At 65.3% G+C, this 91,264-nt stretch carries 66 protein-coding genes, 3 tRNA genes and 1 pseudogene (1 of these 70 only partly in view); 27 read left to right on the forward strand and 43 right to left on the reverse strand.

Annotated elements, in window-relative coordinates:
- Positions 1-320 carry the end of a bifunctional 2-polyprenyl-6-hydroxyphenol methylase/3-demethylubiquinol 3-O-methyltransferase UbiG gene (ubiG, locus tag OPU66_RS01895; protein WP_498551891.1) on the forward strand. Its footprint begins 451 nt before the window's first position, so the window shows 320 of its 771 coding nt (coding positions 452-771); its start codon lies off the left edge, out of view; its stop codon occupies positions 318-320.
- On the opposite strand, the gene OPU66_RS01900 is transcribed toward ubiG, so the two are convergent.
- The 12 genes from OPU66_RS01900 to OPU66_RS01955 all read right to left on the reverse strand — a co-directional run bounded on the left by OPU66_RS01900 (position 289) and on the right by OPU66_RS01955 (position 14,545).
- On the reverse strand, positions 289-708 hold the full coding sequence (locus tag OPU66_RS01900; RefSeq protein ID WP_498551892.1) for a potassium channel family protein: 420 nt from the start codon (positions 706-708) through the stop codon (positions 289-291). The genes ubiG and OPU66_RS01900 overlap by 32 nt on opposite strands.
- A gap of 98 nt (positions 709-806) precedes the next feature.
- A complete protein-coding gene (locus OPU66_RS01905) occupies positions 807-1,949 on the reverse strand; it encodes a glutathionylspermidine synthase family protein (protein ID WP_498551893.1) in 1,143 nt (380 codons plus the stop codon).
- A gap of 4 nt (positions 1,950-1,953) precedes the next feature.
- Positions 1,954-2,376, reverse strand: a complete 423-nt coding sequence (locus tag OPU66_RS01910) for a hypothetical protein (RefSeq protein ID WP_498551895.1) — start codon at positions 2,374-2,376, stop codon at positions 1,954-1,956.
- Between the two features lie 10 nt (positions 2,377-2,386).
- Entirely contained in the window at positions 2,387-2,794 is a 408-nt protein-coding gene (locus OPU66_RS01915; protein ID WP_498551896.1) for a DUF350 domain-containing protein, read from the reverse strand.
- A gap of 88 nt (positions 2,795-2,882) precedes the next feature.
- Positions 2,883-4,376: a M20/M25/M40 family metallo-hydrolase gene (locus OPU66_RS01920; protein WP_498551897.1), complete on the reverse strand. Its 1,494-nt coding sequence runs from the start codon at positions 4,374-4,376 to the stop codon at positions 2,883-2,885.
- An 86-nt stretch (positions 4,377-4,462) separates the two neighbouring features.
- Positions 4,463-5,134: a glutathione S-transferase family protein gene (locus OPU66_RS01925; protein WP_498551898.1), complete on the reverse strand. Its 672-nt coding sequence runs from the start codon at positions 5,132-5,134 to the stop codon at positions 4,463-4,465.
- A gap of 78 nt (positions 5,135-5,212) precedes the next feature.
- Positions 5,213-5,611 carry a GFA family protein gene (locus OPU66_RS01930; protein ID WP_498551899.1) on the reverse strand — a complete coding sequence of 133 codons (399 nt, stop codon included), beginning with the start codon at positions 5,609-5,611 and terminating at the stop codon, positions 5,213-5,215.
- A gap of 106 nt (positions 5,612-5,717) precedes the next feature.
- Positions 5,718-10,262, reverse strand: coding sequence for a glutamate synthase large subunit (gene gltB, locus OPU66_RS01935; RefSeq protein WP_498551976.1), 4,545 nt, complete (start codon positions 10,260-10,262; stop codon positions 5,718-5,720).
- 2 nt (positions 10,263-10,264) lie between these two features.
- A complete protein-coding gene (locus OPU66_RS01940) occupies positions 10,265-11,035 on the reverse strand; it encodes a DUF2059 domain-containing protein (protein ID WP_498551900.1) in 771 nt (256 codons plus the stop codon).
- Complete coding sequence (locus tag OPU66_RS01945) at positions 11,032-12,495, reverse strand: NAD(P)-dependent oxidoreductase (protein WP_498551901.1); 1,464 nt, start codon at positions 12,493-12,495, stop codon at positions 11,032-11,034. The genes OPU66_RS01940 and OPU66_RS01945 overlap by 4 nt, the downstream gene beginning before the upstream one ends.
- Positions 12,496-12,651: 156 nt before the next feature.
- Entirely contained in the window at positions 12,652-13,461 is an 810-nt protein-coding gene (locus tag OPU66_RS01950; RefSeq protein WP_498551902.1) for an undecaprenyl-diphosphate phosphatase, read from the reverse strand.
- Between the two features lie 139 nt (positions 13,462-13,600).
- Positions 13,601-14,545: a complex I NDUFA9 subunit family protein gene (locus tag OPU66_RS01955; RefSeq protein WP_498551904.1), complete on the reverse strand. Its 945-nt coding sequence runs from the start codon at positions 14,543-14,545 to the stop codon at positions 13,601-13,603.
- A gap of 95 nt (positions 14,546-14,640) precedes the next feature.
- Here OPU66_RS01955 and OPU66_RS01960 point away from each other — a divergent pair.
- Together OPU66_RS01960 and OPU66_RS01965 are read left to right on the forward strand one after the other, a co-directional pair.
- Positions 14,641-14,727: transfer RNA gene (locus tag OPU66_RS01960), tRNA-Leu, on the forward strand.
- Positions 14,728-14,903: 176 nt separating this feature from the next.
- The gene (locus tag OPU66_RS01965) at positions 14,904-16,106 is read left to right on the forward strand and encodes a tyrosine-type recombinase/integrase (protein ID WP_498551905.1); all 1,203 of its coding nucleotides are present in this window, start codon (positions 14,904-14,906) and stop codon (positions 16,104-16,106) included.
- Between the two features lie 398 nt (positions 16,107-16,504).
- Here OPU66_RS01965 and OPU66_RS01970 read toward each other — a convergent pair whose 3' ends face one another.
- The 3 genes from OPU66_RS01970 to OPU66_RS01980 form a co-directional block, all read right to left on the reverse strand.
- Complete coding sequence (locus tag OPU66_RS01970; RefSeq protein WP_498551906.1) at positions 16,505-17,338, reverse strand: hypothetical protein; 834 nt, start codon at positions 17,336-17,338, stop codon at positions 16,505-16,507.
- Between the two features lie 67 nt (positions 17,339-17,405).
- On the reverse strand, positions 17,406-18,959 hold the full coding sequence (locus OPU66_RS01975; protein WP_498551908.1) for a DNA polymerase: 1,554 nt from the start codon (positions 18,957-18,959) through the stop codon (positions 17,406-17,408).
- A gap of 25 nt (positions 18,960-18,984) precedes the next feature.
- Complete coding sequence (locus tag OPU66_RS01980) at positions 18,985-20,685, reverse strand: RNA-directed DNA polymerase (RefSeq protein ID WP_498551909.1); 1,701 nt, start codon at positions 20,683-20,685, stop codon at positions 18,985-18,987.
- A 1,409-nt stretch (positions 20,686-22,094) separates the two neighbouring features.
- On the opposite strand from OPU66_RS01980, the gene OPU66_RS01985 reads away from it, so the two are divergent.
- The 5 genes from OPU66_RS01985 (at position 22,095) to OPU66_RS02005 (ending at position 28,791) form a co-directional block, all read left to right on the forward strand.
- A complete protein-coding gene (locus OPU66_RS01985; protein ID WP_498551910.1) occupies positions 22,095-24,398 on the forward strand; it encodes an ATP-binding protein in 2,304 nt (767 codons plus the stop codon).
- 44 nt (positions 24,399-24,442) lie between these two features.
- Complete coding sequence (locus tag OPU66_RS01990) at positions 24,443-25,324, forward strand: hypothetical protein (protein ID WP_498551911.1); 882 nt, start codon at positions 24,443-24,445, stop codon at positions 25,322-25,324.
- 168 nt (positions 25,325-25,492) lie between these two features.
- A complete protein-coding gene (locus OPU66_RS01995) occupies positions 25,493-26,938 on the forward strand; it encodes a DNA cytosine methyltransferase (protein WP_498551912.1) in 1,446 nt (481 codons plus the stop codon).
- Positions 26,931-28,124, forward strand: coding sequence for an MvaI/BcnI family restriction endonuclease (locus OPU66_RS02000; RefSeq protein ID WP_498551913.1), 1,194 nt, complete (start codon positions 26,931-26,933; stop codon positions 28,122-28,124). Before OPU66_RS01995 ends, OPU66_RS02000 begins: the two co-directional genes overlap by 8 nt.
- Positions 28,111-28,791: a hypothetical protein gene (locus OPU66_RS02005; RefSeq protein WP_498551915.1), complete on the forward strand. Its 681-nt coding sequence runs from the start codon at positions 28,111-28,113 to the stop codon at positions 28,789-28,791. The genes OPU66_RS02000 and OPU66_RS02005 overlap by 14 nt, the downstream gene beginning before the upstream one ends.
- Before the next feature lie 221 nt (positions 28,792-29,012).
- Here OPU66_RS02005 and OPU66_RS02010 read toward each other — a convergent pair whose 3' ends face one another.
- The 6 genes from OPU66_RS02010 to OPU66_RS02035 form a co-directional block, all read right to left on the reverse strand.
- A complete protein-coding gene (locus tag OPU66_RS02010; RefSeq protein WP_498551916.1) occupies positions 29,013-29,900 on the reverse strand; it encodes an ArdC family protein in 888 nt (295 codons plus the stop codon).
- A 222-nt stretch (positions 29,901-30,122) separates the two neighbouring features.
- Positions 30,123-32,870: a MobF family relaxase gene (gene mobF, locus OPU66_RS02015; protein WP_498551917.1), complete on the reverse strand. Its 2,748-nt coding sequence runs from the start codon at positions 32,868-32,870 to the stop codon at positions 30,123-30,125.
- The gene (locus tag OPU66_RS02020; protein WP_498551918.1) at positions 32,870-34,714 is read right to left on the reverse strand and encodes a type IV secretion system DNA-binding domain-containing protein; all 1,845 of its coding nucleotides are present in this window, start codon (positions 34,712-34,714) and stop codon (positions 32,870-32,872) included. Before OPU66_RS02020 ends, mobF begins: the two co-directional genes overlap by 1 nt.
- A complete protein-coding gene (locus tag OPU66_RS02025; RefSeq protein ID WP_498551919.1) occupies positions 34,711-35,082 on the reverse strand; it encodes a hypothetical protein in 372 nt (123 codons plus the stop codon). Before OPU66_RS02025 ends, OPU66_RS02020 begins: the two co-directional genes overlap by 4 nt.
- A 204-nt stretch (positions 35,083-35,286) precedes the next feature.
- The gene (locus OPU66_RS02030; RefSeq protein WP_498551920.1) at positions 35,287-35,799 is read right to left on the reverse strand and encodes a hypothetical protein; all 513 of its coding nucleotides are present in this window, start codon (positions 35,797-35,799) and stop codon (positions 35,287-35,289) included.
- A gap of 44 nt (positions 35,800-35,843) precedes the next feature.
- Positions 35,844-36,035, reverse strand: a complete 192-nt coding sequence (locus tag OPU66_RS02035) for a helix-turn-helix transcriptional regulator (protein ID WP_498551921.1) — start codon at positions 36,033-36,035, stop codon at positions 35,844-35,846.
- Between the two features lie 524 nt (positions 36,036-36,559).
- Here OPU66_RS02035 and OPU66_RS02040 point away from each other — a divergent pair.
- On the forward strand, positions 36,560-36,757 hold the full coding sequence (locus tag OPU66_RS02040) for an excalibur calcium-binding domain-containing protein (RefSeq protein WP_498551922.1): 198 nt from the start codon (positions 36,560-36,562) through the stop codon (positions 36,755-36,757).
- A 216-nt stretch (positions 36,758-36,973) separates the two neighbouring features.
- On the opposite strand, the gene OPU66_RS02045 is transcribed toward OPU66_RS02040, so the two are convergent.
- Positions 36,974-38,812 (reverse strand): hypothetical protein, encoded by a 1,839-nt coding sequence (locus tag OPU66_RS02045; protein WP_498551923.1) that lies wholly within the window; start codon positions 38,810-38,812, stop codon positions 36,974-36,976.
- A 134-nt stretch (positions 38,813-38,946) separates the two neighbouring features.
- Positions 38,947-39,192, reverse strand: a complete 246-nt coding sequence (locus OPU66_RS02050) for a helix-turn-helix domain-containing protein (RefSeq protein ID WP_498551924.1) — start codon at positions 39,190-39,192, stop codon at positions 38,947-38,949.
- A 568-nt stretch (positions 39,193-39,760) separates the two neighbouring features.
- Here OPU66_RS02050 and OPU66_RS02055 point away from each other — a divergent pair.
- Both OPU66_RS02055 and OPU66_RS02060 read left to right on the forward strand, forming a co-directional pair.
- A complete protein-coding gene (locus tag OPU66_RS02055) occupies positions 39,761-40,420 on the forward strand; it encodes a GNAT family N-acetyltransferase (RefSeq protein ID WP_498551925.1) in 660 nt (219 codons plus the stop codon).
- Positions 40,421-40,518: 98 nt separating this feature from the next.
- Positions 40,519-42,642 carry a S46 family peptidase gene (locus OPU66_RS02060; RefSeq protein WP_498551926.1) on the forward strand — a complete coding sequence of 708 codons (2,124 nt, stop codon included), beginning with the start codon at positions 40,519-40,521 and terminating at the stop codon, positions 42,640-42,642.
- A 73-nt stretch (positions 42,643-42,715) separates the two neighbouring features.
- Here OPU66_RS02060 and OPU66_RS02065 read toward each other — a convergent pair whose 3' ends face one another.
- The 4 genes from OPU66_RS02065 to OPU66_RS02080 are packed head-to-tail and all read right to left on the reverse strand — an operon-like array spanning position 42,716 to position 46,481.
- On the reverse strand, positions 42,716-42,868 hold the full coding sequence (locus OPU66_RS02065; protein ID WP_498551928.1) for a hypothetical protein: 153 nt from the start codon (positions 42,866-42,868) through the stop codon (positions 42,716-42,718).
- Positions 42,869-42,879: 11 nt separating this feature from the next.
- Positions 42,880-43,266 (reverse strand): thiol-disulfide oxidoreductase DCC family protein, encoded by a 387-nt coding sequence (locus OPU66_RS02070; protein WP_498551929.1) that lies wholly within the window; start codon positions 43,264-43,266, stop codon positions 42,880-42,882.
- 3 nt (positions 43,267-43,269) lie between these two features.
- Positions 43,270-45,792, reverse strand: coding sequence for an ABC transporter permease (locus OPU66_RS02075; protein WP_498551931.1), 2,523 nt, complete (start codon positions 45,790-45,792; stop codon positions 43,270-43,272).
- Positions 45,789-46,481, reverse strand: a complete 693-nt coding sequence (locus OPU66_RS02080; RefSeq protein WP_498551932.1) for an ABC transporter ATP-binding protein — start codon at positions 46,479-46,481, stop codon at positions 45,789-45,791. The genes OPU66_RS02075 and OPU66_RS02080 overlap by 4 nt, the downstream gene beginning before the upstream one ends.
- Here OPU66_RS02080 and OPU66_RS02085 point away from each other — a divergent pair.
- Positions 46,480-47,229, forward strand: coding sequence for an arylesterase (locus tag OPU66_RS02085; protein WP_498551933.1), 750 nt, complete (start codon positions 46,480-46,482; stop codon positions 47,227-47,229). The genes OPU66_RS02080 and OPU66_RS02085 overlap by 2 nt on opposite strands.
- A gap of 16 nt (positions 47,230-47,245) precedes the next feature.
- Here the strand turns inward: OPU66_RS02085 and OPU66_RS02090 are convergent, their stop codons facing one another.
- From OPU66_RS02090 to OPU66_RS02100, 3 genes are all read right to left on the reverse strand, one after another.
- Positions 47,246-48,649 carry a hypothetical protein gene (locus OPU66_RS02090; protein WP_498551935.1) on the reverse strand — a complete coding sequence of 468 codons (1,404 nt, stop codon included), beginning with the start codon at positions 48,647-48,649 and terminating at the stop codon, positions 47,246-47,248.
- A complete protein-coding gene (locus OPU66_RS02095) occupies positions 48,646-49,362 on the reverse strand; it encodes an ATP-binding cassette domain-containing protein (protein ID WP_498551936.1) in 717 nt (238 codons plus the stop codon). Before OPU66_RS02095 ends, OPU66_RS02090 begins: the two co-directional genes overlap by 4 nt.
- Positions 49,363-49,862: 500 nt before the next feature.
- Complete coding sequence (locus tag OPU66_RS02100) at positions 49,863-51,221, reverse strand: metal-dependent hydrolase family protein (protein ID WP_498551937.1); 1,359 nt, start codon at positions 51,219-51,221, stop codon at positions 49,863-49,865.
- 129 nt (positions 51,222-51,350) lie between these two features.
- On the opposite strand from OPU66_RS02100, the gene OPU66_RS02105 reads away from it, so the two are divergent.
- Together OPU66_RS02105 and rplQ are read left to right on the forward strand one after the other, a co-directional pair.
- Entirely contained in the window at positions 51,351-52,019 is a 669-nt protein-coding gene (locus OPU66_RS02105) for a PilZ domain-containing protein (protein WP_498551939.1), read from the forward strand.
- A 128-nt stretch (positions 52,020-52,147) separates the two neighbouring features.
- Positions 52,148-52,570, forward strand: coding sequence for a 50S ribosomal protein L17 (gene rplQ / locus OPU66_RS02110; protein WP_498551940.1), 423 nt, complete (start codon positions 52,148-52,150; stop codon positions 52,568-52,570).
- Between the two features lie 95 nt (positions 52,571-52,665).
- Here rplQ and OPU66_RS02115 read toward each other — a convergent pair whose 3' ends face one another.
- From OPU66_RS02115 to OPU66_RS02125, 3 genes are all read right to left on the reverse strand, one after another.
- Positions 52,666-53,883 carry a YfiM family lipoprotein gene (locus OPU66_RS02115; RefSeq protein WP_498551941.1) on the reverse strand — a complete coding sequence of 406 codons (1,218 nt, stop codon included), beginning with the start codon at positions 53,881-53,883 and terminating at the stop codon, positions 52,666-52,668.
- 181 nt (positions 53,884-54,064) lie between these two features.
- Entirely contained in the window at positions 54,065-58,723 is a 4,659-nt protein-coding gene (locus OPU66_RS02120) for an NAD-glutamate dehydrogenase (RefSeq protein WP_498551942.1), read from the reverse strand.
- 109 nt (positions 58,724-58,832) lie between these two features.
- Positions 58,833-60,113: a PAS domain-containing protein gene (locus tag OPU66_RS02125; protein WP_498551943.1), complete on the reverse strand. Its 1,281-nt coding sequence runs from the start codon at positions 60,111-60,113 to the stop codon at positions 58,833-58,835.
- A 270-nt stretch (positions 60,114-60,383) separates the two neighbouring features.
- On the opposite strand from OPU66_RS02125, the gene OPU66_RS02130 reads away from it, so the two are divergent.
- The 3 genes from OPU66_RS02130 (at position 60,384) to OPU66_RS02140 (ending at position 64,517) form a co-directional block, all read left to right on the forward strand.
- Positions 60,384-60,459, forward strand: a tRNA-Thr gene (locus OPU66_RS02130).
- Positions 60,460-60,669: 210 nt separating this feature from the next.
- Positions 60,670-63,480 carry a TonB-dependent receptor gene (locus OPU66_RS02135; RefSeq protein WP_498551945.1) on the forward strand — a complete coding sequence of 937 codons (2,811 nt, stop codon included), beginning with the start codon at positions 60,670-60,672 and terminating at the stop codon, positions 63,478-63,480.
- Positions 63,480-64,517, forward strand: coding sequence for a phytase (locus OPU66_RS02140; RefSeq protein ID WP_498551946.1), 1,038 nt, complete (start codon positions 63,480-63,482; stop codon positions 64,515-64,517). The genes OPU66_RS02135 and OPU66_RS02140 overlap by 1 nt, the downstream gene beginning before the upstream one ends.
- A 57-nt stretch (positions 64,518-64,574) precedes the next feature.
- On the opposite strand, the gene OPU66_RS02145 is transcribed toward OPU66_RS02140, so the two are convergent.
- From OPU66_RS02145 to OPU66_RS02155, 3 genes are read right to left on the reverse strand one after another with little or no spacing between them, the layout of a single operon-like run.
- A complete protein-coding gene (locus OPU66_RS02145) occupies positions 64,575-65,738 on the reverse strand; it encodes an EAL domain-containing protein (RefSeq protein ID WP_498551947.1) in 1,164 nt (387 codons plus the stop codon).
- A complete protein-coding gene (locus OPU66_RS02150; protein WP_498551949.1) occupies positions 65,735-68,059 on the reverse strand; it encodes a sensor histidine kinase in 2,325 nt (774 codons plus the stop codon). The genes OPU66_RS02145 and OPU66_RS02150 overlap by 4 nt, the downstream gene beginning before the upstream one ends.
- Complete coding sequence (locus OPU66_RS02155) at positions 68,056-68,433, reverse strand: response regulator (protein WP_498551950.1); 378 nt, start codon at positions 68,431-68,433, stop codon at positions 68,056-68,058. The genes OPU66_RS02150 and OPU66_RS02155 overlap by 4 nt, the downstream gene beginning before the upstream one ends.
- A gap of 323 nt (positions 68,434-68,756) precedes the next feature.
- Here OPU66_RS02155 and OPU66_RS02160 point away from each other — a divergent pair, with 323 nt between their 5' ends.
- The 4 genes from OPU66_RS02160 to OPU66_RS02175 are packed head-to-tail and all read left to right on the forward strand — an operon-like array spanning position 68,757 to position 73,473.
- The gene (locus OPU66_RS02160; protein ID WP_498551951.1) at positions 68,757-70,094 is read left to right on the forward strand and encodes an ABC1 kinase family protein; all 1,338 of its coding nucleotides are present in this window, start codon (positions 68,757-68,759) and stop codon (positions 70,092-70,094) included.
- An 18-nt stretch (positions 70,095-70,112) separates the two neighbouring features.
- Positions 70,113-70,466 (forward strand): YbaN family protein, encoded by a 354-nt coding sequence (locus tag OPU66_RS02165; protein WP_498551952.1) that lies wholly within the window; start codon positions 70,113-70,115, stop codon positions 70,464-70,466.
- A 50-nt stretch (positions 70,467-70,516) separates the two neighbouring features.
- Entirely contained in the window at positions 70,517-71,731 is a 1,215-nt protein-coding gene (locus OPU66_RS02170; RefSeq protein ID WP_498551954.1) for a BaiN/RdsA family NAD(P)/FAD-dependent oxidoreductase, read from the forward strand.
- Positions 71,732-71,778: 47 nt separating this feature from the next.
- Positions 71,779-73,473, forward strand: coding sequence for a DEAD/DEAH box helicase (locus tag OPU66_RS02175; RefSeq protein WP_498551955.1), 1,695 nt, complete (start codon positions 71,779-71,781; stop codon positions 73,471-73,473).
- Between the two features lie 132 nt (positions 73,474-73,605).
- On the opposite strand, the gene OPU66_RS02180 is transcribed toward OPU66_RS02175, so the two are convergent.
- Entirely contained in the window at positions 73,606-74,646 is a 1,041-nt protein-coding gene (locus OPU66_RS02180) for a peptidylprolyl isomerase (protein WP_498551957.1), read from the reverse strand.
- Positions 74,647-74,730: 84 nt separating this feature from the next.
- Between OPU66_RS02180 and OPU66_RS02185 the strand changes: the two genes are divergently transcribed.
- Together OPU66_RS02185 and OPU66_RS02190 are read left to right on the forward strand one after the other, a co-directional pair.
- Positions 74,731-74,821, forward strand: a tRNA-Ser gene (locus tag OPU66_RS02185).
- 2 nt (positions 74,822-74,823) lie between these two features.
- Positions 74,824-76,278: a tyrosine-type recombinase/integrase gene (locus tag OPU66_RS02190; protein ID WP_498551958.1), complete on the forward strand. Its 1,455-nt coding sequence runs from the start codon at positions 74,824-74,826 to the stop codon at positions 76,276-76,278.
- Positions 76,279-76,704: 426 nt separating this feature from the next.
- Here OPU66_RS02190 and OPU66_RS02195 read toward each other — a convergent pair whose 3' ends face one another.
- The 4 genes from OPU66_RS02195 to OPU66_RS02210 all read right to left on the reverse strand — a co-directional run bounded on the left by OPU66_RS02195 (position 76,705) and on the right by OPU66_RS02210 (position 84,066).
- Entirely contained in the window at positions 76,705-78,468 is a 1,764-nt protein-coding gene (locus OPU66_RS02195) for a UvrD-helicase domain-containing protein (RefSeq protein WP_498551959.1), read from the reverse strand.
- On the reverse strand, positions 78,465-80,273 hold the full coding sequence (locus OPU66_RS02200) for an ATP-dependent nuclease (RefSeq protein WP_498551960.1): 1,809 nt from the start codon (positions 80,271-80,273) through the stop codon (positions 78,465-78,467). The genes OPU66_RS02195 and OPU66_RS02200 overlap by 4 nt, the downstream gene beginning before the upstream one ends.
- A gap of 235 nt (positions 80,274-80,508) precedes the next feature.
- A complete protein-coding gene (locus OPU66_RS02205; protein ID WP_498551962.1) occupies positions 80,509-83,097 on the reverse strand; it encodes a DEAD/DEAH box helicase in 2,589 nt (862 codons plus the stop codon).
- Positions 83,098-84,066, reverse strand: a complete 969-nt coding sequence (locus tag OPU66_RS02210) for a HamA C-terminal domain-containing protein (protein WP_498551963.1) — start codon at positions 84,064-84,066, stop codon at positions 83,098-83,100.
- 314 nt (positions 84,067-84,380) lie between these two features.
- On the opposite strand from OPU66_RS02210, the gene OPU66_RS02215 reads away from it, so the two are divergent.
- Positions 84,381-86,078 (forward strand): RNA-directed DNA polymerase, encoded by a 1,698-nt coding sequence (locus OPU66_RS02215; RefSeq protein WP_498551965.1) that lies wholly within the window; start codon positions 84,381-84,383, stop codon positions 86,076-86,078.
- 592 nt (positions 86,079-86,670) lie between these two features.
- Here the strand turns inward: OPU66_RS02215 and OPU66_RS02220 are convergent.
- The gene (locus OPU66_RS02220) at positions 86,671-87,330 is read right to left on the reverse strand and encodes an NUDIX hydrolase (protein ID WP_498551977.1); all 660 of its coding nucleotides are present in this window, start codon (positions 87,328-87,330) and stop codon (positions 86,671-86,673) included.
- A 144-nt stretch (positions 87,331-87,474) separates the two neighbouring features.
- Here OPU66_RS02220 and OPU66_RS02225 point away from each other — a divergent pair, with 144 nt between their 5' ends.
- The 3 genes from OPU66_RS02225 to OPU66_RS02235 all read left to right on the forward strand — a co-directional run bounded on the left by OPU66_RS02225 (position 87,475) and on the right by OPU66_RS02235 (position 90,631).
- The gene (locus OPU66_RS02225; protein ID WP_498551967.1) at positions 87,475-88,539 is read left to right on the forward strand and encodes a bifunctional nicotinamide-nucleotide adenylyltransferase/Nudix hydroxylase; all 1,065 of its coding nucleotides are present in this window, start codon (positions 87,475-87,477) and stop codon (positions 88,537-88,539) included.
- A gap of 59 nt (positions 88,540-88,598) precedes the next feature.
- A complete protein-coding gene (locus tag OPU66_RS02230; RefSeq protein ID WP_498551968.1) occupies positions 88,599-89,978 on the forward strand; it encodes a nicotinate phosphoribosyltransferase in 1,380 nt (459 codons plus the stop codon).
- A gap of 398 nt (positions 89,979-90,376) precedes the next feature.
- Positions 90,377-90,631 (forward strand): hypothetical protein, encoded by a 255-nt coding sequence (locus OPU66_RS02235; RefSeq protein ID WP_498551970.1) that lies wholly within the window; start codon positions 90,377-90,379, stop codon positions 90,629-90,631.
- 300 nt (positions 90,632-90,931) lie between these two features.
- Here OPU66_RS02235 and OPU66_RS02240 read toward each other — a convergent pair.
- Positions 90,932-91,189: pseudogene (locus OPU66_RS02240) on the reverse strand (integrase core domain-containing protein); the annotation flags it as partial.
- Between the last annotated feature and the right edge of the window lie 75 nt (positions 91,190-91,264).

Genomic DNA, 91,264 nt, shown 5'->3' on the forward strand with positions numbered 1-91,264 from the left:
AGCATGTCGCTGATCCGGCGGCGTTTGCCGCTGCGCTCGCCGCGCGGCTTGCACCCGGCGGGCTGATGATCCTGTCCACGCCCAACCGCACTGCCAAGGCGCGGCTGATGATGATCACCCTTGCCGAAGGGCTGGGAAAAATCCCGCGCGGCACCCATGACTGGGACCGGTTCCTGACGCCCGAGGAGTTGACCGCGCATCTGGCCGCCGCCGGGCTGGTCGTCACCGATGTCTGCGGCCTTGCTTTCTCGCCCGCGCGCGGGTTCGTGCTGGGCGACGACCGCTCGCTCAATTATCTGGTCGCCGCCCGCCACGGCTGACGCCGGGGGCGGCGCTGCCGTCCCGCTGTTCCAGCCGGTCGAGCCGCGCCTCGATGCGCGCCAGCGTTTCGATGATCGTCACCTGTTCGGCATGGGTGAAGGCGTCGCTGTCATGGATCAGCCGATCGATCAGCCGCACCACGATCAGCGGCGCGACGATAAACACCGATGCGTGCATCAGCGCCAGCGCGAGCCAGCGTCCGCCGGGCGTGCGCGGCACGATGTCGCCATAGCCGGTCGAGGTTGCGGTGGTGCCGGCCCAATAGAGGCTGGTCGGGAGATCATGCCCTTCGAGGATCATGAAGCCGAGCGCGGCGAGGCCGAGCAGCAGCAGGTAGAGCATGACCAGTTCTTTGAGCGTGTCGGTCATCGCCTGGAAGCGTGTCATCTGCCTTCTCCTGCCCTCGGCTGCGGGTTGCCGCTTTAGACCTTTGATTTGCCGGATTTTCCGAGTCGACGGGTGAGTCTGCCCGGCTTGAAAATGCTCTAGCCGTCGATGATGTGCGGCACGAACCGCGCGGTGTTGCCGGTGATCAGCCCGTCTTCGCGGATGCCCATGCCCGCCGCCTCGCCGCCCACGACCCAGCAGCCGAGCACCGGATAGCCGCGCCCGAAATCGCGCAGCCGGTAAAGCTGCTGATAGACGCACGGCCCGTCATAGCTGCCACCCGCCCGGGCACGCAGGCGGCCGCCCTCGACGAGCGCGATGTTCGCCCCCTCGCGCGCGAGGCACGGCTTGACGACATGATCCGGCCCGACCCCTGTGGCGTCGAAACTGGCCGGCAGCAGATTGGGATGGCCGGGAAACATCTCCCACAGCAGCGGCAGCACCGCCTTGTTGCTCCAGATCATCTTCCAGATCGGCTCGATCCAGAAAGTGTCGGGCAGATGGCGGACAATGTCGCGCCCGAACGGTTCGGCGACGATCCATTCCCAGGGATAAAGCTTGAAGATCGCGCTGATCAGCCGGTCATCGCCGTCGACGATCCGCCCGGCGGCATCAAGGCCGATATCGTCGATGATCACGCCCAGCGTCTCGATCCCCGCCAGCTCGGCCAGTTCGCGCAGATAAATGGTGGTGATCGTGTCTTCATGCGCCGGATCGGCGACATGGCCGAACCACAGTCTTTTGTCCGGCAGCGCGCCGGCCATGCGCTGCCATGCGGCGATCAGCTTTTCATGCAGGCTGTTGAACTGGTCATGGCCGGGAAACACGTCCTCTTTCCAGTTCCACTGGATGACCGCGGTTTCCAGCAGCGCGGTCGGCGTGTCGCAGTTGAACTCGAACAAAGCGGGCGCGCCGCTGCCGTCATAGCCGAAATCGAACCGGCCATGGTCGAGCGCGGGCGGCCGGCCCGCCCATGACGCGGCGACCGCATCCCGGCACCAGTCGGGAATGCCGAAGCGCGCCATCAGCGCATCGTCGCCCGCAATCCGTTCCCCGGCGGCGACGAACAGCCGGTAGATCTCCTCGACCGCGGCCTCGATCATCAGGATTTCGGCAAGCGTGAAGCGATAACAGCCGCTTTCGTCCCAATAGGGGCGCTCGGCTTCGCTGTGCCAGACCAGCCCCTGCGCCGCGACGATCCCGGCCCAGCCGGGGCGCGGGGCGATGGCGATCCGGTCCACCGGGTCAGCCGCGTCCGCTGCCGAAGCGGCGGCTGCTCAGCCCCAGCCCGCCGCGCTTGACCGCCTGGCTGCGCGTGATCCGGCTGCCGACCGGCGCTTCGGCATAGCTGGTCCCCGCGACCGGCACGAAACTGCCCGCGACCGCATGGCGGCGGTCATGGATGCTGTCGCCATAATAGGGAATGGCCGAGCGGCGGCCGAGATAATACCAGAGAAAGCCGGGCCGCGAATTGCCGTAAAAGCGCGCGCCGCCGCTGCGGCCATCGGCGCACAGATCGTCGTCCACGCGCTCGCCCGCTTCGTTGACGCAGATCGCGGTGTCGCGGTCGGCGACCATCGGCTCACCCCAGTCGTCGCGCGGCGAACAGGCGGGCAGGGCGGCGATGGCGGCGGCCATCGCGGCGGTCATTGGCAGCTGCTTCTTCATCGCCGCGCGCTCAGGGGATCATGCAGGCGGCCTGGAGGATGCCGATCCCCAGCCCGATCCCGCCGACGAAAATGCCCGAGGCGGTGCAGCCTTCGGCGATGCGCGCCGAAATGCCGGCAAACACCAGCCGCGCGATGACCAGAAAGACGAGCAATTGCACCACTGCCGCCACCGCGCCCCATAGCAGCATGTCGGGGATGCTGACCGAATGGCCGATGACGGTCGCAACCGGGATCGCAAAGCCCAGAAAGGTGCCGGTCAGCTGCGTCGCCGCCGCGCTGTTGCCGTCGCGGATCAGCGCCAGTTCGCGGTGCGGGGTCAGCCGCACATAAACGAACAGGAACAGCGCGGCGAGCGCGATGGCCGCCCCGAAATAGGCGAGAAAATCCGGCACCGCGCCGATGAAATAGCCGAACATGATCCCCCTTCGGCCCGGCATCGCCGCGCCGGCCCCGTTTTTCAGTCAGCCGACGATCTAACAAAGCTTCCGGCCTGCCGGAAGCCTGTCACCCGGCAAGCAGCGCCTGATAGAATGCGATGGCGCGCATATATTGGTCGACTGCCAGCCGCTCGTCATTGCCGTGAAACCGGGCAAGATCGGCGCGCGTCATCACGATCGGCATGAAGCGCAGCACGCTGCGCGCCAGCCCTTCATAAGCGCGGCCATCGGTCGCCCCCAGCACCAGCCCCGGGGCGATCACGGCGTTGGGGAAATGGCTGCGCACCACCGCCTTCAGCCGCTGGAAATCGGGTCCGGCGGGATCGGCGGGCTGGCTGGGTTCATGCCCGCCGGGCAAAGCGCGCAGCATCACCCCCGGGTCGTCGGCGGCCGCGCGGTCATGGGCAAGCACGCCGGCGCGGCTGTCGCCGGGCAGGATGCGGTGGTTGATCACCGCCCGCGCGGTCTGCGGCAGCACATTGTCCTTGCTGCCGGCGGCAAGGATGGTCGGGGCCGTCGTCGTGCGCAGCAGCGCCGCCGTATCGGGGCGCGCCAGGAAGGCGCGGCGGATCAGCGGCGCGGTCAGCCAGCGATTGGCGAGCACCGCGCGCATCGGCCAGTCGGCATGGGGCGCGACATGATCGATCAGCGCGCCCGCCGGGCCGTCGAGCCGGGCCGGCAGCTGATCGTCGAAGATGCGGTCCACCGCGCGCGACAGCCGGGCGGCGGCATTGTCGTCGCCGGGCATCGAGCTGTGGCCGCCGGTGCCGCGCGCGATCAGCTCGACCGAGACATAGCCTTTTTCCGCCGTGCCGATGACCGCGACCGGCGCGCGCACGAATGACAGCACGCCGTCGAGCACCGCATAGCCTTCGTCGAGCGCCAGGCCGATCCGCGCGCCCCGCTGGCGGAGCAACTGCGCGACCGCGCGTGCGCCGCTGCCGCCGCGTTCCTCGTCATGGCCGAAAGCGAGATAGACGGTCTGGCGCGGGCGGATGCCGCGCGCCGCCAGCCGCTCCGCCGCCTCGAGGATCGCCATCAGCGAGGCCTTGTCGTCAATCGCCCCCCGGCCCCAGACATGGCCGTCCGCGACCGTCCCCGCAAAGGGCGGATGCGTCCAGCGCGCGGCGCTGCCCGGATCGATCGGCACCACATCCTGATGCGCGGCAAGCAGCAGCGCCGGGGCGGCCGGATCGCGCCCCGGCCAGGTGTAGAGCAGGGTGCCGCCGGCCAGCACCTCACGGCTGAGCGTCTGGTGGACGCGCGGAAAGCTGGCCGCCAGATGGGCGTGAAAGGCGGCGAGCGCCGGCGCGGGCGGCGGCGCATCGGCGGTCGAGATGGTCGGGATGCGCAGCGCCACCGCCAGCCGCGCGATCGCGGCCGGATCGACCGGCGGGGGCGGGGGCAGGGTGGTGGCAAGCGGTTCGGCGCGCATCCGCCAGGCATTGACCGCCATCACCGCCGCAAGCCCCGCGATCAGCAGGACAGCGAGCGCCAGCGCCGTGCGCCATTTGCGGCCGCGTCGCGGCTGTTCCCATCCCGGCCGTGCGCGCCGCGCCATTCCGCCATCCCCCTTATTCTGCCCCCGGCACTGGACCGGAAGCGGGGCGGGCGGTCAAGCAGCGACGCGATGGGCGGTTCGCGCGATCAGAAATCGACCTTGTCGTAATGCGGCGGCGGGGTGATCACCTCCATGCGTTCCGACAGAAGCGGGCGGAAGCTCGGCCGGCTTTTGAGCGCCGCATACCAGCGCTGGGTCTGGGCATGGCCGCGCCAGTCGATGCCGCCCAGATAATCGGCGACCGAGATATGGGCCGCCGCCGCCAGATCGGCCAGGCTCATCGTCGCGCCGCCCAGCCAGTTGCGATGGTCGAGCAGATAATCGACATAATCGAGATGGTTGACCGCCAGCTTCATCGCATCGCGCAGCACGCGGGCATCAGGGCTGGTGCGGTCGATCAGCCGCTTCTTCATGCGTTCGTGCATCAATGGCGCGACGACATCGGCATGGAATTGCTCGTCGAACCACGCGACCAGCCGGCGGATCTCGGCGCGGTTGACCGAGGTGCCGTTGATCATCGGCGCCTGTTCGACCGTTTCCTCGAAATATTCGCAGATCGCCCAGCTGTCGATCAGCGTCAGGCCCTTGGCCGCCTCGACCATCACCGGGGTGCGCCCGGCCGGGTTCATGTCCAGAAACTCGTCGCGCCGCTCCCACGGGGATTCGCGCACCAGATCGTAGCCGATGCCCTTTTCACCCAGCAGCAGGCGGACCTTGCGCGAAAAGGGGCAGAGCGGAAACTGATAAAGCTGCCACATGGTGATGGCTGTTAGGCCGTTCGGCGCGGCGGCGAAAGATGCCATGACGGCAAAATGCCGCCCCGGTCAGCACCTGCATCACCCCATGCCGGGATAACGGGCGTGAACGGGCAGGGCGTCGATCCCGGTCATCCAGCCCAGCCGCTCGGCGATCTGGATCTGGTCGGTCGGCGGCACCGCCTCGGGATCGTCAAGCGTCGCCGACTGCACGTCGATCAGCCCGGGCAGCATCGTGTCGTTGGTGTAGAACAGCCCGGTCCCGCAGGCGGCGCAGAAATGGCGGCGGGCATGTTCGGACGAGGCATAGATTTGCGGGCTGCCTTGCAGCAGCTCGACACCCGCGCGCGCCATCATGATCCAGCCGACCATCGGCGCGCCGGCCGCGCGGCGGCAGTCGCTGCAATGGCACAAAGTGTGGTTGGCGACATCGCCCGCCAGCCGGTAGCGGATCGCGCCGCAGTGACAGCCGCCGTCCATGATCCTTCTCCCACACCCTTGTTCCGCCTTTGTTCTATAGCCGAACGCGAGGCGGCGCAAGAGGGCGCTGGCGGCCGCGAAAGCGGGGAGGGGGGGCTAGCCGCCCTTATTCGGCGGCCACCGCCTCGGGCGCGTCGTCGAGCGGCTGGGGCAGGCGGCCGAGCATTTCGCGCGGCACCACCTGCCAGATCAACTCTCGCGTCCGGTCCCAGTCCTCGATCAGCCCGCGCGCCCATTTGCTGTCGGTGGCGAGCGCATGTTCGGCGATCAGGCCGCGCACATGCTCTTCCCAATGCGCCGCGCCCAGCCGCCGCCAGATGATCGATTCGGGGTTGGCGCGGTCGGCAAAGCGGCCGTCGAGATCGAGCACGAACGCCATGCCGCCGGTCATGCCCGCCCCGAAATTCGCCCCCACCGCGCCCAGGATTACCGCGGTGCCGCCGGTCATATATTCGCAGCCATTGGCCCCGCAGCCCTCGACCACCACGGTCGCGCCTGAGTTGCGGACGGCAAACCGCTCGCCCGCGCGCCCGGCGGCGAACAGCCGGCCCGAGGTCGCGCCATAAAGCACGGTGTTGCCGATGATCACATTGTCCTGGCTCATGAGCGGCGAGCTGACCATCGGCCTGACGACGATGATGCCGCCCGACAGCCCCTTGCCGACATAGTCATTGGCGTCGCCGAACACTTCCAGCGTGATGCCCTTGCACAGGAACGCGCCCAGCGACTGGCCCGCCGAGCCGCGCAGCCGCACCTGCACATGATGATCGGCCAGCGCCGACATGCCGAAACGCTGCGTGACCTCCGCCGACAGCCGGGTGCCGACCGCGCGGTGGGTGTTGCGGACATTATAGGTCAGCTGCATCCGCTCGCCGCGCTCGAACACCGCGCGGGCATCGGCGATCATCTGCGCGTCGAGGCTTGGCGGCACTTCGTTGCGGAAGGTCGGCAGGCTGAAGCGGCGCTCATGATCGGCGGCATCGACCTTGGCGAGGATGGGATTGAGGTCGAGATCGTCGAGATGCTCGGCCCCGCGGCTCACCTGACGCAGCAGCTCGGTACGGCCGATCACCTCGTCGAGCGACCGGCAGCCGAGCCGGCTCAGAATCTCGCGCACCTCTTCGGCGATGAAGGTCATCAGGTTGATGACCTTTTCCGGGCTGCCGGTGAAGCGGGCGCGCAGCTTTTCATCCTGCGTGCACACGCCGACCGGGCAGGTGTTGGAATGGCATTGCCGCACCATGATGCAGCCCATGGCAACCAGGCTGAGCGTGCCGATGCCGAACTCCTCCGCGCCCAGGATCGCGGCGATGACGATGTCGCGTCCGGTCTTCAGCCCGCCATCGGTCCTCAGCTTCACCCGGCCGCGCAGCCCGTTGAGCGTCAGCGTCTGGTTGACTTCGGACAGGCCCATTTCCCACGGCGTGCCGGCATATTTGATGCTGGTGTGCGGGCTGGCGCCGGTGCCGCCATTATGGCCCGACACCAGAATGACGTCGGCATGCGCCTTGGCCACGCCCGCCGCGACCGTGCCGATGCCCGCCGAGGACACGAGCTTCACGCACACCCGCGCGCGCGGGTTGATCATCTTCAGATCATAGATCAGCTGCGCCAGATCCTCGATCGAATAGATGTCATGATGCGGCGGCGGGCTGATCAGCGTGACGCCCGGCGTCGAATGGCGCAGCCGGGCGATCATGTCGGTGACCTTGAAGCCCGGCAGCTGGCCGCCCTCGCCGGGCTTGGCCCCTTGCGCCACCTTGATCTCGATCTCCTCGCACGCGCCCAGATATTCGGCGGTGACGCCGAACCGGCCCGAGGCGATCTGCTTGATGACCGAGTTGGCATTGTCGCCATTGGCATAGGGCACGAAGCGCGCCGGATCCTCGCCGCCTTCGCCCGACACCGCCTTGGCGCCGATGCGGTTCATCGCAATGGCCAGCGTCTCATGCGCCTCGGGCGACAGCGCACCCAGGCTCATCCCCGGCGTCACGAAGCGCTTGCGGATCTCGGTGATCGCCTCGACCTGGTCGAGCGGCACCGCCTCGCGCGCAGGATTGAACTCCAGCAGGTCGCGCAGATAGACGGGCGGCAGATCACGCACCCCGCGCGAAAAGGCGAGATAGGTCGAATAGCTGTCGGTGGCGACTGCCGTCTGCAACAGGTGCATCAGCTGCGCCGAATAGGCATGAACCTCGCCGTCATGGCGCTGGCGGTAGAAGCCGCCGACCGGCAGCCGCGCCACCCCCGCATCCCAGGCCGCTTCGTGGCGCAGCCGGGCATTGAGATGGATCGAGGCATAGCCTTCGCCCGAAATCCTGGCCGGCATGCCGGGGAACAGGTCGTTGACCAGCGCGCGGCTCAGCCCGACCGCCTCGAAGTTATAGCCGCCGCGATAGCTGGAGATCACCGCGATCCCCATTTTCGACATGATCTTGAGCAGCCCGTCGCCTATGGCGCGGCGGTAATTGTCGATCGCCTGATCAAGGCTGAGCGCCCCGAACAGCCCGCGCGCATGGCGGTCGGCAATCGAGGCTTCGGCCAGCCAGGCATTGACGGTGGTCGCGCCAACCCCGATCAGCACCGCGAAATAATGGGTGTCGAGACATTCCGACGCGCGGACATTGATCGAGGCATAGCTGCGCAGCCCCTGGCGGACCAGATGGGTGTGCACGGCCGCCGCCGCCAGCACCATCTGCACGGCCATGCGCGCTTCGCCCACGCCCTCGTCGGTCAGGAACAGCTCGGTCCGGCCCTCGCGCACCGCGCGTTCGGCCTCGATGCGGATGCGGGCGATGGCGGCGCGCAGCCGGTCCGGCCCGCCATCGGCCTCATAGGTGCAGTCGATATCGGCCGCCTGATCGCCGAATGACGCCTTGAGCCGCGCCCAGTCGGCACAGCTGAGCACCGGCGTGTCGAGCACCAGGACGTTCGAGCTTTGCGCCTCGACATCGAGGATGTTGGCCAGATTGCCGAACCGCGTCTTGAGCGACATCACATGCCGTTCGCGCAATGAATCGATCGGCGGGTTGGTGACCTGGCTGAAATTCTGGCGGAAAAACTGCGCGATGTTGCGCGGCTTGTCGGAAATCACCGCAAGCGGCGTGTCGTCGCCCATCGAGCCGACGGCTTCCTTGCCGTCCTCGACCATCGGCGACAGGATCAGCTCCATATCCTCGAGCGTCAGCCCGGCCGCCACCTGCCGCCGCGTCAGCGCCGCGCGGTCGAGCGCGGGCAGGGGATCGCCCTCGGCCGGCGGCAGATCGGCGAGCGTGCGGAAGCCGCCGACCATCGCCTCATAGGGATGCTCGCCCGCCAGCCGCGCCTTGATCTCGGCATCGAACAGCAATGCGCCTTCGTCCAGATCGATGGCGATCATCTCGCCGGGGCCAAGCCGCCCCTTGGCGGTCACCATCGTCTCGGGCACCACCACCATGCCGGTTTCGGAGCCGACGATCAGCAGCCCGTCACCGGTCAGCGTGTAGCGCAGCGGACGCAGCGCGTTGCGGTCCATGCCCGCGACGGCCCAGCGCCCGTCGGTCATCGCCAGCGCCGCCGGGCCGTCCCATGGCTCCATCACGCTGGCCAAATATTCGTACATCGCGCGCTTGGCCGGATCCATGCCCGGCTCGTTCTGCCAGGCTTCGGGGACCAGCATCAGCTTGGCGGTCGGCGCGTCGCGGCCCGAGCGGCAGATCGCCTCGAACACCGCATCGAGCGCGGCCGTGTCCGACGCCCCGGCCGGGATCAGCGGCTTGATGTCCTCGCTATGCTCGCCAAAGGCGAGGCTCGCCATCTTGATCTCATGGCTTTTCATCCAGTTCTTGTTGCCGCGGATCGTGTTGATCTCGCCATTGTGCGCCAGGCACCGGAAGGGCTGGGCCAGCCACCATTGCGGGAAGGTGTTGGTCGAATAACGCTGGTGGAAGATCGCCAGCCGGCTTTCGAACCGTTCATCCTGAAGATCGGGATAGAACAGGCTGAGCGATTCCGCGAGGAACAGCCCCTTGTAGATGATCGACTGGCAGCTGAGCGAACAGATGTAGAAGCCAGCAATCTGCGCGGCGATCACCTTTTTCTCGATCCGGCGGCGGACGAGATAGAGATTCTTCTCGAACTCGGCGGCCGACTGGTCGCCGGGCAGCGGGCCGGCGATCATGATCTGTTCGATCTCGGGCCGGGTTTCCTGCGCCTTGCGCCCGATCACCGACACATCGACCGGCACCTGCCGCCAGCCATAGATGGTGTAGCCGGCATCGATCACCTCGGATTCGACGATCGTCCGGCACGTCTCCTGCGCCGCCAGATCGGTGCGCGGCAAAAAGATCATGCCGACCGCCAGCCGGTTGGGCAGCGGCCGGTGGCCGCTGTCGGCAATCGCATCGTCGAAGAAGCGCGCCGGCAGATCGACATGCAGCCCCGCACCATCGCCGGTCATGCCATCGGCATCGACCGCGCCCCGGTGCCACACTGCCTTCAGCGCATCGATCGCCGCCGCCACCACGCGGCGCGACGCCCGCCCGTCGGTCGCCGCGACCAGCCCGACGCCACAGGCATCGCTTTCGAACTCGGGGCGATACATGCCCTCGCGCGCAAGGCGTTCGCGTTCGGCGGTGCGGTCTGTCGAGACCGGCAGCGGGGCGTCCGGCATCATCATTTCACGCCCAGATGCTGGCGCGTGGCGGCCTGCAACCGCTCCATCAGGCGCGGCAGGCTGGCTTCGAGCGCCTTGTTGGTGTCGGCCATGATGACGGGGCCAAGCTCGTTCTGCAGCGCGGCGAGCTTCGGTCCGATGCTGCCCCGGGCAAAGGCCGTCAGCACCGGGATGTCTTCCGGCCTGATCGCCTGCATCGCGGCGGCAACGGCGGCATTGTTCATCGCGTTGACGTCGCTGGCATCTACCCGGGTCTGCTTTTCCGCCGCTGCCTGCGCGGCCAACTCGCCCCCCTTGGCCAACATGGCCTGCCGTCCCTGCGCGAGCAGGCGCTGGCCGGCTGGCGACCGGTAGAAGCCGAGCAGATCGTCCATCTCCTTCTGCGTCAGCCGGGACTCCAACGCCCGCACATAGCGGTCGCGCGTCTTCACCAGCACGTCGGCCATGACGGTCTGCAACTCCGCATCGACTGCCTTGGCCACCGCGTCGAACAGCCCCGGACGCTGTTTGTCCAGGCTGACCGCATTGGGGTCGTTGCGCAGCATGGACATCAGCTGGTCGAGTGACTGTTTGCGGGTCGCCGCCAGTGTTTTCTCGGGCTCTATGACGATCTCGACCAGCTGCGCGGCGACCGACGGCGTCGCCGCCGTCGCCAGCGGTGCCGGGGATGCAGGCTGCGCGACCGCCATCGCCGATGGGGCGATGGCCGCCGCGATCACCATCGCTGCCGCCAGCCGGGATGCCATGAAATGTCCGTCGAAAATGCTCACGCTGCCACCCTTTCCTTGTGTTCCGTTCCGGCTTTCGCCTTGGCCTTCAGCCAGGCGTGCATCCGGTCGGCCACGTCGCGGCCGTCGCGGATCGCCCACACCACCAGGCTTGCGCCGCGGACGATGTCGCCGGCGGCAAACACACCGTCAAGGCTGGTCATCATCGTCTTGTGATCGATGCGGATCGTGCCCCAGCGGGTGACGCCCAGTTCGGGGGTGGCGAACAGGCGCGGCAGATCTTCGGCTTCGAATCCCAGCGCCTTGATCACCAGATCGGCCTCCAGCCGGAACTGCGCATCAGGATCGGGCTCGGGGGCGCGGCGGCCGCTGGCGTCGGGCGCGCCCAGCCGCATGCCGGTCGCGCGCACCGCCGCCACCCGGCCATTGCCGTCCGCCTCGAACGCCTCGGGCGCGGACAGCCAGACAAACTCGACGCCTTCCTCCTCGGCATTGGCGACTTCGCGCTGCGATCCGGGCATGTTCGCGCGGTCGCGGCGATACAGGCATTTGACCGATGCCGCGCCCTGGCGGACGGCGGTGCGGACACAGTCCATCGCCGTGTCGCCGCCGCCGATCACCACGACATGCCGGCCTTTCGCATCGAGCGCGCCGCTGTCGAACGCCGGCACCGCATCGCCAAAGCCCTTGCGGTTGGACGCGATCAGATAGTCGAGCGCATCGACGATCCCGTCGCTGCCCACGCCGGGCGCCTTGATCGCGCGCGGGCGATAGACGCCGGTTGCGATCAGCACCGCATCATGGCGCGCGCGCAGCTCGGCAAAGGGCAGCGCGCCGCCGACATCGGCCCCCTGATGGAACATGATGCCGCCTTCGGCCAGCCGGTCGATGCGGCGCATCACCACCGGTTTTTCCAGCTTGAAGCCGGGGATGCCGTAGGTGAGCAGCCCGCCCGCCCGGTCATGCCGGTCATAGACATGCACGTTATAGCCCAGCCCGCGCAGATATTCGGCCGCGCTCAGCCCCGCCGGGCCGGCACCGATCACGCCGACCGACTGGCCGCGCGCCGGGCCGGGCACCAGCGGTTCCACCCAGCCCTGTTCCCAGGCGGTGTCGGTGATGAACTTTTCGACCGAGCCGATGGTGACCGCGCCATGGCCGGAAAACTCGATCACGCAATTGCCCTCGCACAGCCGGTCCTGCGGGCAGATGCGCCCGCAAATCTCCGGCATGGTCGAGGTGGCGTTCGACAGCTCATAGGCTTCGCGCAGCCGCCCCTCGGCGGTCAGGCGCAGCCAGTCGGGGATGTGGTTGTGTAGCGGGCAATGCACCGAACAATAAGGCACGCCGCATTGCGAGCAGCGCCCGGCCTGCGCCTCGGCATCGGGCGCGGCGTAACGGTCGGCAATCTCGCGGAAATCCTCGGCGCGGAGCGGCGCTGCGCGCTTGGCCGGATAGGCCTGATCCCGCTCGACGAACTTCAGCATCGGTGTATCGGCCATGGCCGCGCTCCTTTTCGCGACCATATTGCAAAGCTGCGCGCCCAAGTCACGCAATGAATCGAATGAAGGTCAGTTTTGCTGACCCGATATTTTCATGCCGCCCGGCAAGTCTGTGTTTGTCAGTCGGGCGGTAGCGATAAAAAGACCGGATCGGACCTATCTTGCCAGCAGCCAGACCAGCGCGAGGCTGCCGGCGACGATGCGGTACCAGGCAAAGGGCGCAAAGCCGCGCCGCGACACCAGCCCGACAAACCATTTGATCACGACCAGCGCGACGATGAACGACACGACAAAGCCGATGCCGATCAGCCCCCAATCGACATTGGCCGCCGCCAGATCGTCGCCATGCTTGAGGAGCGACAGGGTGGTCGCGCCCAGCATCGTCGGCACGGCGAGGAAAAAGCTGAACTCGGCCGCCGTCCGCCGTTCGACGCCCATTGCCAGCGCGCCCATGATCGTCGCGCCCGACCGGCTGACGCCCGGAATCATCGCCAGACACTGGATCAGCCCGACGCCGAGCGCGCGGGCATAGGGCAGGGAGGCAATGCCCGGCGGCAGGGTGGAGCCGCGCGCCAGCGCCTCGATCACCAGAATCGCGATCCCGCCCAGCACCAGCGCGATGGCGACGACCACCGCATTGCCCAGCAGCCCTTCGATCGCATCGATGAACAACAGGCCGAGCACGACCGAGGGGGCAAAGGCGATCAGCAGGTTGAGCGCGAATCGCCACGACGTCGCCTCGCCGCCGAACAGGCCGAGCGCGACCGCCCAGAAGGTGCGCCAGTAGAGCACGATCACCGCGAGAATCGCCCCGAGCTGGATGACGACGTTGAACGTCGCCCATTGTTCCGCCCGGTAGCCGAGCAACTCGGCGGCGAGGATCAGATGCCCGGTCGACGACACGGGCAGAAACTCGGTCAGTCCCTCGACAATGCCGAGCAGGATGGCGGTCAGGATCAGGGGCATGGCGGAGGCTCCGGCCGGATGAGCCAGCCCCGGCGCGACCGGCCGGGGCGGGCGGAAGGGTGAATCGCCCGTCCGGGGGCGGGCAGGGCAATCGCCGGACAGGGGGAAGGCAGCGCCGCCGCCGCCCCCGCGCCGCTGGTCAGCCGGTCTTCAGCCCGTCAAACCGGCCCTGGCGGCGATACTGGACCAGCCAGGACGGCGCGACCGCGGCGAGCGGCGTCGGCTGGATGCCAAAAGCCTCCAGCCCCGGCGCGCCGGGGGCGACGACATTGTCGGTCTGCAGCATCAGCCACTGATCCCAGGTGATCGGCGCACCCGGTGCCCAGCCGGCAAGGCGGGCCAGCGCCGCCGTCGCCGCATCGGGCAGGTCGATGAACAGCGGGCTGCGCCCCGTCCATTCGGCCAGCAGCCGCATCAGCTCGGCCATCGACACCGTTTCCGGCCCGCCAATGTCATAGGTCCGCCCGCCATGCAGATCGGGCCGCGCGACCGATTCGGCCGCCGCGCGCGCCAGATCGGCGACGAACACCGGCTGGAACCGCGTCGCGCCGCGCACCACGGGGACGACCGGCAGCATGCGGATCAGCTGGGCGAAACGGTTGGTGAAGCCGTCCTCGCGCCCGAACACGATCGACGGGCGCAGGATGGTCGCGCCCGGAAAGGCCGCGCGCACCGCCGCTTCGCCTTCGCCCTTCGACCGGCCATAGCGTGAGGCCGAGGCCGGATCGGCACCGATGGCCGAAACATGGACAAGGCTGCGCACGCCCGCCCGCGCCGCCGCTTCGGCGACGTTGCGCGCGCCCGCGACATGGAAGCCGTCAAAATCCCCGGCCAGCACGCCGACCAGATTGACGACCGCATCCGCACCCTCGACCGCGCGCGCCACGCTGTCGGGGCGGCGAATATCGGCCGCCGCGAACTGGGTCTGCCCCAATCCGCCCATCGGGCGCAGGAACCAGGCCGATTTGGGATCGCGCTGGGCAATGCGGACCCGGTCGCCCTGGCCGCCATCCAGCAGATCCTGCACCACATAGCGCCCGATGAACCCGCCACCGCCAAAGACCGTCACCACGCTCGTCTTCATGAAAATGCGCTCCTTGCCTTGGCTCGCGCCTTTGGCCCGCCAAGAACGTGTTGACAAGGCCATAGAACCGCCGCTAAGCGCGCCGCCTACCCCGTGCCCAGATGGCGGAATTGGTAGACGCACCAGCTTCAGGTGCTGGCGATCGCAAGGTCGTGGAGGTTCGAGTCCTCTTCTGGGCACCAAAACTCCTGCGGGAGTGGCATCAAAAACCTTGAAAAAACCCCAGAATTCTGCCATTTTTGGCTGGATTTGATGCCGCGTGTTTCACGCTGTTTCAGGCCGTGCCCCCACAATCAGGGGCATGGAGCGGGGCATCTGCCCCCACATGCCCCTTTCTGGCGAAAGGTCATGCCCCCAAATGTCACTGACAGTCTTGCAAATCCGAGCTTTTTCGCCCGTTGCTACCGCCTACAAGCGCGCCGATGAGCGCGGCCTCTACCTCGAAATCTTCCCCAACGGCTCGAAACTCTGGCGGCTGAAGTATTATGTAGGCGGCAAAGAAAAGAGGATCGCTCTTGGTGCCTGGCCCGAAGTTAGTCTTCAGGCGGCCCGCCTCGAGCGCGACGAACTCAGGCTGCGTATTGCCAAGGGAGAAGACCCTGCTTTGACGCGCAAGAAGAACAAGGCAACGGCCAAGATCAGTGCCGCCAACACCTTCGAGTCGGTCGCCCGCGAGTACATCGAGAACAAGATGGTCGGCGAAGGCCGCGCCGAGGCCACTCTGCTAAAGGCCCGCTGGTTCCTCAATCTTCTCAAGCCAGCGATCGGACACATGCCGATTTCGGATGTCGACCCACAGATGATACTAGCGCCGCTCAAGAAGCTGGAGGCGCGGGGCAACCGTGAGACCGCCAAGAAGTGCCGCTCCTTTGCAAGCCGGGTATTCCGTTATGGTGCGGCCACTGGCCGCTGCACGACGGACCCTACTGCTATCCTCAAGGGGGCACTACTGACGCCGCAGGCACGCCACTATGCGGCGATCCTCGAACCAGAGAAGCTCGGCGAACTGCTGCGTGCCATCGATGCGTTCGAATGCTACCCGATCACGAAGTTGGCGCTGAAGGTTGCCCCGCACATTTTCGTCCGCCCGGGCGAAATGCGGCACGGCGAGTGGCAGGAGATCGACTTTGAGAAAGCGATCTGGACGATTCCTGCCGGCAAGATGAAGGCCCGCCGCACTCACGCGGTACCGCTTTCGCGACAGGTGCTCGAACTGCTTAAGGAGCTGAAAGCGGTCACCGGGGGGCAAGGCTACATCTTCCCAGCCTTCCATACCCGACTACGCCCGATGAGTGAGAACACCATCAACTCGTCGTTTCGCCGTATGGGCTACAGCAAGGATGACATGACGGCACACGGCTTCCGGTCGACGGCATCCACGCTGCTCAACGAAAGCGGGCTGTGGCATCCTGACGCCATCGAACGTGCCCTAGCGCACGGCGACAGCAATGCCATTCGCGGGACCTACAACCGGGGTCAGTATTGGGATGAGCGGGTCAAGATGGCGCAGTGGTGGAGCGACTATCTCGATGATCTAAGGGCGAGTAAAGCCGCAAATTAGGCGAGCATCCGGAGCGGAACTACGGGACCTCTGGTGAGGCGACGCAGGACCGCTCCAACGCGCCAACCTGCCCTGAAGCTGGAGCGTTGCTGATCGGCCAACTCCGATCCAGGCCCGGTCGCTCAGGCTTACACCAGTGAGTGTCGCATGAAACCAAAACCTGCCTATTGCTGAGGGGAAAGCAGAAAGTCGGCAAAGCGCCCCAATTTCGGTCATTCAGCATAAGCTGCGATTGCCCGAAAGCAGACAGCTGAGGCAGCTTCCAAGAGTCGTCTCCCGATGCAGTTAGAGCCATAGCACCCCCTCCGACATCGTCCTTTAAGGTTGATGCCATTGGAGATGCACGATTGGCGGATTCGGTTCTGGCCTCGCTGCTCAGGAGGGAGAACGGCGTGAACCTACTCGTCGTCCAGCGACCTAATATCGAGGATGTTCAAGCCAATCTCGCCATTCTGGTCGCGCTCGGCACGAGCGTGAATAACAACCAATGCACCAACGGGAGCGGTCTCGGGCTGGTTCAAGATTCGATACTGATTACCCTTAACAGTTCGGAAGAAGCCTTTCTTTCTCGGCATGATCTTGCCTGCGAGATCAAAGAAAGCATTTTCTTCGAGGTAGGTCTGCATCCGGCGGTCCTCGAGCAAGATTGCTCGCGCGCGCTCGGAGTTGCGTGCGCTTCGGCCGTCCTCGATAATATCCTCGAATTCGCGCGCGGGAATGAATTCAGGTCGGACCTTGTCCTGTTCAATAACGACGCCCGTCCCTTCGCCGTACTCCAATAAATCCAGCGTTGCCTTTGCAGCGGAAGGCGCAGCCAGCGCGATGCCAATCACAGTCGCCAAGAGAATTTTGCCGTCGCGCTTATCGGCACGCTCTGCCAACTCTAATGAGCGTTCATCGCGTCGTTCGGCACGCTCAGCCATTTCAAGCAGGCGCCGATCGCGTTCCTCCGCAGCTTCCGCGAGTTCCAAGAGCCGCTGATCTCGATCGCGGTCATCGTCTTCGTCTTGCGTCCACTCACGAAGCTTGCGGAAAATGAAACCTATACTGCCTTGTTCGATGGCTTCGAGCTCGACGACAAACCCCTCGCCGTAAGCTTCCTCGACTTCCCTACCGACGGTCGTGAGAAACCGGCCAATCGTATAAAGAGGAACGGGCTGTCGTGTGTTGAAGTAAACACGCGCTTGCTCGACATCTACATATCGCGTGTCGTCGTAATAGGCGTCGACCATGCTTTTTGATCCCCCCGATGCTTAAAGGTATCTGACAGAAAGTTCTGTGTTTTCAATTATGCACTAGTCAGACTTCGTTCTCACGTGGAGCAGACGAAATTTGCTCACTTTCGAAGAAGTCGCTGATTGATGCCTTGCCGGCAATCCGCCCGCCAAGAATTTCGGTCATCATGCCTTCGAAGGCCTCGACGACGCGAGCCGGCGTGTCGACGAGCCTGTGCTCAAATAGCAGGGCGTCGTGCATCGGCAGGATGGCTCTCGCATCTTCGATGGAGGCGACCGCCAGCAGTGCGCGCTTGAATATCAGCGATGCCGTGCCTTGGACCACTTGGCTCACGGCCGAGCGCTGCTCTTTACCGGACAATTGTCCTCTGCCGTCTCGGCGGTAGTGGTTGCCTAAGACGGTAGCCACCCGGCCGATGCTCTGAAACTCGATGCAAATTTCTTTCTTCCAGTTCTCGTAACGTTCGAAGAGTCGAAACGCCTCTTTTGCCTTCTGTCTGTCAACACCGAGGGTAACGGCGGCGTCCACAAGCGCCTTGCGGCTCATCCCGTAGGCATAGGAAAGGAACAGCTGTTTGGCGGCCTTCCGATTGCCCACCAGACCTAAGTGCGTAGTCGCGAAGAGCTCATACATGTCACCCGCTGCATAGAGCTTCTTGAGCTCCTCGTCCCCGGACAGAGCCGCCATGATCCCGACCTCAAATTGGTCGAAGTCGACGTACCCGAGTTGAGCACCACCGTGCGCGATGATGATCGACCGATATCGCTTCGGTATGTTCTGGAGACTTGGACTGCGGAGCTGCACTCGCGATGTGCGAGAGCCGAACACGTCCACCACCGGTCGAGTGTTGTCGGTGGACAGTGTGAGCGAGCCCAGCACTTTGCGAGCCGTATCGAGGGCAAGGAGCTCTAGGGTGTCGCCACCGAAGTCGTGCTCATGAGGCACGAACTCGAGTAGATATTCGACGGACACTTCGTCCAGCTGGAAACCCTCCTTAAGCAGCTTTGCCTCGATGGCGCGCCTTCTCGGCGTTTCGAGCGGCATGTCATGCTTCGCGGAATAGTCCTTCAACAAGAGAAAGTAGTCGTGGTCTGCCTGCGCCCGCTTGTCCGAGAGCCCTTCCGTGTCGATAGAGATTCCGTTCGACATCGAGAGTTGGAGCAATCGATAGACAGGCATCTCAACGGAGAAGAAGCGATCAATTTCACCATCAGCGAACGCCTGCGCGCAGAGATCAAGGTACATCGCTGAGATCGCCTTTGCAGCCTCGGCAGCGACCGTTTCGTCGAAGGGGATGCCCTTGTTGAACATCTTCTGGTAGGCCTCGCAGACCTCCTGATTGGCCCCGTATTTCACGAGATGCGTCGTGACGTCGCGCTTCTCGCGGGCGAGTCGTTCCTCGGGGATTCCGCTAATTGAGATACGAAGCTCGTCGACGTCGACGATCGCGTCAGGCAGCTTGCCCGTCGCATCAAACAGTGCATCGCGGATCATCCAGAAGTCGTGGCACACGACGATCCCCGGATATTCGACGACGCTCGCGGCGTCAGTTTTCTCGATCTGCCCATCTTGGAACCAGTAAAAGGAGTCGGCTCCCCTCCCCGTGAAGTCCTTCATGAAGAGCAGCAGCCGGGAGAGTAGGTCAATCATATCCGCTGACCTCATCGACGAGGTTCAGGAGATCTGTACTCTCGCGCACGGCGAACGGGAGGCCGTCTTGGTTGCAGTGACGCTCGGCCCGGCGCCCGGTCCCCTTCAAGCAGACGGGAACATGACCGTAGAGCGGACGCCTTGCCTCGTCGTCAAGCACCGATGAGGCGATGAGGAGGTAGCGGGCGTTTTGGTAAGGAAGCGTCGCGAATTCTTGCAAGCACTTCTCGATGAGGGCCTTCTCGTCGACGCATCGGAGCCAGATCAGGATGGCGGCGGCCTCCCCCGACCTCATGTCCTCACCAAGTTTACGGTCTGCCAGTGCTACAAGATCATCGGAGCGGTGTCGCCGCACCGCGAGCAGCATCCAGATGTTGTAGTTCTGCCAGTCGTGGATAGCCCCGTCCTCCGCGAGGAGGAAGGCCTCAAGGGCTGGCAGGCAACGCCCGTCGCGATCCAATGTGGCGATCAGCCGGCAGTACTGGTCAGTCGTGACGGCGTGATCAGACAGCGAGCGCGACAGCGTGTCGAGGAGGTTGATCGACAATGCGTCGCCGACATCGAAAAGGCCGGAATCCACGATCTTTGCCACCCGATTCACCGCGAAGCGGAAAGTCCGCGTCTGCGAATCCCCCTCGGCGATGCATCGGCTCAGGATCTCGAAAATGTAGGTCACCGATCGGGTCACGATGCGTCGGCTGCGAGACTGCCACATCTGATTGATCGCGATCGTCGAGCTGTCCTGAGAGGGGAAGTACTCGACTACTTTCTCGTTTGAGACGTCGGGCGGGAGGATCTCTGTTTTGTTGGCGTTGATGTTGAGGCCGACCTTACGCAGCTGCCGAATAAGGTCTTGCAGAGCGCGCCGGGCGTGCATCTCGGAATCGGCGATGATTCGGATGTCGTCGACATAACGATAATAGTCATAGCCCTTCCTGGTCATTTCCCTGTCTACAAATGACAGAAGGATATTGGACAAAAAGGCCGACGCGTCGCGATTCTGAGGCAGACCATGGTCGCGGCTGAACGTCCACTGCTTGAGCAACCTGTCGAGAGTGGCGATCGCGTTGCGGATTTGCAGCTTTTCTGGCCCGGTCGCCACCAGATATGGAACCGCCTCTTCGAGCGCCTTGATGATCTGCACGCGCGAGACGTTTTCGAAGAAGTTGCTGAGGTCGGTGACTAGCAGATGTCGCCCCGATCTGCGGAATGTCAGCGTCACGCCTTCGAACGTAAACCACCGGTCAATCTTGTTCTTGAATAGGTATTTCGGATTAAGCGGCGCTGGTTCGTAGCGGTAGCTTAGCACCCGATGGCCGAGGAGCGGGTCGAAGAATGGGATTAGGAAAGTACAGATCGCCTGGTAAACGAAGCGGTCGAAGAAGTCGGTCTCGAGCCCGTAGCGCTCGCCATATCCCTTCTTTGGTATGTTCCTTACGACGCTGCGGGTACCCCGATACACACCGTTCCAGTCCTGCAAGAGCGAGATAATGATCCGCTTCGCCTCGGTCGGATCCTTGAAAAGGTCGTCATAATGTAGGCAGTCAAAGTACCAGTCGTCGCGCATATCTTGACGCAGATGTTTTAACACCAAATCGAATTGAACCGGGAACCCGAGCGCCTGACCGTTCAGCCAGAACGCTGGATTGAGCACGTAGTCAGTCTCGCCGCCCACCTCGTCACCGCTTGCCACTCTAGACCCACCCCTCTCTGCCGCTGATTTAAGCCTCAACAGAACCCATCTAACTTGTTCCGGTCTGGTCGTCAGCAATGCTCAAACGTGGCTGGGCAATGTCCGTTTTTCTAATGCTTGCCGCCGCTACCTACCAGTCCGCAATCGGCCCACTTTCGGGCGTAATTCTTAGCCAGTGGACTGTTCGTAGAATGTCGGGTTTTGGCGATGGACCTGCCGCTGAGACCACCGCGTGGGAATGACGGCAAAGTCCCACATTTCGCCATTCCGCCGGCAACGCAGCCACTTTCCGATCACGGTACTGCTACCGACACTGCAATCGACATCTTACCACCGGCATCGCCGGGCGCTAAGCGCCCGGCTGCCCTTCCCTCGCCTCATCGTCGAGCGGCGTCCGCAGCACGATCCGGCCATTAATCGGCACGACTTCGAGCTGGAGCGACAGGCCCTTGCGGTCGCGGTGGAACCATGCGGCTCCGACCTTGGTCTAGAAGGCCTTGTCGCCGCGACTGCTGACATGCCAAGCGATGAAATCCACAGCCAGTCCTCGCGGCACTCGGCCCCGCACGCGCGGTAATTCAAGATCAGGTCACCCATGGTCCAAACTCCATCCGGCAAAGCCGCAAGCGTCACGCGGCATGCGGCTCTGCCTTCCGGCGAGGATGGGAGGGGGAGGGACAACCCCAATCGATGCCCTGACGCGGGCCAGCGGGCGCAGCCCGCCACACGGGAGTGATGATTGGGGTTTGGGAACGAGAGGGCAAAGCCCTTGGTGTTCCCCTCAGGATCGCTGCAGCGATCCGCACAAGGATGCCGCTTGCACCTCGCGAAGCCGCCGCCGGGCGCCCTGCGCGCGGGCCAAGTGGGCCAGCGGGCGTCGGGCAATGAGGGAGGCAAGAGCGCCTGCGGGTTAGTTCAAAGACACCGCGCCCTCAGGAGCACGGCCAAAGGCCATGCGGGACAGAGCGCGTCCTCCAGAAGCTCCCGCTCCGCTTTCATCCGCTCCTGATCGTCACCCAGACAGGCCGGGACTACAGGCCCGGTCCGCGCCAGCGGATAGAGCAGGTCTCCCTCAGGGCAGCCCCTCTCAATAAGCATCGCCAAACCCGTTAACATCGGTCATCCGACCGATGCGTTGAAGCAAAGCAACCAATATGGCAGTGTTGGCCTTACCTAAACGCCCGAGTTAGGGAGCTCACCGAGCGAAGTTGCTATTTGCACTACCTTTTTTGTGAAACCTCTTCCCACTTATGAGGGTTCCGGATTATCGATGACCGATCAAATGCGGTCGCTGTGGCGAACCGATGGCTGCTAGTGTACGGGATGGCATGGTAGATCAGGCATCAAGCATCGTTACGGGGAGCCCCGACGACAAATCTAGCTCGTTGAACTTTGACGTCAGCACTGGCTTGAAGCGGGTAATCGGGCGGGACCTGATCACCGACGATGAAGTCGCAATCTTCGAGCTGGTGAAGAACGCCTTTGATGCTGGCGCTAAGAAGGTGCAAATCCGTTTTGATGGAGATCGGCTTTGGATCGTCGATGACGGATCAGGAATGTCGCTGGACGACATTCGAAGCAAATGGCTAAAGGTCGCCTACTCTGCAAAGAACGAGCGGAACACTGGGAAGACTACAGGCTTTCGCGGTGAGATCTCTGAGCGTCGGCACTTCGCAGGAAGCAAAGGCATTGGCAGGTTTTCGGCTGATCGGCTCGGGCACCGATTGGCCATGCAAACTCGAACGTCTCGGGACCCGCAAGGTGTACACGCAATCGCGGTTGATTGGGATGAATTCGAAAAGGAAGCTACCCAGCAGTTCTCGGATATTCCGGTCCAGTATGCTTTAGCCGACGGTTTCAATCTACCTGATGATATCGACGCTCCTGCAAGCGGTACGGCCCTAGAGATCATCGCTACACGGCTTGACTGGGACCGTGCCAGAATACTCCACCTAAAGTCGTCCTTGGCAAAGCTAATCAATCCGTTCGGCGCCTCAACAGATGGATTTGAGATCCAAATTATTGCTCCGGCAGAAAAGGTTAGAGATGAGCTGGAGGTGTTCGGCGAAGAAATTTCCTCTCAGCACACGGTTAATGGTCCAGTTGGTAATTTTATCTTCTCGGCCTTGCGCGAGAAGACGACCTTCATCGATGTTGTGATAGAGGAAGAAGGTAACCTCATCCGGAGTACGCTCGTCGATCGTGGCGAACTGGTTTTTGAAACTTTAGAGACTAACCCCTATCACCTGCTGCGTGACTCGGCTTTCCGCTGCCAGATCTATTACCTGAATCAATCTGCAAAGATGACTTTTACCCGGAGAATGGGGGTTCAACCGGTCAAGTTTGGATCGATTTTCCTCTTTAGAAACGGCTTTAGAGTCTTCCCAGTCGGTGAGCCAGGCGATGATTGGTTCGGTATCGATACCCGTAAGCAACAGGGATACGCGAGGTACTTCGGTACTCGCGAACTGATTGGTAGGATCGACGTCGAGGGGAGCGAAGAAGTGTTCCGCGAGGCGTCGAGTCGTGACCAAGGGCTCGTGGATTCGCCTGCGGTTCGCATGCTCCGCGAGATTTTCTGGGAGCATTGCCTAAAGAAACTTGAGCGATATGTCGTCCCTGTCTCGTGGGTCGACAAGGGTGAAGCTCTTTCCGATGACCTGTCTCGGTTGATGACCGATGCAGGCAAGGTTCGGGTCACTGCTGCAATTTCCCGGCTTCTTGACGACCCGAACGTCGAGCTCGTTCGCTATAGCAAGAAGCTTATCGACGTCATCAATGAGCGTGCAGAGGGGTTCGAGACCTCGATTGAGGCTCTTAAGTCCATTGCCGCTAGGACGGACGACGCTGATTTTCAGGAACGGCTGAGCGAGGCCGAGAGACGCTTTCGAGACCTAAAGATAGCAGAGGCGGAAGCGCTCCGCGTAGCCAACGAAGAAAGGAGAGAGCGAGAAGCAGCCCAAGCGCGCGCGAGGGAAGCAGAACAGCGCGCAGCTTCGACCGCCGCGCAACTCGAAGAGGAAAAAAAGAGATCAATTCTTTTGACCTCGCTCTCGTCTTTAGATGCTGAAAATATTATCAACATGCATCACCAGATCACGATCTATGCGGCTGATTTGAAACAGCACGTAGAGAATTGCTTAGCTGCCTCTAGGGAGCGGCAGCTAAGCACGAGCGACCTAGTCTCACGCCTAGAGCAAGTGGCCTTCCTCAACCAAAAGGTCCTTTCCATTGCGAGACTCGCGACACGGGCAAATTTTCGCTTGGAGTCCGACGAGATCGAGAAAGATCTAGCGGACTACATTGAGCAATACATCGCGGAGGGTGCGTCACCTTACATTGGCGGTGGCGTCATTACGCTCAATGTCGAGAACAGTGCGAAGGGCTTCGTGCGTAAGTTCCGTCCGATGGAAGTATCGATCGTTATCGACAACCTCGTGAGTAACGCGAAGAGAGCACGCGCAACCGCGATGTGGTTCGAACTTCGTTCGCCTGATGCAAAGACCTTGGAGCTGACCGCTCGTGACAACGGTGCCGGATTTCCTGCGGGCATCGAAGACACCGAGCAGCTATTCGACCTTGGGGTATCGCGGACGCACGGATCCGGGCTCGGACTTTACCACGTGCGACAAGCGCTCGCCGAGATGGGTGGCTCTATTTCAGCGATTAAGCAGGATGGTGGCGCCAAGTTTCAGATAAGGATCGCGAAGTGAGGCTAGATTTTCGGATTCTGTGGATCGACGATCAACCCAAGCACGTGAAGAGCTTCAAGGAAGGCATCGAGCGACATCTCAGGCATCTCGGTTTTGAACTTGAAGTTCAAGAGATCTCCAGTCTCGAACAGGTCGACGACATCGTTGAGATGCATGTCCATGACGATGGCATTGATTTGGTATTGGTCGATTACGATCTTGGCCACGGCGGCGAGGGTGGACAAGAGGCTCTTATAAAGATCCGGAATAGCTTCCCTTATAAGGACATAATCTTTTACTCTGCCGCCGACACCGACAAGCTTCGCGAAATTGCCTACAAGGCTAAGATAGACGGGGTGCACTTTGCGACCAGAATAACGCTGTCTGATGACACCTCGCGGTATATCGATACCATGCTGCGGAAGGTAATGGATATTGATCACATGCGGGGTGTTGTCATGTCGGCTACAAGCGATATCGATTGGCTCGTGGAGCGGACGTTAGGCGCAATTCACGAGCGGCTTCCGCCCGAACGTTCGGAGGAAACGGCAAAGGCCATGGCAGAGGCCATAGTTAAAAAACTCGAATCGAGCAAAAAGGACCTCGACAAGGCCTTGGAAAAGGGCGGCATCGAGCCGCTCATTAAACTAAAGTACCTCGTCACCGCGAACGACAAGCTGGGCTACCTGATCGACGCCATGACCACGTTAGCTGAGGGCTCTGATAACACGGTCGTCGAGCTTGCGACCGAATACAGGAAAAACGTGGTGCCGCGACGTAATAAGCTCGCTCACGTCGTTTCCAAGAGAACAAACGGCAAGCAAGTGCTTGAAGGACCAGATGGCTCCTTCACCGAGGAGGAAATGACGGAGTTGCGATGTGAGTTGGTCAAGCATCGCAAGAATTTTAGCGATGTTGCTGTCATCTACGATGTCCCCCTTGACTGAGACTGTCGCGCCATCCGAGCCCAACTCGTCTTGGCAAAGCTGAGGTTGAGCCTTTCGCAAATACCCACTTAGAGCCTCGTGCTCGGCTTTGGGCACGCCCGAAAGGAGACGTGAAAAACCTCGGAATTCGCCTGGACCATGCGAACGCGTCGTGCTAGCGACGTAAGCATGAGTCTCGATACCGATTTGATGGGCGCTAAGGGCCTCGACAGCGCAGGGAACACGATGGCCCCGCAGAATCCGGCAGGGAAGCAGGCAAAGGTGCGATCGATGTACTCCGCGATCGACTTGTTCGCTGGCTGCGGCGGGCTTGGGACCGGACTAGAAAACGCTGGCTTCACAACCGTGTTCGTGAACGAACTCGACAAAGACGCTATGGCCACCTACTTGCGTAACCGCGGGCACGAGCTCGGAGGCATGCGTTTCTCGGATAATGCCGAGCTTCGCTGCCATGACGCGCACGAGCTCAACGGCAAGCGGCTAGAGAAACTTGTTGACGATCTTGGTGCCTTGGCTGAGGTCGACTTGCGGTTCGAGCAGTCGAACCTTGGCAAGCTGAGCAACCTCGACCTCGTCGCCGGCGGCCCTCCATGCCAAGGCTACTCGGGCATCGGGATCAGACGCTCCTACGCAGTCGACAAGGAAGCCCTGCCTTCGAATCGGCTTTACGCGAGAATGACCAAGATCATTGAACGGCTCCGGCCGCGCATGTTCTTGTTCGAGAACGTCCGCGGGCTTCTGACGTCTCGTTGGACGCGTGATGGCTCGCGGCGAATTTTTCCAGATGTCTTGGCGGAATTCCGCCAGATCCCGGGCTACGAGGTCCGATGGTCGCTGGTTTACGCGAAGGATTACGGCGTTCCGCAGAATCGGCCGCGCGTGCTGCTCGTCGGAATTCGGACTGATGTTCTCGAGGCCTGCAGCTTTCTCGACAAGGGCGCTGACGCGGAAGACGCGGTCGCCTGTGGCTTCTTGCCGCCACCGAACCGGGGATCGTTTCCTGACCTAATCGACTTGCTTGGGGACCTGATCGATCCCATGGTAGCTAAGATCCTACGGAGCGGCGACTTCCCCTCCGGTTCGTTCGGGACGAGTGCATACCCGCGCAGGCCGATGAACGAGTTGCAAGCTGGATTTCGTACTCCGCCGGTCTGGGCCGCGGCGCGGGCAGGCAGGTTGACAGAGCAGGAGTACAGCAAGCACAAGCGCGAGATCGTCGAGAAGTTCGAATACATGCTGGCGAACGGCGGCGAGATTCCCGAGCATGCGCAGACGAAGAAATTCTCTCAGCGCGTCTTGAAGCCCCGTTGGGGGAACACCGAACCGAACATGACCGCGACGTCGCTTCCGGACGACTACGTCCATTTTAGCCAGCCGCGCATTCTCACGGTCAGGGAATGGGCGAGGCTCCAGATGTTCCCCGATTGGTACGAGTTTTCTGGTAAGCGAACGACGGGTGGCATCCGGAGGGCCGGGAATCCTCTCGCGGGCAACTTTGACCGAGAAGTCCCGAAATACACTCAAATCGGCAATGCCGTTCCCGTCGGCCTCGCCGAGGCCGTCGGCAACCACTTCCGCAAGATCCTCGACGAAGCGGTGGGGCCCCGTGCTTGAGAAAAGCGACACGGACGTTGGCAACGTCCTCGCCTCGTTTACTCGACACGAGATCGACGTCGCCCTCTTGGTTCCTACCGAGACCGGGCTGAAAAAGTCGATCATGGATGCCACCGCTAATGTGCGGGAGTACCTCGCTACGGCTAGGTACCACGATTTCAACGATCAAGTGCAAGGACCGGAGAACAAGGCAGCGGGTCGAGCCTACTTTGTTGAGCCGGATGGCTTAATCGAGACAACAGTCTCGCTGTATCGTCCCCTCACGAAGTCGGGCGATCCGCGTATCTGGTTTGCCCGACTGGGGCGCTATGCCGATCCCTACAACTTGCTCGCCGTATTTGAGCACGAGGGCGACCTCTACGTGGTCAACGCGAGCCGGCCCGGGGTCTTGGACTCACTTAACAACGCTGGGAGCCCCCTTGGGCATATCGCGCTAAAGTACCGGCGCGGCGAGGACCCGGTCGTCGGCGAATTGCTTGATGCTCTGAGGGAAATCGCCGCGCAGGGGTTCGTTCGCACGCTTCGTCCGGGCGATACTGGAGTGGGCATGACGTTGGAAACCTTGCTCGGCATCGCGGCCAATGCCGAAAAGACGCCTGACTTTAAGGGGATCGAGCTCAAGGCGAAGCGGATCAATCGGGCTCCGACCAGGTCCACGCTATTCTCGCAGTCGCCCGATTGGACGGCCAGCCCGGTAGGCTCGGCGTGGAATCTTCTCAGCACCTTTGGGTACCATCGAAACGGCAAGCTTCGCTTGAATTGTGAGATCAACGCGAAAGCTCCAAACTCTCTCGGGTTCATGCTCAGTGTCGACACGGAAAGGGACTGGCTGAAGCAGGACCATGTCCGAGCGATGGAACAACGGCGCTCGCATGTAGTTACTTGGCCCCTCGAGGTCTTGAGAGGCAGGCTGCGCGAGAAGCATCCCCAAACCTTCTGGGTCGGTGCGCGCTGCCGCGGTAAAGGCGCAGACGAGCATTTTCATTACACGCAGGTCGAACATACGCGCGCGCCGAATGTGCGTAATTTCCAAGCGCTTCTTGAAAGCGGCGTGATCTCCGTCGATTACCTCATGAGCCAAAGAGGCGAGAAGGCGATGGTCAGGGACCACGGTTACCTCTTCAAGATCAAGCAGAAAGACTTCCCGGCACTGTTCCCGCCATCTCATCTCCATGTCCTCGCCTGACTGGGTCCTCGGTACCGGCGAAAAGCGAAAGCTGACGCTCCTCGCGGCCGATCTCTCGGACTGGTATCGGCAAGGTGGCGGCCGATCATTTCCATGGCGCGAACCGGGTACGCGACTTTACCAACTCGTTTGCGTAGAAGTCTTGCTCCAGCGGACCCGGGCCGAAACGGTCGCAAGCTTCTACCATCGGTTCTTCACCCGATTCCCGGGTTGGCTCGAAATCGCGGACGCACCAACCGTAGAGCTCGAGGAGTTCCTCAAGCCGCTCGGCCTCTGGAAACGCAGGGCCGCGTCATTGCGTGCGCTCGCGGCCTATGCTGCCGAGCATGACGGCATGTTTCCCAAGCGCTACGAGGAGCTCCTGCAGGTGCCTGCCGTGGGCCAGTACGTGGCCCACGCGATCTTGATGTTCCAGCATGGAGAGAGATATCCGCTCATCGACGTGAACATGGCGCGCGTGGTCGAGCGTTTCGTGCGCCCTCGCAAACTCGCCGACATCCGGCACGACCCTTGGCTTCAGCAAGCTTGCAAGTGGCTCGTGAGGCGAGGCGACCCTAGAACGATCAATTGGTCGGTGCTCGACCACGCCGCGTTGACCTGTCGCGCGCGCAACCCCGACTGCCAGTCGTGTTTAGTTTCGAGTAGGTGTGCATTCAAGGCTACGTAGGATCTTCGCGAGGCACGGTCGGCTTCGAATATGCCGCCAAGTAGGTTTCAACCTTCTCGATCGTGCGGCGCCGCGGTCGCCTTCCGAGCCGAAGGTCAAGATCGGACCAAGGGTCGCTGGCTGCCCGCCTCCCGAAGCGCGTCGCCAACATCCACGATGAATGCGTCTCTTGGAGGCAGGCGAGCGGGGAATAGGTCCGTGGTAGACGCCTAATCCTAAGATCACCGTCCTTGATGTTCCTGAAGCCACTCAGCCGCCTTCGCCGCCGCGCTTGCAGCGGAGAAGATCGCCCGGTTGTCACCCTTGAGAACCTTGAGCCAGCTGGCGAGGTAGCAGGCATGATCGGGACGCGGGGTGACCGATAGGCCCAGGTCGCCGCACAGGAAGGCTGATCCCAGCTCGGCGACCAGCTCTTCCATGGCGTAGGCCTCGTCGCCGAAGCGCTTGCCGAAGGTGCGGGCGAGCCGGTGATCAGCCCCGGTCCAGTGGACCAGCTCGTGGAGCAGGATGGCATACCAGTTCTGCTGGGCGCTGGCGGTGCTAGTGGCAAAGAAACGCTCCCGGTCGGGCATGGTGATCATGTCGGTGGAAGGGGTGTAGTGGGCGCTGTCGCCTTGGATGCGGATCGCGGCACCCGTGTCAGCGATGAAGGCCTCGACATCAGGGATGGGATCGAAGGCCTCGGCGTCCGGCACCTCGGGCAAGGCGTAGCCCTCGACCTGCGCAATGTTGAACACATGCGAGCCCTGCGCGAAGATCCGGCCCGCGCCCTCGCGCGCCTCATCTTCGCTGCCTTCGGCTCTGTCCAAGACCTTGTAGAACACGATGGGCGAGGCCTTCTCGCCCTTGCGGACCTGCGCGCCCATCGACTGCCACTGGCGATAGGTCGCCCAGAGACCGTGGCCGAAGTCCTGCGCTTCGGCGCTGGCCCAGAGGGCAAGGACATTGACCCCGCGATAGGCCTTGCGGGTGACCGCGTTGATGGGCCGGGTCAGCGGGGCGCTGCTGCGGTGCCAGGGGAGGGTGTAGTCACCCGTGCCGCGCTCCAGCGCGGCGATGATCTGGTTGGTGATGGTGTCGTAAATGCTGGCGGTTGCGGTGCTGGCCATGGTGGTAAATCCTTCGTCCTGTCGTTGGGAACGCGGATGAAGGGACGGGCCGGATGGCCGGGCGGGTCAGCGCGAAGCGCGGAACAGCCAACACGGGAGGGCGAAGCCTGAAGGAGCGGGCAGGCTGTTGATCCCACCCGGCACGGCCTGTCACTCAGGAGCAGTTCAATTCAACGGCAGGGCGCAGGATGCCATGGCCCTGCGCGCGCGCTACCCGCGTTGTCAGCCGAGACCAGCCCCCAGAGACTTCGTCTTGGCAGCCTCAGGCGCACTCACTTCCACGGCGGACTGCTTTTCGCCCGCGCGCTCGTGGATGGCGCTAATCAGCCGCGCCTTGTCGTCAGTGACCACAATGGCCTCGGACTTCGCGCGCGAAAGCGCGACATAGAGCATCTTCTGATCGACCAGATTGGCAGAGCGGCTGTCGGCGTGGATCAGGACCCGCTCGGCCGTCTGGCCCTGCGCGGCGTGGGCGGTCTGGACATAGGCATGGCGCAGATGGGCGTCGCGCGGGGAGGTGAGATCGAGCCGCTGCTCGCGGCCATTGGCCAGCGCGATGGTCGCCTGCTGCCGCTCGGGATCGATGCCGGTGATGGTGCCGCGCAGCCCGTTGATGCGCCCGGCCTCGCGGTCATTGCGGGTGAACTGCACGCGGTCGCCCGCCTGCAATTCCATCGCCTTGGGCTCGAACACCTCGACCTTGCCCGCGCCCCATTGACGCAGGCGCCAGTCCACCCTTGAGCCATCAGCGGCCTTCAACGCAATTGCGGCCTTGTCCGGATCGATCTTCTCGACCCGGTAGGCGGCCCCGCGCGTCACGCCTTTGTCGGCATAGTCGCGGGCGAAGCGAACAACATCGCCGATGGCATAGCTTGCGGCCTGCCGGGTTTCAGCGCGGGTCAGGCCTTTGGCTTCCAGAGCCTCGAACCGGACGGCCGCGGAGGAGAGCTCCCCGCGCTGCGCCAGCTGCTGCCTGATCATGGTGGTGAGGGTATCGCGCCCGTCGCGCGACGGCTCGATCACCAGAGTGCGTGCGCGCTCGGCAGGGATGAGGGCAACATAACGCTGGGCCATCGTCGCAAGCCGCGCAGCGCGGTCCGCGCCTTCGACCACGTCGCCGCCGCCGCGCTCCAGTGCGGCAAGCGCCTTGCCGGCATGGCCCTCGATTGACGCCATGACGGCTTCGCGGGTGTCGGCATTGGTCTGTCGCACCACATTGGCGAGCTTCGCAGTCGCCATACCCGCCTGCTGCAGCTGGGCAAAAGCTGCGCCTGCACCGACTGAGCCGAGCTGCCTGACGTCGCCGACCAGCACAAGACGGGCACCGGCCTTGTCGACGCTGGCCATAAGTGCGGCCATGTCACGGGCAGATAGCATCGAGGCTTCATCGACAATCCAGACCGCGCCTTTGCCGAGCCCTTTGGCCTCGGGCGAGACAAGGTGCCGCGCTACTGTATCGCCGCGCAGGCCGAGCGCTTCTCCCAGAACGGTAGCCGCCGATGCAGTCGGCGCAAGTGCGGTCACCGTTAGCCCGCTCTTCGCCGCCTCGCGGGCATAGGTCGCCAGCACGGTCGTCGTTTTGGCAGTCCCGGCATAACCCTGAACGGCGGCAACGCGGTCGCGTGATGTCAGCAGCGAAGCGGTCGCGCGCTTCTGGTCATCGGTCCAGGCAAAGCCCGTGCGCGCGGATTGCCTTGCGGCGCGCTCGACCGTGCGGGCAGCAGTGAGCGGCGACGCCAGCGGCACGGCCACGCCGCGCCCGGCGGCTTCGAGGCGCAGCATGCTCTGCTCGGTCGCGATAGCCTCGGGCGTGGTGAACCCTGCAAACTCCGCCCCGCGCCGGTCGAGATAGGCGCGCGGGACAAGCGCGGCGCGCTCGCCCGCTTCGGCAATGGCGGCGCTAATGGCGTTGTGGCTGAGCCTGCCAAAGGCATAGTCGCCTGCCTCACGCGCGAGCGTGCTGGCCGGGAACACGGCCTGCCGCTCGGACAGCTTCGCGGCAGCCCATGCGACAGCTTGGCGAGCAAGCACCTCAGAGCTTGCCGCCAGCTCCCCTGATTTCATCCGCTCCTTCGCGTGCGCGATCACATTCGCCTGCTCGGCCTCGCCAAAGCCCTTGGCCTCGGCGGTCGCGCGCCAATTGGCGCGTAGGGCTTTGTGGTCGGCGTGGCTCTTGGCCTCCCGTGTATCAAGCGCGACGATCTGCTTCTCGGCAGCGCTGGCTTCCTCCCGGCTCGTTCCGCGCTCGGCAAGCCGCGCGTCGATCGCAGCCGTGCGCTGGCTGAGGGCCTCGATTACCTTGTCGGGCACGCCTGCAATCTCGAACATCGCGTCCTTGCCCGCCCCGATCCGGTACCCCAGCTCGGCCGCGCCATGTGCCAGCTCCTGTCGATAGATCGCGCCGATCTCTTTCTGCAGCTGGTAGAAGGCGCGCGGTTCCAGGCTGCGCCACTTCCCATCCTTGTCCTGGGTCGCGTTGAGGATCACCGCATGGGTATGGAGCTGCGGGTCCTGCGCCCGGCTCGTGGCGTGCCGGAAGGTGGCGATTGCCAGATTGCCGGCTTCCTCCCGGCGCACCTCGCCGCCCTCCCTCACGCGCGTTGCCGCCATGTGCTGCTCCGCGTGGCCAAGTGCTGCCTTCACTGCCGCCGCATGCGCGGCAATGAGTCGCTTGTCGCCTGCAACCTCAGCCATGATCGAGACCGACTTTGGGGCGGAGAAGGTGATATCCCATCCCGGACGGTGCTCGACCTTGCCATCGCGGGTGGTACCGAGCTGCTGCCCGGCAACGCGGCCTTCGAGCAGCTCGGCAAACTCCACGCGGTCCACTTCTCCGGACAGACCCAGCGCCTCGGCCCCCTCACCAAACCACTCCGAGGGGGCGATGCCTCCCTCGGAATAGTAATCATCGGCCTCATAGTAGCTTGCCGCCTGCCCGGCGCTGGTCAGCGCGGAGACCGAGGCCACCATCAGACAGGTCCCGCCTCAGGCTTTTTCTTTGAGCCCACATCGGGTTCGTCCTCGGCAGGCGCGGCAACAGCGCTGACTCGGCTCCACAGGGTGCTCGCCGGATCGCCCGCGACAAAGGCCGGCTGGCGCGGCGAGCCCCGCCGCGCGATGTGCTCAGCCGTGAGACCGATCCGCGCTACCGGCAGGCCGTCGGGCAGCAGCAGAAAGCCCTGATGCGGGGGAAGACGCAGTTCGCTTTCTAGCACAGCCGCGCGGAACTGGCGCTCGGTGGCAATGGAGGTGCGGGGCACCTCCTTGCCGACCATCAAGGTGTCGGTGGCCATCCGCATTTCGACCTCGCATTGGCCGATCGTCTCGCTCGCCCACTGGCGGGTTTCGCGGTCGACGGTCTGCAGGAACAGCTTGGTATTGCAGCAGGCGAGCATGGCTTCGGCGATGTTGTCGCCATAGCGATGACGCATCTGCCCCAGCGCCTGGAAGGTGAGCACGATCGCGGCGCCAAACTTGCGGCCCTCGGGCAAAAGGCGCGCGAGGTTCTCGACGCGCGGCAGGTCGGCAAGCTCGTCGAGCACGAACCAGATGCGGCGCTGGGGCGATGGCGAAAGCCCGAGCACTGCGCTGGCCGCGCATTCGAGCCAACAGGCCATGAGCGGCTTGGCTGCCTCGAAATAGTCCTCCTTGCGGGGCACGAAGATCCAAGGCTTTGCCCCCTCGATCCGGTCCAGCCCGACAATGAAATCGCGAAAGGCAAAGCGTGGCCCACGCTCCTGCTCGACCTTCAGGAACTGGATCAGATTCGCCGCCTTGGCGAGCATGAAGAGCACGCTGCCGGTGGCGCGGTCGGCGTCATCGGCAAAGGTGCGGGCCGACGACGTATGGCCCAGCCAGGCCTTGAGCTGCTCCTTGCTTTTGACCTGCAGGGCATCGAGCAGGGCCTCGAGACTGCCGTTCTTCTCGGCCCAAAGCGAGCGCATCATGTTGGCGACCAGGATGCGGCTCGTCTCGAGCCAGACATCGTCATCCTGACTGCCGGTTTCGGAGACCAGCTGGCGCGCGATCCGGTCGGCATCGGCGGGGTGCGATATCTCGTCGAAGGGCGACCAGAAGGCGCAGCGCGCATCGAAAGGATTGAGGATGATGTCGCCGCGCGCGGGGTTGTAGTAGTGCGCGATGAACTCGCCGGATGTGTCGTAGACCAGCGCCGCTTCGCCGCGCGCTTCGATGCCATCCAGCATCTGTCGCAGCACCGTGGTCTTGCCGCTCCCGGTGGTTCCGAGGAAGGCAAAATGCCGGGTCTCGATCCGCTGCGGGATGGGGACCGGCCCGATCTGCAGCGCCCCGCTTTCAGCGCTCAGGTGCATCAGCGCCGCAACCTCATCCTGGCGCGTCAGACGGGTACCGCCGATCACACGGTCGGCCAGCGTATCCTGCCCTTGCGAGGACATGGTGCGCTGGATCAACCAGACCACCAGAAGCCCCAGGGCGCAGCCCAGAACTGCCCCAATCATGAGTACAGCGACGGCCTTGGAGAAGGTCCCGGCAATGAACGGCTCGTTGGCAAAAGCAGCCGCTGAGACGGTAGCGCGGTACCCCTCCAGCGACACGTTCATCATCAGGTCCCTGCCCGCTATCTCGCCCAGAATAGCGAGGGCCTTGGCCAACAGACATTGCCCCGCGACCTTGAGCTCGGCAGCGCTCATGACGAACTTCGGCGCGATAATTGCGCCTGCTCCGCCGGACAACAGAACGAGCTTCGCAAAGAACCCGAAACGCTGCTGCCACTGCGCCATGCGCACCCGCCACAGCGCGTGGGCACGGGTGACGAAATCATTGCCTGCGGTCATCGCTCGCTCTCCTCGGCCAGCTTGCGCTGGCGCTCGAATGCGGCCCGCGCTTCGGCGGCAATGACCTCGTCGGATGTGCGCACACCGAGCGCTGACGAGCGGGCATAGGCATAGGCTGCGCAAGCCGTGAACAGGGTGCGGTCAAGCACCCGTTCGGCATCGGCAAGGCGTTCCGATATCGACCCGATCACGCTCGCCATTTCAGCAAGATCGGTCTCCCGGTCGGCGCCGTGGATCAGGGCCAGAAGTCCCTCTTCAACGACGCGGCCAAGCATGGCGTACTGGCTGAGCCCGCGCCGCTGCGCGAACTCGGCGAGCACACGGTATTGCGACGGATTGAGGCGCACCGTCTGCACCCGCGCGCTCATCGCACCGTCTCCTCGGCGATGCGATCCGCCATCGCGAAAAATGGCGGAATTGCGTGGATGCCGAGAGCCTGTCGGAGACGAGATGCTATCCGCATCCCGCCAAACCCGCAGAAATCCTCGCTGCACGCGTGCGTGGGGTGTGTATCCCTTTTCCGGGCCCGATGCATCGCATCGTGGCCCTTCTTGGTTCCCGCTTTTCCGAGGTTACTGATCATCGGCGGCTTGCTCCTCGTGACGAACGGTAGGCGTCGCAAGCCGAATCTGGGTCTTGGCGAGATGGTCATCGAAGAACCGCTCGCGTGGCTGTCGTGACGACGTCTGGCGGGGCACCATTGCGGGGTCCGTGAACCACCGCAGCAGCACCAGATCGATCGCAGCGCGGAGCTCATCGATGAGCTGACCGGTCTCCACCGGGGCAAGGGCGAGCCAGCCAAACTCGGTCTGCATCTGGCTTCCCAGAGGATAGCCAAAGCCTTGCTTGAGGTAGATTGGACCTTCGACAGTGAGGATGCAGGTCTCGCCAAGAAACCGCGCGATGACAGGGCGCTCAAAGGTCAGCCAGGACGCAAGAGCGAAGCGCCGCGCGCGTCCGTCAGCGTTGTCCTCGGTGAGGAGGTCGACGAGCTCGGCTGCGTACAGCTCATCATCCTCAGGAACGCGGGCAAGGATCCAGCCTTGCGCGCGCAAGGCGGCTTTCAACATGGAATAAATGGACATTGTGGAGATGCTTTCTGCGGGCCACCGCCCGCCAATGAACGGGGTCAGTAGCGGCGCAGCGGAAGGGCGTTGATCCATTCCGATATGTCGGCGGCGCGCCAGCGGATGCGCCCTCCGCCTATGTCGACAGGGTGGGGAAAGGCCCCTTTGCGCATCTTCCTCCAGATGGTGGAGCGGCTGCGAATGCCGGTGAGGCGCAGCACCTCCTGGCAGGTGATCAGTTCGGTATTCGACATGACAGATTCCTCTTCATTCAAGGTTCTGTCACTGGCGCCGCACTCCCCTCCGGAGTGGCGGGTTTGACCATCGCACCGCGAGCCGCACGACGATCATTCATTCAACCCGACACCTCTGCCTGAGCTTCAGTGACCATCAGAAGCTATGTGCGACGCCTCGCTGTAGGAAAGAACAAAACAGGATCAAATGCTGTGCCAAATGAGCCTTGGACGCCTGTGAACGCACCGGGACACATCGTGTCCGGCACAGTTCTTACGAGCGGGGAGCCAAACCTCGGTTTTGTCGGTAATCAGCAGCGCCAGCGGCGGATTATGTCAGCGTTCATGGCCGGAATCTGAGCGACTCGGTGCGCTGCGCACTTAACGGAGCCTTGAGGATTGGATTGTAATTCAATCCTATGGCTCGCTCCCAACCCCAATGGCGGTCCGGCAGACGTCCACAACGGCGTCCCTCGCCCGCGTCCGAAACGACCCTGCAAACCGCCGGGCGCTACGGCCTGATCGCCGTGGCTTCGGGGCTTGGCTTGGCCTTTGGCGCGAATGCTCTGGAGGTTGCACAGGAACGGAAAGCAATCCTCGAAGCGCTTCCCGCCGGCTACACGTATTCGGGTTGCGATGAAGTGCGCGCCGCTGGTGTTGCGCCGCTATACAGCTATGAGCCAGGCTTCTCGGAGCGTCTCGATGGCGACGGCGATGGTATCGGCTGCGAGCCCTATCATTGATGATCACAGGGGCTTTCAGCTCCCACAAAGTCTCAAGAATAATTTGGTTGGGCACGTACCTGAGCAGCAGGTTCCGCACGCATAGAGGTTAAAAGCATCTCTCCAGCAGGCTGACTAAAATCGGCAGCTCTCAACCCAAAACTGGCCGCTTACGACTACATCGGGACACGTCTGGTCACGCCGAATGCGGTCGATGCGGACGATCTGCAAAGAAACCTACCGCGTTTCCGGAAGCCACCGGACGAGCTTGTCGAGAGCGTCTTCCGCATGCTCCAGTGCGGCGACCGCGTCGGCCAGACGAAGAAACTGCCCGTGTGCAGGTGGATTGCGGAATCGGCCAACAGCGGCAGGTCCAATTATGGTCGCGATGCCTTCCAGTGCGGAGGCGCGCCGACCAGTCTCGCTCAATAATGACCCGAAAATCGTCCGGATCTGATCCCTAACGCTAGCATTGAGGGAATCGTCATCTTCTGCCTTACCGAGGCCCGCGACCAGAGCCCGGATTTCGCCAAGCATCATGCCGTCGCTTCCGGTCAGGCCAGCGAGCTTATTTAGGGATGCACGCAGCGCTTTTCCATTTTGCGTTAACTGCGAAGTGAGCGTCGGGATATCGAGACGAGCGGCCAAGGGGCGCACGAACCGCGCATTCAGCTCAACCTCGATCGCTCGAAACAGCCCAAGTGCGATTAGCCCACAATCACGCCACGTGTCACCTGCCTGCTGAAGGCGTGCCAACTCGGCAGCCGATGCCACATACGAAATCTGCCCCATGGGCGTTAACCCGGCTGCGATTGCGCCTCGCCGCGCATTCGCCTCTGCCGACGTGAGACGATCGGCGGCCAATGACCGCTTCAGCCGCCTTGCCATGCGATCGCCAATAATGGAGGCTGCGCAATAGATCGTAGCGACAATGTCGAGCTCACGTTGCCAAAGAAGGCCGGTGCCGCTAGGGAATTGCTTGGCGAGGGCAACTATCCCAGCTTGGTCGCCGGCATCCGCCATCGTTTCCACGGCTGTCCGGAAAGCTGAAACGCTGCCTTTGGCAATCACTGGGTGCAGCCATTGGGCATGATTCGGCTCCGCCTTGCTTCCACGCAGTGTGTGCTCGACAAAGATCGTGCCCAAATAGCGCTTGAAGATTGGGTCCGCTGCAATCTCGTCCTCTGACGGAATCTCGCCCGCTGCTGCGCTCGCCTCCACGATCTCCCGATCCCGAGCCTTTATGCGTCCCATAATCGAGGTGTGGTGGAGAGCCCATTCGTCGTACGCTGCGTCAGAGGCCATGACGCTCATTTTGGCGGGAAGGCGCCGCACCAAACCGGCAAATTCTCGGTCCTCGCTACCAAGATTCAGAAGCTCGATCAGATGGAGCCAAGCGCACGGGGTAAGGCGATCTCCAATTTCATCCAACAAGTCGTCGAGCGTCGACGTGCATCCGAGAATTGCAGAGGCTTTTGAAGCCAGCCACGCAGCGCGAGGCCTGTCGATTGCGTCGGCAGGTATGCTGATCACCAGATTGACCGTGCGTTCGTATCTTCCGGCAGCAAAGGCGGCCATTGCTTGAAGGTAGGCGCGTTCCCCGGGATCATGGTCGGACTCATCGAGGCGGCCGAGCAAGAAGCTGGCATCCTCGAAATCACCGGACTGGATTGCGGCGACGAGGCGCATCCGAATTTCAGCTGGCGACACCTGATCTGTGTCGAGCGTGAGATCGCCTGGTAGGGAGCCGTACAGAAGCGCCTTGGCCATCTGCTCGCCACGACCCTTGTCGGAAAACAGACTCCTAAGAAGTTTGTAGCGACGAAAATCCATGGGGCTATGGCGGCCCTTCATCAGCCGCTTGTGATAGCGAGAAAGAAGCATCATCGATGCGGTCGCGTAAGGCGCAAGATCGGCATGGACCTTCACTGCGCGTTCAGTTCTTTCGCGCTCCAGCAGCGGCGCGATGAAAGTTTCGAAGCTGGCATAATCTGGAATGGTACGCGAGCGGGCCGAACGGGTAAGGGCCGTCTCGATGCGTCGCATCGCGGCGGCGAGATTTGAGGAAGTGGCCATGACCTCGACCTTAGGGGTTCGCACAAACATTCAATGCCCGAAATGGTTCACGCCAGTTATGAGCCGGGCGCAAGTGTTAGGACATGAGCGTGGCTGACTGCAAGCTGGACCGCCCAATTCACGACCATGTCCGCTTAGAAGATATCCTCGATGGCAGGGCCACGCTCTCGCGGCCCGATCTTAATGTCGAGATCGAGGCTCGCGATGACGCGGAGCAGCGTGTCGAGCTTTACTCCAACGCTGCCATTCTCGATGGCTGATATGGTTTTCTGCTGTGTTCCGGAAATGCCGGCCAGGGCTGACTGGGTCATTCCCTGCCGCACACGCGCGCTCTGGATAATTGCACCTAGCTGCCTAGGCAACCTTACAAGCTGATCCATCACTGCCTCCGCTGGCCATCCTATACCCCGTAAGGTATAGATCCGCAATATACCCTGTGGGGGATCACGTTGCGTTGTGGCGGCTGAACATCAGGCCTTGCGGGCAATCGACCTGCAAGCAGGCAGGCCCACGATACTTTGCCCCTTTCGACAGCTCTTCGACCGGGGGAGCATGGCCAGCAGCTCATGGCCGAAGGTGCCATGCCATGGCGCGATTGAACTGCGAGGACACAAAACCGGTACGTATTGCAACAAGTAGGCACAAATAAATCGAACCAAAAACTTGCATTCGAACGATATACCATGCTACATGATGAATGCGCCTGAAACAGTGCTTAGAGACCCAAATCTTGTAAGCAATTCAGACTTGGGGGCATGACAAGTGGCATTTCAATCTTCGAAATGTGTATATAGCAATTTTATCAAATACTTGCTTTTTACTTGTTTGTCCTCTTCTGGCACCATTTTCCAACAATCGTCGGAAACCCTCGCGCCGGGCACTGCCCGGCGCGCCGGGGCTTGCCGCAGGCGCCGCGCCGGCCCAGCATCGCGCTCTTTCGGGGAGCGGATGGGCGCGATGGGTGGTGCGGGGGCGAGCGGCGGCGGAATCGGCGAAGGCTTTAGCGATGCCCGTGATTCGGGTGCGTTCCGCCGGGCCGGGGCGGAGGACTGGCGCGCGCTCGGGCGGCTGATCGGCGGTGCCTTTGCCGAGGATCCGGTATCGCGCTGGACGCTTGGGGCGCCAGAGACGATCGCGGCGGTGTTCACCGCGCTTGGCCGCCATGTCTATCTGCCGCGCGGCATTTGCCTGATCGCCGATGGCGGCGGCGGGACGATGTGGCTTGGCCCCGGCGGGTCCAAGGCGATGCCGGTGCTGGCCGAACTGGCGCTGGTCGCGCGGCTGGTCGGGGCGGGCGGGCCGGGCGCGGTCGGGCGCGCGCTGGCCGTTGACCGGGCGATGCGCCGCCGCCGGCCGGCCGATCCGCATTTCTATCTGTTCGCGGTCGGCGTGGCGGCGGAGGCGCGCGGCGCAGGGCTGGGCCGGCGGCTGATCGCGGCGACACTTGCAGACGCCGACCGGGCAGGGCTGCCGGCCTGGCTTGAAAACAGCAATCCGCGCAATGAGAGCCTGTATCGCGGCCTTGGCTTTGTGCCCGTCGAAACCTTTGCGCCTGCGCCCGGCGCGCCGCCGCTGACGACAATGCAGCGGCCTGTCCTGCGCCGGTGATTGCACGCCCGGCCCGTGCCGGTTAGGCGATCCGGGCATGTGTCCGGCCGCGCGCCGGCACCAAAGCCAGATTGAAGCACCGCAAAGGGGAGATAAAGATGCGCCGACTGATCCTTGCCGCCCTGCTCGGCACCGCCGCGAGCGCGGCCATGGCCGAGGAAGGCATGTGGCTGCCCGGCCAGACGCCGGCGATTGCCGACAAGCTGAAACAGGCCGGCCTTGCGCTCGATGCGCGGACGCTTGGCGATCTCAACCGCCCGCCGCTCACCGCCATCGCCTCGCTCGGCGGCTGTTCGGCGGCATTCCTGTCGCCGCAGGGGCTGGTCGCGACCAACCATCACTGCGTCTATGGCTCGATCCAGTATAACTCCAAGCCCGGTCAGGATTATCTGACCGACGGGTTTCTGGCCAAGACGCTGGGCGACGAGCTGCCGGCGGCGCCGGGCAGCCGCATCTATGTGATCGAGGATCTGCGCGACGTCACCGCCGCGATGGTCAAGGGCGCGGACAAGCTTACCGGCCGCGCGCGCTATGACCGGCTGGAGGCCAATCGCAAGGCGCTGATCGCGGCGTGCGAGCAGCATCCGTCGCGCCGCTGCGATGTGCGCCCCTATTTCGGCGGCCAGACCTATTTCCTCCAGCAGCAGCTGGAGATTCAGGATGTTCGCCTTGTCTATGCCCCGGCGGGCGGGGTCGGCAATTTCGGTGGCGAGACCGATAACTGGATGTGGCCGCGCCACACCGGCGATTTCGGCTTTTACCGCGCCTATGTCGCGCCGAACGGCGCGTCCGCGCCCTATGCCAAGGAAAATGTTCCCTTCCGCCCCAAGGCGTTCCTGAAGATCGCCGACAAGGGCGTCGAGGAAGGCGATTTCGTCATGGTCGCGGGCTTTCCGGGCGTCACCTTCCGCCACCGCACGGCGGCCGAGGCGCGGTTCGCGTTCGAAACGCTGACCCCGCTGCAGCAGCGGCTGCTCAACGATTATTCCGACCGTATCCAGAGCGCGGTTGCCGGCAACGAGGCGGCGACGATCAAATATGCGTCGATCCTGAAGGGGGCCGACAACTATAAGAAGAAGTATATCGGCGAACTGGCCGGGGCCGACGCCATGGGGCTGGTCGCCAAGAAAGAGGCCGACGAAGCGGCGTTCCGCGCCTGGGTGAAGGCCGATCCGAAGCGCGAGGCGATGTTCGGCGCGGCGATTGCCGAGCTTGACCGGCTGGTCGACGAACAGAATGCCGCCGAACTCGCCGATGCGCGGCGCGGCCTGCTCAACCGCGCGCAGCTGTTTGCCGCCGCGCGGCTCGCCTATCGCTGGGCCAAGGAGCGCGAAAAGCCCGATGCCGCGCGCGAGCCGGGCTTTCAGGACCGCGACCGTGCCTTCACCGTCCAGCGGCTGACCGCGATCGAGCGCCGTTATGATGCCGGGGTCGACCGCGCGATCCTCGACCATGCGCTGGCCGAATATCGCAAGCTGCCCGCCGAAGAGCGTCACAAGAGCTTCGATGCCGCCTATCCGGCGGTTGCCGACACGCTCTATGCGCAGACCGGCCTTGCCGACACCAAGACCCGGCTTGGCTGGCTCGACCAGCCGGCATCGGCGTTCGAGGCGTCCAGTGATCCGTTCATCCGGCTGGCGGTTGCAACCTATGCCGAAGACCGGGCGGGCGAGGACAAGGCCAAGGCGCGGGCCGGCGACATGCAGAAGGCGCGTGCGACCTATATGGCCGGGCGGCTTGCCTATGCGGCCAGCCAGGGGCGGACGCTTTATCCCGATGCCAATGGCTCGCTGCGCTTCACTTATGGCAAGGTGACCGGCAAGGCGCGCGACGGCCTTGCCTGGACGGCGTTCACCACCGCCGAGGGGCTCGCCGCCAAGCACACCGGCAAGGGCGAGTTCGACGCCCCCGACCGGATGCTCGAGCTGATCCGCGCCAAGGATTATGGCCGCTATGCCGCCCCGTCGCTCGGCACGCTGCCGGTCGATTATCTGTCGACCGTCGACATCACCAACGGCAATTCGGGTTCGTCTACGCTCAATGCGCGCGGCGAGTTTGTCGGCCTTGCGTTTGACGGCACGCTCGACGGGGTGGTGGCGGACTGGATGTTCAACCCGGCGGTCAACCGCACCATCCATGTCGACAGCCGCTTCATGCTGTGGACGATGGACAAGGTCGACGGCGCGACCCGGCTGCTCGACGAAATGGGCGTCGCGCGCTGATCCGGTCCGGAACAGGCTGACCGAAACAGGGGGGCATCCGCCGGGTGCCCCCTTTTTTCATGCGGCCGTGCGGTCAGGCCCGCCGCCGGCCCTTCCACCAGGCATAGCCGGCCCCGGCCGCCGCGCCGAACAGCGGGCCGACAAAGGGCACCGGGATCGCAATCACTGCGCCGATGGCGGCGGCGACCGCCATTTTGCGGCCCAGCGTCTTGTCGTCATCGGTCATCGTCGCTCTCCTCATCTTTTGCCCGCCAGCCTTTGCAGCCGGGGGCGGATGCGCAGAAATGCGCGGTAGCTGGCCTCAAGCAGCGCCAGCACCAGCCGGTTGCGCGCGGCCAGGCCCAGCGGCCGCAGCAGCGGGATCGCCCGCCACATCGCGGCGAACGCCGCCGCGCCCGACAGGATCCGGCCATTCTCGGCGGCGTGGAAGCGGGCGAGCAGTTCCGCCCGGTCGATCGGGCAGCCGGGATCGGCATCCGCCGCGACATCGATGAAGCTGATCGCCCCGCGCCGGTCGAGCCGCCGCATCGCCGCGATCTCGCGCTGGCACAGCGGACAGGCGCCATCATACCAGACGGTGACAGCGGGCGCGGGTGCCGGGCCGGGGGGCAGGGTGGCGGTCATGACCTAGAGACTCCGGAGTGCGCGCGCCGGGCGCACCGACATCAGCGGCAGCGACCCGGCAAGGCCGATGCCGAGCGTCACCACCGCCCCGGTGACGAGGGTGCCGATGACGACGGTCCAGTCGGGCGCAAAGCCGAAATCGAACACCTGACGCATCACATACCAGCCCGCGCCCAGCCCGAGCGCGAGCGCCAGCGCCGCCAGCAGCAGCGCCAGCAGGCCATATTCGGCCGCCTGCGCCGCCAGGATCTGGCCGCGCGTGCCGCCCAGCGTCTTCAGGATCACGGCGTCATAGCTGCGCGCCTGCCGGGCGGCGGCGATCGCGCCGACCAGCACGGCGATACCGGCCATGATCGTGACACTGGCGGCGATCAGGATCGCGGTCGCCATCTGATCGAGCAGCGTGCGGACCTGGCCGATCACCTCGCCGGTTTCGATGACCGAGGCGGACGGGAAGGCATCGAGCACCGCGCGCGTCACCCGCGCCGCCGCATCCGGCGCGGCGCGGGCGCGGTCGATCTCGACAGTCGCGGTCAGGCTGTGCGGTGCTAAGGCGAGGGTGTTGGGTGAAAACACCATGATATAGTTGAAGCCGAGCGTGTCCCAGTTGACCTTGCGCAGCGAGGCGATGCGCGCCGGAATCTCGCGGCCAAGCACGCTGACGGTCAGCGTGTCGCCGACCTTGAGGTCGAGGATGCGCGCCGCCTCGGCATCGAGCGAGACGAGCGGCGGCCCGGCATAGCCGCGGGGCCACCAGCGCCCGGCGACGAGTTCGGACCCTTCGGGCACGCCCTCGCTATAGGTCACGCCGCGTTCGCCGCGCAGGAACCATGCCCCGTCGGGCAGCGATTTGAGGTTCGCGACCCGGATGCTGCCATAGCCGGTGATCGTGCCGCGCAGCGCGGGGACGATGTTCAGCTCTGCCCCCGGCGCGGCGGCGGTTGCCGCAGCGCTGAAGCGCGCGGCCTCGCCCGAGGGGATGTCGAGCACGAACAGCGCCGGCGCGCGCGCCGGGACGGTGCGGCGGATTTCGGCATCAAGGCTGGTCTGGATCGCCGCCAAAGTGACGAACAGGGTGAGCGCGAGGCCGAGCGCCACGACCAGAGCCGCGGTCTGCGCGCCGGGGCGGTGGAGATTGGCGATCGCCAGCCGCCACAAGGGCCGGCGCGGCCGGGGCAGGGCGCGGGCGGTGCGCCTGATCGCCACCCCCAGCCCGGCGAGCAGCAGCAGCACGGCCGCGACCGCGCCGAGCACGATCCCGGCGAACAGCGGGTCACGCGCCTGCACCAGCGCGATCAGCAGCACCAGCAGCGCCGCCCCCGCGACCAGCAGCAGCGTGCGCCGGTCGATGCGGCCCGGCGCGCCGACCAGCGCGCGGAACAGGGCCGCGGCGGGCAGGCTGCGCGCACGCGCGAGCGGTGGCAGCGCAAAGGCAAATGCGATCAGCAGGCCATAAGCCGCCGCCGTGGCGAGCGGCACGGGATAGAGGCGAAAGCCCGGCGCGACCGGCAGCACATCGCCCGCCAGCCGCACGATCAGCGCCGGCAGCAGCGCGCCCAGCACCAGCCCGGCGGCAATCGCGCCCAGGGCGACCATGCCGATCTGCATCAGATAGATGCGGGCGATATCGGCCGATGTCGCGCCCAGCACCTTCAAGGTCGCGATCCCCGCGCGCTTGGACGCAAGATAGGAACCGACGCCGTTGCTGACGCCGATGCCGGCGATCACCAGCGCCGCCAGCCCGATCAGCGACAGGAACTGGCCCATGCGGGCGATGAAGCGGTTGGCCCCCGGCGCGGCATTGTCGCGGTCTTTAAGCGTCCAGCTGGCGGCGGGGAATCGTGCCTGTAGCTTCTTGACGGCCTCGGCGGGTTCGCCGCCGGCCATGCGCACCCGGTATTTGGTCGTGTAGAGCGCGCCCGGCTGCAACAGGCCAGTGCGGTCGATCCCGGCGAGCGAGGCGAGCGCGACCGGGCCGAGGGTGAAGCCCTCGCCAACCCGGTCGGGTTCGTCCGCCATCACCGCGCGGATGCGGAAATCGGCGGTGCCGTAGCGCACCCGGTCCCCCGGCCGCACGCCCAGCCGCGCGGCAAAGGCGCGGTCGACCACCAGCTCGTCCGCCGCCAGCCCGGCCAGCGATGCGCCCGCCACCGCCCCGTAAAGCGGATAGGCGCTGTCCACGCCCTTGAGTTCGGTCAGCACCGCCCGGTCGCCGCGCCGCGCCATGGCGCGGGTGCGCACCGTCTCGCTGATCCGGCCGGTCGCGGCGATGGCCGCGCGTTCGGCAGGGGTGGCGCGCCGCTGGCTGATCGCGACTTCATAATCGCCGCCCAGGATCGTCTGGCCGCGCGCCGCCAGTTCGCCGCTGATCGCGGCGGTCAGGCTGCCGATCGCCGCCAGCGTCGTCACGCCGAGCAGCAGGCAGATGGCCAGCAGCCTCAGGCCGCGCAGCCGCCCGACCAGATCGCGCTGCGCGACCGCCAGCAACGCGCCCCAGCCGGCCCCGCCGGTTGCGGCCCCGGTCATGCCGCTGGCCGCTGTTCGGCCGGCCGGTCGCTGGCGATCAGCCCGTCGCGCATCTCGACCACGCGGTCGCAGCGTTCGGCCAGCGCCCGGTCATGGGTGATCATCACCAAGGTCGCCCCGGCGGCGCGGCGGCGGGTGAACAGCAGATCGACAATCGCATCGCTGGTGCGGCCATCGAGATTGCCGGTCGGTTCGTCGGCGAACAGGATGCGCGGCCCCGGGGCCACGGCGCGCGCAATCGCGACGCGCTGCTGCTCGCCGCCCGACAGCTGGGCGGGATAATGATCGAGCCGGTGCCCCAGCCCGACCGCCGCCAGTTCCTCCGCCGCGCGTGCAAAGGCATCGGCGCGCCCGGCGAGTTCGAGCGGGGTGGCGACATTTTCGAGCGCGGTCATCGTCGGCAGCAGATGGAAGCTTTGCAGCACGATGCCGATCCGCCCGCGCCGCGCCCGCGCCAGCCCGTCTTCATCAAGGGCGGAGAAATCGACGCCGGCCACGCGCACCTCGCCGCTGCTCGCGCGTTCCAGCCCGGACAGGATCGCCATCAGCGAGGATTTGCCCGATCCGGACGGGCCGAGAATGGCAAGGCTCTGGCCGTCGGCCACCTCAAGGTTCACGCCGCGCAGGATCTCGGTCCGGCCAAGGGTGAGGGTGACATTGCGCGCCGTGATTGCGATATGTTCGGTCATGAAGCCTTCCCGTCCCGCGCGCCGCCCGCGCCTGTTCCTTAATGGGGTCTCGCTCGCCATCCTCCAATGGCTGGCCGCATGTTCGGCCGCGCCCGACAGCGGCGCGCAGCCCGGCAATGCGGCGGTCGCGGCGCAGCCAGCGATGGCCGGGGCCGGACCCGGCGCAGCGCCGGCGGCGATCCCCGCCGATGCGCGGCTGGTCGTCGCGTTCGGCGACAGCCTTTATGCCGGCTATGGCGTCGCCCAGACCGAAAGCTTTCCGGCCCGGTTGCAGGCGGCGCTGGCCGGGGCGGGGGTGAAGGCGGTCGTCCACAATGCCGGGGTGTCGGGCGACACCAGCGCCGCCGGGCGGCAGCGGCTGGCGTTCGTGCTCGACGGGCTGCCGCGCCGGCCCGATCTGGTGATTGTCGGGCTGGGCGGCAACGACATGCTGCGCGGTCTCAGCCCCGATGACACCCGCATTAATCTGACCGCGATCCTTGACGAGCTGAAGCGCCGCGCGATCCCGGCGATGCTGACCGGCATGGTCGCCGCGCCCAATATGGGGCCGGACTATGTCGCCGCGTTCAACCCCATCTATCCGCAGCTGGCCAGGGAATATCGGGTGCCGCTCTATCCGTTTTTTCTCGACGGCGTCGTGACCGATGAAAAGCTGATGCAGGCCGACCGCATCCACCCGACCGCCGCCGGGATCGAACGGGTGACGACCCGCATCGCCCCGCTGGTCAAACAGGCGCTCGCCCGCTGATCGGGGCTGGGCGCGGTCAGGCGGCCACATAGCCGTACCAGATGATGAGCAGGATCAGCCGGGGGGCGAAGGCCGAACGGCTGATCATCGCCAGCCCGGTCGCCGCCGCCGCCAGCCCCGCTGCCAGCGCGATGCCGGTCATCAGCCGGGCCGGATCGGCCATGGCCAGCGCGGCCGGGGCAAGCATCGCCGTCATCAGCGCGCCGGCCGCGGCAACCAGCGCCAGCCGCCGGGGCCAGCGCCCGGCCGGGGCGGTGGCAATCAGGTGTGCAAGCCCGCGTCCCTCCATCCGCCCGGCCTGTGCCGACACCCCGAACACGAGCAGCAGCAGCGCCGCCTGTTCGGTCTGCGCGGCCATGCCCATCAACAGCCCGCCGGCCGCAATGGCGAGCAGCAGCGGCACGAACACCGGCGCGGCGGCGATCAGCCGCGCTTCGCTGACAATCTGCGCCAGCGGCACGATCCGCGCCGGGCCGGCGGGCCGTTCGGGGCCGACGGCCGGCAGCTGCCTTGTGCCGATCCGCGCCGCGAGGCGTGTGCCGATGCCGGGGCGGCGGGCGCGGTGGGGGCGCTCGACCAGCCCGGCGAACAGCGCGATCAGCAGCGCAATGCCCACCCAGGCCGCGCGCGCGGCGGGATAGCCGGGCGACATCAGCCCGGCCATCGCATCGACCGGGCGGCGGCCGGGCGCTACGGTTGCCGCACCGATCTGAAGATCGACGTTGCCCGGATCGGTGCCGTGCAGCAACGGGCGGGTAAAGCCCGGAAAATCATAGATGGGGGCGGCAAAGCCGCGCGTGTCGCTGGCTGCGGCCGGCAGGACAAGGCTGGTCATCCACAGGATGAAAAAGACGATATCGCCCCCCGCGCCGCGCAGCACCGGCACCGCCGCCAGCAGTGCGCGGATCGCCGCCAGCCCGGCGAGCGCGGGCGCAACGATCAGCCACAGCGCAAAGCTCAGCTGCGCGGCCCCCGCCAGTCCGCCCAGCCCGTCCGGCAGGATGATCTGCGCCAGAAACAGCCCGGCGGCGTTGAGCACCGCGAGCAGCAGCGCCAGCACGGCGAGATCCGCACCGAACCGGCCGAGCGTCCGCGCGACCCGCGTTCCCGGCATCACGTCCAGAATCTGCCAGGGCTGGCGGCGATTGGTGTTCGATCGCAGATAGATATAGGCAAGCGGCAGCAACAGCGTCGACACGGTGATGCCCAGGCACACGCCGATCACCGGCGCGGTCAGCACCGGCAGCTGCTTGCCGATGGCGATGGTGATGTTACCGGTATCGCCGGTCGGGATCATGAAGCGCGCGCCGATGGGCGCGATCAGCATCAGGATCCACAGTCCGGGGCTGCGGGCATAGCGGGCGAGCGCGGCACGCCATGCGGCCAGCCCCGCCTGCGCGTGCGGATGGGCGGCGATCATGCGGGCATCACCGTGCCGCCCTCGACCCGCAGCGTCGCGGCGGCATCGGCGGCCAGTTCGGCCGCCAGATGGGTGGTCATGACGATGGTCGCGCTCGCCGCCCGCGCGCGGATCAGCGCGGCGACGCGCCCCGCGCTTTCGGCGTCCAGCTCGGCCGTGGGTTCATCGAGCGCGATCACGCGCGGCGCGCCGAGCAGCGCCTGGATGAACACCAGCCGCCGCCGCATGCCCCCCGAATAGGTGGCGATCAGCCGCCCGGCATCGGCATAAAGGCCGACCGCATCGGCAAGGGCGAGGAACTGGGCGTCCGCCGCTTGGCCGTCCAGCCCCTTTTGCGCGGCGATGAAGCCGATAAAGGCGCGCGCCGTCAGATCGTCGGGCAGGTCGACCGCCTGCGGGGCATAGCCGAGCGTGCGGCGATAGGCGCTGAGCGCCCGCGCTCCGCCGGACAGCAGGCCGCCGCCAAGCTGCGCGCCCTGCCAGCTGATATGGCCCCGGCTCGGCCGCTCGGCGGTTGCGATCAGCCGCAGCAGCGTCGACTTGCCGGCCCCGCTCGGGCCGGTGAGCAGCGTCAGGCCGGGGGCGAAAGCGTGGCTGACCGCATCGAGCACGACGCGCCGGCCATATTTTTTGCCGATGCCGTGAAGCGCCAGCCCGGCTTCGGCTGCGGCCCTGTCGGTCACATGCACGGCGGCGCTCGGGTCGGTCGGCATATCGTGCGGTCAGATCGTCAGGCCGACCGGGGTGGCCGGGCCGACCGCCGCGATCAGGGTCAGGGTGGCGATGGCGAGCGCGGCGGCAAGTGCGGCGACGCGATTGGCAAGATCGGGGGTGAAGCGCATGGCGGTGATCCTTGGTCCGGCGGTGGTCTGGCGATGGTCTGGCGGTGCGGGGTCAGATGGTCAGGCCCATCGGGGTCGCCGGGCCGACGGCTGCGATGAGGGTCAGGGCAGCGATGGCGAGCGCGGCGGCAAGGGCGGCGGCGCGGTTGGCGAGGTCGGTGGTGAAGGTCATCGGTCTGGCTCCTGTCTGGCTGTTCAAATCTGGCAGCCGGCGGCTGATCCGCCGGCTTGCCAGATGTTTTGCAAAGCCCGTGCCAGATTTTTAAGTGACTGGATTTCCTCGATAACCCTGTTTTGCCGCGCGCGCGACCTGATCTGATGCGGCAAATATTCCCAAGGATCGGCGAATATTTCGCCAATCTGGGGCGGGATCAGCTGCCCTTGAGCACTTTTCCCGCGCGCATGACAAAGCCGACCGCTTTCAGCCGCTTCACATCGGCCACCGGATCGCCATCGACGGCGACCAGATCGGCGCTCTTGCCCGGCTCGATGGTGCCGATTTCCGCCGACAGGCCGAGCAGATCGGCGGCGTTGACGGTCGCCGCCTCGATTGCCGCCATCGGCGTCATGCCATGCTTGACCATCAGCTCGAACTCGTCGGCGTTGCGGCCATGTTTGGACACGCCGGCATCGGTGCCGAACGCGATCCTGACCCCGGCCGGCACCGCCTTTTCCAGCGACTTGCCGGTGATGCCGATCCGCCATTCGATCTTGGCGCGCACCTCGGGCGAATAGGCGCCGGGATTGGCGGCCAGCCGCTCGATATAGCCGTTCACCGTCGACAAAGTGGGCACATAATAGGCCCCGGTCTTGCGCATCAGCGCGACCGTCTGGTCGTCAAGCATCGTGCCATGTTCGATCGAATCCGCGCCGTGGCGCAGCGCGAGCAGGATGCCGTCATTGCCATGGGCGTGGACGGCGACCTTCTTGCCGTAAAGATGGGCGGTGTCGATCAGCGCCTTGACCTCGTCGTCGAACAATTGCGCGCCCAGCCCCGCGCCGATGCGGCTGTTGACGCCGCCGGTGGTCGCGATCTTGATGACATCGGCCCCGCGCCCGACCTGCTGGCGCACCGCGCGGCGGCAATCCTCCGCGCCGTCGCACAGATGGCCGTGCGGCATATGTTCGGCAAACTCGTCGCGCACGCCCAGCCGGTCGTCCATATGGCCGGCCGTGGCCGAGATCGACGCCCCGGCATCGACGATGCGCGGCCCGTCCACCCAGCCGCGGGCAATCGCCTCGCGCAGGGCAAGCGTCGCCCCCGCATCGCCCAGATTGCGCACGGTGGTGAAGCCGGCGGCGACCGTCTTGCGCGCATTCCACAGCGCCTCCAGCCCGGCCAGCTCGCGATTTTCGGTAAAGCCGGCCAGCAGCCCTTCATTGCCCGCCCGGTCGGAGCCGAGATGGACATGGCTGTCGATCAGGCCGGGCAGCACATGGCGGGCCGACAGGTCGATCAGCTGCGTGCCGGCGGGCGGGGGAACCAGCCCGTCGAGCACCGCGGCGATCCGCCCGGCGCGGACGATGATCGTCGACGGGCCGCGCGCCGGGCGGCCCGGCCGGTCGAGCAGCGCGCCGGCATGGATCACCAGATCGCCCTGCGCGATCGCCGCCGAAGGTGCGGCAGGGGTGGTGGGGGTGGCGGGGGCGGCGGGCGCAGCGGATGCCGGCAGCGCGGCAAGCGGGGCGAGGGCGAGCATCGACAGGCTGGTCAGGCTGGGCAGGCGCATTGGATGATCCCCCGGTTTCCGTTCGTTGCGTGGGTGGCGTGCCCCGCTTGTCATTTCCTGCGGTCTAGCGGTGTTTCGGGGGCGCGCGCAAAGCATTTGGCAATCTCCTTGCGCTAGGGCTGATCGGCGATGGTGCAGCAAACCCCCCTGTTGGCCAGTGATGAGCCGTCGGCACCGGGTGCGTCTGGGCCGGGCGCGTCTGGGCCGGGTGCGTCCGGACTCGTCCCGCGCGATCCGCGCAGCAACGCGATGCTGTCCGCCGTGCTCCATTATGGCGACAAACGGTTCGACGTGTTCATCCGCGACGTGTCGAGCACCGGGGCGATGGTCGAGGGCAAGGTGCTGCCGCCGCGCGATGCCGAGCTGGTGCTGGTGCGCGGCGACATTCAGGTCGGCGGGCTGGTGATCTGGCAGATCGGCCACCGCGCCGGGATCAAGTTCGACGGCCGGGTGCTGGTGGCCGACATGATGCGGCGCGTGACGAACACCGCCGGCCATCAGGCGCGGATCGATTCGATCCAGCGCAGCCTGAGGATGGGCGGGGCGGAGGGCGCGAGCCTGGCGATGGCCGCCGCCCAGCCGGTCGAACGGCGCGAGCGGGCGCGCGACCTGTCGGTCGAGTTCGGCTATGCGATCCGCATCGTCGAGGCGCTGGGCGACGAACTGACCGGCGATGCCTATATCCTCAGCCGCTATGGCACCACGCTGCAAAAGCTCGACGAGCTGGCCCAGCTGATCAAGCGCATCGAGGGGCAGGCGGAACGCGCCATCGCGGCCGCGCGCGAGGGCAAGGCCTGATCCGCCGCCCGGTCGCCGGGCTTGACTCCGGTGCGGTTTTTGGCTCTAGGCCCGCACTTCGGCTGCGCCATGTCGGCGCTGCCCGGCTTGGGGTACCTCGCACGGCCCCCTGACAAACGGAGTGTGACATGCGCCATCGCGTTGGCGGCCGCAAGCTTCAGCGGACCGCATCCCATCGTACCGCCCTGTTCCGCAACCAGTCTGCCGCGCTGATCAAGCATGAGCAGATCATCACCACTGTCGCCAAGGCGAAGGAACTTCGCCCCTATGTCGAAAAGCTGGTGACGCTGGCCAAGAAGGGCGGCCTCGCCAATCGGCGTCTCGCCCATGCCCGGCTGCTCGACGACACCCAGCTGAAGAAGCTGTTTGACGTGCTGGCGCCGCGCTATGCCGACCGTAATGGCGGCTATACCCGCATCGTCAAGGCCGGTATCCGCGCGTCGGACGCCGCTCCGATGGCGATCATCGAGTTTGTCGACCGTGACGTGTCGGCCAAGGGTCAGGATTCCGGTCCGGTCCAGGGCGGCGAGCTGGAAGACGAAGCGGCCTGAGCCGCGCCGTCCCGGCGAAAGTTGCGAAAGGCCGCCTTCGGGCGGCCTTTCTTTTTGTCCGGCCAGAATCGTTGCCCGCCAGTCCAGCCCGGCGATCAGCGCGCCAGGCCCGCCGGGGCGAGCGGCAGGGCGGCGTCGATGGTGCGCGCGGCGGCATTGAAGCGTGCGCTTTCGGTCGAGCCGAAGCGGGCGAGGAACTGTGCCTCGCTCAGCCCCTCGGGCGCGCGGGCCAGTGCTGCCGGCAGCAACAGCTCGTCATCGGCGCGGGCGAGCAGGGCGGCGGCCTCGGCGGCGCGCGCCGGATTGCCCAGCGCCTCGGCGGCGTGCATGCCCGACCGGTCGGCGGCGAGATCGACAAAGCTGAACCCCGATCCGCTCGGCAGGCTGTCCGCCAGCTCCTTCCACTGGCCGATCGCCCGTGCGGCATCGCGGCCGAAGGCGGCGGTCAGCGCCGCCGACAGCGCCCAATGCTTCGCCAGATCGGTCCGCCCGCCAAGCACCGGATCGGCCAACCTTGATCCGCTGAAGCCCGCTGGGCAGCTGCGCCGCGCGGCGGCGGCAAGTTCGGGCAGCAGATCGTCGCCGCGTTCGGGCACCGCGCGCAGCGCCAGCGCCGCCAGCCGTGCGCGATGAGCATCGCGCGTCGCCAGCGGATCGGCGAACAGCCGCCGGATCTGATCGGCCAGCCGGGGCGGGGCGCCGGCCCCGGCCGCACGGTCGGCGGCGATCAGCGCGCAATAGCGCCGCGCCGCATCGGCAGTGTCGAAGCCGCTTCCCCCGGCCTTGAGCGCCGTGTCGATCAGGCCGGTGCGCGGCGGCAGGCTGACCCGCGCGACCAATGCGCCGTCGCCAATCTCCACCCGCTGCACCAGCCGGTCGAGCGGCGGCAGATCGGCACCCCGCCGCCGGCCCAGCCACAGCGCCGCGCGGATCGCCGCCCGGCTGAGCGCGCGCGGTAGCGGCAGCCGCCCGATCCGGGCATCGACCGGCGGAAAACCCTGCGCGCTCGGCAGCGCCGATGCGCGGATATTGACCCACAGGCCCAGCGGCAGCGGCACGCTGGCAACCGCCTGCACCCGCCCGCCGACGATTTTCAGATCGACATGGCGTCGCCCGCTGGCATCGCCCGCTAGCGCGGCGATGCCCGCCAGCATCGCATTGTCGATCATCACCATGCCGTTGTCGGTGCCGCGCGCCGCCTTCAGCGCGGCGATGGCGGCGCGGCCGGCAGAAACGTCCTGCGGGGAGGGGGCGGCGCGGCCCGGCGCCGCGGGCGCGGTCGACAGCAACAGCCAGGCGGCAAGCAGCAACACCGCGGCGGCGATTGCCAGCCAGCGCTTCAGCCTTGCGCGCGAATGAGCCTCAGTGATCGCCGCTGTCCTTTTCCCTACCGGCCGTTATGCGTCCGGCCCCCGACCTATGCCTCATGCCCCGGCCTTGCGCGGGCAATCGCCGCGCGCAAGGCCGGGGGGATGAAGCGGGCCGGCGTCGCGGTCAGCGGCCGAGCAGCACCCGCGCCTGACCCGCAATCTGGGCGAGCATCGCCGAGTTGGGCGCGGCGGTGGCACGGGCGCGGCGGACCAGTTCGCGGAACTGGGTGACGCGCTGCGCCTGCTGGTCGAGCCATGCCGCGACCCGCGCCTGCGGATCGCCGGCCGGCGCGCGGGCGAGGAAATCCAGCCGCATCTGCTGGAAATCGCGGGCGAGGCCCGAGGCAAGCAGCCTTTCCCACGGATCGGTCGGGCTGAGCCGGTTGGCCGTCGCCTGCGCCCAGTCCAGCCCCAGCGCCTCGCCCAGATGGGTGAAAGCGCGGGTGAGCACGATCTCGTCGGTGCCGGTTGCAGCACCCAGTGCGGCGAGGCCGATTGCCCCGTCCATGTCGTGCAGCCGGGCGACGCGGCGGACGATCTCGACCGGCGCACCGGTCGCGGTCAGCCGGTTGACGAGCGTCTGCGATGCCGCTTGCGCCTCTTCCTCCAGCAGCGCTTCGACATCCGCGCCCAGCCGGGCAATGCCGGGCTGGAGCCGCGCGACCAGCGTGCCCGGCTGCGCCCCCGGATCATGGGCGCGCAGCAGATCGGCCATTTGCAGCCGGACGCCGCCGGCGACCGCGTCGAGCAGCGCGAGGCGGCTGGCCTCGGCCATCGGTGCGGCGTCGATATCGGCCCACAGCGCGGGCAGGCCGAACAGCCGTTCGGCAGCCACAAAGGCGGCGGCGATGTCGCCCAGCGCGGCGCCTTCTTCCTCGGCCAGTTCGAACGGATGGATCATGCCCAGCCGGTTGACGATGCGGTTGGCGATCTTGGTCGCCAGAATCTCGCTGCGCAGCTGATGCTGGCCGATGGCGGCGGGGAAACGCTCGCGCATTTCGGCCGGGAAGGCGGCGAGCAGATCGCTGTCCAGCGTCGGATCCTGGCCCAGCGTGGTATGCTCGATCGCATCCTGCAGCGCGAGCTTGGCCGTCGACAGCAGCACCGCCAGTTCGGGCCGGGTCAGCCCCCGGCCTTCCTGCGCGCGGCGCAGCAGCTCGTCATTGGCGGCCAGCCCTTCGACCGCGCGGTCGAGCCGTCCGGTCGCTTCGAATGTCTCGATGAGCCGGATGTAGGACGGCAGCCGGTCCGCGCCGCCGGTCTCCGCAATCGACAGCGCCAGCGTCTGCTGGCGATTGTCGTTGAGCACCAGCTCGGCGACATCGTCGGTCATCCGCGCGAGCAACGCGTTGCGGTCGTCGAACGCCAGCCGGCCTTCGGTCATTTCGCGGTTGAGCGCGATCTTGATGTTGACCTCATTGTCCGAACAATCGACCCCGGCCGAGTTGTCGATGAAGTCGGTGTTGATCCGCCCGCCCAGCGCCGAAAAGGCGATGCGCGCCGCCTGGGTGACGCCCAGATTGGCCCCTTCGCCGATCACGCGCGCGCGCACATCCTCGGCATTGACGCGCAGCGCGTCATTGCCCGGATCGCCGACCTCGCTGTTCGATTCAGCGCGCGCCTTCAGATAGGTGCCGATGCCGCCGAACCAGATCAGGTCGACCGGGGATTTGAGGATCGCGGAAATGAGCGCCGCCGGCTCCCACTGCGCCTCGCTGAGGCCCAGTGCCGCCTGCGCCTCGGCCGACAGGGTGATCGTCTTGGCGGTGCGCGCAAACACGCCGCCGCCGCTCGAGATCAGCTTTTCGTCATAATCGGCCCAGCTCGACCGGGGCAGGGCGAACAGCCGTTCGCGCTCCGCCCAGCTCGTCGCCGGATCGGGATCGGGATCGATGAAGATGTGGCGATGGTCGAACGCCGCGACCAGCTTGATCGCCTTGGACAGCAGCATCCCGTTGCCGAACACGTCGCCCGACATGTCGCCGCAGCCGGCGACGCGGATGCTCTGCGTCTGCACATCGACGCCCATTTCGGCAAAATGCCGCTGCACCGACACCCAGCCGCCCTTGGCGGTGATGCCCATCGCCTTGTGGTCATAGCCCTGCGACCCGCCCGAGGCGAAGGCATCGCCCAGCCAGAAACCGCGTTCGAGCGCGATGGCGTTGGCGACATCGGAAAATGTCGCCGTGCCCTTGTCGGCGGCGACGACGAAATAGGGGTCGGCCCCGTCGCGGGGCACCACCGCATCGGGGTGGCGCACCTCGCCCTGCACGATATTGTCGGTAATCGACAGCAGGGTGCGGATGAAGATGCGGTAGCTTTCGGTGCCTTCGGCCAGCCAGGCATCGCGGTTGGACGGTGCCGGCAGCTGCTTGGGGAAAAAGCCGCCCTTGGCCCCGGTCGGCACGATCACGGCATTCTTCACCCGCTGCGCCTTCATCAGGCCCAGAATCTCGGTGCGGAAATCGTCGCGCCGGTCGGACCAGCGCAGGCCGCCGCGCGCGACCGGGCCGGCGCGCAGGTGAATGCCCTCGACGCGCGGGGAATAGACCCAGATTTCGCGCCACGGGCGCGGCGCGGGCAGGCCCGGCACCTGTGCGGAATCAAGCTTGAACGCCAGCGCCTCGGCCGCGGCGGGCGCAAAGGCGTTGGTGCGCAGCGTCGCGGCCACCACGCCGCGCAGATGGCGCAGGATGCGGTCGTCATCGGCCGCCGCCACCTTGGCCAGCCCGGCCTCGATCATCGCGGCTGCCGCGTCGGCCGCGGCGTCGGCCGCTGCGGCATCGCCCTGACGGGCGGGATCGTGACGGGCGTCGAACAGCGCGGTGATGCCTTCGGCGACATCGGGCGCGCGGCGCAGCGCGTCGACGACCGTCGCCAGCCCATAGGACAGGCCGGTCTGGCGCAGATAGCGGAACCAGGCGCGGAACAGCACCACCGCGCGCGGGGCCATGCCGTTGGACACGATCAGCCGGTTGAAGGCGTCGTTTTCCGCCGCGCCCGACAGCACGGCGGCGATGGCCGGTTCGATCTGGTCGGCGCGGGCGAGCAGCGCTTCGGCGGCCCCTTCCTCGACCTCCAGCAGGAAGTCATGGACGCGGCCCAGCCCGTCGTCGAGCGTTGCCGGTAGTTCCTCGATCACCTTGAAGCCGAAATTCTCCAGCGCCGGCACCGCGTCCGACAGCGCGACGCTGCCGCCGACATTGAAGATTTTGAGCCGCAGCTGGCCATCGCCGTCATGCGCCATGCGGTGCAGGCGCACGTCGCGCGCCTCGCCGGCCAGAGCCGACAGCCGCAGAATGTCGCGCGCCGCTTCTGCCGGGGCATAGCGGGCGCGGTAATGCGGCGGGAAGGCATGGGCATAGCGCAGCCGGAGCCGTGCCGCCCGGCCGGGATCGCCAAGCTCTGCGAGCACCGCCTCGATCGCGGGTGCCCAGTTGCGCACCATGTCGCTGATCCGCTGATCGAGCGCCTCGACATCGGGCAGCTTGCCGCCATCACGAATGTCGAGCGTGTAGCGGATGAGCGCCAGATCGCCGCTTTCCAGCGCGACGCCCCAGTTCAGGATCGTCGCGCGCGATTCCTCGGCCAGCATCCGGCCGATGGCGACGCGGCGCGCCGTCGTCAGATCGTCGCGCGGCAGCCAGACAAAGGCGAAGATATGCCGCGCCAGCGCGCTGCGGATCATCACCAGCTTGGGGCGCGGCCGGTCGGCCAGCGACATGAAGGTAAGCGCGAGCGTTTCCAGCTCTGCCGGCAGAAAGGCGGTCAGCAGATCGTGCGGCAGCGCATTGAACGCATGGGCGAGCGCCTTGCCGGCATGGCCGGCGGGATCAAAGCCGTGCCGTTCCTGCAACCGGGCAAGGCGCGCGCGCAGCACCGGGATCTTGCCCGGCGCGCTGGCGAGCGCGCTCGACGTCCACAGCCCGGCATGGATCGACAGGCCGCTGATCCGCCCGTCCTCGCGTTCGGGCACCAGCAGCAGGTCGAGCGGCGCGCGGCGATGCACGGTCGAGATCAGATTGGATTTGATCAGCAGCGGCGCTTCGCCGCCCTGTTCGAAATGGGCGATGGCCCGCTCGATCGAACCCTTGGTCAGCAGATCCTGCCGGTCGGACCGGGACAGGCCGAGCGCGTCGTGGCGGGCCAGATCGCGGTCGCGCCGTTCATGGCCGAGCAGGGTGAAATGATCGGCAAGGAACCAGCGCAGCAGCTCCGCGCCCTCGCCATCGGGCAGCCGGTCGGCATCGGCGCGCATCGCTTTTTTGAGCAGCGGCCAGTCATCGACGGCGGCGCGGACATTGGCGAGCACGGCGGCGAGTTCGTCGAGCAGCGCCCGGCGCTGGCGCGCATCGGCGCGCTCCAGTTCCATATAGATGATCGATTCCCGCCGCTCGCCGCTGTCGGCGGTCGGGCGGATCTCGGTCGCCACACCCTCGGCATCGCGGCGCACCGCGACGACCGGGTGGAGCAGCCGGTCGACCGCCAGATTATGCGCGCTGACCGTCGCTGCGACCGAATCCACCAGGAACGGCATGTCGTCATTGACGATCGCCAGCCGCATGAAGCGGTGCGGCCCGGCAATGGATTCCAGCTCGATCACCGGCTCGCCGGGGCGGCGGCAATCGGCGGCGCGGGCGATGAACGCGGCGGCCGCGCTGCATGCCTCGGCGTCAAAGCCGTCCAGCTCGCCGGGCAAGGCGCGGCTGAGCAGGGCATGGGAAATCGAATCGATAAGCTGTTGATCCGGCGTGTCCTGCCGGGTGCGCGTGGCCGTCGCCATAGGTCTCCGCCTGCGGTTCGCGCGCCCGTCGGATGCGGGCGCTTGGGTCCGGTCGCTATGCGCCGCTTGGCGGCGCTTCTCAACCCCGGTCGTTACGGAAAACGGGCGTTTATTTGCCGTTATCCGCTGTCTTGATCACCGCGCGGTCGACCATTGCGGCATCGGCAAGCGTGCCGACAATCCCCAGCTGGCCGGGGCCGAGCCGCCGGCCGACGAGCAGCACGAACTCCGCCTCGCCGGTTTCCATCTCCACCACGGCGCGCGGCGCGGTCTGGCGCAGCGCCGCCCGCGCCCGCGACTGGCGGTCGCGGTCGGGCCGGCCGGCGCGCAGCGCGCGTTCCGCCGCCACCACGCCCTTTAGCCCGCCGGCAAAGCGTTCGATCCATGCCGGCAGCTCGCCGGTCTGCAGGTCGAGGCGCCGGGCATGGGTGAGCACGGCGGCATATTCGGTCAGCCGCGTCTTGTCGTAATCCGCGCCGAAGACCAGCTTGACCACTGGCGTCATCGGCGCGCGCGCTTGCACGGTCAGCCCTTCTTCGGCCAGCAGCGCCTGATAGTCTTCGGCATGATCTTCGGCCGCCAGCGCGAAATCATAGGCGCGGCCAAGCGCTGCATAGAGCGCGCCATGCGCCCGGGCCTGCGCGCTGCGGGCCTGATCGGCGCTTTCGCGTGCCGAGGCCAGCCAGTCCCACAGCCGGTCGCCGGCCACGGGCGCGGGCGCATCGCCGCTGGCCTCGTCCTCGCCGGTCAGCCCGGCAAAGCTGGGCGCGGCATGGGGGCCGTCGGCCCAGACCGGGGCGGTCGCCGGGCCGCGCGGCGCGGCCTTCAGCGCGTCATGGATTTCGCGCGACAGCGCCTCGGTCATCGCGTCGGCGGCGATATGCTTCCAGTTGATCACGCCATAGACGAAATCGATGCTGTCATTGTCGGACGAAAACGGCATCAAAATGCCGCGATACAGCGTCTGCAGCCCGTCTTTGTTGACGAACTCCGCCTCGAAGCCGACCGGCGCGCGATTGGCGATGATCTGCAGATAATGGTCGGTCAGCCGCGACAGCAGCGACCGCGGCGGCACTTCGGCGATCGACCGCACAGTGGCGGCGGCGCCCGATTCCTCGCGCAGGCTGCGGCCCAGCCAGGCGATGCGCGGATTGTCGATGCCGGCGGTGAAATCGAGCAGGACGCTGTTCGGCCCGAAATCCTCGATGCTCGCCGGCTCCAGATCCTCAATCGACGGATAGGCGCGCCCGCCCAGCAGCGACACCCAGTAATTATAAGCGCGCACATGCATGCGCCGCTCGTCCCCGCCAATGACCGGGGGCGGCGCGTCGGCAATCTCGTCCTCGAGCAACAGCTCGTCCCGTTCGTCGAAGCCGCGCATCTCGTCCATGACCATCCCCCAGGGCCTAAGCCCGTCGATTGTGCCGTCGCCATGGTAAATGAAGGGTAAAGAGCGCCGCCAAACAACTCCGGTTTCGCCCGTGTTCATCCCCGGCTTGCAAGCCCGGCCCGAGGCTGGTAACGGCCTGCCTCCCGCCACGGGCGTGCTTCGGCTGCGCAGCCGGCAGAGCATGACCCTGGCGATGTTCGGGCCACCCCGCCAGCCCCGGACAGGCTTGAAGCGGCGGAACGTGGGTTGTACGGACGGAACAAGGGTCAAGCCGCTTTAGCTCAGTTGGTAGAGCATCGCATTCGTAATGCGGGGGTCACAGGTTCGAGTCCTGTAAGCGGCACCATTCCACGGATTTTTGCATCGAGCAGGCAGCATCGCTCAGGCCCGGCCGGTCGGGGCCGCCGCGTGCGCGGGCGGCTGGGCCTTCCCGAACCGGCGCTGACGCAAAACTGTCGTGAAGCTGACGCTGATCTGTAGCGCAAAGGTTGCGGAAGCGTCTTGAATCGCGCCTATCGGCCATCCCCGACGCCAGAACTGGCAAGGGGGACTTCACATGACCAGCTTCATTTTCCGGCGCGCGCCGCTGCGCGTGTCGGCCAGGGCCATTTTGATGACCGGCGCGGCGCTTGCGCTCCCGGCGGCGGTGCATGCGGCGGGGATCGACGATCCGGTGATCGCCGAGGATGACGCCGCAACCATCATCGTCACCGGTGCCCGCCCGATCGCCGAATCCGAGGCGGCGGCGCTGCTCGTCCAGAAGAATTCAGACTCGCTCGTCTCGGTCGCGGCGGCGGACTCTGTCGGCCGCCTCCCCGACCAGAACATCGCCCAGGCGGCCAGCCGGCTGCCCGGCATCGCGGTCGAACGCGACCAGGGCCAGGCGCGCTATATAAGCCTGCGCGGCGCGCCCAATTACTGGACCAGCCTGTCGTTCGACGGGATCAACGTCGTCAGCCCCGAAGGGCGCGACGCCCGGTTCGATTCCGTGCCCTCGGCCATCGCCTCGCAGATCGTGGTGTCCAAGGCGGTGACCCCGGACATGCCGGGCGAAACCGTGTCGGGCAATGTCAACATCGTCACGCGCTCGGCCTTTGATTACAAGGGGCTGTATGTCGCCGCGCGCGGTGCCGTGGGCCGTGCCGAACTCGGCAACCGGCCCGAATATGAAGGCTCGCTGGTGCTCGCCGACCGGTTTCAGGCCGGGGCCGGCGAAATCGGCGTCGTCGTCTCGGGCAGCTATTTTGAACGCAATATGGTGACCGACAATTTCGAGACCGACTGGGAACAGGTCAGCCAGGACCGCCGCCCGGGGTTCGAAAGCCGCTTCTGGGCGCGCGAGACCGAGAACAAGCTCTACCGGCTGACGCGCCGCAATTATTCGCTGACCAGCCGGCTGGACTGGGAACCGGATGCCGACAACCGCATCTCGCTGCGGTCGATCTACACGGCGTTCACCGACGACGAAGCGCGCGACAATTACATTTTCGATCTCGACGACCGCCAGTCCGATCTCGTGGTCAACACCGCGCCCTGCACGACCAGTTCGAACCCGACGCCGACGACCACCGGCTATGCCGATGTCTGCACCGGCAGCACGCCGTTTTTCGGGCGCGTCTATGGCATCGACATCAACCAGCGTTCGACGCTGCGCGCGTTCCGCCAGTCGATCCACACCAACACGATCGAGGGCAGCCATGGCTTTGGCGACGGGTGGAAGCTGAACTGGCTGGGCAATTACACCCGCTCGCGCGATGACCGTTCGGTGGTGGGCGAGGCGCGCTGGGACAGCCCGTCGACCCGCACCGCGCGGCCGACCGTCGAATATGACTTCCGCGATCCGCAACTGGCGCGGGTGTCGCTGTTCACGACGCTCCAGCTGGCCAGCCCGACGCGGTTCCAGGCCGGCGATCCGGTGCGCGCGATCGACAGCTTTGCCAAGCCGCTCAGCTCGTTCCGCGTGCTCGATGCGGTCGACACCACCGATGCCTATACGGCGAAGTTCGTCATCGCCCGCAACACCGCATTGCTCGGCGCCGATGCGACGCTCAAGCTCGGTTTCCAGTTCGATCAGCGCACCAAGACGGTCGACGAGAACGAGATCCTGCGCACCAGCGCCGCCGATTTCGCCGCCATCGGGCTGCCGACCAGCTATCAGGCCGCCTCGCTCGACAAGGCGTTTCTGGGTGAAATCCCGCTTGGTTACGATTTCGGCTACTTCAACACCGATCTGGTTCGTGATGCCAGCCGCGCTGCACGCCGCAGCTTTGCCGCCACGCCGGTCACGGGCAATCTCTACGATGTGCGCGAACAGGTCTATGCCGGTTTTGCGATGGGCACGCTGCGCTATGACTGGGGCTCGATCGTCGGCGGGGTGCGCGTCGAGCATCTGCGCAACCGCGGCACCGCCACCGCCCAGATCGGCGGCCAGAACCAGCAGCTGACCGCGACCAGCAGCCAGACGCTCGCTTTCCCCAGCCTGCATGTGAACTATAATATCGACGACCAGAAAAAGGTGCGGCTGTCGTTCAACAGCGGGGCCGCGCGCGCCGATTACGATCAGCTGCGCCCCAACGTCACGATCAACGATGCCAATCTGACGATTTCGGGCGGCAATCCGGCGGTCAAGCCCGAACGCGCTTACGGCCTTGACGCCTATTTCGAATGGTATGTCCGCCCGCAGGGCTTTCTGATGCTCGGTGCCTTCTACAAGCGGGTCGAGGATGTGCTTTACGTCCAGCGCCGCACCTTTGGCTCCGATGCGCTCAACTTTGGCGGGGTCGACCGCTCGGGCTATGTGTTCAGCGGCATCACCAATGGCGGCGGCGGCCGCATCTTCGGGGTCGAGGCGGCGGCGCAGCTGCAGATCGAACCCTGGACCGCGGATCTCGGCCTGCCCGACTGGATGGGCGGCTTTGGCGTGTCGGCCAATGTGACGCTCAACAACAGCCGCGTCACCAAGCCGGCCGTCTCCGGCGTCGCGCAGCGCCGCGTGCGCCTGCCGGGCACGTCGGACATGGTCTACAATATCGGCGGCTATTACGAGAAATACGGCCTGTCGCTGCGCCTGCAATATCAGCGGCGCAGCAAGTGGCTCGACGGCATTGCCGATACCGCCGTCGATGCCGGCGACACCTATTGGGCGGCCGATGACGAACTGGATTTCTCCGCCCGCTATGCGGTGACGCCGCAGGTCGAATTGTTCGTCGATGCGTCGAACCTGCTCGACAATCCGGGCCGCCGCTTCTCCGATCCCGGCAGCGTGCTGACCGCATCGGGCATCTCGACGCGCTCGACCGACCGCTACACGATCGAATGGGAACGCTTCGGCCGGCGCTTTACCGGCGGCGTGCGGGTGACCTTCTGATGCGCGCACCCTGGTTGCGCGGCCTGCCCGTCGCGGCGTTGATCGCCGGTGGCATGGCAGGGGCGACGCCCCCGACGCCGGCTCCGACCGTCAGCGTGACTGCGCGCGGCGAGACCGCGCCGGTCGGCACGGCGGCGGCCGATGCCGCCGATGATCCGGCGATCTGGCGCAACCGGCGCGATCCTGCCGCCAGCCTGATCGTCGGCACCGACAAAAAGGCCGGGCTGCATGTCTACGGGCTGGATGGCCGGTCGCGGCACTTCCTGCCCGACGGGCGGCTCAACAATGTCGATCTGGTCGATCTGGGCCGGGCCGGGGTGATCGTCGTCGCGTCCGACCGCAATGACGAGGCGACGGCGCGGCTGCGGCTCTACCGGCTCGATACCGGGGCGGCGCGGCTGATCCCGCTCGGCATGGTGCCGGGCGGGGCGGGGGAGGCCTATGGCGTCTGCCTGATGCGCGACCGCACCGGCCTTTACGCCTTTTCGGTGCTCAAGCATGGCGCGATCCATCAGGTGCGGATCAGCCTGTCGGGCACGGCCCCCGAAGGGACAATCGTGCGCAGCCTGGCACTCCAGACCCAGACTGAGGGCTGTGTCGTCGATCCGCGCAGCCGGACCCTGTTCGTGGGCGAAGAGGATCGCGGCATCTGGGCGTTCGATGCGCGGGCCGACGGGGCCGTTCAGGGCCGGCTGGTCGCGCCGGTCGACGGTGTGCAGCTGGTCGCCGATGTCGAGGGGCTGGCGCTGGCCCCGCGCGGCCGGCGCGGCGGCTGGCTGATCGCGTCGAGCCAGGGCGACAATGGCTATGCGCTTTACCGCCTGCCCGATCTCAGCCCGGCCGGGCGTTTCAGGATCAACGCCGGCACGCTGGGGGCGGTCGAGGAAACCGACGGCATCGCCTTTGCGGCGGGAAGTTTCGGCAAGACGTTCGGCACCGGCCTGTTCGTCGCGCAGGACGGGCACAATGCGCCGGCGGCCCAGAACTTTAAGCTGGTGGCCTGGCGCGACGTGATGCGCGCACTGGCAGCGAAATAGGGGACGCCATGGCAAGGGCGGGGCGGCAGGCCCTGCCAGTCCCGGCCGGACGGGCTGTTACCGGCCGACCGCCTGGCGGACGGCCGGTTCGGGCTGGGCGAGCAGTTCGCCGGGCTTGTCCCACAGGAAACCCTGGCCGAAATCGGCCCCGAGGGCGAGCGCCTCGCGGCGGTGCAGCTCGCATTCGATGCCCTCGATGGTCGCCGCCATGCCGTTTGCATGGCAGAAGCTGACGACCTCGCGCAGCATCGACATCGAGATTTCGCCGGCGCAGGCGCTCCAGAAAATATCCTTGTCGATCTTGATCTCGGCCAGTGGCAGGCGGGTCAGCCGTTCATAGCTGGTCGTGCCGCGCCCGAAATCGTCAAGCGCCATGCGGAAGCCGAGCATTGCCAGCCGGCTGGCCGCGCGCGCCAGCTGATGCGCCTGTTCGAGCGAGGCATGTTCGGTCAGCTCGACCAGCAGCATCGAGGGGGGCAGGCCGGCATCGCGCACCAGCGCCTCGACCATGTCGAGAAACGCCGGATGGCACAAAGTCTGCGGGTTGCAGTTGACCGAGATCGGCACCGCCGACCCGGCCTCGTTGAGCCGCTGCCACGCCGCGATGCTTTCCAGAAACACCTTGCGCGTGAGCTGAAGCTGGAGATCGAGCGGCACCGCCGCGCCGAACATCAGTTCCGGGCTGACAAAGCGTTCGCCGGCCAGCCGGGCCAGCGCCTCATAGCCGGTGATGACCCCGCGCTTCAGATCGCGCTTGGACTGAAACACGACGCGCAACCGTTCGACCAGCGTGCCATCGGCGATCGCCGCCTGAATGAGGCCGGCATCATCGGCATTGGGATCGGGGCCGCCGGGCACGAACCGGTCGAGGACGTCGACCAGTTCGCGCCCCGTATAGGGCTTTTCGAGCGCGCCGAGCACCGCGATGCCCGCCGCCTTGGCGCAGGCGACGGCGGCGGCGATGATCTTTTCGCTCTGCCCGCTGGCGATGATCAGCTGGGCGTGGCGGCGCGACCGGGAAATGTCGTCGATCGTCGTAAAGCCGTCATGGCCGGGCATGTTGAGGTCGAGCACGATCACTTCGGCCTGGTCGTCGCGCCGGTCGGCCTCGGCCAGCGAGGGCCGCCAGACGGCCGGATAGCCGCGCAGGACAAGCGTCATCTGCAGCGTTTCGCCGACCGCCTCGTCATCGTCGATCACCAGGATGCGCGGCCGGGTCATGCAGCGTGCCCGATCGCGGCCTTGCGCCGGCGCAGGATCGTTTCTGGCAAGCGGACCGTCAGCACTGCGCCTCCCCGTTCACCGTCGCGGATCGTGAGCGACCCGCCGACTTCCAGCATGATCTGCCGTGAAATGTACAGACCAAGCCCGGTTCCCTTTCCTGCCGCCTTGGTGGTGAAGAAAGGGTCAAAAGCGCTGTGGGCGGCATCCTTGCCAAGGCCGATGCCGGTGTCATGCACCGAAATGTCGATCCCGCCATCCCCTTCGGCGACCAGAATGTCGATCCGGTCGGCGCTGCTGCGGGCCGGGCCATGTTCGCGCCGGCTGGCGATCGCGTCGAGGCTGTTCTGGATGGCGTTGACGATGATCTGTTCCAGCGCGACGCGCGGCATGGCGGCAAGCACGGGCACCGGCAGCGCCGATCCGATCCGCAGCCGCACATCCTGCGCGACGAGCAGCGGGCGCATGAAGTTGGTCGCCGCCGTCACCGCCTCGACCAGTTCGAACGGCTCGCCATCGCCCGAATCGATGCGGCCATAGCGCGAAATGCGGTCGATGATCGCGCGGGCGCGTGCGACCTGTTCCTCGATCCGGCGCAGCTTGCGGGCAATGTCCGGGCCGGCCGGATGGTCATGCGCCTCAAGCTGCATCAGCCCGTTTTCGGCGGCGAGCGCGATGGTGAACAGCGGCTGGCGCAGTTCGTGGCTGAGCGCGGAGGCCATGCCGCCCAGATCGGTCAGCCGGGCCTGGTGCATCATCATGTCCTCGGCCACCTTGGCCTGGCGCAGCCGCAGGAAGCAGCCGCCGCTCCACCGGCCATAGCCCTGATTGTCGCGCAGCACGGCCAGAAACCAGTCGGTCGGCGGCCGGTCCTTGATGCGCAGCTCGACGATCGCCTCGCTCTGCGCGCAGACATTGGTGAAGCTCTGCTGGTCGGCGTCATGCACGGAAATCGTAATCGTCTGCCGCCCGGTTTCGCGGTCAAGCGAGACGAAGCGCAGCACCCCCGCCGCCACATCGTAGGAGATATCCGCGACAAGGATCAGATCGATGCTCTGTTTCAGCTTGGCGATGGCCTTGGAGATCGCGTCGCGTTCGGCCAGCGCCTCGGTGAAGCTGTTGTTTTTCTCAACGAACATCGACACCGGCCGCTGGAACTCGACAAAGGGCATCTGCTCGCGGGGCTGGAGGCCGGGCTCGCCGAAATGGCTGAGCATGCCGTCCCATGCATCGAGCGAGCGGTCGAGCCGGCGCTTCAGCCACAGGTTGATCGCAATGCCGATGGCGACCACAAGGCTGAAGCCGAGCAGATCGGTCAGCAGGCGCGTATAGGCGGCGAGCGCGAACGGCCTGAGCGACGACGCATAGGTCGCGGCCATGCCGGTTCCGGGCACTGCGATGGTCCGCACATGGCAGGCCGTGACCCAATAGGCGAAGGTCGACTGGTCGTTGACCGCCGGCTGGTCACGATCGTCGAAATGCTTGCAGTCGAGCAGGCGCTTCAGATCGTCAGTCGCCGGCAGCTTTGTTCTGTCCGGCACGACCAGCAGCCGCGCCGACACATTCTCCGACACGAAATCATGCATGCCCCACAGCGACCTGGGATGATGATGCTCCGCAGTGACGAGCAGCGCGACATGGCGGCTGATGTCCTGCCGGGTCGATTCGAAGCTGGTGGCGAAGCGGCGCACTTCGCCGACGAACAGCATCGTCGTTGCCGCCGCGCCGAACAGCAGCGAGGTGACGTATATGGCCGAACTCAGGCTGACCGTGCGGCGGCGGCGGATCGCCAGCGTCACCGGATCGACGATGAAGCACAGGGCGAGCATGTCGGCGATGGTCGCGAACAGCGTGTCGTTGATGACCTTGCGGATCACGACGACGCCGGCCAGCGACGGCGGCGCGCCATATTGCAGCCACAGGAATCCGAACCCGATCACCGTGCCCGCGGTGATTGCGAACAGGCCGGTCGCCTCGGCCATCGTCCGATTGCGGCGCACGAACCGGTCGACCACCACGACATGGCCGATGGCAAGCAGAATCGAGACCGGATGGCCCCACCAGCCCCAGCTCGGCATCATGAACACCGTCGCCGCCAGGATGCCGGCGCGCAGCCCCCAGATGCGGTAGGTAAGCAGATAGAAAAGCGGGGCCAGATACAGTTCGAAGCCCGGCCCGATCACGATCCGCCAGCTGCTTGCCGCGGTCGCGGCAGCGGCGAGGGCGAACATCATCATGATCGTGACCGGCGTCGTCCGCCCGGGCATGGCGGTGTTGGCCATGGCCGGGGCTGGCCCGGAGGAGGACGTCAGCGGTGTCATGCCGCGCGCGCGCCCTGCAACAGGCCGAGCAGCCGGTTGAGGTCGACGGGCTTGGCGAGCAGCGCCGCGTCCAACTCCGCCAGCTCGTCGCGTGCGTGATCGGTGATGTCGGTCTGGCCGGTCATCAGCGCAAAGCGCAGCTGCCGCCCGGCCAGCGCCGGGTCGCGCCGCGCGCGGCGGACCAGGTCGATGCCGCTGGCGCTGCCCAGGCGGATGTCGGTCAGCACCGTCTCGATCCCCTGATGGACGCGCAACAGGCCCAGTGCGCCCTCCACCTCTCCGGCGGCCGCCGCCGGCAGGCCGCGCAGCGCCAGCCACTCGCACAGCTCCTCGCGCAGTTCCGGCTCGTCATCGACGACGAGAATGCGGGGCATGGAAGACGAGGAAGGCGCGTGTTTCAAGATACGTAGTCCCGTCGCGGCAAACGTCCCCTCAGCGAGCATCGCATGTGCCGGTTAAGACAAAGTAAATGAAACCCGGCACGCTGCGGCGTCTCGCCCGATCCCGGACGCAACTGGATCCGTTCCAGTCCCGGCTTGATCCTCTTGGCCTTTGGCCGCAACTCAGGGATTGCCGCGATGCCCGGTATCGCGATGCGGTCATTGCAAGGCCCGGCCGCATGCCCATATCCCGCCCGCAGCCGGTGCCTGCGCCAGTCCGGCGCGCCACCCCCCGGCGCGGCAGGAAAGGGGCGGGCATGGCCGGCGACAGCGACAGACGGGCAGATGAACGACGGGCCGGGGCGCCGGTGCCGACCGGGCGAATCAGCCGCCTGGCCCGGTTCGGCGGGCTGGCGGCGGGCGTGGCCGGCAACATGATCCTGGGCGGCGCGCGCGATCTGGCGCGGGGCCGGCGTCCCAGCCTGCCCGATCTGCTGCTGACCCCGGCCAATGCGCTGCGCGTCGCCGACGGGCTTGCCAATCTGCGCGGCGCGGCGATGAAGCTTGGCCAGCTGATGTCGATGGATGCGGGCGATCTGCTGCCGCCCGAGCTGACGGAGATTCTCGCCCGGCTACGCGCCGATGCCCGGCCGATGCCGCGCGCGCAGGTGCAGGCGGTGCTCGACCGCTATTGGGGACCGGGCTGGGAGGCGCGCTTTGCCGAGTTTGGCTGGACGCCGATTGCCGCCGCCTCGATCGGCCAGGTCCATCGGGCGCGGCTGACCTGCGGGCGCGATGTGGCGATCAAGGTCCAGTATCCCGGCGTGCGGCTGAGCATCGACAGCGATGTCGACAATGTCGCGACCTTGCTGGCGATGTCGCGGCTGGTGCCCGACGGGCTGGATCTGGCCCCGCTGCTCGCCGAGGCGAAGCGCCAGCTGCGCGACGAGGCCGATTATCTGCGCGAGGCCGATTGCCTGACGCGCTACCGCGCCGCGCTGGCGGATGACCCGGATTTCACCGTGCCGGGGCTGGTCGAGGAACTGGCCCGCCCGGCGGTGCTGGTGATGGATTATGTCGCCGGCGTTCCCATCGAGGCGGCGGAAACCGCGCCGCAGGCCGAGCGCGACCGGCTGGCGACGGCGCTGATCCGGCTGGTGCTCGATGAACTGTTCCGCTTCGGCCTGATGCAGACCGACCCCAATCTGGCAAACTTCCTTTATGATCCGGCCACCGGGCGGGTGATCCTGCTCGATTTCGGGGCGACGCGGACCATCGCGCCGGCGATGACCGAGGGCTATCGCACGCTCGGCCGGGCCGGGCTGGGCGGCGACGAGGCGGCGGTGTGGGCGGCGGCCGAGTCGCTGGGCCTTGTCCATCCGCGCGTGCCCGCCGAGCGCAAGGCCGAGATTCTGGCGCTGGCCGATATGGCGATGGCCCCGCTGCGCGCCGGCGGGCGGTTCGATTTCGCCGATCGCGGCTTTGCCGAGCGGATGCGCGATCAGGGGCTGGCAATGGCGAAGCGGCGCGAGCTGTGGCACGTCCCCCCGGCCGAGGCGTTGTTCGTGCAGCGCAAGCTGGGCGGCGTCTATCTGATCGCCAGCCGGCTGGGCGCGGTCGTCGATATGGGGGCGCTCGTCGCCCCGCATCTCTGACCGGAAAGGGGGCGGCCGATGCGGCGCTGGCTGTGGCACGGGGCGGGGATGGTGGCGGTTGCGCTGGGCGTGATCGGCATGGCGCTGCCGATCCTGCCGACGGTGCCGTTCATGCTGCTCGCCGCTTTCTGCTTTGCGCGCGGCAATCCGGCGCTGGAGGCGCGGATTCTGGCTGATCCGCGTTTCGGCCCGCCGATCCGCGCCTGGCGCGAGCGGCGCGCCATCGGCCGCAAGGCCAAGCTGGCGGCGGCGCTCGGCCTTGGCGGCAGCGCGGTGATCGGCCTTGTCGCCCTGCCGCTGCCCTGGGGGGCGGCACCGCTGATCGTCGCACTTGTCTGTGGCGGCTTCATCCTGACCCGGCCCGACGCCTGACTGCGTTTTTTGGGCATCGCGCTGGCCTGCGGCCATGATAGGGCGCGGCCGTGACCGATGCCGTTTCCAGATTTGACGCGATCATCCTCGGTGCCGGGGCCGCCGGGCTGATGTGCGCGGCGACCGCCGGCCAGGCCGGGCGGCGCGTGCTGCTGATCGACCATGCCGACGAACCGGGGCGCAAGATCCTGATTTCGGGCGGCGGGCGCTGCAACTTCACTAACATCCACACCGCCCCCGACCGGTTTCTGTCGGCCAATCCGCATTTCGCCCGCTCCGCGCTCAGCCGCTATGGCGCGGAGGATTTCATCGCGCTGGTCGACCGCCATGGCATCGCCTGGCACGAAAAGACGCTGGGCCAGCTGTTCTGCGACGGATCGGCGCGCCAGATCGTCGCCATGCTGGTCGAGGAATGCGGGGCGGGCGGGGTCGAGCTGCGCTGCGGCACGCCGGTGACGGCGGTTGCGCATGGCGACGGGCTGTTCCGCGTCGATCACGGCGGGCGCATCGCCGCTGCGCCCGCGCTGGTCATCGCGACCGGCGGGCCGTCCATCCCCAAGATCGGGGCGACCGGTTTCGCCTATGACCTTGCGCGCCAGTTCGGGCTGAAGCTGGTCGAGCCGCGTCCCGCGCTGGTGCCGCTGACCCTGTCGGGCGAAGAGGCGCTGTTCCGCGAGCTGTCGGGCGTGTCCGCCCCGGTTGTCGCGCGCGCCGGGCAGGGGGTGTTCGCCGAAGCGGCGCTGTTCACCCATCGCGGCCTGTCCGGCCCCGCCATCCTGCAAATCTCGTCCTATTGGCGGCCGCGCACGGCGGTGACGATCGATTTTCTGCCCGGGCGCGCGGCTGACTGGCTGGTCGCAGCCAAGCGCGAACGCCCGCGCCAGCATCTCGGCCGGCTGCTGCGCGAGGCGCTGCCCGAACGGCTCGCCGACCGGCTGGCCGCCGGCATCGCCGCCGATCTCGGGCTGGCGGCGGAGCTGGGCAATGCGCCCGACCGGCTGCTGCGCGCCGCCGCCGAACGGCTGGGCGGCTGGACCTTCCACCCGACCGGGACCGAAGGCTTTGCCAAGGCAGAGGTGACGGCGGGCGGAATCAGCACCGCCGAGCTGTCGTCGAAAACGATGGCGGCGCGGCGCGTGCCCGGCCTGTATGCGATTGGCGAGGCGGTGGACGTCACCGGCTGGCTCGGCGGCTACAACTTTCAATGGGCCTGGGCGAGCGGCCGGGCGGCGGGCCTCGCTCTCGCTGCGGGACAGGTCACGTAGTTTTCCGCCTTGTGCCGGGCGGCCATGTCCCCCATGGGGAACCGCTCATGACCTTTCCTGATCTTCCGGCCTCGCTTGGCGAGGCGCTTGTCGCGCGCGGCTATGCCGCCCCCACCGCCGTCCAGGCCGCCGTTCTCGAGCCGGAGGCCGCCGGCCGCGACCTGCTGGTCTCCGCCCAGACCGGGTCGGGCAAGACCGTTGCCTTCGGCCTTGCCATGGCCGCCGACCTGCTCGGCGATGCCGCGCGGCTGCCCCAGCCGGGCGCGCCGCTTGCGCTGGTGATCGCGCCCACGCGCGAACTGGCGCTGCAGGTCGCGCGCGAGCTGGAATGGCTGTACGGCCAGGCCGGGGCGCGGATCGCGCCTTGTGTGGGCGGCATGGATCCGTCGCGCGAGCGGCGCGCGCTTTATGCCGGCGCGCACATCGTCGTCGGCACGCCGGGGCGGCTGCGCGATCATCTCGAGCGCGGGTCGCTCGACCTGTCGGCGCTGCGCGTCGCCGTGCTCGACGAAGCCGACGAGATGCTCGACATGGGCTTTCGCGAGGATCTGGAGGAGATTCTCGACGCGACGCCCGAGGGGCGGCGCACCCTGCTGTTTTCGGCCACCATGCCCAAGCCGATTGCCGCGCTCGCCAAGCGTTACCAGCGCGACGCGCTGCGCATCTCGACGGTGGGCGAGGCGCGCGGGCATGGCGATATCGACCATCAGGCGATTGCGGTCGCCCCGTCCGATATCGAACATGCGGTCATCAACCTGCTGCGCTTCCACGATCCCGATACGGCGATGCTGTTCTGCGCGACGCGCGATGCGGTGCGCCATTTGCATGCCAGCCTGGTCGAGCGCGGCTTTGCCGCCGTCGCCCTGTCGGGCGAACACAGCCAGGCCGAACGCAACCGCGCGCTGCAGGCGCTGCGCGACCGCCGGGCGCGGGTGTGCGTGGCGACCGACGTTGCCGCGCGCGGGATCGACCTGCCCAGCCTCAGCCTCGTCATCCATGTCGAGCTGCCGCGCGACGCCGAAACGCTCCAGCACCGTTCAGGCCGCACCGGGCGCGCGGGGCGCAAGGGCACGGCGGTGCTGATCGTTCCCTATCCGCGCCGCCGCCGGGTGGACATGATGCTGCGCGGCGCGCGCATTCCGGTGACCTGGGCTGCCTGTCCGGGACCGGAGGAGATCCGCCTGCGCGACCGCGAGCGGCTGGCCGAGCGGCTGATCGCCCCGGTCGAGCTGGACGAGGAAGACGAGGCGATTGCCGCGATGCTGCTCGCCCAGCGTTCGCCCGCCGAACTGGCGGGCGCGCTGGTCCGCATGCACCGCGCGGCGATGCCCCAGCCGGAGGAACTGGTCGATTCCGGCCCGGCCGAGCAGGAACGCGGTCCGCGCCCCGACCGGCAGGGCGGCGGCGTCGACGCCGTCTGGTTCCGCCTCAATATCGGCCGGCGGCATCAGGCCGATCCGCGCTGGATCGTGCCGCTGCTGTGCCGGCGCGGTCATGTCGCCAAGGCGCAGATCGGCGCGATCCGCATCCTGCCCGATGAAACGCTGTTCGAAGTGCCGCGCGCCATCGCCCCGGCCTTTGCCGCCGCGTTCGCCCGCACCGCCGGGCCGGACGATGGCGATGATGTGCGGATCATGCCGCATGATGGCCCGCCGCCCGCCCCGCGCGGGCGCGGCGGCCCGCGTCCGCCGTTTCGCCCCGGCCGGGCGGGACCACGGCCCGGCCCGCGCCGCCAGCGCTGAGAAACGCCCGCGCCGCCAGCGCTGAGAAACGCCCGCGCCGCCAGCGCTGAGAAACGTCCGCGCCGCCAGCGCTGACCAGCCGTTTGCGACGACCAGCGCGGCCGGGTCCACCGGACCCGGCCCGCACGCGCGTCAGCCGGCCGGGCGCACCGGCACCGGGATGTTGCAGATATCCGCCCCGCCGGCAGGCAGGTTGAAGAACGCATCGCGGCGGTTCGCCCGCGCCTCGGCATAGCGCAGAAAGGCGGCGCTGTCGGTCGACAGATATTCGAAGCGTGGCCGTTCGGCGGCGGGCAGGGCGCTCGCCAGCCTGATCTGGCGGATCGCCACCCGCTCTGCCGGATCGGCATAGAAGCCCAGCGGCCCGGTGCCGCGCGGCAGGCTCGACAGATGTTCGATCCCGCTCACCACCCGCCCGACCAGCGCGATGTTGCGATCCAGATGGCGCGGCGCATGGCCGATCACCGCGTAAAGCTCCGCCCCCGTGCCGCGATCGGGCGCGAGATTGCGGCCGACGCCGACCATGCCATAGCAGTGCACCGGCCAGCGCGCGGCATGATCGGGCGTGCCCGCCGCCGCGACCGGCCAGCCGGCCTCGAACGCGGTATAGCCATCGGGGGTGCCGCGCGGGATCGTCAGCCCGGCAAAACGCTGCCAGCCCGGCGCATCGCCGCGCAGCTGATAGGGCGCATCGCCGGTCGGGCGCAGCCCCGCGGGCAGCGGCTTCGCCCTGGTCGGATTTTCGCCCTCGGGATCGCCCCATTGCGCGACATAGTTATCCTGCACGCGCACCACGCCCAGCCCGTCCCACCAATGCGCCGCGGCAAGGGTGCGGATATTGGCGACCCACGGCTCGGCAAAGGGCGGCGGCATCAGCTGGATGACCACACGCCGTGCCCGCCCGCGCGCATCGGCGGCAAGATCCATCACCAGCAGCTGATCGGCGGGAATGGCCACCCAGTCGGCCGCCGCCGCCCGGGCGACGATCTCGCCCGGTGACAGCGCGGGCGCAGGTGCCTCGGCGCGGGGCGGGGGCTGCACCGCAGCCGCGCCCTGCGCTGTCGCGCCCGTGGCGTTGGCATTGAGAGCGGTCGGCGCGGCAAGCGGCCCAGCCGCCAGCACAGTCAGCGTCGCGGCACCCGCCGCCAGCATCGCAAGCATCGTCATCGCCAATCGATGCCATGCCCGGCCAGACGAGGGAAGGGCGCTTGTCTCCGCCGCCGCACACGGCTAGGGACACCGACTTCCAGTGCATGCGGAGCGGTGGCCGAGTGGTCGAAGGCGCTCGCCTGGAAAGTGAGTATACGGCAAAACCGTATCGAGGGTTCGAATCCCTCCCGCTCCGCCACCATGCCTTTCAGCGGCGTTCAGCACTTTATCCAGACCTCAAAAAATGGCGCTTTTCTGCCAAGGTTCTGTCCAGCGCCTTCCGGCCGCGTGTGCCCAAAGCCATGCGTTGCAGGGGGTATTCTGGGGGTATCAGAACGCGGAGTTGGGGGTATGCTGAAGGACGTTGAAATCCGGAAAGCCAAGCCGCGCGACAAGGCGTACAAGCTCGCCGACAGCGGCGGCCTGCATCTGTTCGTGACCCCCAGGGGCCACAAATCGTGGCGACTCAAATATCGCTTTGCCGGCAAGGAAAAGCTGCTGGTCCTCGGCGCTTATCCCGACATCAGCCTCGCCGAGGCGCGGTCGCGCAGGGACGCGGCCAAAAAGCAGCTTCGCGACCATATCGATCCCGGGCTTGAGGCCAGGATGGCCAAGCTTGTCGCCGTGACCGAACAGCAGCAGACGTTCGAGACCGTGGCGCGCGAATGGCATGAAACCCAGATCGGGCGCTGGCGACCGGTTCATGCACGAGACGTGATCACGAGCCTGGAACGCGATGTGTTTCCGCATCTCGGCACGCTCCCGATGGCGCGGATCGATGAGGAACTGGTGCTGGCCGTGCTCGCCAAGGTCGAGGACCGCGGCGCGATCGAGACTGCCCGCCGCCTTCTCCAGCGTATCCAGTCCGTGTTTTCCTATGCCAGGGGCAGGAAACTGGTGCGGCAATCGCTCTCGGCCGATCTGGTCAAAAGCCTGAAACCCGTGCCGCGCGCCAAGCTGCGCCCGGCACTGATCGCGCCCGATGCCTTGCGCCGCCTTATCGCCGATGTCGATCAGGCGGGGGCAAATCCGGTCACCAAGCTGGCATCGCGGTTCATGGCGCTCACCGCGCAGCGCCCGGGCATGATCCGGACCGCGCCGTGGAGCGAGTTTTTCAACATGGATGGCTTTGCGCGGGATGATCAGTTCGATGGGCCGATCTGGATCATCCCTGCGGAGCGCATGAAGCAGGCCTTTGACCTGAGAGATGACGACACGTTCGCGCATCGTGTTCCGCTGGCACCGGAAGCGGTCGAGGTGTTGCAGGCGGTGCGCCAGCTGACGGGCCGAGGCCCATTGCCCTTCTGCTCGAACCGTTCGTCGCATGTGCCGATCAGCGAAAATGCGGTGGGGTATCTCTACAATCGGCTCGGCTATCGGGGACGCCATGTTCCCCATGGCTGGCGCGCAGCATTCGCCACCTACTGGAACGAGCGCATCGGCGCCCTGCCGATTGATGAAGTCGGGCGACGTTCGGAGCGCATGATCGTCGACCTGATGCTGGCCCATATCCCGCAGGGGCTGTCGCCGTCTGAACTCCGTTACAACCGCGCGGCGTACATGCCGCGACGGCTGGAGCTGGCGACCGAATGGGCCGCGCATCTGATGCAGGGGCAGCGGAGTGCATTCGACCTGCTCACCGGGCCGCGGCGCTAGGCGGGACGCGGGCACCGAAAAGGCGGGTGCGGCATGCTGGCGGGAGCCTGTCGCGGTGCCGAGGCGCGCTGCATGGGCTGGGGCCGCCTTTAGGTCGGGGCGTCCCGCCGATCGGTTGAAAGAGGTGTAACCTTGAGGCCATTTGAAGGACCGGTTCTGGGACTTTCCTGCCGTTCACATGTCGCCGGTTGAGCGTCAGATCCTGTCAGAAGCCGACGTTCAGCGGTTGTCGGCGCGGGGTGGCGATACGACTGAGGCTGGGCCGTTTGCGGACAGTCGGGTTGCGGCGCCACCAACCAGGGAAGCAGACGTTGAACGTTGGCATCCTCCACGGCCTGGAAGTGAGCCGCTTATCGACCGAGTGATTCAAGACCAACCTCAGGAAGACAGAGCTACGGCAAACCCGGTTTTAAGCAGGGCAGGCGTTCATCCAAGGCCAGCCTCCGCGATAAACGGGGTCGGCGTGTTCTTCCAGTGAGACTGATCGGACGCGACGACGAGGATGCGCTTGGCGCGGGTCAGGCCGACGTAGAATAGCCGCCGAGACTCGTCATACGCCTCCTGCGTCGATGTCGAGAAATGCGGGATACTGCCATTGTTCATGCAGATCAGGGCGACGCCATCGAATTCGCGCCCCTTGGAATTGTGCAGCGTGATCAGCTTGAGCGCACGCTCGGGATTGGCGAATAGGCCCATATCGGAGATCAGCAGATTCGCGAGATCGACCTTGCTGGCCTGCATGTCGGACAGCATTTCCTCGGCGGAATCGATCAGCGTCTGTTTGGCGCCGCCCGGCAACCATTCCTCGCATTCGAGATAGTCACCCGCCTCGCGCGCGATGGCGCGCAGCCAAGCGACGCCGCCGGGATGCTGGTCGGCAAGTTCGCGAGCGAGATAGATCAGGCCGAGCGCTACGCGACGTCCCTGATAGCTGAACATGTCGTAGCGCGAGTTCCCGGTGAGATCACCGATGAGCCGAAACAGTGCACGCTCGACACCCGGGATTCCGAGGTAATTGCCGGCCTCGGCGCAGGCTCCGAGTTGCTCGGCAAGTCCGGCAAGCAGACGCCGGCGCTTATAGGGGCGCGCACCCGGACCGAAGACCGGCACGTCGAAGTCGCGGAGGGCGCGGGCGACGGGGATGAGATGCGTCCACCATGGCGCAAGGATCGCGGCCTTGCCGAGCGGGATGCCGGCATCCTGTAGGGCGGGCAAGAAATGGTCGGTGATAGCGTCGATCGGCCGGCCGACATGGACGTAGTTCACTTGCGCCGCGAGCTGGGCTGCATCGCCCGCCGACTGCATCCCCGGCACAGTCGGGATGAGCGTTGATGCAGTGCTGACAATCGCCGGCCCGCATCGGAAGTTGCCGGTCAGGGCCTTGTCGCGGTGCGCGTCAATCTGGTCGCCGAACTGCTCGGCGAGTTCGGGGCGAGCGCCGGCGAAGCGCATGATCGACTGGTTCTGGTCGCCTACAAGAAAGAAGCAAGTGTGGAGGAAACGCCGGAGCGCGCCGAAGATGGCGATCTGGATGTCCGTTGTGTCCTGGAATTCGTCGATCAGCAGCCAGGCAAAGCGGCTCGCGATACCACGTCCGACGAACGGATGTTGTTCGATGATCTTCCACGAATAATAGAGGATCATCGCGAAATCGAGGTATCCGTGGGCGCGGACCCGTTCCCAATAGAGCGCGGCGGATTCCTCGGTGACGATGCCAGTCTCGATACCCTGGCCGCAGGGTTCACCGTTTACGTCGATACGAAGCGACTCATAGTCTTCGAACACCTGCCCCGCGGGCATGCGACCGAAGGCGTCCTCGACCGCCGTCACGATCTGCTCGAACATGCTGTTCTCACGGGAGAGCACCTGAAATGATGCCGGCACCTCGGGAATCAGCCAGCTATAGGGACGCAGGATGAATTGCAGGCAGAAGGCGTGGATCGTGGAGATTTCACAGCGGTCTGCGATCGTGTTGTTACCATAAGTGCGCAGCCGGGCCTCGATCTCGTCGACCGCGGCATTGGTATAGGTGATGCAGCCGATGAACTGGGGCGTGCCGACGACCTTTTCGGCCAGCGTCAGCAGCTTGGCGAGAATGACCCGCGTCTTGCCGCTCCCTGGGCAAGCCGTCAGCAGCAGATTGCCGTCATGTTCGACCGCCTCGCGCTGTTCGGGTGTCAGCCGGATCATTCGGTGAGCCACTCATAGGCCTGCTCGATATAGGGCGGCAGATCGGTCGCGAGATTAGCGTAGCGCGCTGCTATCTGCGCGAAACGCGCTTTGCCAAAACGCTTGGCGGTATTGAGCGTGATACGGCCCAGCTCGATGCGCAACGCCGTCTCTTCGGCAAGGCCCAGTCCCCCGAGCGCGAGCGTTGCGAGCCCATTCTCCATCTGCGCAAGGATCTGCGGCGCGCCTAGAGCGCGAACGGTCTCGATTAGCATAGGCAGGCGCCCGACCGATACCAGTTCGCGTTCGAAAGTAGTGGCGCCCGCGAAAGTGGACACAAAGTCGTTTTCCAGTGCCATCAGATCGGGGGCGCCGGTCTCCGGATCGAAGTCCTCGGCGTCGGACGGCTTCATGTCAGCATCGGCCACGATGGCGCACTTCTTCTCAAGCGAGCCGGCGCGAAACAGCTTGGCATAGACGTCGAAATGGACGCCATGAATCGCAATAACCGAGATGCCGAGCCGTTCGAGCTTCACGCCGTAAACCTGCTCGATCAGCGCCGGGATCAGGAACATCTCGGCTGGCCCTTCGACCAGCATGACCTTGCGGGCGTAGAGCAATGCGCTCTTGGTTGCGTCGAGATAGCGTTCGAGATCGGCAATCTCTGGCGCGGTCAGCGCCGCATTGAGGGCGAGGTTGCCCGCAGCAATGGTCGCGTCCTCCCGCTTGGTAAACGATACAATGCTGCTCAGGGGAACCTGTGAGGTCACCTGGGTGCTGTGACTGGTCAGGATGATCTGCACGCCGATCGCGCGCAGTGCGGCGATCAGCGAGAATTGCAGCTGGGGATGGAGATGCGCTTCGGGCTCCTCGATTAGGATCAATTGACCGGCCGAGCGGTTAAGCGCGATCCGCCGCTGGAGATATTCTATCAGGATCGCGATGTAGAGGACGTTGTTCATGCCAAGACCGTTGCGGCCGGGCTCGAACGAAGTGAGCGACAGGTCCGACAGAATGATTTTCAAGTTGCGAATGATCGCGCGGAAGGTCGCGGCGGACAGGCCGAGCGTGGCGTCCATCTCGAACGCGGGACCAGAGACGTCCTTGAATCGCGCGTCGATTGCCTCCGCTATCTCGGCGATAGTCGCCGAGTTCGCGATTGCCTGATTGGCCTGGTCGAGGATGGCAATCAGGGCGTCCTGCTCGGCCGCATCGATCTCGAACGCCTCGATCAGACGGATAAGCGGTGACTGGCGGGGATTGCGTAGGTCGTTCTCGACATCGCGGAGCGCGGGCAGATGAACGAGAAGGTAGGATTGCAGGTCGGCGAAGCGCACGGACTCACCGATCCCCTCGTCATCCCAGGCAATGTCGGTGAGGTCGATCGCAGGATCACCGCCACCGCGAATTTCCCACTGATAGTCCTCAAGGGTCAGCATGCCGGGTGCGATGTCGCCACTCGCAAGCTGCTCCCGGACAGCCGGGCGCGGGCGGAAGCGGTAGAATATGCGCGCACGATCCGCGGCGGTCTTCCAGGTGCTGACCAGCGCCTCTTCGTTCACCTTGCCCTCGAACCCCGTCAGCTCAATGCCGATCAGAACCTGGCTTGGCTCGGCAATATCGATCGCAGAGTGGATGTCCTCGCGCAGCAGTGACCGAAAACTCGACGGCAACATATTGTCGAGACAGATCTGAATCGCGCGCAGGATTGCGGTCTTGCCGGTGTTGTTCTCGCCTATGATGCAGCACAGATCATCAGCGACATTCACGTCAAGTGACGCGAAAGTGCGAAAATTCTGAATTACGATCCGAGCTACCCGCATCATCCCACCTGAGTGTTTGGCGACGAAGTGACGCCACGATGCCAAGCGATCGAATTAGGAGCAACGAGGAGACAAGCATGTTCACCGAGTCGCACCGATTGGATTATTCTTCGGAGCCCCACAACTGGCCCTGGCGCCGTTACCGGTGTATCGGTATTGGCATATCTGGACCTTTGAAAGCAACCGCCATTCGGCGCGTAACGCCCTGATTATCTCAGGCACGCATCGACTAGGCAACTCAGATCATCGCTCCCTTGTTATCGTCCTCTCCAGCCTCGGGCGGAACAGTCCCCGGCTCCTCACCTCGGACGGCAAGGATCTCATCTAGAAGCAGAGAAGGGAGGCGATATGTTTCAATGGGTGCCTGAAGAAGCCATGCTAGTGCATCATCGGTGCCGAGCTCGCGGGATGGAGCACGGGGCGTCAACCGAGTCGCAGTCGCGCGGGATAAGCCGTGCGACATCAGGCTAAGTGTGGTCTTGTCTGAAGCGCCCAGTTCGAGAAACAACGGAATGGATGGCAAGGCATTTGCAAGTTCGGCGTGCTCGACATTGTGCAACACCTCAGCGAGCACGGCCCCGTAGCAGCTGAACAAGCGCACGCACTGGTACCGCACACGTTTTTCGACGAGGTCGAGCGTGTCGCGAATGACCTCACGGCGATCGCGATCCGGATTTCGTCGAAGTTGATTCTGGACAATATGTGGCAGCGGTCGTCCACGCATCCAGAACACTGCCATTAGTGCCAAGAAACGATGAAGGCGGGAGGTGTCCGGTCGTCCTTCGATTACCCGGTGGCAAATCTCCAAGATACCAGCGTAGGATTGATATGCTTCGCGGTCATTAGGATGTTTTGGAACGAATGCCAATGCGTCCGCACGCGATTTGACGGCTTTAGAATATAGAATCTCGTAGAGCGCCTGTTGCCTATGCGGCGAGATATTCGGGCTGATGCGCAATACGCCGGTGCGCAAGGTGATACCGAGAGCGGCTTTCGCGAGCGCATTCCGCAGGATTAGAGAGTCCGGCGTTTCGTCGTTGTAGCCCGGAATGCGATTGAGGATGTTTTGTAAAGAGCCAGAGAGATGCTCATTTAGAAGGCGCCCAAAGACGGCGTCGACATGATCCAATTCACTCCGCTGTGTCTCCGGACGCTCAACAACGCGCAGCAGTTCGGCGCGCTTCTGGAGAATGGCGGAATCCATCGCCGGCACGACCGTTGCGTAACGGGGTTGTTCAAGCGGCTTCTTGCGCCACTTGTCGTAGTCGATGAGAAAGATGTTTCCTTGAAACTCCTTCATCAGACGCCCGGCGCGACCAACAAGGTTCCAGAAGTCGACGGATTCTAATGCAACACGGTCTCCCTTTTCCGGTCGGCAGAGAAAGAGATTCTTAGCGGGTAGGTTAACGCCCTGGAGTAGCGTCGTGGTGCAGACTAGGTAGTCTACGTCGCCTCGCGCAACCGCCTCTTCGACGGCGGTACGAATTTGTGTCGGCATGTTCGAGTAATGAAAAGCGACGCCCATTTTCGCGCACGCGACCAGCGCATAGGACCAATGAACAGTCTCCGCCGCGAGTTGGGCGAGCGCTTGCCGTCGTGGCGTCGGCGAACGATCCAGCCGCTTGGCGATCTCAAGCGCTATATGCTCGGCGTCACCTGCGCCGTTTGCGTAGACAATATTCGAGGCCCCGCGACCCAGGCTAAGCGCAAGGTTCACCAGCTTTTCGATCCTGGTCACGGAACGCAATCCGAGCTCCACTCGGCCAACTTCCGTGAGGGTGCGATTGGGTTCAACGTAGCGGATCGTTAGGTTGCCCGCGTCGGCATCATCGAACTCGACGACCAAGAAATTCTGAGCAACGGTCGGATCGCCGCTCGGCATGGTGACGATATCGGTCAAATTGAACATTCGACCGAAAACGTCGAGGTTCTGGATCCTCGGGCTGGCGAACAAAAGCTGGGCCGACGGTTGGCGCTGAAGGAGATCATCCACCGTCCATTGCAGGAGGATGCCTCGCGCGCCATCGCTGACAGAATGGGCCTCGTCGACGATAATCACCTGTGCAGAAAATCCGGGATGTGCGCCGAGCATCATTCTCAACCGCTCTTGGGTGAACACATACACGGCGCGTGTCGGCAACGGCTGCCCCGTTTCCAAGGGGACAGTGAGTACTTCGATTTCCTCCAAGCTCGGCCCATCATTGCCGAGAATCTTGCGTATGTCGGCCGAGACCTGCGCGATCAGAGCCCTCGTTGGAACGATGTAGACGATCGTATGGGGGCCCGGCGCTTCCATACGCGCCGCGATGAAGTTCTGAAGTACAAAGGACTTGCCGGCGGAAGTCGGCGCGGCAACTGCGATGCGCCGACCGTCCATAAGCCGGCGCCAGAGGCCAAACTGGTAATGAGTGAGGACCAGGGGTTGGCCGCGACGGGTTACGGTACGTCGGTCCGATACGACCAGTTCCTCGGCGACTAGGCTTGGGGGCAATGCGAGTTTGGCGTCGCGTATCAACGGGCGTGTCGCCATTGCCGGGAAGTTGCTCAACCGAGCAAGAACTACACGCGCGGCCTGATCGAGCGGAAGCTCGGAAGCGCCGTAGAGTTCGAATGCCGAAGTCATCGAGCGGTATGCTTGCTCGCGATGATCAGCGACCTTCGAGCATGCGAGGATCGCCGAGGCCTGAACGATTTGCGCAGCTTCGTTGAGGCTGGGCGGGTCGACGGTTCCGATGCCGATGTCGTGAGCGAGCCATGCCCTCTGCAACCGAGCCGCAGCTGAATGGAAGGCGGCATTGCTCCAAACCTTGTCGGCAAGCTCCTGCATTTATGCGCGCGTCCAGCCGATCTGGTCTTGGAAGCGGTCTCGCAGCGCTGTCACCGATGGGACCGGAAACAGGAAGAGCTCGACCTTTTGGCCAGGAAGGCCAGCGTCGATCAGCGCCTCCGCGAACGTCGGCCCCACTTCTCGGAGCTTTTCGACCGCCATCGCCGTGAAACTTGCATCGGCGTCGCGCCCCCCATTCGCAGTCAGCTCGGCATAGGCGGCAAAGTCGAATCCCACCAGGCAGGTTACGACTTCGATCCGGTCGTTGTAGGCTTCGTCGAATGGATCGAGGTAGCGAAGCAAGGAGGTTCGAGCCTGCTCATCCAACCCGGCGAAATCGATATGCCGCTGGACGAGCTCGAGCTCGTGCTGCATCTTTTCGCGACCGCTTTTGATTGAGTTCGCAGCTGCTTTTATAGCTTGGCCAAGATCAATATGGAGCTTTGCTTCTCCCGAATAGAAGATCAGGCGCGCTGACTCTGCATCGTAGCGTACATGGATGCCGTCCGAACCATGGACGGGCATCTGGGCGCTGGTCTTAAGGGACATCTTGGCAATGATCTGGGGTGCATCCAGCAGCCATTCGGTCAGCAAGTACAACAATAGCTCGCCAGCCTCACCGGTGCGCTTAGACGAATTCCGGGCTCGAATGAAAAGAGATCGCGCCTCTTGCTCCAAGCGGGAAATGGCCTGATGTCGTTCGAAATCGCTTTTCATCGCCGCCAGCGCGGAATACACATCCTGTATTCGCTTCCGGGGAAGACTGAAATGCGTCAGATACAGAGCGATCGTCTTGGCGAGTTCTTCGACAGTTGCCTGTCGGTCGCGTAGCGCCGGATAGTGAATACGCAGCGTGAGGTGTGCGTGGTCGGTCGTGACATCGTGTTCGACAGTACGAATCCGCGCCGATAGAGCCGACCAGTCCTTCTTGATGGCCGCAAGCGCAATTGTGAGAGAATTTTCGGCCAAGCTACCGATGGTTGCCCCCTAGAAGATCAAGATAAACGGAAATACCCCTATGACGCTTGGTATCATCCTTACGGGATGTTCTCCAACTGGGTAAACTACCGTCATAATGGTGGAATTCCCGAGACTGGATGTTCGCGCTTTGGCCGGCCATGAACGGCACGTGGGGCGCCGTTCGGGCGGACGAACTCGGCAGGACTGCCGCCCGGCGCCAAACTGCAGCTTCAGGGATTAACTGTGGCCGCCGGCACTATCGAATCTAGGGCGCAAATCTTCCGAGCACTTGATCGCCCGCCACGGGCAAGCGATGAGATTGCGTGGCGACGATCGAAGACATGGTCGAAGAGGAAAGGCAACCGAGACTCGGTCCGCTGCTGCGCAAGGGTATGCTTCCCGAATCCCTCCCGCCGATCTTCACCTCCGCCAACCTCTTTGACATACCAGGCATCACCGTAGGCAGCCGCTATTACGTGACTAAGTCGAGGCGCGGGCAGCTTGCCGGCTTCAACGCTAGCAAACGTGGCCAGCAACGCCGGATGTTCGGCGTCCCTCACCCGCTTTTCCATCACGATACGTCTTACTTCTTCGAGCGGAACTGGACCGCCGTCGAGGGCGTCATTGCGGGATCGAACGGATCGGCGTCGAAGCCGACCTTCCCTGTGCGGTCCTTCCGCGCGGTGGGGATCACCTCGCAGAGCAGACTTCCCACGTTGCGGCTGCAGACGCTCGCCCGCAAGCGCTTCTGCCTGGTCACGGACGTCTCTCGTTGCTTCCCATCGATCTACACGCACGCAATTCCGTGGGCGCTCGATGGCAGGGACGCGGCCAAGGCCGACCGTAACGAAGCATCTGCCAGCGTCAGGGGGAATCGTCTCGACTTTGCGCTGAGGCAGGCGCAGGACGGCCAGACGGTGGGTATACCGGTCGGGCCCGACACCTCTCGCCTGGTGAGCGAGCTGATCCTTTCCAGGATCGATGCCGACCATCTGCAGAGCACGTCCAAACCGATCTATTACGTGCGCCACGTTGACGACTACTGGATCGGTGGCGACACGCTAGAGGAGTGCGAGGGGCACCTGCACCGTCTGCGCGTCGGACTCGCCGCCTATCAGCTCGACATCAACGAGGCGAAGACGCGTATACTTCCGCTTGCGCAGGCAATCGGCGAGGCGTGGCCGAGCGACCTGAAGCGCGACATCGCGGCGGCGTTCGGCGGCTGGGGATTACCCGGTTTGCTGGAGATTACCGCGCTGCTCACTCGGATCATCGACAGGGCCGTTTCCATGCGGGACGAGGGCATTATCAAGTACGCCATCAGGCAGATCGACCGGGCGAAGGCGTGGGACCGACGCTGGGACGTCCTGGAGCCTTTCCTCGCCCACTCGGCGATCCAGTTCCCCCACAGCTTCGACTATGTCGCCCGCGTCATCGCCTGGCGCGCCCGTCTCGAGGAACCCCTCGACCGAGATCTTTGGAAAGAGGTGATCTTAACCGTTGCGGGGAGCGCGGCGGTCCTCGGCCACGACTCCGAGCTGGTTTGGGCGCTTTGGCTCATGAAAGAACTTGGTATTAGGCTCACGCAGCGCCAGCTCGATGCACTCGTCGAGACCTCCGGCCCGCTCGTTTTGGCGATGCTTGCGCATATGACTGTGAACGGTCTGACAACTCGCACGGCACTGCTCACCGATCTACAGGAGCGTGTTGCGGGCCCAGACCAGTTCGCAGGCGCGCTGTGGCCGCTCTCGCTGGAGCTGTACCATCTCGGACATCATGCCCGTTTGAATGCGGCGGGCGTTCCAGGCAACTCGGTGCTTGGCGCGTGGCATGCAGCTCAGGCGTCCATGATCGACTGGAGCAACCAGCCGCGCGTCTTCGAGCGCGAGGAGACCGATGCGGATGAGCTTGGCGACGACCCCCTGTACGCCATCGAGGATTTCGCATCCGCGTATGAGGACGAAGACGAAGAAGACGATGACGGCGAAAGTTCGTCAGACTTTCCGGATTTCCCGTTTTAGGGAATCGAGCTATCATAGCGCGCCTTCCTGTCGCCTCGTCTGTAAAATGCCTCCTACAAACCTTTGTGCGGCGATCTCCTAAGGTCGAATGACGAGCGTTCCGACGCAAACGGGGTGGATATGAGCGTCTGCTATCAAGAAAGGCATCTCGAACCAGCAATGGCCGAGTTGAGGATGCATTAGGCGACGGCAGACTACCGCCCGAACGAACGGCGGCTTTCAGGACCGCCGATTGGAGGGTGGAACGGCAGCAGTCGGGGCGCAAAGCCAACCGGCCGGTTTGCGGAACCGAATGGCAGGTTTCAGCAAAAGCCGATGCTAAATCTAACGTCGTTGAATGACTTGGTCTGGTCGGGAGCGGTCACGGCAAATCGGGCAGCTAATGGCCGCCATGCCCGGTTTCTGAAAAATACCTGCCGTTCAGCAAGCGACCCCTAAGCAGCCACTCCAGCCTCCGCATCAGCGGGGGGCAAGCCTGCGCGCCTCCTCCTGGTTCTCGCCAAGCCCGCTCTCGCCGCCGAGTTTTCTGCACAATGGGGTGAGAGAATGCCCTTGATGCTCATTCGTCGAAGAGTCAGAATAGCATTTAGCATCAGACACCCGACGGTCGCTCCTTTCCACCGCTGCTATTTCCACCCCTGCTATCGGCGACCCGTACACTCATCTTGTAGAGCTCCGCAGGCCGAAACGGCGTGTCACTTTCACGCTCGCCGGTGGGTTCGATCCACCCCGTGTCGAGCATCCGGCGGCGGAAGGCGGGCTTGTTGAAGGTGGTGCCGGTGATGGCCTCGTGCACGCTTTGTAGGTCGCGCAGCGTGAACAGCTCTGCCAGCAGCGCGAAGGCGATGGGTGCGTAGTCCAGCTTGCCGCGGAGCCGCTCATGCGCGGTGGCGGTGATGCTGGCGTGGTCGAAGGCAAGCGGTTCACCGGGGGCGCTGACTGGGCGTAGCGCGAGATCGGCCCTCGATGAGACGGCCCTTTCCAGAACGGCGGGCGGGAGCAGCGCAAAGTAGGCGACGCTGACCGTGCGCATACGCGGATCGCGCTCAGGATCACCGAAGGTGAAGAGCTGCTCCAGCCACGCGGTGCCTTGCGCGTCGATGCCGGCCTTGTCGCCCAGCACGCGCCGCGCCGCTTCGTCGAGCGACTCCTCGATCCCCACAAAGCCGCCCGGCAGCGCAAGCCTGTCGGCAAATGGTTCGTCCGCCCGGCGTTGCAGCAGGACGGACAGGGTGCCGTCGGCAACGGTCATCAGCACAAGATCGATGGTGACAGCGAAGGGAGGGTGACTCATGGCCGGATTCTTATATCTTTACTGAATATAAGTCCAGTGCATATAAGGTCGATGCGAGTCGGGGAGCCCGTCTCGTTAAAATCATCTGGGGGAGACTCGGATATGAGCAAGTTTGATTTTGGCGTCTTCATCGGACGCTTCCAGCCTCTGCACGTCGGCCACGAACACGTCATTGCGCGCACCCTCGAACAGGTCGAGCGGCTGATCGTGCTGGTGGGATCGGCCAACGTGGCGCGCGATCCGCGCAATCCCTTCACCTATGCCGAGCGTGAAGCGATGCTGCGCTCCGCCTTCCGGCACGAAATGGCGCAAGGGCGTCTGATCATCGCACCGTTGGACGATCACCTCTATTCCGACACCGCCTGGGTCACGCAGGTCCAGCGCAAAGTGCGGGCGCTGGTGCTGGAGCATGGCAACGGCCACGGCTTCCAGAACCACGGACTGAAGGATTTCCGGGTCGCGCTGGCCGGCTACGGCAAGGATTCCTCATCCTACTACCTCAAGCTTTTCCCCGAATGGGAGAACCTGCAGGTCGAGAGCCAGTACGGCACCTTCTCGTCGAACGACGTGCGCCAGCGCTATTTCCAGCGCATCCCGGAAGTGCCCGCCAGCATCCTCTCTGCCGGCGTGGCCGACTTCCTGCGCGAGTTCATGCTGGGGGAGCCGTTCAAGGCGCTGCTCGACGAAGCCGAGTTTCTTGCCGCCTATCCGGCGCAGTGGGGCACCGGTCCCTTCGTCACCGCCGATGCTGTCGTCGTCCAGTCGGGTCACATCCTGCTGGTCGAGCGTGGGCGTGCGCCGGGCAAGGGGTTGCTCGCGCTGCCGGGCGGCTTCGTCAATCCGGCCGAGCGCATCCGCGATGCCGCGATCCGCGAACTGCGCGAGGAAACCGCGATCAGCGATGGCAAGGGCCAGATCCCGCCCGCCATGCTCGCCAGCTTCATCGAGGACGCGCGTACGCGGGTGTTCGATGCGCCGAACCGGAGCTTGCGCGGGCGGATCATCACCCACGCTTTCCTCTTCCGCCTGCCCGAACGCCGCAAACTGTTCGCCGTGAAAGGCGGCGACGATGCGGCCCACGCGCAGTGGTACCGCTTCGGTGACCTGTCCCCTGAAATGCTGTTCGAGGACCACTGGGCCATCATCGAGGAAATGGCCGATCTTTGAGAAATGTCCCGCCGCACAGGGGAGTCCTGCATCCGGCAATCATGTGAGGAGTTCACATCATGACCAATCTGATCCTGGCAACCGACAGCTACAAGCACAGCCACTTCCTGCAATACCCGCCCGAAGCCCGCGCGATCAGCGCCTATATCGAGGCGCGGCCCAACGACTTTGCCGACGAGATCCTTTTCATGGGCCTCCAGCCGTATCTTCTCGACTATCTGGCGCGCCCGATCACGCAGGCTGACATCAACGAGGCCGAGGCGATCTGCACAGCCCACGGCGTGCCCTTCAACCGCGAAGGCTGGCAGATCATTCTGGACGAGCACGGCGGCTTCCTGCCGATCGAAATCCGTGCTCTGCCCGAAGGCATAATCGTGCCGACCGGCGTGCCCTTGTTGCAGGTCGAGACCACCGATCCGCGTCTGCCGTGGCTTGCGACCTTCATCGAGACCGCGCTGCTCCGGGCGATCTGGTATCCGACCACTGTCGCCACGCTCAGCCGGCAATGCCGTCTGATCATTCGCGCCGGGCTGGAGACAACCAGCGAGGATGTGGAGGGCCAATTGCCCTTCAAGCTCCACGATTTCGGCGCGCGCGGCACCAGCAGCGGGGAGAGCGCGGGGCTGGGCGGCATGGCTCACCTCGTTAACTTCATGGGCACCGACACGATGGAAAGCCTGATCGCTGCCCGCCGCTATTACGGCGCGGACATGGCGGGCTTCTCGATCCCGGCGGCCGAGCACAGTACCATGACCAGCTGGGGCCGCGCGCGCGAAGAGGCGGCCTATGCCAACATGCTCGATGCCTTCGATGGCAAGGGCAAGTTGGTGGCCGTTGTTTCGGACAGCTACGACCTCGATGCGGCGCTGACCGGCATCTGGGGCGGCAGTCTGCGGAACAAGGTGCAGGCCCGCAAGGGCACGCTGGTGGTCCGTCCCGACAGCGGCGATCCGGTCGAGACACCGGTGCGCGCGGTCAAGGCACTGTGGGAGGCCTTCGGCGGCACCGTCAACGCGAAGGGCTATCGGCTGCTCGACCCCCACGTCCGCGTGATCCAGGGCGATGGCATGACGCCTGCCACCATCGCGCAGCTGATCGACCGGCTGATCGAGGAAGGCTTTGCCATCGACAACATCGCCTTCGGCATGGGCGGCGGTCTGCTGCAGCAGGTCAACCGCGACACATTGCGTTTCGCGATGAAGGCCAATGCCATGCGCGATGCCGAGGGGGTGTGGAACGATGTGGCCAAGGCACCCGCCACCGATCCAGGCAAGGCGAGCAAGGCGGGGCGGCAGGCGGTCGTCGTCGAAGCAGGCAGCCTTGTTGCGCGGCGGGTGGATGACGTGGATGATGCCGACAACCTGCTGCGACCGGTGTGGCGCAATGGGACGATGCTGGTGCGCCATATGTTTGACGAGCTGCGGGCAAGGGCGGTTTGAGACTTGCAAAGGGAGCGTCAGAACTGGCGCTCCCTTTTTTCAATCCGATCCGATGTCGCTTCGACAGCTCTTTGGAGCAGCCGCTTTGCATAATGAGTTTCAGGAGAGACAGGAACTGGGTTGGGCTTGTTCATTGCTTAGGCCGGGCCGCGGATGGCAGTTTTGCCTCGCTTTTGGCACATTCCTGCCGTTCGGTTTCCGACCCCGTTGCTGCCGTACACAAACCCAGTATGTTCCCGCGAATGAAAGAGACGAGACGTAAGCTCCGGTGCGTGCTCTTGATCCCATTTCTTGTTATTGCAGCGTGCGGCGTTGATAGCTCTAGCGACCCCACCGACCCTTGGGGTCGCGAACCCGATCCTGCTCTTGCGCCGGTCACAAACGTTGATGCAGCGATAGTGAAAGAGCTCATCGGTGAAGGCTATCTGATTGTCGATCAGCGCGAAACCGGCTGTGACGCTGGCCCTGATGTTTATTGCGATGGCTTTAGCGCGCTGTATCTAGGGCGTGATAATAAGGCTGGCGAAGAATCAGCAGCCGAGTTTGCATGTTCAGGCACCAAAGCCCCCGTGGATCAGTGGAAGTGCCGTCGCCTTGATCCGCCATACGTTCCAAATGGCGGCTTCAAGCCCGAACCTCCGGGCGGCAGCTAACCACCCAGCTGCGGTCATAAGCGGGGCCAATCGGCAGTCCGAAAAGTCGAATGACGGCATTTGGCGGAAGCAGACGTTCGTCCTCGTTATGGAGAACGACGGGGTCTGGTCGGGAGCCGTCACGGCTCAGATAGCGCCACGAATGGCGGCTTTGTGCTTTTCAGAAAATTCTGGCCGTTCCGCAAGCGACCAGTTGCGGTAATTGCCGCCTTAGCCCGCCATCCAAGGACGCTGATTTCTGCGGCGCTTGTTCTTGTCATAACGAATTTGACGTGACCCCCAGCTTTCCCCCAGCTGAGATTAGAGCCGGGTGATTGTTTTGCGCATCAGCGCGGTTGAAGCAATGGGCTGCGTAGCGGAGCCCGTAGGGCGTAGCGAAGCAGGCCATTGCTTATCCAGTTCGGCGGCGAACGCCGCCGGGGTTGCGTATCCCAAGGCTGAGTGCGGTCTTTCCCGGTTGTAATCCTCGACCCAGGCAGCGATCTCGACCCTTGCATGGGCCATGCTGAGGAACAGGGTCTCGTTGAGCAGCTCGTCGCGCATGCGGCCAATAAAGGTAAGCGGTGTGCTCAGGCCACGGCGGTCCACGGCATCAGCTCGCCGACCGCATTCGCGGGGTGACCGGCAGCAAGC

It is taken from the genome of Sphingomonas sp. URJC2 (assembly GCF_059803575.1).

Bases quoted from the DNA above. Each gene is read 5' to 3' on its own strand.
- OPU66_RS01900 (WP_498551892.1), bottom strand. From the start codon at position 708: ATGACACGCTTCCAGGCGATGACCGACACGCTCAAAGAACTGGTCATG.
- OPU66_RS01910 (WP_498551895.1), bottom strand. From the start codon at position 2,376: ATGAAGAAGCAGCTGCCAATGACCGCCGCGATGGCCGCCGCCATCGCC.
- OPU66_RS01915 (WP_498551896.1), bottom strand. From the start codon at position 2,794: ATGTTCGGCTATTTCATCGGCGCGGTGCCGGATTTTCTCGCCTATTTC.
- OPU66_RS01920 (WP_498551897.1), bottom strand. From the start codon at position 4,376: ATGGCGCGGCGCGCACGGCCGGGATGGGAACAGCCGCGACGCGGCCGC.
- OPU66_RS01925 (WP_498551898.1), bottom strand. From the start codon at position 5,134: ATGTGGCAGCTTTATCAGTTTCCGCTCTGCCCCTTTTCGCGCAAGGTC.
- OPU66_RS01930 (WP_498551899.1), bottom strand. From the start codon at position 5,611: ATGGACGGCGGCTGTCACTGCGGCGCGATCCGCTACCGGCTGGCGGGC.
- gltB (WP_498551976.1), bottom strand. From the start codon at position 10,262: ATGCCGGACGCCCCGCTGCCGGTCTCGACAGACCGCACCGCCGAACGC.
- OPU66_RS01945 (WP_498551901.1), bottom strand. From the start codon at position 12,495: ATGGCCGATACACCGATGCTGAAGTTCGTCGAGCGGGATCAGGCCTAT.
- OPU66_RS01950 (WP_498551902.1), bottom strand. From the start codon at position 13,461: ATGCCCCTGATCCTGACCGCCATCCTGCTCGGCATTGTCGAGGGACTG.
- OPU66_RS01955 (WP_498551904.1), bottom strand. From the start codon at position 14,545: ATGAAGACGAGCGTGGTGACGGTCTTTGGCGGTGGCGGGTTCATCGGG.
- OPU66_RS01965 (WP_498551905.1), top strand. From the start codon at position 14,904: ATGTCACTGACAGTCTTGCAAATCCGAGCTTTTTCGCCCGTTGCTACC.
- OPU66_RS01970 (WP_498551906.1), bottom strand. From the start codon at position 17,338: ATGGTCGACGCCTATTACGACGACACGCGATATGTAGATGTCGAGCAA.
- OPU66_RS01975 (WP_498551908.1), bottom strand. From the start codon at position 18,959: ATGAAGGACTTCACGGGGAGGGGAGCCGACTCCTTTTACTGGTTCCAA.
- OPU66_RS01995 (WP_498551912.1), top strand. From the start codon at position 25,493: ATGAGTCTCGATACCGATTTGATGGGCGCTAAGGGCCTCGACAGCGCA.
- OPU66_RS02005 (WP_498551915.1), top strand. From the start codon at position 28,111: ATGTCCTCGCCTGACTGGGTCCTCGGTACCGGCGAAAAGCGAAAGCTG.
- OPU66_RS02010 (WP_498551916.1), bottom strand. From the start codon at position 29,900: ATGGCCAGCACCGCAACCGCCAGCATTTACGACACCATCACCAACCAG.
- mobF (WP_498551917.1), bottom strand. From the start codon at position 32,870: ATGGTGGCCTCGGTCTCCGCGCTGACCAGCGCCGGGCAGGCGGCAAGC.
- OPU66_RS02020 (WP_498551918.1), bottom strand. From the start codon at position 34,714: ATGACCGCAGGCAATGATTTCGTCACCCGTGCCCACGCGCTGTGGCGG.
- OPU66_RS02025 (WP_498551919.1), bottom strand. From the start codon at position 35,082: ATGAGCGCGCGGGTGCAGACGGTGCGCCTCAATCCGTCGCAATACCGT.
- OPU66_RS02030 (WP_498551920.1), bottom strand. From the start codon at position 35,799: ATGTCCATTTATTCCATGTTGAAAGCCGCCTTGCGCGCGCAAGGCTGG.
- OPU66_RS02035 (WP_498551921.1), bottom strand. From the start codon at position 36,035: ATGTCGAATACCGAACTGATCACCTGCCAGGAGGTGCTGCGCCTCACC.
- OPU66_RS02045 (WP_498551923.1), bottom strand. From the start codon at position 38,812: ATGGCCACTTCCTCAAATCTCGCCGCCGCGATGCGACGCATCGAGACG.
- OPU66_RS02050 (WP_498551924.1), bottom strand. From the start codon at position 39,192: ATGGATCAGCTTGTAAGGTTGCCTAGGCAGCTAGGTGCAATTATCCAG.
- OPU66_RS02055 (WP_498551925.1), top strand. From the start codon at position 39,761: ATGGGCGCGATGGGTGGTGCGGGGGCGAGCGGCGGCGGAATCGGCGAA.
- OPU66_RS02060 (WP_498551926.1), top strand. From the start codon at position 40,519: ATGCGCCGACTGATCCTTGCCGCCCTGCTCGGCACCGCCGCGAGCGCG.
- OPU66_RS02065 (WP_498551928.1), bottom strand. From the start codon at position 42,868: ATGACCGATGACGACAAGACGCTGGGCCGCAAAATGGCGGTCGCCGCC.
- OPU66_RS02070 (WP_498551929.1), bottom strand. From the start codon at position 43,266: ATGACCGCCACCCTGCCCCCCGGCCCGGCACCCGCGCCCGCTGTCACC.
- OPU66_RS02075 (WP_498551931.1), bottom strand. From the start codon at position 45,792: ATGACCGGGGCCGCAACCGGCGGGGCCGGCTGGGGCGCGTTGCTGGCG.
- OPU66_RS02085 (WP_498551933.1), top strand. From the start codon at position 46,480: ATGAAGCCTTCCCGTCCCGCGCGCCGCCCGCGCCTGTTCCTTAATGGG.
- OPU66_RS02080 (WP_498551932.1), bottom strand. From the start codon at position 46,481: ATGACCGAACATATCGCAATCACGGCGCGCAATGTCACCCTCACCCTT.
- OPU66_RS02090 (WP_498551935.1), bottom strand. From the start codon at position 48,649: ATGATCGCCGCCCATCCGCACGCGCAGGCGGGGCTGGCCGCATGGCGT.
- OPU66_RS02095 (WP_498551936.1), bottom strand. From the start codon at position 49,362: ATGCCGACCGACCCGAGCGCCGCCGTGCATGTGACCGACAGGGCCGCA.
- OPU66_RS02100 (WP_498551937.1), bottom strand. From the start codon at position 51,221: ATGCGCCTGCCCAGCCTGACCAGCCTGTCGATGCTCGCCCTCGCCCCG.
- OPU66_RS02105 (WP_498551939.1), top strand. From the start codon at position 51,351: ATGGTGCAGCAAACCCCCCTGTTGGCCAGTGATGAGCCGTCGGCACCG.
- rplQ (WP_498551940.1), top strand. From the start codon at position 52,148: ATGCGCCATCGCGTTGGCGGCCGCAAGCTTCAGCGGACCGCATCCCAT.
- OPU66_RS02120 (WP_498551942.1), bottom strand. From the start codon at position 58,723: ATGGCGACGGCCACGCGCACCCGGCAGGACACGCCGGATCAACAGCTT.
- OPU66_RS02125 (WP_498551943.1), bottom strand. From the start codon at position 60,113: ATGGACGAGATGCGCGGCTTCGACGAACGGGACGAGCTGTTGCTCGAG.
- OPU66_RS02135 (WP_498551945.1), top strand. From the start codon at position 60,670: ATGACCAGCTTCATTTTCCGGCGCGCGCCGCTGCGCGTGTCGGCCAGG.
- OPU66_RS02140 (WP_498551946.1), top strand. From the start codon at position 63,480: ATGCGCGCACCCTGGTTGCGCGGCCTGCCCGTCGCGGCGTTGATCGCC.
- OPU66_RS02145 (WP_498551947.1), bottom strand. From the start codon at position 65,738: ATGACCCGGCCGCGCATCCTGGTGATCGACGATGACGAGGCGGTCGGC.
- OPU66_RS02150 (WP_498551949.1), bottom strand. From the start codon at position 68,059: ATGACACCGCTGACGTCCTCCTCCGGGCCAGCCCCGGCCATGGCCAAC.
- OPU66_RS02155 (WP_498551950.1), bottom strand. From the start codon at position 68,433: ATGCCCCGCATTCTCGTCGTCGATGACGAGCCGGAACTGCGCGAGGAG.
- OPU66_RS02160 (WP_498551951.1), top strand. From the start codon at position 68,757: ATGGCCGGCGACAGCGACAGACGGGCAGATGAACGACGGGCCGGGGCG.
- OPU66_RS02165 (WP_498551952.1), top strand. From the start codon at position 70,113: ATGCGGCGCTGGCTGTGGCACGGGGCGGGGATGGTGGCGGTTGCGCTG.
- OPU66_RS02175 (WP_498551955.1), top strand. From the start codon at position 71,779: ATGACCTTTCCTGATCTTCCGGCCTCGCTTGGCGAGGCGCTTGTCGCG.
- OPU66_RS02190 (WP_498551958.1), top strand. From the start codon at position 74,824: ATGCCTTTCAGCGGCGTTCAGCACTTTATCCAGACCTCAAAAAATGGC.
- OPU66_RS02195 (WP_498551959.1), bottom strand. From the start codon at position 78,468: ATGATCCGGCTGACACCCGAACAGCGCGAGGCGGTCGAACATGACGGC.
- OPU66_RS02200 (WP_498551960.1), bottom strand. From the start codon at position 80,273: ATGATGCGGGTAGCTCGGATCGTAATTCAGAATTTTCGCACTTTCGCG.
- OPU66_RS02205 (WP_498551962.1), bottom strand. From the start codon at position 83,097: ATGCAGGAGCTTGCCGACAAGGTTTGGAGCAATGCCGCCTTCCATTCA.
- OPU66_RS02220 (WP_498551977.1), bottom strand. From the start codon at position 87,330: ATGACCGTTGCCGACGGCACCCTGTCCGTCCTGCTGCAACGCCGGGCG.
- OPU66_RS02225 (WP_498551967.1), top strand. From the start codon at position 87,475: ATGAGCAAGTTTGATTTTGGCGTCTTCATCGGACGCTTCCAGCCTCTG.
- OPU66_RS02230 (WP_498551968.1), top strand. From the start codon at position 88,599: ATGACCAATCTGATCCTGGCAACCGACAGCTACAAGCACAGCCACTTC.